At 68.1% G+C, this 112957-nt stretch carries 110 protein-coding genes and 2 pseudogenes (2 of these 112 running past the window's edge); 61 read left to right on the top strand and 51 right to left on the bottom strand.

Annotated features, from left to right (window positions below; genetic code table 11):
- The 3 genes from KLK06_RS09255 to KLK06_RS09245 form a co-directional block, all read right to left on the bottom strand.
- Positions 1-244, bottom strand: partial view of a carotenoid biosynthesis protein gene (locus KLK06_RS09255; protein ID WP_214634942.1) — the start only. Its footprint begins 737 nt before the window's first position; only the first 244 of its 981 coding nucleotides appear in the window; it begins with the start codon at positions 242-244; its stop codon lies off the left edge, out of view.
- 50 nt (positions 245-294) lie between these two features.
- Positions 295-1191, bottom strand: a complete 897-nt coding sequence (locus tag KLK06_RS09250) for an RNA polymerase sigma-70 factor (RefSeq protein WP_214634941.1) — start codon at positions 1189-1191, stop codon at positions 295-297.
- Positions 1192-1434: 243 nt separating this feature from the next.
- Positions 1435-2634, bottom strand: a complete 1200-nt coding sequence (locus tag KLK06_RS09245) for an NAD(P)/FAD-dependent oxidoreductase (protein ID WP_214634940.1) — start codon at positions 2632-2634, stop codon at positions 1435-1437.
- Positions 2635-2822: 188 nt separating this feature from the next.
- On the opposite strand from KLK06_RS09245, the gene KLK06_RS09240 reads away from it, so the two are divergent.
- The 3 genes from KLK06_RS09240 (at position 2823) to KLK06_RS09230 (ending at position 4424) form a co-directional block, all read left to right on the top strand.
- Positions 2823-3092 carry a hypothetical protein gene (locus KLK06_RS09240; protein ID WP_214634939.1) on the top strand — a complete coding sequence of 90 codons (270 nt, stop codon included), beginning with the start codon at positions 2823-2825 and terminating at the stop codon, positions 3090-3092.
- Between the two features lie 5 nt (positions 3093-3097).
- The gene (locus KLK06_RS09235; RefSeq protein ID WP_214634938.1) at positions 3098-3397 is read left to right on the top strand and encodes a hypothetical protein; all 300 of its coding nucleotides are present in this window, start codon (positions 3098-3100) and stop codon (positions 3395-3397) included.
- Positions 3398-3539: 142 nt separating this feature from the next.
- Positions 3540-4424, top strand: coding sequence for a permease-like cell division protein FtsX (locus KLK06_RS09230; RefSeq protein ID WP_214634937.1), 885 nt, complete (start codon positions 3540-3542; stop codon positions 4422-4424).
- Between the two features lie 551 nt (positions 4425-4975).
- Here the strand turns inward: KLK06_RS09230 and KLK06_RS09225 are convergent.
- The 7 genes from KLK06_RS09225 to KLK06_RS09195 form a co-directional block, all read right to left on the bottom strand.
- Complete coding sequence (locus KLK06_RS09225; RefSeq protein ID WP_214634936.1) at positions 4976-5752, bottom strand: endonuclease/exonuclease/phosphatase family protein; 777 nt, start codon at positions 5750-5752, stop codon at positions 4976-4978.
- Between the two features lie 598 nt (positions 5753-6350).
- Positions 6351-7901 carry a M4 family metallopeptidase gene (locus KLK06_RS09220; RefSeq protein ID WP_214634935.1) on the bottom strand — a complete coding sequence of 517 codons (1551 nt, stop codon included), beginning with the start codon at positions 7899-7901 and terminating at the stop codon, positions 6351-6353.
- Between the two features lie 541 nt (positions 7902-8442).
- On the bottom strand, positions 8443-9093 hold the full coding sequence (locus KLK06_RS09215) for a uridine kinase (RefSeq protein ID WP_214634934.1): 651 nt from the start codon (positions 9091-9093) through the stop codon (positions 8443-8445).
- A 641-nt stretch (positions 9094-9734) separates the two neighbouring features.
- Positions 9735-10889 carry an alpha/beta hydrolase gene (locus KLK06_RS09210; protein WP_214634933.1) on the bottom strand — a complete coding sequence of 385 codons (1155 nt, stop codon included), beginning with the start codon at positions 10887-10889 and terminating at the stop codon, positions 9735-9737.
- Between the two features lie 12 nt (positions 10890-10901).
- Positions 10902-12317: a S41 family peptidase gene (locus KLK06_RS09205; RefSeq protein ID WP_214634932.1), complete on the bottom strand. Its 1416-nt coding sequence runs from the start codon at positions 12315-12317 to the stop codon at positions 10902-10904.
- Positions 12314-13390 (bottom strand): ABC transporter permease, encoded by a 1077-nt coding sequence (locus KLK06_RS09200; protein WP_214634931.1) that lies wholly within the window; start codon positions 13388-13390, stop codon positions 12314-12316. The genes KLK06_RS09205 and KLK06_RS09200 overlap by 4 nt, the downstream gene beginning before the upstream one ends.
- The gene (locus KLK06_RS09195; protein WP_214634930.1) at positions 13387-14277 is read right to left on the bottom strand and encodes an ABC transporter ATP-binding protein; all 891 of its coding nucleotides are present in this window, start codon (positions 14275-14277) and stop codon (positions 13387-13389) included. Before KLK06_RS09195 ends, KLK06_RS09200 begins: the two co-directional genes overlap by 4 nt.
- A 613-nt stretch (positions 14278-14890) precedes the next feature.
- On the opposite strand from KLK06_RS09195, the gene KLK06_RS09190 reads away from it, so the two are divergent.
- Both KLK06_RS09190 and KLK06_RS09185 read left to right on the top strand, forming a co-directional pair.
- Positions 14891-15919, top strand: coding sequence for a histidine kinase (locus tag KLK06_RS09190; protein WP_308168173.1), 1029 nt, complete (start codon positions 14891-14893; stop codon positions 15917-15919).
- Positions 15916-16608, top strand: coding sequence for a response regulator transcription factor (locus tag KLK06_RS09185; protein WP_214634929.1), 693 nt, complete (start codon positions 15916-15918; stop codon positions 16606-16608). The genes KLK06_RS09190 and KLK06_RS09185 overlap by 4 nt, the downstream gene beginning before the upstream one ends.
- A 306-nt stretch (positions 16609-16914) precedes the next feature.
- Here the strand turns inward: KLK06_RS09185 and KLK06_RS09180 are convergent, their stop codons facing one another.
- Together KLK06_RS09180 and KLK06_RS09175 are read right to left on the bottom strand one after the other, a co-directional pair.
- Positions 16915-17103, bottom strand: coding sequence for a hypothetical protein (locus KLK06_RS09180; protein WP_214634928.1), 189 nt, complete (start codon positions 17101-17103; stop codon positions 16915-16917).
- A gap of 132 nt (positions 17104-17235) precedes the next feature.
- The gene (locus KLK06_RS09175) at positions 17236-17451 is read right to left on the bottom strand and encodes a hypothetical protein (RefSeq protein WP_214634927.1); all 216 of its coding nucleotides are present in this window, start codon (positions 17449-17451) and stop codon (positions 17236-17238) included.
- A gap of 240 nt (positions 17452-17691) precedes the next feature.
- On the opposite strand from KLK06_RS09175, the gene KLK06_RS09170 reads away from it, so the two are divergent.
- Positions 17692-19134, top strand: coding sequence for an MDR family MFS transporter (locus KLK06_RS09170; protein ID WP_308168172.1), 1443 nt, complete (start codon positions 17692-17694; stop codon positions 19132-19134).
- Positions 19135-19146: 12 nt separating this feature from the next.
- Here the strand turns inward: KLK06_RS09170 and KLK06_RS09165 are convergent, their stop codons facing one another.
- On the bottom strand, positions 19147-19974 hold the full coding sequence (locus KLK06_RS09165) for a helix-turn-helix domain-containing protein (protein ID WP_214634925.1): 828 nt from the start codon (positions 19972-19974) through the stop codon (positions 19147-19149).
- On the opposite strand from KLK06_RS09165, the gene KLK06_RS09160 reads away from it, so the two are divergent.
- Entirely contained in the window at positions 19973-20515 is a 543-nt protein-coding gene (locus KLK06_RS09160) for a TIGR03086 family metal-binding protein (RefSeq protein ID WP_214634924.1), read from the top strand. The genes KLK06_RS09165 and KLK06_RS09160 overlap by 2 nt on opposite strands.
- On the opposite strand, the gene KLK06_RS09155 is transcribed toward KLK06_RS09160, so the two are convergent.
- Positions 20484-21548 (bottom strand): YafY family protein, encoded by a 1065-nt coding sequence (locus tag KLK06_RS09155; protein WP_214634923.1) that lies wholly within the window; start codon positions 21546-21548, stop codon positions 20484-20486. The two genes, KLK06_RS09160 and KLK06_RS09155, sit on opposite strands and share 32 nt — an antisense overlap.
- 62 nt (positions 21549-21610) lie before the next feature.
- Here KLK06_RS09155 and KLK06_RS09150 point away from each other — a divergent pair, with 62 nt between their 5' ends.
- The 4 genes and pseudogenes from KLK06_RS09150 to KLK06_RS62985 form a co-directional block, all read left to right on the top strand.
- Positions 21611-22228 carry a DinB family protein gene (locus KLK06_RS09150; RefSeq protein ID WP_214634922.1) on the top strand — a complete coding sequence of 206 codons (618 nt, stop codon included), beginning with the start codon at positions 21611-21613 and terminating at the stop codon, positions 22226-22228.
- A 4-nt stretch (positions 22229-22232) separates the two neighbouring features.
- Positions 22233-23333 carry a winged helix DNA-binding domain-containing protein gene (locus tag KLK06_RS09145; RefSeq protein ID WP_214634921.1) on the top strand — a complete coding sequence of 367 codons (1101 nt, stop codon included), beginning with the start codon at positions 22233-22235 and terminating at the stop codon, positions 23331-23333.
- A gap of 300 nt (positions 23334-23633) precedes the next feature.
- Positions 23634-23780 carry a hypothetical protein gene (locus KLK06_RS09140; protein WP_214634920.1) on the top strand — a complete coding sequence of 49 codons (147 nt, stop codon included), beginning with the start codon at positions 23634-23636 and terminating at the stop codon, positions 23778-23780.
- Positions 23777-23899 (top strand): annotated as a pseudogene (locus KLK06_RS62985) (hypothetical protein); the annotation flags it as partial. The gene KLK06_RS09140 and the pseudogene KLK06_RS62985, both read left to right, overlap by 4 nt.
- A gap of 155 nt (positions 23900-24054) precedes the next feature.
- Here KLK06_RS62985 and KLK06_RS09135 read toward each other — a convergent pair.
- Positions 24055-24939 carry a helix-turn-helix transcriptional regulator gene (locus KLK06_RS09135; RefSeq protein ID WP_214634919.1) on the bottom strand — a complete coding sequence of 295 codons (885 nt, stop codon included), beginning with the start codon at positions 24937-24939 and terminating at the stop codon, positions 24055-24057.
- A 517-nt stretch (positions 24940-25456) separates the two neighbouring features.
- On the bottom strand, positions 25457-26269 hold the full coding sequence (locus KLK06_RS09130; RefSeq protein WP_214634918.1) for an SAM-dependent methyltransferase: 813 nt from the start codon (positions 26267-26269) through the stop codon (positions 25457-25459).
- 385 nt (positions 26270-26654) lie between these two features.
- Here KLK06_RS09130 and KLK06_RS09125 point away from each other — a divergent pair, with 385 nt between their 5' ends.
- The 3 genes from KLK06_RS09125 to KLK06_RS09115 are packed head-to-tail and all read left to right on the top strand — an operon-like array spanning position 26655 to position 28007.
- On the top strand, positions 26655-27026 hold the full coding sequence (locus KLK06_RS09125) for a DUF4267 domain-containing protein (RefSeq protein WP_214634917.1): 372 nt from the start codon (positions 26655-26657) through the stop codon (positions 27024-27026).
- A 32-nt stretch (positions 27027-27058) separates the two neighbouring features.
- Positions 27059-27553 (top strand): cupin domain-containing protein, encoded by a 495-nt coding sequence (locus tag KLK06_RS09120; protein ID WP_214634916.1) that lies wholly within the window; start codon positions 27059-27061, stop codon positions 27551-27553.
- Between the two features lie 40 nt (positions 27554-27593).
- Complete coding sequence (locus KLK06_RS09115) at positions 27594-28007, top strand: DUF2871 domain-containing protein (RefSeq protein WP_214634915.1); 414 nt, start codon at positions 27594-27596, stop codon at positions 28005-28007.
- Between the two features lie 114 nt (positions 28008-28121).
- On the opposite strand, the pseudogene KLK06_RS09110 reads toward KLK06_RS09115, so the two are convergent.
- Positions 28122-28382, bottom strand: a pseudogene (locus KLK06_RS09110) (cyclic nucleotide-binding domain-containing protein); the annotation flags it as partial.
- 202 nt (positions 28383-28584) lie between these two features.
- Here KLK06_RS09110 and KLK06_RS09105 point away from each other — a divergent pair.
- Positions 28585-29142, top strand: a complete 558-nt coding sequence (locus tag KLK06_RS09105) for an SIS domain-containing protein (protein ID WP_214634914.1) — start codon at positions 28585-28587, stop codon at positions 29140-29142.
- A 261-nt stretch (positions 29143-29403) separates the two neighbouring features.
- Here the strand turns inward: KLK06_RS09105 and KLK06_RS09100 are convergent, their stop codons facing one another.
- The gene (locus KLK06_RS09100; protein ID WP_214634913.1) at positions 29404-29562 is read right to left on the bottom strand and encodes a hypothetical protein; all 159 of its coding nucleotides are present in this window, start codon (positions 29560-29562) and stop codon (positions 29404-29406) included.
- Between the two features lie 47 nt (positions 29563-29609).
- On the opposite strand from KLK06_RS09100, the gene KLK06_RS09095 reads away from it, so the two are divergent.
- The 7 genes from KLK06_RS09095 (at position 29610) to KLK06_RS09065 (ending at position 36846) form a co-directional block, all read left to right on the top strand.
- A complete protein-coding gene (locus KLK06_RS09095) occupies positions 29610-30143 on the top strand; it encodes a PadR family transcriptional regulator (RefSeq protein WP_214634912.1) in 534 nt (177 codons plus the stop codon).
- Positions 30140-31597, top strand: a complete 1458-nt coding sequence (locus KLK06_RS09090) for an MFS transporter (protein ID WP_250905153.1) — start codon at positions 30140-30142, stop codon at positions 31595-31597. Before KLK06_RS09095 ends, KLK06_RS09090 begins: the two co-directional genes overlap by 4 nt.
- A 58-nt stretch (positions 31598-31655) precedes the next feature.
- On the top strand, positions 31656-32852 hold the full coding sequence (locus tag KLK06_RS62255; protein ID WP_308168171.1) for a cytochrome P450: 1197 nt from the start codon (positions 31656-31658) through the stop codon (positions 32850-32852).
- Between the two features lie 234 nt (positions 32853-33086).
- Entirely contained in the window at positions 33087-33518 is a 432-nt protein-coding gene (locus KLK06_RS09080) for a hypothetical protein (RefSeq protein ID WP_214634908.1), read from the top strand.
- Between the two features lie 121 nt (positions 33519-33639).
- Positions 33640-34722 carry a DUF6745 domain-containing protein gene (locus KLK06_RS09075; protein WP_214634907.1) on the top strand — a complete coding sequence of 361 codons (1083 nt, stop codon included), beginning with the start codon at positions 33640-33642 and terminating at the stop codon, positions 34720-34722.
- 10 nt (positions 34723-34732) lie between these two features.
- Entirely contained in the window at positions 34733-35170 is a 438-nt protein-coding gene (locus KLK06_RS09070) for a hypothetical protein (RefSeq protein WP_214634906.1), read from the top strand.
- A 545-nt stretch (positions 35171-35715) separates the two neighbouring features.
- Complete coding sequence (locus KLK06_RS09065; RefSeq protein ID WP_214634905.1) at positions 35716-36846, top strand: lipopolysaccharide assembly protein LapB; 1131 nt, start codon at positions 35716-35718, stop codon at positions 36844-36846.
- A gap of 10 nt (positions 36847-36856) precedes the next feature.
- Here KLK06_RS09065 and KLK06_RS09060 read toward each other — a convergent pair whose 3' ends face one another.
- Positions 36857-37363, bottom strand: a complete 507-nt coding sequence (locus tag KLK06_RS09060; protein WP_250905152.1) for an NUDIX hydrolase — start codon at positions 37361-37363, stop codon at positions 36857-36859.
- Positions 37364-37410: 47 nt separating this feature from the next.
- On the opposite strand from KLK06_RS09060, the gene KLK06_RS09055 reads away from it, so the two are divergent.
- Entirely contained in the window at positions 37411-37923 is a 513-nt protein-coding gene (locus tag KLK06_RS09055) for an SDR family NAD(P)-dependent oxidoreductase (RefSeq protein ID WP_214634904.1), read from the top strand.
- 341 nt (positions 37924-38264) lie between these two features.
- Here KLK06_RS09055 and KLK06_RS09050 read toward each other — a convergent pair whose 3' ends face one another.
- Positions 38265-38744, bottom strand: coding sequence for a GntR family transcriptional regulator (locus KLK06_RS09050; protein ID WP_214634903.1), 480 nt, complete (start codon positions 38742-38744; stop codon positions 38265-38267).
- Between the two features lie 273 nt (positions 38745-39017).
- On the opposite strand from KLK06_RS09050, the gene KLK06_RS09045 reads away from it, so the two are divergent.
- From KLK06_RS09045 to KLK06_RS09030, 4 genes are read left to right on the top strand one after another with little or no spacing between them, the layout of a single operon-like run.
- Complete coding sequence (locus tag KLK06_RS09045; protein WP_214634902.1) at positions 39018-39842, top strand: SAM-dependent methyltransferase; 825 nt, start codon at positions 39018-39020, stop codon at positions 39840-39842.
- A complete protein-coding gene (locus tag KLK06_RS09040) occupies positions 39839-40150 on the top strand; it encodes a hypothetical protein (RefSeq protein ID WP_214634901.1) in 312 nt (103 codons plus the stop codon). Before KLK06_RS09045 ends, KLK06_RS09040 begins: the two co-directional genes overlap by 4 nt.
- Positions 40143-40460 carry a hypothetical protein gene (locus tag KLK06_RS09035; protein WP_214634900.1) on the top strand — a complete coding sequence of 106 codons (318 nt, stop codon included), beginning with the start codon at positions 40143-40145 and terminating at the stop codon, positions 40458-40460. Before KLK06_RS09040 ends, KLK06_RS09035 begins: the two co-directional genes overlap by 8 nt.
- Positions 40457-41626 carry a helix-turn-helix domain-containing protein gene (locus KLK06_RS09030; RefSeq protein WP_214634899.1) on the top strand — a complete coding sequence of 390 codons (1170 nt, stop codon included), beginning with the start codon at positions 40457-40459 and terminating at the stop codon, positions 41624-41626. Before KLK06_RS09035 ends, KLK06_RS09030 begins: the two co-directional genes overlap by 4 nt.
- 81 nt (positions 41627-41707) lie before the next feature.
- Here the strand turns inward: KLK06_RS09030 and KLK06_RS09025 are convergent, their stop codons facing one another.
- The gene (locus tag KLK06_RS09025) at positions 41708-42016 is read right to left on the bottom strand and encodes a hypothetical protein (RefSeq protein ID WP_214634898.1); all 309 of its coding nucleotides are present in this window, start codon (positions 42014-42016) and stop codon (positions 41708-41710) included.
- A 593-nt stretch (positions 42017-42609) separates the two neighbouring features.
- Positions 42610-42924, bottom strand: a complete 315-nt coding sequence (locus tag KLK06_RS09020) for a hypothetical protein (protein ID WP_214634897.1) — start codon at positions 42922-42924, stop codon at positions 42610-42612.
- A 171-nt stretch (positions 42925-43095) separates the two neighbouring features.
- Between KLK06_RS09020 and KLK06_RS09015 the strand changes: the two genes are divergently transcribed.
- From KLK06_RS09015 to KLK06_RS08995, 5 genes are all read left to right on the top strand, one after another.
- A complete protein-coding gene (locus KLK06_RS09015; protein WP_214634896.1) occupies positions 43096-43308 on the top strand; it encodes a hypothetical protein in 213 nt (70 codons plus the stop codon).
- A 362-nt stretch (positions 43309-43670) separates the two neighbouring features.
- Positions 43671-43904, top strand: coding sequence for a hypothetical protein (locus tag KLK06_RS09010; protein WP_214634895.1), 234 nt, complete (start codon positions 43671-43673; stop codon positions 43902-43904).
- Between the two features lie 178 nt (positions 43905-44082).
- Complete coding sequence (locus KLK06_RS09005; protein WP_214634894.1) at positions 44083-44271, top strand: hypothetical protein; 189 nt, start codon at positions 44083-44085, stop codon at positions 44269-44271.
- Positions 44272-44299: 28 nt separating this feature from the next.
- Positions 44300-44665, top strand: coding sequence for a hypothetical protein (locus KLK06_RS09000; protein ID WP_214634893.1), 366 nt, complete (start codon positions 44300-44302; stop codon positions 44663-44665).
- A complete protein-coding gene (locus tag KLK06_RS08995) occupies positions 44662-46911 on the top strand; it encodes a cell division protein FtsK (protein WP_214634892.1) in 2250 nt (749 codons plus the stop codon). Before KLK06_RS09000 ends, KLK06_RS08995 begins: the two co-directional genes overlap by 4 nt.
- A gap of 651 nt (positions 46912-47562) precedes the next feature.
- Here the strand turns inward: KLK06_RS08995 and KLK06_RS08990 are convergent.
- On the bottom strand, positions 47563-49104 hold the full coding sequence (locus KLK06_RS08990) for a recombinase family protein (RefSeq protein ID WP_214634891.1): 1542 nt from the start codon (positions 49102-49104) through the stop codon (positions 47563-47565).
- Here KLK06_RS08990 and KLK06_RS08985 point away from each other — a divergent pair.
- The gene (locus KLK06_RS08985; protein WP_308168170.1) at positions 49068-49448 is read left to right on the top strand and encodes an SDR family oxidoreductase; all 381 of its coding nucleotides are present in this window, start codon (positions 49068-49070) and stop codon (positions 49446-49448) included. The two genes, KLK06_RS08990 and KLK06_RS08985, sit on opposite strands and share 37 nt — an antisense overlap.
- A gap of 9 nt (positions 49449-49457) precedes the next feature.
- Here KLK06_RS08985 and KLK06_RS08980 read toward each other — a convergent pair whose 3' ends face one another.
- Together KLK06_RS08980 and KLK06_RS08975 are read right to left on the bottom strand one after the other, a co-directional pair.
- Positions 49458-50297, bottom strand: a complete 840-nt coding sequence (locus KLK06_RS08980) for a hypothetical protein (RefSeq protein ID WP_214634889.1) — start codon at positions 50295-50297, stop codon at positions 49458-49460.
- Positions 50294-51484, bottom strand: coding sequence for a CoA transferase (locus KLK06_RS08975; RefSeq protein ID WP_214634888.1), 1191 nt, complete (start codon positions 51482-51484; stop codon positions 50294-50296). The genes KLK06_RS08980 and KLK06_RS08975 overlap by 4 nt, the downstream gene beginning before the upstream one ends.
- A gap of 96 nt (positions 51485-51580) precedes the next feature.
- Here KLK06_RS08975 and KLK06_RS08970 point away from each other — a divergent pair, with 96 nt between their 5' ends.
- Entirely contained in the window at positions 51581-52687 is a 1107-nt protein-coding gene (locus tag KLK06_RS08970; RefSeq protein ID WP_214634887.1) for a hypothetical protein, read from the top strand.
- 11 nt (positions 52688-52698) lie between these two features.
- Here KLK06_RS08970 and KLK06_RS08965 read toward each other — a convergent pair whose 3' ends face one another.
- Positions 52699-53037, bottom strand: a complete 339-nt coding sequence (locus KLK06_RS08965; protein ID WP_214634886.1) for a helix-turn-helix domain-containing protein — start codon at positions 53035-53037, stop codon at positions 52699-52701.
- 89 nt (positions 53038-53126) lie between these two features.
- On the opposite strand from KLK06_RS08965, the gene KLK06_RS08960 reads away from it, so the two are divergent.
- Positions 53127-53702: an NADPH-dependent FMN reductase gene (locus tag KLK06_RS08960; RefSeq protein WP_214634885.1), complete on the top strand. Its 576-nt coding sequence runs from the start codon at positions 53127-53129 to the stop codon at positions 53700-53702.
- Between the two features lie 99 nt (positions 53703-53801).
- Here the strand turns inward: KLK06_RS08960 and KLK06_RS08955 are convergent, their stop codons facing one another.
- Positions 53802-54041: a hypothetical protein gene (locus KLK06_RS08955; protein WP_214634884.1), complete on the bottom strand. Its 240-nt coding sequence runs from the start codon at positions 54039-54041 to the stop codon at positions 53802-53804.
- Positions 54042-54111: 70 nt separating this feature from the next.
- Positions 54112-54621, bottom strand: coding sequence for a VOC family protein (locus KLK06_RS08950; RefSeq protein ID WP_214634883.1), 510 nt, complete (start codon positions 54619-54621; stop codon positions 54112-54114).
- A 61-nt stretch (positions 54622-54682) separates the two neighbouring features.
- Between KLK06_RS08950 and KLK06_RS08945 the strand changes: the two genes are divergently transcribed.
- The 5 genes from KLK06_RS08945 to KLK06_RS08925 all read left to right on the top strand — a co-directional run bounded on the left by KLK06_RS08945 (position 54683) and on the right by KLK06_RS08925 (position 58898).
- The gene (locus KLK06_RS08945) at positions 54683-55132 is read left to right on the top strand and encodes a MarR family winged helix-turn-helix transcriptional regulator (RefSeq protein WP_214634882.1); all 450 of its coding nucleotides are present in this window, start codon (positions 54683-54685) and stop codon (positions 55130-55132) included.
- Between the two features lie 58 nt (positions 55133-55190).
- Positions 55191-55379 (top strand): hypothetical protein, encoded by a 189-nt coding sequence (locus KLK06_RS08940; RefSeq protein WP_214634881.1) that lies wholly within the window; start codon positions 55191-55193, stop codon positions 55377-55379.
- Positions 55380-55593: 214 nt separating this feature from the next.
- Positions 55594-56268 carry a DUF998 domain-containing protein gene (locus KLK06_RS08935; protein ID WP_214634880.1) on the top strand — a complete coding sequence of 225 codons (675 nt, stop codon included), beginning with the start codon at positions 55594-55596 and terminating at the stop codon, positions 56266-56268.
- 57 nt (positions 56269-56325) lie between these two features.
- Positions 56326-58521 carry a nitrate- and nitrite sensing domain-containing protein gene (locus KLK06_RS08930; RefSeq protein ID WP_214634879.1) on the top strand — a complete coding sequence of 732 codons (2196 nt, stop codon included), beginning with the start codon at positions 56326-56328 and terminating at the stop codon, positions 58519-58521.
- Positions 58518-58898 carry a DUF742 domain-containing protein gene (locus KLK06_RS08925; RefSeq protein WP_214634878.1) on the top strand — a complete coding sequence of 127 codons (381 nt, stop codon included), beginning with the start codon at positions 58518-58520 and terminating at the stop codon, positions 58896-58898. The genes KLK06_RS08930 and KLK06_RS08925 overlap by 4 nt, the downstream gene beginning before the upstream one ends.
- A 7-nt stretch (positions 58899-58905) precedes the next feature.
- Here KLK06_RS08925 and KLK06_RS08920 read toward each other — a convergent pair whose 3' ends face one another.
- The 4 genes from KLK06_RS08920 to KLK06_RS08905 are packed head-to-tail and all read right to left on the bottom strand — an operon-like array spanning position 58906 to position 62324.
- The gene (locus KLK06_RS08920) at positions 58906-59478 is read right to left on the bottom strand and encodes an ATP/GTP-binding protein (protein ID WP_214634877.1); all 573 of its coding nucleotides are present in this window, start codon (positions 59476-59478) and stop codon (positions 58906-58908) included.
- On the bottom strand, positions 59459-59824 hold the full coding sequence (locus KLK06_RS08915; protein ID WP_214634876.1) for a DUF742 domain-containing protein: 366 nt from the start codon (positions 59822-59824) through the stop codon (positions 59459-59461). The genes KLK06_RS08920 and KLK06_RS08915 overlap by 20 nt, the downstream gene beginning before the upstream one ends.
- Entirely contained in the window at positions 59821-60228 is a 408-nt protein-coding gene (locus KLK06_RS08910) for a roadblock/LC7 domain-containing protein (protein WP_214634875.1), read from the bottom strand. Before KLK06_RS08910 ends, KLK06_RS08915 begins: the two co-directional genes overlap by 4 nt.
- A complete protein-coding gene (locus tag KLK06_RS08905; RefSeq protein ID WP_214634873.1) occupies positions 60225-62324 on the bottom strand; it encodes a nitrate- and nitrite sensing domain-containing protein in 2100 nt (699 codons plus the stop codon). The genes KLK06_RS08910 and KLK06_RS08905 overlap by 4 nt, the downstream gene beginning before the upstream one ends.
- A 162-nt stretch (positions 62325-62486) precedes the next feature.
- Here KLK06_RS08905 and KLK06_RS08900 point away from each other — a divergent pair, with 162 nt between their 5' ends.
- Positions 62487-63272, top strand: a complete 786-nt coding sequence (locus KLK06_RS08900) for an SDR family NAD(P)-dependent oxidoreductase (RefSeq protein WP_308168169.1) — start codon at positions 62487-62489, stop codon at positions 63270-63272.
- A gap of 4 nt (positions 63273-63276) precedes the next feature.
- Here the strand turns inward: KLK06_RS08900 and KLK06_RS08895 are convergent, their stop codons facing one another.
- Complete coding sequence (locus KLK06_RS08895) at positions 63277-65235, bottom strand: NAD(P)-binding protein (RefSeq protein ID WP_250905151.1); 1959 nt, start codon at positions 65233-65235, stop codon at positions 63277-63279.
- A 131-nt stretch (positions 65236-65366) separates the two neighbouring features.
- On the opposite strand from KLK06_RS08895, the gene KLK06_RS08890 reads away from it, so the two are divergent.
- The 5 genes from KLK06_RS08890 (at position 65367) to KLK06_RS08870 (ending at position 70534) form a co-directional block, all read left to right on the top strand.
- Positions 65367-65567, top strand: a complete 201-nt coding sequence (locus KLK06_RS08890; RefSeq protein ID WP_214634871.1) for a hypothetical protein — start codon at positions 65367-65369, stop codon at positions 65565-65567.
- Positions 65568-65577: 10 nt separating this feature from the next.
- Positions 65578-67044, top strand: a complete 1467-nt coding sequence (locus tag KLK06_RS08885) for a flotillin family protein (protein ID WP_214634870.1) — start codon at positions 65578-65580, stop codon at positions 67042-67044.
- 69 nt (positions 67045-67113) lie between these two features.
- Positions 67114-68475: a flotillin family protein gene (locus KLK06_RS08880; RefSeq protein ID WP_214634869.1), complete on the top strand. Its 1362-nt coding sequence runs from the start codon at positions 67114-67116 to the stop codon at positions 68473-68475.
- 117 nt (positions 68476-68592) lie between these two features.
- Positions 68593-69252 (top strand): hypothetical protein, encoded by a 660-nt coding sequence (locus tag KLK06_RS08875; RefSeq protein WP_214634868.1) that lies wholly within the window; start codon positions 68593-68595, stop codon positions 69250-69252.
- 97 nt (positions 69253-69349) lie between these two features.
- The gene (locus tag KLK06_RS08870; protein ID WP_214634867.1) at positions 69350-70534 is read left to right on the top strand and encodes an FAD-dependent monooxygenase; all 1185 of its coding nucleotides are present in this window, start codon (positions 69350-69352) and stop codon (positions 70532-70534) included.
- A 185-nt stretch (positions 70535-70719) separates the two neighbouring features.
- Here the strand turns inward: KLK06_RS08870 and KLK06_RS08865 are convergent, their stop codons facing one another.
- The gene (locus KLK06_RS08865) at positions 70720-72756 is read right to left on the bottom strand and encodes a glycosyltransferase (protein WP_214634866.1); all 2037 of its coding nucleotides are present in this window, start codon (positions 72754-72756) and stop codon (positions 70720-70722) included.
- Between the two features lie 68 nt (positions 72757-72824).
- Positions 72825-73955, bottom strand: a complete 1131-nt coding sequence (wecB, locus tag KLK06_RS08860) for a non-hydrolyzing UDP-N-acetylglucosamine 2-epimerase (protein ID WP_214634865.1) — start codon at positions 73953-73955, stop codon at positions 72825-72827.
- A 56-nt stretch (positions 73956-74011) separates the two neighbouring features.
- On the opposite strand from wecB, the gene KLK06_RS08855 reads away from it, so the two are divergent.
- From KLK06_RS08855 to KLK06_RS08825, 7 genes are all read left to right on the top strand, one after another.
- Positions 74012-75697, top strand: coding sequence for a glycosyltransferase (locus tag KLK06_RS08855; RefSeq protein ID WP_214634864.1), 1686 nt, complete (start codon positions 74012-74014; stop codon positions 75695-75697).
- Between the two features lie 115 nt (positions 75698-75812).
- Positions 75813-77075 carry a nucleotide sugar dehydrogenase gene (locus tag KLK06_RS08850; protein WP_214634863.1) on the top strand — a complete coding sequence of 421 codons (1263 nt, stop codon included), beginning with the start codon at positions 75813-75815 and terminating at the stop codon, positions 77073-77075.
- A gap of 19 nt (positions 77076-77094) precedes the next feature.
- Positions 77095-78183, top strand: a complete 1089-nt coding sequence (locus tag KLK06_RS08845) for a glycosyltransferase (RefSeq protein WP_214635488.1) — start codon at positions 77095-77097, stop codon at positions 78181-78183.
- 42 nt (positions 78184-78225) lie between these two features.
- Positions 78226-80013 carry a DUF4434 domain-containing protein gene (locus tag KLK06_RS08840; protein WP_214634862.1) on the top strand — a complete coding sequence of 596 codons (1788 nt, stop codon included), beginning with the start codon at positions 78226-78228 and terminating at the stop codon, positions 80011-80013.
- A 53-nt stretch (positions 80014-80066) separates the two neighbouring features.
- Entirely contained in the window at positions 80067-80732 is a 666-nt protein-coding gene (locus KLK06_RS08835; protein WP_214634861.1) for an NUDIX domain-containing protein, read from the top strand.
- A gap of 53 nt (positions 80733-80785) precedes the next feature.
- Positions 80786-81847, top strand: coding sequence for a histidinol-phosphate transaminase (gene hisC, locus KLK06_RS08830; RefSeq protein ID WP_214634860.1), 1062 nt, complete (start codon positions 80786-80788; stop codon positions 81845-81847).
- A 340-nt stretch (positions 81848-82187) separates the two neighbouring features.
- Complete coding sequence (locus KLK06_RS08825; RefSeq protein WP_214634859.1) at positions 82188-83021, top strand: nitroreductase/quinone reductase family protein; 834 nt, start codon at positions 82188-82190, stop codon at positions 83019-83021.
- Here the strand turns inward: KLK06_RS08825 and KLK06_RS08820 are convergent.
- Positions 83018-83956, bottom strand: coding sequence for an EamA family transporter (locus KLK06_RS08820; RefSeq protein WP_214634858.1), 939 nt, complete (start codon positions 83954-83956; stop codon positions 83018-83020). The two genes, KLK06_RS08825 and KLK06_RS08820, sit on opposite strands and share 4 nt — an antisense overlap.
- 167 nt (positions 83957-84123) lie before the next feature.
- Between KLK06_RS08820 and KLK06_RS08815 the strand changes: the two genes are divergently transcribed.
- The gene (locus KLK06_RS08815; RefSeq protein WP_214634857.1) at positions 84124-84552 is read left to right on the top strand and encodes a rhodanese-like domain-containing protein; all 429 of its coding nucleotides are present in this window, start codon (positions 84124-84126) and stop codon (positions 84550-84552) included.
- A gap of 180 nt (positions 84553-84732) precedes the next feature.
- Here the strand turns inward: KLK06_RS08815 and KLK06_RS08810 are convergent, their stop codons facing one another.
- The 4 genes from KLK06_RS08810 to purD all read right to left on the bottom strand — a co-directional run bounded on the left by KLK06_RS08810 (position 84733) and on the right by purD (position 89619).
- Positions 84733-86022, bottom strand: a complete 1290-nt coding sequence (locus tag KLK06_RS08810) for a GTP cyclohydrolase IIa (RefSeq protein WP_214634856.1) — start codon at positions 86020-86022, stop codon at positions 84733-84735.
- A 201-nt stretch (positions 86023-86223) separates the two neighbouring features.
- On the bottom strand, positions 86224-87489 hold the full coding sequence (murA, locus tag KLK06_RS08805) for a UDP-N-acetylglucosamine 1-carboxyvinyltransferase (protein ID WP_214634855.1): 1266 nt from the start codon (positions 87487-87489) through the stop codon (positions 86224-86226).
- 76 nt (positions 87490-87565) lie between these two features.
- A complete protein-coding gene (locus KLK06_RS08800; protein ID WP_214634854.1) occupies positions 87566-88402 on the bottom strand; it encodes a phosphoribosylaminoimidazolesuccinocarboxamide synthase in 837 nt (278 codons plus the stop codon).
- Positions 88399-89619: a phosphoribosylamine--glycine ligase gene (gene purD, locus KLK06_RS08795; RefSeq protein WP_214634853.1), complete on the bottom strand. Its 1221-nt coding sequence runs from the start codon at positions 89617-89619 to the stop codon at positions 88399-88401. Before purD ends, KLK06_RS08800 begins: the two co-directional genes overlap by 4 nt.
- A gap of 469 nt (positions 89620-90088) precedes the next feature.
- On the opposite strand from purD, the gene corA reads away from it, so the two are divergent.
- Positions 90089-91105 (top strand): magnesium/cobalt transporter CorA, encoded by a 1017-nt coding sequence (gene corA / locus KLK06_RS08790; RefSeq protein ID WP_308168168.1) that lies wholly within the window; start codon positions 90089-90091, stop codon positions 91103-91105.
- A 7-nt stretch (positions 91106-91112) separates the two neighbouring features.
- Here corA and KLK06_RS08785 read toward each other — a convergent pair whose 3' ends face one another.
- Together KLK06_RS08785 and KLK06_RS08780 are read right to left on the bottom strand one after the other, a co-directional pair.
- Positions 91113-92021 (bottom strand): glycerophosphodiester phosphodiesterase family protein, encoded by a 909-nt coding sequence (locus tag KLK06_RS08785; protein ID WP_214634851.1) that lies wholly within the window; start codon positions 92019-92021, stop codon positions 91113-91115.
- 72 nt (positions 92022-92093) lie between these two features.
- Positions 92094-92510 carry a GNAT family N-acetyltransferase gene (locus tag KLK06_RS08780; protein WP_214634850.1) on the bottom strand — a complete coding sequence of 139 codons (417 nt, stop codon included), beginning with the start codon at positions 92508-92510 and terminating at the stop codon, positions 92094-92096.
- A gap of 86 nt (positions 92511-92596) precedes the next feature.
- On the opposite strand from KLK06_RS08780, the gene KLK06_RS08775 reads away from it, so the two are divergent.
- Positions 92597-93247 (top strand): GNAT family N-acetyltransferase, encoded by a 651-nt coding sequence (locus tag KLK06_RS08775; RefSeq protein ID WP_250905149.1) that lies wholly within the window; start codon positions 92597-92599, stop codon positions 93245-93247.
- Positions 93248-93321: 74 nt separating this feature from the next.
- On the opposite strand, the gene KLK06_RS08770 is transcribed toward KLK06_RS08775, so the two are convergent.
- The 3 genes from KLK06_RS08770 to fbaA form a co-directional block, all read right to left on the bottom strand.
- Positions 93322-94605 carry an adenylosuccinate synthase gene (locus KLK06_RS08770; RefSeq protein ID WP_214634849.1) on the bottom strand — a complete coding sequence of 428 codons (1284 nt, stop codon included), beginning with the start codon at positions 94603-94605 and terminating at the stop codon, positions 93322-93324.
- 98 nt (positions 94606-94703) lie between these two features.
- Entirely contained in the window at positions 94704-95114 is a 411-nt protein-coding gene (locus tag KLK06_RS08765) for a DUF3151 domain-containing protein (RefSeq protein WP_214634848.1), read from the bottom strand.
- 34 nt (positions 95115-95148) lie between these two features.
- The gene (gene fbaA, locus KLK06_RS08760; RefSeq protein ID WP_214634847.1) at positions 95149-96171 is read right to left on the bottom strand and encodes a class II fructose-bisphosphate aldolase; all 1023 of its coding nucleotides are present in this window, start codon (positions 96169-96171) and stop codon (positions 95149-95151) included.
- Between the two features lie 114 nt (positions 96172-96285).
- On the opposite strand from fbaA, the gene KLK06_RS08755 reads away from it, so the two are divergent.
- Positions 96286-96978 (top strand): DedA family protein, encoded by a 693-nt coding sequence (locus KLK06_RS08755; RefSeq protein WP_308168167.1) that lies wholly within the window; start codon positions 96286-96288, stop codon positions 96976-96978.
- Positions 96979-97062: 84 nt separating this feature from the next.
- Entirely contained in the window at positions 97063-97464 is a 402-nt protein-coding gene (locus KLK06_RS08750) for a hypothetical protein (protein ID WP_214634846.1), read from the top strand.
- Here KLK06_RS08750 and pyrE read toward each other — a convergent pair.
- Positions 97439-97972 (bottom strand): orotate phosphoribosyltransferase, encoded by a 534-nt coding sequence (pyrE, locus tag KLK06_RS08745; RefSeq protein WP_214634845.1) that lies wholly within the window; start codon positions 97970-97972, stop codon positions 97439-97441. The two genes, KLK06_RS08750 and pyrE, sit on opposite strands and share 26 nt — an antisense overlap.
- A 131-nt stretch (positions 97973-98103) precedes the next feature.
- Between pyrE and KLK06_RS08740 the strand changes: the two genes are divergently transcribed.
- Together KLK06_RS08740 and KLK06_RS08735 are read left to right on the top strand one after the other, a co-directional pair.
- Positions 98104-100959: a sigma-70 family RNA polymerase sigma factor gene (locus KLK06_RS08740; protein WP_214634844.1), complete on the top strand. Its 2856-nt coding sequence runs from the start codon at positions 98104-98106 to the stop codon at positions 100957-100959.
- A 185-nt stretch (positions 100960-101144) separates the two neighbouring features.
- Entirely contained in the window at positions 101145-102317 is a 1173-nt protein-coding gene (locus tag KLK06_RS08735) for an NYN domain-containing protein (RefSeq protein ID WP_214635485.1), read from the top strand.
- A gap of 275 nt (positions 102318-102592) precedes the next feature.
- Here KLK06_RS08735 and KLK06_RS08730 read toward each other — a convergent pair whose 3' ends face one another.
- Both KLK06_RS08730 and KLK06_RS08725 read right to left on the bottom strand, forming a co-directional pair.
- Positions 102593-103222, bottom strand: coding sequence for a two-component system response regulator (locus KLK06_RS08730; RefSeq protein WP_214634843.1), 630 nt, complete (start codon positions 103220-103222; stop codon positions 102593-102595).
- Between the two features lie 3 nt (positions 103223-103225).
- Entirely contained in the window at positions 103226-107395 is a 4170-nt protein-coding gene (locus KLK06_RS08725) for a HAMP domain-containing protein (protein WP_214634842.1), read from the bottom strand.
- A gap of 210 nt (positions 107396-107605) precedes the next feature.
- Here KLK06_RS08725 and KLK06_RS08720 point away from each other — a divergent pair, with 210 nt between their 5' ends.
- The gene (locus KLK06_RS08720; RefSeq protein WP_250905148.1) at positions 107606-109060 is read left to right on the top strand and encodes a PP2C family protein-serine/threonine phosphatase; all 1455 of its coding nucleotides are present in this window, start codon (positions 107606-107608) and stop codon (positions 109058-109060) included.
- A gap of 58 nt (positions 109061-109118) precedes the next feature.
- Here KLK06_RS08720 and KLK06_RS08715 read toward each other — a convergent pair whose 3' ends face one another.
- From KLK06_RS08715 to rho, 3 genes are all read right to left on the bottom strand, one after another.
- On the bottom strand, positions 109119-110885 hold the full coding sequence (locus tag KLK06_RS08715) for a prolyl oligopeptidase family serine peptidase (RefSeq protein WP_214634841.1): 1767 nt from the start codon (positions 110883-110885) through the stop codon (positions 109119-109121).
- Between the two features lie 143 nt (positions 110886-111028).
- Positions 111029-112045, bottom strand: a complete 1017-nt coding sequence (locus tag KLK06_RS08710; protein WP_250905147.1) for a putative RNA methyltransferase — start codon at positions 112043-112045, stop codon at positions 111029-111031.
- Positions 112046-112213: 168 nt separating this feature from the next.
- A protein-coding gene (gene rho, locus KLK06_RS08705; protein ID WP_308168166.1) for a transcription termination factor Rho crosses the window boundary here: on the bottom strand, positions 112214-112957 show its 3' portion. The gene runs 360 nt beyond the window's last position; the window shows 744 of its 1104 coding nt (coding positions 361-1104); the start codon falls outside the window, past its right edge — the gene reads right to left on this strand; its stop codon occupies positions 112214-112216.

Below are 112957 nucleotides of genomic sequence, written 5' to 3'. Positions count from 1 at the left end.
TCGACAGCAGCAGTACGAACATGTAGGGCGCCGACCCTGAAAGCGGTGCTATCAGGGCCACAGCGAGCGCGGCAGCCGTCAGTACCCAGGTGATCACTCTCCAACCGTCGAGCCCCGACCGGCGCGGTAGCCCGCCGTGGGTGCCGGTGGCAGTGGTGTCCGAGCCTGTCCTGACGGCACCGAAGGGCGCGGGTCGGCCGACCGCGGGTACTTTCCGTTCGTGGGTGGAGTCGGTAGTGGTCATTGCGGAACTCCTCAGTTGAGTGAGTCTCCCCGGCGGAGACAGGGGGACGGTCAGCGGGAGGTGAGGGGGGTTTCGGACTCAACGCGGGTGAGCTTTTCGGGGTTGCGGACGTAGTAGAGGCCGGTAACGCGGGCGTTCTCCACGCGCAAGGCCAGCACGCCGTCGATCACGCCGTCCAGACGCAGGATGAGTCCGGGGTTGCCGTTGACCGTCGTGGGCTCACCGGTGAGGGTGCCGCCGGCCTTGACGACACTGCCGGCCATGTAACTGAGCACCTTGTCGGCGCCGACCACCGGCCGCAGGGCCGCCAGCCTGAGGCCGCCGCCGTCGCTGACGAAAACAACGTCCGGGGCGAGTACGTCGAGCAGCCCCTGCAGGTCCCCGGTCAGGAGGGCGGTCTGGAACGAATTCAACGCTGCCCGGGCTTCTTCGGGGGAGGCCGGTGTGCGCGGCCGGCGGGCGTCGACGTGTCGGCGGGCGCGGTAGGCGAGCTGGCGTGCGGCGGCGGGGCTCTTGCCGATTGCGGCCGCGATGTCGTCGTAGCCGATGTCGAAGACCTCGTGCAGCACGAAGACGGCGCGTTCGGTCGGTGAGAGGGTTTCGAGGATGAACATGAGTGCCAGCGACAGGTTCTCGGACAGTTCGACGTCCTCGGCCACGTCCGGCGCGGTGAGTAGGGGCTCGGGCAGCCAGGGGCCGACGTAGGCCTCCTTGCGCCGTTTGAGGGCGCGTAGCCGGTTGAGTGCTTGCCGGGTTGTGATCCGTACCAGGTAGGCGCGCTGGTCCTGTACCTGCGCCAGGTCGACCTTGACCCACCGCAGCCAGGCCTCCTGGAGGACGTCCTCGGCGTCCGCCGCCGATCCGAGCATCTCGTAGGCGACGGTGAACAGCAGGTCGCGGTGGGCGACGAAGGTCTCGGTCGCGGGGTCGGTGGCGTGGTCGTTCATGTCGAGCGCTTCACTCTCTCGCTGTCGGCCCACATGCCGGAAGCAGGCCGTGGATATGTACCCGGTCCGAAGACGGAGTCAGCCTCCCCGCTGATCAGGCCACGTGGGGTGGGCGGGCTGGTGGGAATGACGCCCCAGTGCCCGGCCACGGCATATGAGGCCGCGGCGTTGTGTGCTTGTCACTCCGGCTCGGTCCTTCTTGGGCCGGACCGGTCGGTCCGGCCGAAGGAGGGGACTGGGCGGCTAGGCCGCGCCTCGGGTGTTGGACGGCGTCGTGCGGTGTTCCGGCTGAGGCGTTTCCAGGCGAGCGGTGCTGTCGCCGTGGGATGCGCGGGAACTGGCCTTGCGTGCCCCGGACACCAACTGATTGAGGGGGAACCGGCAGGCGAACTCCTTGACCTTGGCACCGAGCCGCCCGCTGATGTGGAGCGCGTTCACCCTGTCGTCCAGGTAGGAGAACTGGGTGACGCCCTCGTTCCGACCGAGGCTGATGCACTGCCCGGCGAACATCAACCGGACGGGAGTGGGTGTTTTCCCCGCGATCCGGCGCAGGATTGTGGCGGCGGCCCCCGCGCCCAGTTGCACGGCGGCCTGGCAGCTCATCCGGAATGGCCGGTCCGTCATCGCCGCCGCGTCCCCAGCAGCGACGATGCGCACGTCGTCCACACTGGTCAGCGTCGCGTCGGTGAGCAGGCGGCCTTCGGTGTCGGTGCGCAGCCCGCTGCGGGCGGCCAGATCCGGGACCCGGAATCCCGCGGTCCAGATCGTCACCGCGCTAGGCAGCACGCGGCCGTCGTCGAGCTGTACGGCGTCGCGTGTCACTTCCGTCACCCGCGCGCGGGGACCTTCGAGGACGGTCACATCCAGCTCGGCGAGCCGACGGGCGACCGGGCGGCGGCCCCGGGCATGCAGGTAGGGGCCGAGCACGTTGCCGCAGACCAGGGTGACCTTGCGGCCCAGTTCTGCCAGCTCAGCGGCGGTCTCTATGCCGGTCGGGCCGGCTCCGACCACGGTCACCGGAGCCGTCGCCGGCGTCGCGGCCAGCGCCGACCGCAGTCGTTCCGCCCTCTCGAGGTCCGACACCGAATGAGCGAACTCTGCCGCTCCGGGCACGCCGGGATCGGCGGCGCCGCTGCCCACCGCGTAGATGAGGTAGTCGTAGGAGACCGTGCCGCCGCCCGCCAGCGACACCCGACGCTCGGCAGCGTCGATGCGGGTCGCGGCGTCGACCACCAGCCGGACGTTCCCGCCCAGAACCTCACCGAAGCCCTCGACCGCGTCATCGGAGCCGGTCACGAGTTGGTGCAGGCGGATCCGCTCGACGAAGTTGGGACGTCGATTGACCAGGGTCACCGACACGCCATTGCGCCGTGCCAGGCGATTGGCCGCCATCACGCCTCCGTACCCGCCGCCGACCACGACCACCTCGACGTTTCCGTTCATCGTGTCTCCCTCGTGTTATGGACTCGGCATTGAGACACCAGCCGCGCATCCGGTGTAACGGTCCGCGGATGAGACGTAGCGCACATCGGACGCGGCGGGAACGCGGCATGCCGAATTGACCATCCGTTCCACCGGACAAGCAAGCGAAGACCGACCCGGCGGCCACCGCGAACTGGCCGGACGGCCCGGTGGATATCCCCGATGCCGCCATCGATGACCTGTCCGCCGCCCATATCGAGATCCTGAAGGGCATGGCGCAGGCCCAGGGTGTCAGCTTCAGCGAGGCGATCGAGCGTCACGGGGCATGGCCTGCGGCCAAGCAGAAGCTGGTGCGACTCCAGCGTGCGCTCAGCGGCGAGTTTGCCGGTGGTGAGCGTACGGAGGACGGTTCGAAGGTTTGGCTCGGCTTCAAGGGACAGATTCCAACGCAGGCCGTCGAAACGGCTACTCCACGCTGATGCCGTTGACGGCGCGCCTGGAGTGGGTGGAAGGCGATTCGTGCCTGGTCGTCAAGAGAAATGGCAACACGGAGAACCTGTTCTCGACATTCGTTCCCATCTGGCCAGAGGGTACGAGACCCGTCCGAGCATCAGACGGCCGACGCGGCATCGACGTTCCCAAGGTGGGGCTGATCTATGAAGGCGCTCTGTTCGAGACGGTCGGTTCGGAAATGCCCACGATACGCGAGGCGCCTAAGACGTGCGCCGTTCATGATGGGTTCTTCGTGGTCGAGCCTTGGGGGATGAAACGCTTGCAGAGCTGACGCAGAATACAAGGCGACTCACCCGCTTCTGGGGCCAGACCAACCCGCCAGGTCTTCCCACGCCCGAGGAAACACTGCGGCGGATCGGTGCAATGATGCTGGCCTGTGTTTCCGAGTCCCTGATCGTCAAGCGAGGAGTGCGGTGAAGCGCTGGTTATGGCGTCTGACGGTCGCGGCCGTCGTGGCGCTTTCCGGAATGACCGGGCCGGTCGTGTCCGCCGAGGCGGCGTCGGCCCCGGAGGTCAATGTTGGCGAAGACCGGGAGATCGCTGTCTTCCTGTGCACGCCGTCCGCGGACGGGTGCCACAAGCGGTATGCCACGGCGAAGCAGAGGCGGGACGTTGGGACGTTGCTGAAGGCCACGCCTGAGGTGACTGAGGTCCGCTTTGTGAGCCGGGCCGCGGCGTACGCGAGCTTCCGCCAGGAGTTCGCCGGCCAGAAGAAGGTGCTGGCGAGTGTGCGGGCCAAAGACATGCCGGAGTCGTTCCGTGTGCGGGTGTCGGGAGAGGCCGACCGGACCCGGATCGTGCTCTCGGCGAACGGGCGGCCAGGGGTAGGGCTCGCCGTCGACCAGGCAAAGAATGGCGTCCATGCTCCGTTGAAGCCGGAAATATCAGTATTTCTATGCATGAAGGGGTCGGATTGGCCTGCCTGTCTGCATGGGCGGGGCAAGGCGAACAAGTCTGCGGCCACAGCCAAAGAGAAGAAGGCGATCGTTGCCGTCATCGAGCGGATCCCCGGGCTCGAATCGTACGTGTACGAAGACCAGAGGGCGGCGTACCGGAACTTCGTCAAGGCGTACGCGGACAACGAGGCGCTCGTCTCGGCCACCAGGGTGTCGGACATGCCCGAGTCGTACCGGCTGTCGATGCGGCCCAAGGCTGACCTGGCCTCCCCGATTCGTCGGCTGGAGCGGATGCCGGGGGTGGGCCAGGCGTACGACCAGAGGTGCCTGTTCCGGAAGGCGAGACTGTTGTCGGAATACGGGTTGGAGAAACTCCTACCCGTGTCCGAGGGCTGCGGGTAAGAGCGGAGGTACAAGCCGCAAGAGACCCTCGGGCGGGTCGATACGAATCGAATCAGGCTTCGGGCAGGCCGAGTGCAGTTCGGACGTGCCCGGCAGATGGACCACCGCAGTACTTCAAGGAACCACCCGGTGGTGGTGTGTTGACCGGACTAACGGGCTCCTCGCTCGTTGCTTGATCACGCTTGTGAGGCCAGATTCGTCTGCGTGCTTTCGAACGTGCCTCGTCCCGAACCAGCTCAGATCGTGATCCAGCGAGTCGGCGCGGTCGTGCCTGGTGACGGCTCGGTGTCCTGGCTGGTGAGAGATGAGACTGGACCCGCCGTTCCTGAAGTGTCTGTCTCGGAACTCGGAGGCGGCTCATGATGGGGGTCGTGACGAGCCTCGCCGGTGCCCGCGCTGCGACCCCACCGTTCCGCCGATGCAGTCGGATTCGATGGTGCTCTAGCGGCCTACCTCTCTGACCGCCCGGGCAAGGGACCTTTCCTGTGGTTCCTAGATTCGGTGAGCTTCTGAAGAGGTAATTCTCAAGACCGCAGGCTCGCGACCTCTTCCTATCGCGCCACCCACACGTGCATCGGGACGTGGTCGGACCACCTACTCCTGCCGTAATCGACGAAGCAACCTCGCATGCGGCCGTCGCCGGCGAACAGGTAATCAATCTTCCGCTTGCGTGTGACGTAGGTCCAGCGGTTGCGTGGGTCGCATTCGTCGCGGCCCTTGTAGGCGATGGCGGCATCGCGCGGCACCAGGTTGAGGTCGCCGCCGACTACACCTCGGCCGAGCTTGAACAGCTCATGAAGCTGGGCGTGCCGGTAGGGCGCGCCCTTCTGCCTGTCGTCGTATTCCGCGCCCGACGAGAAGTGCGAGGTGCAGAACGCCCGGTCAGCCGTGCAGACCGCGTACCTGCGGGCGCTCCACGGCGGCGAGGTCAACGCATGCACTTCGAAGCGAGCGTCCTGCGCGGCCACGGCCAGTGTGACGCTCTGCACCCCGCGCGGCCTGCCGTTCCAGTCGGGGTAGCACCGGTACGAGGAGCCGTCCGGGTGCGTGAGCCCGGCCGACTTGACGCTCCACGCCCGGCCGGTGCGGACCTCCAGCTCGCGCTCCAGGTCGGCATCCGCGCCTGTGCAGAACTCCTGGAGGTAGACCACGTCCGCCTTGGTCGCCAGCACGGCGACGTGCCAGGCCACCTCGGCGGTTGAGCGGCGGAAGAGCGGGCAGCTGCTGTTCGTGCCCGCGCAGACGTTCCACGTCATCACGTGGAGTACGGGGGCTTGCACGAACAGGTTATGGGATAACAGCCCGGCGATCACGAGATATCTGATCATCACCGATAATTCCATCACACGTGGGCGGGAGCCCGATTCCGTTCTCACACAACTGCGCGTGGTCCAAAGACAGCCACTGAAGCCGCAGTAGTCCGGAGAAGGTAGTCCCAGATCGTGCGGGCGTACCCCACTGCTCGTCGGTGATGACCTGCTGCTTGACGCTCACTTGGCTGCTCCCTGATTGCCGTGGCCCGGTCGGAAAGCAGGATGTGCCATGCCGAGCGGCGCACCAGTGACGCTCCGCGATTCCAGCGGCTCGCGTCCGCGCTCGTGAGGCAGACCAAGTACGAGAAATGCGGGCAGTGGCGTTGAGCCGCTGGTCAGAACCGGGCTGGCGGAGGTCAGCGAAGGCGGCGGCGTGCGGCGGGGGCGTGCTCGGCGGTGGTGATGCGGGCGGAGGTCTCCTCGCCGAGGCGAACGTAGTGGCCGGGCCGGCCAGGTGCTGGTGGCGGCACTTGGCTTGGAGCTCGAGAGCGGTTCGGCTGGCTTCGGCGAGGCAGTTGCAGCTATGCGTCGAGTGACGCAGCGGTCCGGGGACTGCTGCGCCCTGCTCAGGCGGATTACGGACGATCCGCGCTGAGCAGGGTCGCCATCGAGCTCAGGGACAGGTCGGCTCGCCGCTCTGCGCGGGTACGTTCACCCCGCTCCAGGCCGCCTTGATGACGTTGAACTCGACACAGCCGGTGTACAGCGTCCTGGCCGCCCGCAGCGTGGCCACGCGCGCCTTGGCGTGCGTCCACGGCGACGTCTTCATGTTCAGGCCGGTCATGAAGATCTGGCCCGCCTTGCGGACGCCGACGCCGGTGATGGCCGCGCCGCCGTCGCACCGGCTGCTGGCCGGCTTTCCGCTCGGGTTCGTGCCCTCGGCCAGTAGGTAGAACCAGTGGTTCTGCGGTCCGGCCGCCGCGTGCACCTCGGTGCTCGGGATGGAGGAGCTGTAGCAGTTCGGGTGACCCAGCGCCGATGGGTTGTACATGTTCCTGATCGCGCCGCTGCCCACCAGGTTGACCTCCTCGCCGACCAGGTAGTCGGGCGGGTCGAGGCTGGCCGGCTCGTTGGCGTACGCCTCGGTCAGCGCGCCGAAGATGTCACCCGTCGACTCGTTCAGGCCGCCGGACTCGTTGCCGCTGCCGCCGCTGCCGCCGGAGAACTGGAAGACGCCGTGGCCGAACTCGTGCCCGACGACGTCCATCGAGGTGGCCTGCCGGCTGCTCGCGGAGTTGCGGCCGAACGAGGCGTACGACCCGTTCCAGAAGGCGTTGGCCTGGTTCAGCCCGACCCTCGCGGGGTAGCCGCGGCCCGAGCCGTTGATGCCGTTGCGACCGAGCCAGTCGCGGAGCATGTTCCACTCGTGCTGGACCGCGAAGAGGGCGTCGACGCAGGCCGTCTCCAGGTTCGTGCCGCTGCCGTTGCCCCAGCTGTCGGTCGATTTGGTGTACACCGCGCCGTTCTGGCCGCCGCACTGGACGCCGGTGCGCGTGGGGTCGACCATCGAGTACGACGGGGAAGTGTCGATGGTGACCGGGTTGCCGTTGTAGTAGCTGTTGCCGGTGCCGTCGACTACCTGATCCCACTTGTCGATGACCTGGCCGTCACGCGCGTCCACGTACACGTGCATGATGCTGGACTGGTCGTCGGTGGCGGCCACGACCTCCCACGCCAGGCGTGGCGTGGGCGTGGCGGCGTGCACCACGAGAGCTGGCGTGCTGATCGAGGTGGCCTTGGGCGCCACGTTGCGGGCCGTGTCTGCCGCCGCCTGCGCGGCGATCTGCGGCTTGGTGTCCAGGGCGATCTTCGTCTGCTGGCCGGTGTCGATCGTGCTGACGGCCTTGCCGGACTTGTCAGTTGTTATGACTACCTCGCCGCCGAAGACGGGTAAGCCGGCGTAGGTACGCGTGTACGTGAGGTGCTGTATGCCGTTGACGCCGGCGATGGACGATGACAGGGAGAAAGCGTCCTGGTCGGCGGCCAGGAGCTGCGTCCGGCTGGAGGTGATGACGCTCTGCGCGGTCGCCACCGCGGTGCCGCGCTCCGAAGGTGAGGGCGGGTCGGCCGCCTGGGCGTTCGCGCTTGTGACGCCCGCCGGTGCGGTGATGGTCAGGGCTAACGCGAGTATGGCGGCAGCGCCCAACCTGAGCTTGGGGTTCACGCTCGTTGCTCCTCAGGGGGTGGAGTGGACGAGCCCCGGCCGGCTGGGGTGCACTCAGACTGACATTCGAGTGACCTAAGTGATACCTCCCAATTTGCCCATAGCGCCGTGGTATGGATCGACAACACGCCCCCGCGTAGGGGCGCCAGCGGTCGGGTATCTCGTACGCGGCCTGGTCTGGACGCAGGCCGTAGCCGTCGAAGACCTCATGGGTCAGACGAAGGTGACGGTCCGTGGGGCCGGGCACGGCAAAGTCCAAGACCCGTGTCGTACTCGGGTGTGAGTAGTTGCGGTACAGGATGTAGCGATGAGATTGATCACTTCGCCGTCCGTCCCGTGAGGTCGAGGTTGTAACGCCGGAGGGCGGCGAGTTCACTCCATCGCATACTGCCGAAAGTCGCCAGGAGCACCAGGGCGCGGAACCGGTGAGGCACAACATCGGCCAGCGCGAAAACCTCCGAGACAGTCAGCACGGGGCGTTCCACCCTGGCGTTCTTGATCTCGAACCGCTCACCCGCGTTCTGCGGGTGGGTCGGCCGACCTAAGGGCTGGTCGGCGGGGCGACGATCAACTCGGTGTCCGGGTCGTGGTCGATCTGCGGAGGGCCGGCGACGATCATGGTGGCTCGGGCCCACGGCTGTTCTCGTAACAAGAACGGCAGTTCCTCCAGCAGCCAGTTCGCCACGTGCTCCAGCTGCTCGGGGGAGTCACCGTCGCGGACGACCAACAAGCGCTCTTGCTCATCGAGGTCACCCTGCATCCACACCGAGGCGTCCAACCACGATGCAAGCTCTTCGCGGATGATGCCGGTGCCCTCGACCCAGATGAAGTCGGCGCCGGCGGGGATGGTGATCGATCCGGGCCGGTCGTGGGTGATCCAGGCATCAGGGCGGAAGTCCACCGCCGCACCCCGGTGCAGGGGGTGCAGGATGTTCTCGACGAGCACGGCGCCCCAGTCGAAGTAGGCGTGGTTCCAGGCGATGTCGTCGGTGTGCACGATGGCGGAGTTGGGCACCGCCTTGCGTAGCCGCTCGGCCAGGGTCGTCTTGCCGGCGCCGCCCCGGCCGTCGATCGCGATCACCCGCGGACGTCCGGTGACGTCGGGTGATGCGTCGCGCAGCTGCCGGACGGCGTCGAGCACGGTCACCACCCGCCAGCCAACGGCCTCGGTCTCGCCTGGATGTAGATGCATCGACAACCTGTCTCCGGAGGTGAGGACAAAGATCAGCATATGAGCCGCTGCCGTCGACCAGTCACGCTGAATGATGTACAGCAGTTTGCACCGCAACACCGCCTTGCACGATCACACCCCACCAGCCCGTATCTACCGTCCGACCAGACCACCGAGCTCGCCGAGTGCCATCTCGTATCCCTCGTGAGAATGCCGGCTACCTCGACGGCTCTGTGCCGACACTCGTCCTCGTCTCGGTTGACCCCGTCGAGCAACTTCCCGTGTTCGAACTCGACGCGGGGAAGCTCGCAGCTCCCACCGTCTCGATTGTGGACGGCCCAGGTGAATCCGGGATGCTGATCGAAGGGATCGCCCGCTCCGCAGGGTGTTCGCAGGTTCACCGGATCTTGCTAACGGCGTTGCTGACAACGTCCCCGAACACGGGTGTACGTCTCTGGAAGGCGATCAAGGCCAGAGGCCGCTGAGCTGGGAGATCTGTACCCGGTACTCGGGTCGCCGTCGCCAGCGGCAAAATAGCCGCATTTCCGGCGGCGACCTCGCCGTGGCCGAAGACCTGCAACAACCCCAGGGGCCCGTGCACCCGGCCAGGCAGGCGTCCGGCGTCTTCAGCATCCTCCGACGGCTTCAGGGGCCGCCGGGCCTCAGGAGCGAGCGCAGGTCGCGGGGCAGAACTTGGCCTCGGGGTAGCGCGATGACGGCTTGTCCAGGAGGGGCTGCCGCCGCGACTTCAGGTGCTGGTCGAGGAAGGCCGCCACGTAGGTGCGGGTGAGCTCGGCGGCGCGCGCCGCGGGCAGGACGCCGGGGAGGGGCTTGATGCCGAGGGCGTCCGCCAGCAGCGGGGTGTCGGTGAAGGACTGGTGTTCCGCGCCCGACAGCACGATCCAGCGCTTCCATCCGGTGAGCAACTTCCAGTCGCGGTCCCACGTGGGGAAGGGGCCCCCGGAGACGTGCTCCGCCGAGCCCAGGAACATGAACGGCCGGGAGAACCCGCTCTTGGGAATCCGGGCGTAGGCGGTGCCGTCCATGTCGATCCCGGCCCGCACTCGGGGGTCTTCGAGCATGGTCGCCATGGCGCTGGACCCGCCGATCGACTGCCCGACCATCGCGATGCGGGAGCGGTCGATCCGGTCGGAACCGTCCCACTTCGCTGGCAGTTGGTCAAGCACGAAGGAGACGTCGGCGGCCCGGCCCTGGATCAGTCCCGTGCCGAAGCCGGGATCGGAGTTGCTGTCGCAGGCGAGGCATTCGGCGACCCGCCCGTCGGGGAAGGTGGTGGCGTAGCTCTCGTAGGTGTGGTCGATCCCGGCCACGACGTACCCGCGGCTGGCCAGGTCCTCGGCCAGGGAGGTGAGTGTGCTCATCGGCTTGGTGAAGCCGGGGGAGAGCACCACCAGCGGCAGCTTCCGCCCCGCCGGTTCGGCGTCTTTGATGGCGTTCGTACGGGTCTTGCTCAGCGTGTCGTACGGCGCGCTCGCGATACTGGTGCCTTTCAGGAGGAGCTCCGATTCCTTGGGTGTCATGTACGGTGCCCGCTGTCCGTCGTGCTGCTTGGTCGGATACCACAGGGTGACCTTGAGCTCCCTGGCGTCGGCGTCGAGGTTCCAGGGATCGGGGCGGGAGGTGTCCTTCAGGTACAGGGCGGTGGTGCCGACCTGATGGGGGCCGGTGGGGGCGGGCAAGGTGGCAGGCCCGGCCGGCGCGGCGGACACGGCGTCGGATCGGGGCGGCGCGGGTGCGGAGCAGGCGGACGCGGCCAGGACGGCCAGTCCTGCGGCGACGGCCAGGAGCTGTCTCATGGAGAGGTCCGTTCACTTGTGCAGCAAGGTCAGGGCCTTGGTCAGGGCGGGGTCGCGTCCGGCGGCCGCGTCCTTGGGGGTCAGGGGTACGTAGTGGTCGGGCGGCACGCCGATCCGGTCGATCACCTCGTGGTTAGGCCCCAGATGGTGTTGGGCGGGGAAGCTCAGCAGGGTGTTGTTGCTCAGCAGGTACGCCTGTGCCGGGCCGGAGATGACGCCGGCGGTTCTGGTGCCGACCAACCGGCCGATGCGCAGGTCCTTGACCGCGGAGCTGAAGTGCTCGCAGGCCGAGGCGCAGCTGCGGTCGGTGAGCACCGTCAGCGGCAGGCCGAGCAGCTCGAGGGTGTCGTCGGTCCGCGATGTCGCGCACGTGCCGTCCACGGTGCAGTGGTAGGCGGTGACCTTGCCGTGGACGAACGCGCTCAGCAGCCGCGTCGCTTCCGTGGGGCTGCCGCCGCTGTTGCCGCGCAGGTCCAGCACGACGCCGGACAGCGTCCTGCCTTTCCGCAGCCTGGAGATCGCCCGCAGGACCCGGTCCGCGGAGTCGGGCGCGAATCCGGTCATCCGTACGTAGGCGACATCATCGTCCAGCAGCTTCGACCGCACCACTTGCAGGGCGGCCAGATCACGCTGGGCAAGGCCGGGCTGAAGCGCCACACTCCAGCGGCGTCCGGTGCTCTGCCGCAGGAGGCGCAGCTTGACGGGGCGCGCTTCCGGATACTGGGGGTAGAGGGCGTTGATCGCGGGGGTGGCCTGGCCGCCGATGAAGGGCGCCGATCCGTTGATCGATTCGATGATGTCGCCCGCGCGCAGCCCGGCGGCCTGCGCCGCGCCACCCAGCACGGTGGTGACGAACAGCGGGGCGAGTGTGACGCCGAGGTTGCCGTCCGCCTGCGAATCGTCCACGTTCGCCTGCAGACCCAGGCCGTAGCCGTCACCGTCGTAGTAGTCGGGCGGCCGCTTGACGTCGTGCGTCCAGCCGGCGTGGTCGTCACCGAGGCCGGCCACGATGGCCTCAAGAGTGACGATGGCCAGCTTGTCGCGCAGGCCGGGCACCTGATCGGTGACCTTCCGATAGACGGCCTCGAAAGCGGTCCAGTCGGCTTTGCGGTCGCCGGTCAGCGCTGGCATGGTGGCCTCGGGCAGGTCGCGCCCGTTGCGGTTGAGCTCCTGGGTCAGGGCGACGAATCCGGCGGTCAGCAGCGAGCGGGCGTCCAGGGTGGCGCCGCTGTAGTAGGTGCCGAGGATGCAGAAGTACGCCTGCTCGATGACGTCGATCGTGGTGACCGTCTCCGGCCCGGGCGCTCCCTGGGGCGGCGCGCAGACCGTACCCGCTGTGCTCGCCTCGCCGCGCGGCGGCGCCGGTGCCGTGCAGGCCGCGGCCAGGAGGAGGGCGAGCCCGGCGGCCGCGATCCTGACGACGGTCATGACAAGCCTCTCCGTACCCGCCAGAAGCAGAGCCAGGTGAGGCCGAGGGTGAGCAGGGCGTAGATCCCGGTCTCGATCCACTGGAAGGGCCAGAAGCGCTCGATGGGCTGGTACGTCGCCTGCTGCCGATAGCCGAGCCGGTTGATCTCCGCTGTGCACGCGTCCGTGCCCTGTCCCCTTGATGGTGCGCAGGGTCCCGACGTCGTGGAGACCGGGATGGACCGCGCGATCGTCGACGACGGCCCCGAGGCTCCATCGCCGCCGGCGACGGTACGTCCGGACGGATCGACCAGGTCGCTGGACAGGACCCAGGCGCCCGCGTGGCCGGGAACGGCCGACGTACTCAGGAAAAGCTGCATGGCTCCGCCTTCCTGCCCTTGCGGCACGATGCCGTTCACGTTCGTCCGGCCGAGCTCGAAAGTCGACGTGACCGGGGGCATCAGGTGAGGACGGACCAGCAGCGGCATGGCGAGCTGGATCGCGGTGAAAGCGACCAGAGTGAGTGCCATGGCGGGCAGGGTGCGGCGCACCAGCACGCCCATGGTCACGCCCAAGACGAAGGCGAAGGCCGCGTACCCCATCGGGGCGATGCCGCGCGCGCTGAACACCAGGGGAGACATCTGGGCCATTTCCGGAACAGCCGACTTGTCCAGGGGGTCGGACCACCAGGTCACCGCAAGGCCGCACACGCCGGCGGCGACCGTGGCCGCCAGGCCGGTGACCCCGAGCTTGACCGCCAGCCAGCGGCCGCGGGTGATGCTCTGGTTCCACACCAGCAGGTGCGTGGCCGACTCCAGCTCGCGGGTGATCAGCGGGGCTCCCCAGAAGAGCCCGACCAGCGCCGGCAGGATCAGCACGACGAGGGTGAGGGCGAGGAAGGGGATCTGGTGCTCGTCGAAGAACCGGTCGAAGAAGTCGTCGCAGGTGTTGTCCGGGGTGCAGCCGGCGATTCCCGCGGCGTAGCGGGAGGCCAGATCCGGGCCGGTCAGGGCCAGAACAGCGGTGAGGACGACGAGTACGGCGGCCGTCATCGCGGCCGAGCCGCGGAATTGCCGCCAGGTCAGCCAGATCATCCCTGCACCTCCAGGGCGACACGCCGGCGCTCGGCGGTGCGCCCGTCCATGTAGGCCAGGACGAGGTCCTCCAGGCTGAGCCGGCTGACCCTCCAGGCGGGGTCGTGGATCGGGGCGCCGGTTCTGACCACGTACGTGCTCTGCCGGTCGGTGTGACGTGCGGAGACCACGTGCCGGCCGGCGGGGAGCAGGTCGGGATCGCGGCGCGGGCCGGTGAGCCGGTGATGGGTGGCCAGCAGGTGGTCGGTCTTCCCGGCGATCTGGACGCGGGAGTCGACGAGCACGATCAGGTAGTCGCAGACCCGTTCCAGGTCGGAGACCAGGTGGGAGGAGAGCACCACGCTCAGCTTGTGCTCGACGTCGGCCTCCATCAGCCCTTGCAGGAACTCGTGACGGGCCAGCGGGTCGAGTGCGGCCGCGGGCTCGTCCAGGATCAGCAGGTCGGGCCGCTTGGCCAGGCCCAGGGTGAGGGCGAGCTGGGCGCGCTGGCCGCCCGACAGCTTGCCCGCCCGATGCGCGGGGACGAGGCCGAGCCGCGCGATGCGTTCCCGCGCCATGCCGTCGTCCCAGCGGGGGTTGAGCCGAGCTCCCAACCGCAGGTGTTCGGCGACGGTCAGGCCCGCGTAGACGGGGGTCTCCTGGGCGACGAACCCGACCTTGGCCAGCTGCGCGGGCGTGCTTCCTGGCCGGCCGCCGAGCACGGTGATGCCGCCAGCGGTCGGCTCGAGCTGGCCGCTGGCCAGCTTCAGCAGCGTGGACTTGCCGGCTCCGTTGGGACCCACCAACCCCACGACGTGGCCCGCCGGGATGTCGATGGTGCACTCGCGCAGCGCCCAGCGTCTGCCGTACTTCTTGCCCAATGCCTGGGCCCGCAGGACAGTAGTCACGCCATGCCCTCCTGAAAAGGGTGGTCCGAAAGGTGGTCATGAACAGCGCCGCCACCGTCGTGGCTCCACGGCGGCGTGGTGCCGGGAACGAAACTAGGCACTGCTCATGCCGGTGCGCTTCGGCCGTCAAACCGAGATCGCCTAGCGCCTGAGAACGAAGTGCCGCCGGCTCATCCCTGCGATCTAGTCCCGAAGACCGTGAAACCCATCACGACGGCCGATGCGGGACGGACGGGGCAGACGTGACAATGTGCCGGTGGAAACCGGGGAACGACGGCCGTGGTGGCGGCATGTGCTCGACCTGTACAGCCGGCTGAACGAGGACTACTCAGATCAGCGCGGCGTCCGGGACGCGCCGGGGCGGCGTAGCGACGGAACCCCAAGGCTGTCTCGCAGAGCACTCGCCGCCGACGTGATGATCGCGATCGTCCTGACGGTCATCGCGGTGACTGTATCGGTGGATTCTTTCGCGAATCAGCCCGAAGGGATCGAGTACTTGCGGTTCCGACCTGGTCCCCTGGCCGACCACGCAGTACCTCCCCATGTCCTGTTCAACGGCCCATCCTCAGCCTTTGGCGGTCCGCTTGCCCAGCTTTCGTCCCACGACCCGCCCGTGTTCCTCGTGGCGCTGACGGCGTTGCCGCTGGCGGCACGGCGCCGGTTCCCGCTCATCACCTTCTGGGTGGTGCTGGCGGCAGCCCGGGCCACACACGCGGATGCGACCTGGATCACCGTGTTGACCTGTGCTGTCGCCGCGTACGGTGCCGCCGCCCACAGCCGTGCCCGAATCCTGGCGATGGGTGGCCTCGTGCTCGCGGCCGGGCTCGCCGGTGCCGGGTTCGGGGACGTCGCGCCTGCGCTGCCGAATTGGATGGGGCCGTTCGTCGTCCTGCTGAGCGTCGGCGTCCTCGGGAGCTTCGTCCGTTTCTGGCGGCGACAACAAAGAGCCAGCCGGCACCGGCTCACCGAGCTGCAGCAGGCGCAGGCGGACGCCATGCGCAGGGCTGTCACCGAGGAGCGGTCCCGGATCGCCGCCGAGCTCCACGATGTGGTGACCCACAATGTCAATGTGATGGTGATCCAGGCCGGCGCGGCCCGCAGCGTGATGGACGTGGAGCCGGAACAGTCGAAGCAGGCTCTGCTCGCGATCGAGTCCGGCGGCCGGGCCGCCATGGCCGAACTGCGCCATGTCATGGGCCTGCTCGCCGGCCCGGGCGGCGAACGCCTCGACGGGCCTTCCGACGGGCTCGAACCCCAGCCCGGGCTCGAACAGCTCGACGGCCTGGTGGAACGGGTCCGCGCTGCCGGAGTGCCGGTGCGCGTCGCGGTGTCGCCGCCCGGGCCCTTGCCTCCCGGGATCGACCTCGCCGCCTACCGCGTCGTGCAGGAAGCCCTCACCAACACGATCAAGCACGCGCCCGGGGCCGCCGCGTCCGTGACGATCGGCCACGACGGCGACTGGCTGGAGATCGAGGTGACCGACACCGGCGGGACACGGAGCGCCGGGCCGCGAACCGGCGAGGGCAGGGGGCTGATCGGGTTGCGCGAGCGGCTCGCTGTCTACGGCGGGACCCTGGACGCCGGACGGACGGCCGAAGGCGGATTCCGGATCAAGGCCCGCGTCCCGTGGAGGACCGCATGACCGAGCGGTTGCGCGCCGTCATCGCCGACGACCAGGCACTGGTACGCACGGGATTTCGCATGATCCTCACCGCCAACGGCATCGACGTGGCGGCCGAGGCCGCCGACGGGGACGAAGCCGTCGCCGCGGTCCGCCGTACCAGGCCCGACGTCGTGCTCATGGACATCCGGATGCCGCGGATGGACGGCCTCGAAGCCACCCGGCGGATCCTCGCGGGCGGTGCCGAGGACACCCGCGTGCTGATCCTGACCACCTACGACCTCGACCACTACGTGTATGCCGCGCTCGCCGCGGGGGCGAGCGGGTTCCTGCTCAAGGACGTCTCACCCGAGCACCTGGTGGCCGCGGTACGTCTGGTGCGCTCCGGCGACGCCCTGCTCGCGCCCACCATCACCCGCCGCCTGGTCGAGCGTTTCGCCCGCCGCGACGACGCGAAGCCCACCCTCCACCGCGATCTGCACCAGTTGACGCCCCGGGAACTGGACGTGCTGCGCCTGCTCGCCACCGGCCTGAGCAACGCCGAACTCGCCGACCAGCTCACCCTCAGCGTGGCCACGGTGAAGACCCACGTCGCCGGCATCCTGTCCAAGCTCGACCTGCGCGACCGTGTCCAAGCCGTGGTGGTCGCCTACGAGACCGGCCTGATCTCTCCCGGCGGCACCGGCTCACCGCGGCCGGCCGACAGCTGAAGGGCGCTGCTGATGTACCCGCGGCCGATTCGTCCACTGATCGCCGGACCCGAGGGCTTGGCCGCCTACCCGGGAAGTCCAGACATGACGAAGGTCCCGCCACTGAAAAGCGGCGGGACCTTCGAAACGTGTGCGTACCGGTGTGCGTGTCGCCTCTCGGCGAAAGGCGCAACGCGGCTCCAGCCGAACGGTATTCCGCGAAGGCAATAGGTGAGGCCCGGGGACACTGGGCACACCGGCCACGACATCTGTAACCACCACGCGCCCGCCGATGTTCCCGACCCTCGCCGGGTAGGACGTCGCGGCCTACTGTCCATGACGGGCGGCGAAGCTCAACAGGGTGATCGATGGGCGTAGATCGCGCGGGCCGGGCAGGGCCGCGATCTTCCGGAGTGTTCTCGACCGCCATGCCTTGCGGCCGGGCGGCGGCTGCAGCTCTTCGGCGGTGGCCACGCCCGGGATCTGTGCGGGCAGGCGGGCGGCCTCGGACGGCACACTCGGCGATCAGGGACATCACCTGGTCGCGTTCGAGGTACATGAACAGACCCTCGGCGGAGATGAACACGCCACGCGCCGGATCGGAAACGTCCATCCACGTGCGGTCCAGCGCCGAGGCCGGGATCGCGGTCATGCGCGGCTCCTGTGGGAACAGGCGGGTGCGCAGGTCGATGACGGGTGGCAGATCCACTGACAGCCAGTCGATGCCGGGCCGCCCAGGCGCCAGTAGGTGGTCTGCAGGCCCTCGCCGAGGGCGACCACAGTGGCGGCGGGATGCTGGTCCAGGTAGGCGCGGATGGCCGTGTCCAGGGTGAGGGCGCGCAGGCGCCGATGCCTGCTGATCACCCCGGAAGGTCGTGAGGCGTCTCATTCCCGGTTCGTCCTGCTCTGGGTGATCTAGAGATCGTCGTTCGCCGGTGAAAATCGGGTGACATTTCGCATCAGTTGCCGGAATGCTGGGGAGGGGCGATGAGTTTTGTCGGTGGTGCCGGTCAGTCTTTGCATGACCACAACTTCTTGTGAGACCCAAGGCTGGGGACGCCAGCCATGACGACAGCATGTCCGACGACCCCCGATCGAGGTGCCGTGTCCAGCCCACAGCTCGACTCACCCGCCAAGTCCGCGACCTCTGGTTCAGGTCGCACCCCGGCCGTGATCCGGCTGCTGGTGCTCGCCACGTTCGTGGTCATCCTCAACGAAACGATCATGATCAATGCGATCCCGCGGTTGATGGACGCGATGCGCATAACCGAGCAGACCGCTCAGTGGCTGTCGACCGCCTTCATGTTGACCATGGCCTCTGTCATCCCGATCACCGGGTGGTTCCTGCAGCGGGTGTCCACCCGCAGCGCGTACACCACCGCGATGGGCCTGTTCCTGCTCGGCACGGCGTTGGCCGCCGTCGCGCCGACGTTCGAGGTGCTGCTGGGCGCCCGCATCGTCCAGGCGTCCGGGACTGCCGTGATGATGCCGCTGTTGATGACCACGCTGATGCAGGTCGTGCCGGAAGCGGACCGGGGCCGAGTGATGGGCAACGTCACCCTGGCCATCTCCGTCGCGCCCGCGATGGGCCCGGCGATCTCCGGAGTGATCCTCAACTTCGGGTCCTGGCGCCTGCTGTTCGCCGTGGTGCTGCCCATCGCCGGGCTGATCACGTGGGGCGGCCTGAGGCAGCTCAAGAACGTCGGTGAGCCTGAGTTCAGCACCATCGACTGGTTCAGCGTGGTCACCGCCGCTGCCGGGTTCGGCGGCCTGGTCTACGGGCTCAGCCGGTTCGAGGGTGGGGACATCCGCGTTGCCGCCGCCATCGTGGTGGCCGGTCTGGTCACCATCGCCGTCTTCGTCTTTCGCCAACTGTCGTTGCAGAAGCGTGGCACGCCGCTGATGGACCTGCGGACCCTGCGTCGCCGCACCTACACGGTCGCGCTGATCCTGATGGCGGTGGCGTTCATGTCCATGCTCGGCTCGATGATCCTGCTGCCGCTGTACCTGCAGAACGTCCGCGGACTCAACCCCCTGGAGACCGGCCTCCTCGTGATGCCGGGCGGGCTGGCGATGGGTCTGCTCGGTCCGACCGTCGGCCGGCTGTTCGACAACTACGGCGGTCGGGTTCTGGTCATCCCTGGCGCTATCGGGATCATGCTCGCGCTTGTCGGCTTCACCCAGGTCACGATGACCATGCCGTACTGGCAGCTTCTCGGCCTGCACGCGCTGCTCATGGTGAGCCTGGCCGCGACCTTCACGCCGGTCTTCACTCTCGGGCTCGGAGCGGTCCCCCCGCACCTCTACTCCCACGGGAGCTCGATCCTGAGCACACTGCAGCAGGTCGCCGCGGCTATCGGCACCGCGCTGGTGATCACCGTGATGAGCGCGCGGGCCGACACCCTGAAGGCCGAAGGCGTCACGGAGGCGCTCGCCAACCTCGGCGGTATGCGGCTGGCCTTCATCATCGGCGCCATCCTGTCGGTGGGCGTGGTCATCGCCGCCCTGCTCCTACCGGCCCGGGCGGACAACGCCGGTGAGCACTAGCCGCACACAGCATCAAGCCCGGCTGCTGAGCCGGGCGTAGGCCGCGGGTGGCATGCCGACCGCGGCGGTGAAGTCGCGGGTCAGGTGGGCTTGGTCGGTGTAGCCGAGTTCGGTGGCCAGCGTGGCAAGGTCGAAGCTCTGGGAGACCCGCTCCGCGGCCTCGTGCAGCCGGAAGCGGCGGATCACCCACTTGGGGCCGATGCCGACATAGTCCCGGAACAAACGCTGCAGCGAGCGCACCGACCGCCCCGACCTGATGGCCAGCTCGTCGACCCTGGTCATGGACACGTCGTTCTCCACCATCGCCACCAGCTCCGCGACCTCCTCGGCCAGCGGATCCTGCTCCGGCCCCAGACTCAGGAGGAACCTCTCGGTGAGCCCGATGGCGGCCCGGGGGTCGGGTTCGGCCAGGACGTGCTCGACCAGGGTCGCGCCTGCTGTGCCGTACATCTCGCCGATCTCCACGAAGCGGTCGGTCAGCTCGGAAACCGGGCCGCCGAGGAACGGCCGGAAGCCGCCGGGGCGGAAACGCGTGCCGAGGACGCGGCCGCTGCCCCGCATCGTGTAGGAGAACCCACCCTTGATCACTCCCGCGATCCGGTGGAAGTCCTGGGTGATGGTCAGGTTCACGGTGGGGTGGGAGACGATGCGCTGTTCGTACGGCTCGTCGAGGTCGGTCCAGGTGACGACCCAGAAATGCTCCACGTACGCCGAAATTTCGGGTGATGGCGCCTGGCGCGCGAAATTGAAGGCGTTAAGTCCCGCGTACGGGTCGACCCAGCCGCGCTGTCGCGTTTCTACAAGCCGTGCCTGGGGCAGGCGGGGAACCATGGCTGCCATGGACGACATGATGCCGCTGATGACGCGCGCCACCGAACGCACCTCCGGATTGGTGCGCGCGGTGCGTCATGATCAGTTCGGGTCGCCCACGCCATGCGCAAAGTTCGACGTCAAAGACCTGATCAACCACCTGGAGTGGGTAGCGGAGCTGTTCGAGTCGCTGGGCCGCAAGGGACCGTGGGTCGAGCAGGGACCTTACGGGGGCGACTTCCCCACGCGAGCGGAGGGCACGCTCGCTGTCTGGTCGCGGCGGGAGGCATGGGATGGGACCAGCCCCGATATGGGTCTGCCGATGACCACGCTGGCTCACATGTACCTCGTCGACATGGTCGTGCACGGCTGGGACCTGGCCAGGGCCACCGGTCAGCAGTACGAGCCGGAGCCCGAGGCCGTCTCGCGGGCGCTGGACTTCACCGGCCAGATGGTAGAGATGGGCAGGCAGCGCGGCGCCTTCGGGCCGCCGGTGGCGGTGCCGGATGATGCCCCGAAGCTCGACAGCCTGCTTGGCGTCATCGGCCGGGATCCGGCCTGGACACCGTGATCCGCCGCAGTCTCGACGGTCTCGACGGTCTCGACGGTCTCGAAGGTAGCGTTGCGGCGTTGGCGTAGCGGCGGGCCAGGCTCGCGAAGGCGGCCTTGAGCTCGGCCGGGCCGACGACCTCGATGTCGGCGTCGAACTTGCCGATGGTGGCGGCCAGGCCGGGCCAGGACCATGAGCCCAGGACGAGCCGGCAGCGGTTCGGGCCGAGTTCTTCGACGAACCCGTAGCGGGTGAAGCGGGACACGGCGGCGGCGGGTAGATCGAGGATCACCTCGCCGCGGCAGGGCCAGTTGCCAGAGCTGTCGGAGTCCCAGAACTTGCTGGCCACGAAGGCGGCCACATCACCTCCTGGCAGCTCGCGCGGGGTGAAGCGAGGCCCCGTAGGGGTGCGCGGGGTGATCCGATCGGCACGGAAGGTACGCCAGTCCTCGCGGTCGAGGTCCCAGGCGACGAGGTACCAGCGCCCGTCCCAGGTGACGAGGTGATGGGGCTGCACCCGGCGCGGCGGAGTCGGCGCACCGTTGCCCTCAGCTCCCGGTGGGGATGCGGGGGTGTAGTCGAAGCGCAGCACCTCGCGGGCGTGGACGGCGGCGCTGAGTGCCATGAGTACGCCGCTGTCGACCTGTGGGCCCGGTCGGATCGTGGGCCGCTCGACGGCGGTGACCTGGAGAGTGTCGATCCGGTGGCGCAGCCGGGCGGGCATGACCTGCCGGACGGTGTTCAGGGCGCGTGCCGCGGCTTCCGCGATGCCGGCGCCAGTGGTGGTGGCGATCTGGAGCGCGATGGCCAGAGCGATGGCTTGCTCGTCGTCGAACAGCAACGGGGGCAGCTCCGTACCGGCCTCGAGCCGGTACCCACCGGCGGGCCCCTTGAAGGCCACGATGGGATAGCCGAGCTCGCGCAGGCGGTCGACATCACGGCGTACGGTGCGCGGGCTGATGTCCAGCCGCTCGGCCAGCAGTGCCCCCGGCCAGTCGCGGCGCGTCTGGAGCAGCGAGAGCAACGACAGCAGTCGCGCTGAAGTCTTCGGCATGATGCCCATATTGCCCGGAGAAGAGGCCACTACCTGTCCGCTTCCCCTGAGATTGTTGTCGCATGCCAGTCAACGACGACAACTCGAAGGGCCCGAACGCCGTGACCGCTACCCCCACATCCCCCTCAACGCTCGACGCCGAGCGAGTCGAACTGCTCGCCCAGATCGCGGCCGCGCGATCCGCCCTGACCAACACCATCCGCGGGCTCAGCGACGAGCAGCTCGGGGAGCGCCCGACGGTCAGCGCACTGTGCCTGGGCGGGCTCGTCAAGCATGTCGCGTCCATGGAGGAGGCGTGGCTGCGCTTCGTGGTCGAAGGCCCGTCGGCGATGCGCTACGACCTGCCCGACGGTGTCACCTGGGCCGACTTCGCAGGCGGTACCGCACGCGAGATCCCGCAGTGGGCGATCGACCACCAGAACGACTTCCAGATGCTGCCCGACGAGACGCCGGCCGGGATCCTCGAGCGATACGAGCAGGTCGCCGCGCGCACTGAGGAGATCGTCGCCGCCGTCCCCGACCTGTCGGCGACGCATCCGCTGCCGGAGGCGCCCTGGCACGAGCCGGGAGCGGTGCGCAGCGTACGCCGGGTGCTGATGCACGTCATCGCCGAGACCTCCCAGCACGCCGGGCACGCCGACATCCTGCGCGAGACGCTCGACGGGCAGAAATCAACCTGAACCGATGACCGTTCTCGACACCCGGGCGCTCAACCGCGCGACACTCGCCCGGCAGTTGCTGCTCGATCACGCCGACATGCCGGTTCTCGACGCCGTCGGGCACCTGTGCGGCCTGCAAGCGCAGGAACCACAGGAACCGTACGTCGGGCTCTGGTCGCGGCTGCGCGCGTTCGATCCGGCGGTGCTCTCGGACCTGCTGATCCGGCGGAACGTGGTACGAACCCACCTCATGCGCCGCACCGTCCACCTCCTCGCCGCCGGCGACGTCCTGGCCTGGCGGGCCCGCCACGACACCATGCTGCGCCAACGGGTACTCGGGACCTACCGCCGCGAGCTCGACGGGGTGGATCTCGACGAGCTCGCGGCGGCGGGCCGGGCGGTGATGGCCGACGAGGAGCCCCGCTCGATGACCGAGCTCGCGCGGGCGCTGGCTGAACGCTGGCCGGCGCCGGGACCGCGGGCACTGGGTGAAATGCTGATCGCCGCCCTCGTCCCGATGGCGCAGCTACCGCCGCGCGGGTTATGGCGTACGAGGGCGGGAGTACGCAACGTCCTGCTCTCCTCCTGGCTGGGGCGCGAGATCGACCCGCCGGCCCCGGACGGCTCCGATCCGGTCGGTGAAGAGCTGGTACGGCGCTATCTGGCCGCGTTCGGCCCCGCCGCCTCAGCCGACCTGCGCGCCTGGTGCGGTCTCGCCGGACTGCCGGCCGCGGTGGCCGCGATACGCGAGGAGCTGGTCACCTTCCGCGACGAGCGAGGCCGGGAACTGCTGGACCTGCCCGACGCGCCGCGCCCCGACCCCGACACACCGGCTCCGGTGCGGTTCTTGCCGGCGTTCGACAACGCGCTCCTCGGGTACCACGACCGCGGCCGGATCATCGACGACGCCCACCGCGGCCTGTCGGTCGCCGGCGCACGGGTTGTCCTGGTCGACGGCCGGGTCTCCGCGACCTGGAGCGTCGAGGCGGGCACCGTGCTGGTCTCTCCACTGCGCCTCCTCTCGCGAGCCGACCGCACCGCCGTGGCCGAGCAGGGGCAGGAGCTGGCGTCGTTCCTCTCCGACAACGACAGCCACGGCGTACAGATCGCCACGTCTACCGGCTGAGCGACCCTCCGCGAGCTGCTTCCCCTGAGCCCGGTCCACACGACGTGATCATGAGCTTTGCGCGTCGGATTCGGGCTGTGAACGTGGTGCCGCTCTATGGCGAGCAGAGCTGTACGGCGGGCAGGGCCGCGTTCATCACCGGTCAGAACCCCTACCGGACGGGCCTGACCAAGGTGGGCATGCCCGGCGCCGAGATCGGGCTGCGCGCCGAGGACCCGGCGCCGAGGAGGAGCCCGAGCTGCCCGACTATCCGACGGAGGAGGAGTTCCCGGGTTCAGGGAGCGGTTCGGGCCGCGAGGGGTGATCCGCTCGTGGGCCGACGAAGACGGCACCCAGCGCATCGAGGACACCGGGCCGCTCACCAAGAAGCGGATGGAGACCTGCGACGAGGAGTTCCGTGACGCGGCGATCGACTTCATCCGCCGCCCGACAACGGCCCGCACATGAACACCTGGCCCGACGGCGCCATGACACCGTTCCGCAACGAGAAGAACTCGAACTGGGAGGGCGCCTACCGCATCCCCGGCGCTGTGCGGTGGCCGGGCAAGATCCCGGCGGATACCGTGCTCAACGGCATCGTCAGCCACAATGACTGGTTTGTCACCCTGGTGGCCGCAGCGGGCGTGCCGGACATCGCCGGCGCTCTCACCCCGCTCGGTGACGTGCTCGCCACCGGCGGCCCGGCGGCGCCGAGTCGAGCCACGGTGGCCAGAACAGCGAGCTACAACGTGCTGATGATCTGGCGGAGAATCGTCCGGGACTTGGCCGCGGACTGCGCGTGGACACCTAGCTGGTTCAGCAGATGCCGGTACGGGCGAACGTCGGATTCCTTGCTCAGATATTGCGCGCTGGCGAGTTGTTCAAGATAGACCACATCATCCAGCTCTGCCTGGGCGAAGCGAAGGATGGTGACGGGGCCGATACCTCCGACGCGGCTGCCAGAGCTGAAGGGAAGAACCTGAATGGTGACGTGACGCAACACGGCCATCTCACGGAGATGTTCGATCTGGGCGCGCATCGTCGCGCTGCTGCCGACCTGACGGCGCAGCGCCGCCTCATCCATCACCACCCAAAGCTTGCGCGACGTGGGTGGCAGCAGGATTCGCTGGCGGCGCATCCGCACCGCGACCCGGCGCTCGATCTGCTCGGCAGAGGCGTTCTCGTGGCCATCCGCGATGACCGCGCGGGCGTAGTCCTCGGTCTGCAGCAGGCCCGGGATGTACTGGACCTCGTAGGTGCGAATGACGGCTGCGTCCTGCTCCAGCCCAAGGTATGCGTCGAACCAGTCAGGGAGTACGTCTCGATAGTCCTGCCACCAGCCGGGCGCGTTGGCCTGCTTGGCCATGATGAGCACGGTTTGGCGTTCGGTCTCGTCCACGCCGTACAGGGTGAGCAGGTCAGCCACATCACGCAGCTTGAAACTGGTCCGCCCGCACTCCAAGCGGCTGATCTTGGAATGTGAACTCCGGATGACATATCCCGCGGCTTCGCGAGTGATCTTCCTTGACTCGCGCAGCTGACGCAGGTGCGCGCCAACCAACATCCGTAACGCTGTCGGCCCGGACTGACGCAAATCCCCGTCGGAGATTTGCGTTAAGTCGCCCATACCGCGAGCAGTTGGCATATGTGCTCCCAAATCGGCAAATTGCCCCGGTCTGACCGTCGATAATCCTGCCACGGCGGCTGGCTCAGACACCATATTCCAAGTGATCTCTCGCCGCCTCTTCCTTGCCCAGCGCCGAGCCTGACGCTGGGCTCCGGGAAACTTCCCACGTGTGGTCCGGCCGACTCGTCTCGGAAACTTCTGACCAGCGAAAATGCCCAGAATGGGAATTCCCGGCCGCATGGGATCGTGCAACTTCTGACCGTTCTACCCCCGGCTCCGGTTCGCCAAGAAACCACGCGCGGTGACTAAACCGATACGGTCATGCTTTCGATGCGATGCCCTTCGCGCGCTACAGACCTCAGCGATACCGATTTACCTGTCCGCGGCGCAGCCTTGTTGCGGGTGGTCACCGGGTCGGTGATCATAAGTGGCCCCTTCGCCGGCGCGGCAGCCGGGGCCAGCCTGCTTGCTTGACATTCCTTGACGACCTTCAACCAGCTGACCAGCTAGCTCGGCTTCAGGGCTTTCGGCCGACTCCACAGAAGCCGGCCACTTCGGCGGGTTCGCCCCAGGGGGTGGCCTCGACCCGCCACCGTGACATCGTGACCAGGCCGGGTTCTACCATCTGCAGGCCGTCGAAGAAGCGGCTGATGTCGGCGCGGGTACGGGGGGTCATCGGATCGGCTTTCTTGTTCCATTCCTGCTGGGCCTCGGCCTGGGCGGTCGTCTCGCCGTCGAAATCGAGGGTGGCGTGGGTGAGGGCCAGGTAGCTGCCCGGGGGTACGGCGTCCAGCAGACGCATCACGCACTGGTGCACCTGGGCGAAGTCCGGGACGAGATGCAAGATGCCCAGCAGCATGATCGCGACTGGCTCGTCGAAGTTCAGCGTCTGTGCGGCCCGTTCCAAGATCTTGTCGGGGTCGCGTAGGTCGGCGTCGATGTAGTCGCAGACCCCCTCGTCGGAGCTTTTCAGCAACGCCTCGGCGTGCAGCAGGACCAGCGGATCGTTGTCGACGTAGACGATGCGGCACTCTGGGGCGACCCGCTGGGCGACCTCGTGGGTGTTGTCCATCGTGGGCAGGCCGGTACCGATGTCCAGGAACTGGCGGATGCCTTCGCCGGTCAGGAAGCGTACGGCCCGGCCGAGGAAGGCTCGGTCGGTGCGGGCGATGTCGACGATCCCGGGGAAGGTCTTTTTGTACTGGTCGGCGGCCTCGCGGTCGACGGGGTAGAAATCTTTGCCTCCGAGGAGGTAGTTCCACACTCGCGCTGAATGCGGCCTCGTGGTGTCGATCTTGGCTAAGAGTTCCTGGCCCGAGGTGTCGGTCATGGGGGTCTCCTGGGTCGTCTGGTCCTCATGGTCAACTCTTAACGTAGTCGCACCGTCTTCCCCTTGTCGGCGGCCGACCGCTGACCAGCGCCGTTGTCGTACGCCACGGCGACCGCCGGAGAGAGCACAGCTCCGCTTGGCGATCGAAGGGCATGAGCCGGAACGTGCGGCTGGTCCGGATTGTTAAGTCGAGGTTGATAGTGCGTTGTCAGATCTGTCGTTGTTCCCGAGGGAGAGCGCATTCGATGCTGAGGGCCTGACCGAAGGAGCCCCTCTCCCGGCGCAACTGATCGACATGACCGCAACTCTAGCGCCGCTAGCGCTTCTGTCGCGGCTATGTTAGCGTCACTCTTGCACCTAGCGGCGCTAGATATTGGAGTCAATCGTGCTCACCCCCATTGCTTATGGATTCGCCGTCCTGCTTGACCTGTTCGTTCTCTTCATCGGCCTGCGGTTCCTGCTGGTGCCGCAGGCAGCCGCCGCCGGCTACGGCGTTCCCGCCAAGAAAGACGGGGACACCGCCTACCTGACCATCAAGGGTCAGCGCGACTTCGTCTACGGCATCCTCGGTCTGGCCCTGCTCTTCTTCGTGGGTGCCCGCGCCGAGGCCTGGTTCATGCTGGTGGTCGCCCTCATCCCCCTCTCCGACGCCGTCATCGTCCTGCGCAACGGCGGCACCAAGGCGGTGGCGTTCGGCATCCACTTCGCCACGGCCGTGGCCGTCCTCATCAGCGCAGTCCTGCTGTTCCTCGTCTGAACCTGAGAAACCGTTCCAAAGGAGTCACTGAGATGTCGCTGATCGTGCCGGACTTCGACAAGTCCGTCATCGTCCGCTCCGCGGAGGCCGAAGTGATCGGCCAGGCCCCCACCACCATCCGGCTGCTGGCTGACAGCAGCTCGACCGGCGGCGCGCTCTCGACCCAGCGGGTCACGCTCGCGAACGGCGCGGACGGCGCCAAACCGCACCACCACGCCGCCTCCGCCGAGCTGTTCTACGTGCTGGACGGCACCGCCCAACTGCTGTCCGGCGAGCAGGTCGTCACCGCCGAGCGCGGCGACCTCGTGGTGGTGCCGCCCGGTCTCGCACACGCCTTCGCCGCCGCGCCGGGGGAGGACGCCGACATCCTCATCGTGATCACCCCGGGCGTCGAACGGTTCGAGTACTTCCGCCACCTGGAGCGCATCGCCTACGGCAAGGTGCCGCCCGAGAGCCTGCTTGACGTGCAGGAGCTCTATGACACCTACTTCCTCAACAGCACGACCTGGAACGACGCCAGGTCCTGACGCGCCGCCGGACGTTCGCCTCCCACAAAGGTTTTCAATCGTGAAAAAGCTCTATTACGCGGCACACACCTACATGATCCTCGGCGTGGTCAGCGGTCTGTACTATCGCGAGCTCACCAAGCTCAACGACTTCACGGGCGACAGCCAGCTCGGCGTGGTGCACACGCATCTGCTCGCGCTCGGAATGCTCTTCTACCTTGTCGTGCTGGCGTTGGAGAAGCTGTTCACCTTGTCGGCCAGCAGGCTCTTCAACTGGTCCTTCTGGGTGTACAACGCGGGTCTCGGGTTGACCGTGCTCATGATGATCATCCACGGCACCCAGACGGTCCTGGGCGCCGAGACCAGTGCGGCGATCTCCGGCATCGCCGGACTGGGGCACATCGTGCTGACCGTGGGCTTGATCCTCTTCTTCATCAACCTCGGCAAGCGGATCCCCCGCGGCGCGCCTGAATGACCAGGCCGGTCGCGTGCAGCGCAGCGGCTCGTCTGCCCGTTGCACTCGCGCCGGGCCGGGTCCTCGGCCGCGGCGATCTTGTCGTCCGCGTCGTCGATCTGGGAACTCCTTACGCGGGATGACGTAAGCGTCTGTCGGTGAGCATGTTGTCACTGTGGCGCTACGCGCGGAGCCGCGCAGGACCGCGAGCTCTCCGACGGCGTCACCGGAAACACGGATGCCCAGCAGGCTCTCCGTGCCGTTCGCGAGGCGGGCGCTCACCTTGACGCAGGCGGGGGTGCCCAGCAGGGCCGAGGTGAGGATGTAGACATGGCTTGCTGACCTCGCCCTGGTGCAGGAGAACCCGGCCCGGCTTGTACGACCGCGGCGGCCCATCGCCCGTTGTCTTTGTACGGTGAAGCCTTCGCCATCGTCCCTCCCCAACGACGCGTCGCAACGTACAAAGAGAACTATTCCTGATTCTGAGCTGCTTGGCAGAATTCTGCGGAGATAGCTAGCTTCCTAGGGGCGCCAGCTCATCCGTATTTTTCGGTAAATAGTCGTATTGTGGCCAGAGGGACCTGGTGGTGAAGCAGTCATGAGCGACAATCTCTTTCGCACCGCGCTCGACGAGCTCGGCGCCGTGCTCGCGAAGCTGGACGAAAGGCCGATCGACGCGGCCTGCCGGATGATCGGCGAGGCGAGAAAGATCGGCGTCTATGGCTGCGGCCGGGAGGCGTTGCAGATCAAAGGGTTCGCGATGCGCCTGTTCCATCTCGGCCTGCCGGTCGCGGTGGTCGGCGACATGACCATGCCGGCGCTGGGGCCCGGCGACGTCTTCCTCGTCACCTCCGGCCCCGGCGAGACCTCCACGGTGCTGGCGCTGATGCGAACGGCGAAGGCGGCGGGCGCGACGAATCTCCTGCTGACGGCCGAACCTGAGAGCGGCGCGGCGGAGCTCGCCGACTTCGCGCTCGTGATCCCGGCGCAGACCATGGCCAGCGACCAGGGCGAAAGGCAGACCTCTGTCCTGCCGATGGGTTCGGTCTATGAGGGCGCGCTGTTCGTGCTGTTCGAGGTGATGGTGCTGAAGCTGAGGACGCTGACCGGCGCCACCCGCGAGGCGATGCGCGACAGGCACACCAACATGGAGTGAGCGGAGCGTCAGGCGCCGGGGCGCTGGGCCAGCCGCTTGCCTCGCCTATCAGATCGACGGCGCCGCGCTCATCCTTAATCACTTCCCCATTGGGACTGCTCAAGAGAACGCGAAATCCGTGAATGACGGAGATGGTTGTCCGCTCTTTTAGTTGACGACATACCCGACGCCATTTGGTCGCGCCGAGAAGCGCCGACCGTGGCCGGGAGTAAAAGGAGAGAGAACAGGAAGAAGCGGCCGGATCGCAGGTGGCGCAGACCGTCATGGTTGCTGCCTTCCTGTCCTGGCCGCGACAGCGATGACGGGCGCTACGAGTTCGAGATGCTGCTCGGGCTCGGCGCTGACCGGCTGCGTATGGCGCAGGAGGCCGGCCATCCGGTCCGCGAGATCGCGGGGATTTGCCGACGCCGTACTACTCATGCAAGAGTAGTCTTGTGTCTTCCATTCGGATCTTCATTCTCGGGGCGTTGGCCGAACGCGGCCCCATGCACGGACACCAGTTGCGCCTGCTTGCCGAGGAGGAGCACATCGATCTGTGGACGGACATCACCGTGGGCGGTCTGTACGGCGCGATCAAGCGCCTCGCGGCTGAGGGATTGATCGAGGAGCTACGGGTCGAGCGGCAGGGGGCATACCCGCAGCGTCAGGTCTGGGGGATCACCCAGGACGGTTCGAAGACCCTCTCGACCCTTCGGCTGAACGCGTTGCGCGAGATCGTGGTCAAGCCTGACCCGTTCGACCTGGCCATGACCCGGCTCGATCCGGATCGCCTGGATGATCTGCCCATCGTGATCGCGGCGCGGATCGGCTCTCTCGAGGCGAAGCTCGCCGACCATGACGCGCACGCTCAGGCGATCGCCTCCTATCTGACACTTGCCGAAAAGCTGGCGATGAAGCACGGGTCCTACCGGTTGCGGGCGGAGATCGCGTGGCATCAGGAGCTGGCCTCTCTCCTTCCTGAGGTGATCGCCGATGAGAAGGCCCGGAAAGGGACATCATGAATCAGCAGAGTGCGCCGCCTACGCTCCCGGCGACCGTTTCCCGCGCCACCTGGTTCGCGTTGGCGATCCTCTTGGCGGGCGTGTTCATGGCGCTCCTGGACACCACCATCGTCAACGTCGCGATCCCGACGATCCGCACCAGCCTCGGCGCGTCGGAATCCACGTTGTCGTGGGTGATCTCCGGTTATGCGCTCGCGTACGGTCTGGCGCTCATCCCCGCAGGCCGGGTCGGTGATCGGTACGGCCACAAATGGGTCTTTATCGTAGGGCTGGCCCTGTTCACCGTCGCGAGTCTGGCCTGCGGACTGGCGCAGAATGACGTGCAGCTCATCGCTGTCCGCGTCGTCCAGGGTCTTGCCGGAGGCATCTTCTTCACGCCCGTCACAGCCCTCATCCAGCTGATGTTCCCGGGGCGGCTGCGCGGCAAGGCATTCGCGATCATGGGGGCGACGATCGGGTTCTCCACCGCTCTCGGCCCTCTCACCGGCGGCCTCATCATCGAGGCGTTCGGAGCCCATGACGGGTGGCGATGGGTGTTCGGGGTCAATCTTCCGATCGGTGTCCTCGCCGTCGCCGCCGCCTGCTGGCTGCTGCCCTCACGGGCCGAGGGAGCCCGGGACACGGGGAGCGACTGGATCGGACTCGTGCTCATCGCCGGCGGCCTTGTCGCCCTGCTGGTGCCGCTCATCCAAGGCCAGGACCAGGGATGGCCCGAATGGACCTATCTCTCGATGGCCGGCGGTGTCGCGCTGATCGTCGGGTTCGCGTTCTGGGAGCGCCGTGTCGCCCGCCTCGGCGGGAGGCCTCTCGTCCCGCCGCACCTGTTCGCCCATGCCTCCTTCACCGGCGGGGTCGTCCTGGCCTTCGTCTACTTCGCCGCGTTCACCAGCATCTTCTTCAGCGTCGCCCTGCTCTGGCAGGCCGGACTCGGCGCGACCGCGCTGCAGTCGGGCCTCGTCGTGCTGCCTTTCGCCATCGGGAGCATCATCGGCGCCGCCCAGAGCGACCAGCTCGCACGCCGATTCGGCCGTACCGTGCTCCTCATCGGCCTCGGACTCGTCGCCGTCGGCATCATCGCCATCTGGCTCGTCCTGGTGGCCGTCGTTCCCACCAGCCTCCACGGGTGGTACCTGACCGTCCCGCTGTTCCTCGGAGGCGTCGGCAGCGGACTGTTCATCGCGCCCAATGCCGACTTCATCGTCGCGACCGTGGGTCGGGCCGAAGCGGGAGCCGCGAGCGGAGTCATCGGCACCGTCCAGCGGATCGGTAGCGCTGTCGGCATCGCGGTGACCGGAAGCGTCCTGTTCGGAACCCTCGACTTCACCACTCCCGGTCCCGATGCCGCCGCCCTCGCCTTCGCCCACAGCGCCACCTACGCCATGGGGGTCAGCGCCGGCTTCGCGGTCCTCGCCTTCGCGCTCGGATTCACGTTGCCCAAGAGACCCACTTCATGACCACCTGCCCCTATGTCAAAGCTTGTCCGGCAGAGATCTCACCGGCGACCATAGGCACGTGACCCCACAGGCCTTTTACCGCGACCCGTACCCCCTTTATGCCGAGGCTCGCCGGACTCGTGGGCTTACCTTCGTACCCGAGCTGGACGCCTGGCTGGTGAGCAGACGCGAAGACGTACGCGAGGTGCTGAGCAAGCCCGAGCAGTTCTCCTCGGCGGGTGCGCTGCGGCCCGACTATCTGCCGGGCAAGGCCGCGCTCTCGGAATTGGTCAAGGGATTCGGCGGAATGCAGGCGGTGCTCGGCGCCGATGGTGACGCGCACCGGCGCCTGCGCCGGCCTCTCACCAGAGGACTGTCCCCGGCCAGGGTCGCCGCCGTGCTCCCGTTCGTCACCGAACGGGCCGAAGCGCTCATCGGCTCCTTCGCCAGCGATGGCCAGGTCGAGTGGATGGACGCGTACGCCAGACCGCTGCCCGCCGACGTGATCGGCCACCTGATCGGCCTGGACCCCGCCGACGTCCCCGGCGCGATCCGGGGCGCGCAGCAGGCGGAGAGCCTGGTGTTCACCGAGCTGACGGAGGCCGGGCAGGTCGAGGCCGCGAGAGAGATCGTGACCCTGCAGCACCTGCTCGACGGCTATGTCCGCGCGCGCAGGAGGGCTCCGCGTGACGACCTGTTCACCGAGATGGTCCGCGGCCTGGCGCCCGGATCCGAGGACCTCACGCTCGACCAGCGCAGGGAGATCGTGTCCAACGTCCAGAACCTGCTGCTGGCCGGCCACCTGACCACGACCGCGCTGCTCGGCACGGTCATGCTGAACCTGCTACGCGACCGCCGCCAGTGGGCACTGCTGTGCGAGCAGCCGCGGCTCATCCCCGCGGCCATCGAGGAGGCGGCCCGGTTCGAGGCGCCGATCCAGGGCTTCCGGCGTACGGTCACCACCGACGTGACACTGGGCGAGACCGAGCTGCACGCGGACGACGTGGTCTTCATCTCCTTCGGCTCGGCCGGCCGCGACGCGGACGCCGACCTGCGCCCGGACGAGTTCGACATCAGCCGGCAGGCCTTCCGCCACCTGTCCTTCGGGCATGGCCCGCACGGCTGCCCGGGCTCGCAGATCGCCAAGGAGCAGGTGCGGATAACCCTGGAAATCCTGATCCGCGACCTCCCCGGCCTGCGCCTGGCCCGCACTGACGTGACCATGGTCCCCACCCTCATCCACCGCTCTCCCGAGGCACTCTTCCTCGCCTGGTGAGAACTCCGGATCCCCGAAGTCACGCCGAGTTATGACGGGTCGCTCGAACGGGCGAATCACCAGCTCATGGTCCTATTTCCGCGAGAGTGGCGTACCGGGGAGTATCGCTTCGTGGCGATTACCATCGGTGATGATCACTTGATCCTCACATGCCATGACAGGCGCTGACCGCCCTTTGCGGACAGTGTCTCTCCGAGGTCATAGCCGCTGAGGACGTTGACCTAAGGAGAACGCATGTCCATCGTGAGGTTCACGACCCTCGCCGCCGCCCTGGCCTTCGGCGCCGCCCTGACGACAGGGGTGAGCGCGCATGCCGACGCTCGCCCGGTCGTCAAGCAGGCACTTTCGGAGACGACTCAGCGAATCGCTTCCGGGAGCACGGCGCCGGGAATGGGCTGGCAGCTCTACGAGAACAACGTGCCCGGCCTCTACATCGACGTGGACACCACGTCCGCGGGCTTCACGGGCACTCCCGTCTACACGGTCTCCGTCGGCGGCACGGATCACCATTTCGAGCTGACGGGCACCAGCACCGTTTACCGCCCCACCGCGACCGGATTCCGGGTCTATATCCGTTGGAGCGAGAGCACCCTGCCCCCGCTCACCGTCGCCGACGCGGAGACCAACGGGTGGTACGTCAACTGGATCGGCGTCGACAACCCGTAAGCACCGCCATCCGCTTGCCCAGCCGACTGGGCAAGCGGAGGAAGTGGTGTAGACAGATTCCACTCAGATCTGTCACCATTTCCTCCATGATCGTAGGAAAGGACGACGCCACCTTCATCTGGTGAGCGCTCTCGTGCAGCGGGAAGCTGCCGAAATCCGCGAAGAATGGCTGGGCCGGGCGTTGTCGACGCTGCCCGCCGACCGTCCGGCCACCGAGGCCGCAATCTCCGAGCTTTATCGCCTGATCGGGCTCGCTCCGCCGCGTTTCCACTGGGTCGCGTCACCGGTCGCGGCCCTGGCGACCGTCCCGCCCGGTGCGCGTCTACGGCCTTCGGAGGCCACCCGGCGGATGGCCGAATGGCCGCTGCCGCCTCGGCTCTCCGCCCTGGTGAGGGAGCTGTGCCGCGAACTCGACGCCCAGGTCAGATGGGTACATCAGCCGATGGACCGGCTGATCCGCCGGGAGGTTCGCAGCTCGCTCTCGCTGTCCACCGATGGCTCGCTTCTCGTGCCGGTTCGTGCGGCGCACGACTCGCCGCACAACGCGCGGACCGCCTGGTACGCGGTGCAGTGCGTTTCCTGGGTCGCCCACTACGACGCTCTCCGTCGGGCGGCCGGGGTGGTCTTCACCCCCGAGCAGACCCGGCAGCTCGATCTGTGGGCGGCAGTGGCCCGGTCGGGCGGCTGGTGGTGGCCTCGTGAAGGCGTGTGCGTCGTCTCCGAGCGGCCCGTCGCCGTGCACACGGAGGTGTGGGGCGACGCCGGCGAAGTGCGGCTGCACTGCGCGGACGGCCCCGCCATCCGGTACGCGGACGGGTGGGACGTGCACGCCTGGCACGGCACGCAGGTGCCCTCCTGGGTGATCACCGATCCGAACCTCCAGCGGATCGCGCGGGAGGCCAACGTCGAGGTCAGACGGTGCGCGATCGAGCGCATCGGCTGGACCTCCTACATCGACCGGGCCGGGCTGCGGCTGGTCGCCGCCGCGCCGGACCCCGGCAACCCCGGCTCGGAACTGCGGCTCTATGACATGCGCAAGGAGACCCGGGTGCTCCTCGCGGTCAACGGTTCCGTCGAACGCGACGGGCGCCGCCGCCAGTACGGGCTGACCGTGCCGGGCTTCCTCAACGACCCCGTCGACGCCGCCGGCTGGACCTACGGGCTGTCCGCCGAGCAGTACTCCCTTCTCGTACGCCGAACCTGAGGTGATCTTCATGACTGTGACTCTCGCTTCGCTCTCCCAGCAGACCGGACTCGCCGTGCTCGACCACCTCGAGAAGGAGGCGAGCATCCCTGTCGTCGACGGGCTCCAAGCCCAGGGCGACCTCATCGTCATCCCGCTCTCCGTCGTCGCGTCGTCCGTGCAACCATGGACCGACGCCACATGGACGGACGTGCCCCCCGAGGGGGTCGAACTGCTGCGCGGCGCGGCCGGCGGCAACCCGCACACGCTCGTCGCCGACCCCGATACCTGCCGGTGGACGACCAACGTGTCGGACTCCGACGGGCTGGCGATCGGCATCTTCGAGACCTCCGCCGTCGCCTACCTGCTGCATCCCGAACATGGGGCATCGGGCTGTACGCCGGGTACGTACGTCATCCGGCGGCAGCGCGAGCACGAAGGCCAGAGGGCACGCCTCGTGGCCGACTGATGGCCCTACCCGAGTGCGGCCAGCTCCTCCGCTGCGATGGGGCGGAACGTCGGCAGTATGGCGAGCAAGGCCGCCTCGGGTATGTCATTGGCGGCCACTTGCACCAGGGCGTCACCATGCCTGGCGAACAGGAGGGTGGACTCGTTCTCCAGGCGTGTCCTCCAGACGCCGGGTGATATCTCCCTGCATGGCGTGACCGGCTTCCAGCCCCAGTTCGGAATCGGATTCGCGCACGCGGCCTTCGGGGTGGCGTCCGTGGTCCGCCGGATATTGGCCGCAGTCTGGTCGCCCAGCCGAGCAGTAATCCGAGCGGGAAAGGTGAGAACGCCATCACCACGCCCATCACCACGACTCCGCCGAGGTCATCGGCTCCTGACCCGGACGGCCAATAGTCCCCGACGAGATTCGATGACACGCCGATCGTGGCCCCGACCAGGGCGGCCTTGCATAATGTCCGCCGCATGTCGTGATCCTTTCGGCTGGACTGTCAAGCCATGATCGCGCATGGCCCACCCGCCCAGGCGGTTTCCCACCATGATGGATCTATGGAGTCAGCCGACCAGGAGACGTTGCACGCACAAGCCGAAGCCGGCGACCCGGAGGCGATGATCGGCCTGTGGCTCGCGTGGCGGCACGGGCCGCGGGCCCAGGAGGGTGACACGTGGGTGCGGCGGGCGGTGGCGGCGGGTTCGACCCACGCCATGCGCAGGCTCGGCGCGTGGCGTGGCCGCCAGGATCCGGCCGAACAGGAGCAGCTCTACCTGCGTGCCGCCGAGGCGGGGGACCGTGTCGCGTTCTCGCTGCTCGCGCACCTCTACGACGAGCAGGGGCGGCGACCCGAGGCGGAGGTCTGGCTGCGCCGCGCTACTGAACGCGGGTTTGACTGGTCGCTGAGTCCGAGGCTCGCCCTCCTGCTGGCGATGCGCGGCGCCGACGACGAAGCGTTGGAGGTGTGCCTGCGGTCCGATGACCCGGGCGGCGAGGTCTGCCAGCTCGCCGACTCGCTGGCGGAGGAGGGCCTGCGGGAGGCGGCCGATCGCTGGATGCGGGACGCGTACGATCTCGGCTCTGGCTCGGCGGCGGTGCATTACGCCGAGCGGCAGGAGCGCGACGGCGACCTGGCGGGCGCGGAGCGGCTCTACCGTGAGTCCGGATCCGCCTGGGCACTGGTCGACTTCCTCGAGCGGCGGGGTCGCGTGGCCGAAGCCCGGTCGATGCTGGCGGAGAAGGGGGACAGCGAGCGGCTCGCGGCGTTCCTCGAACGCCACGGTGATTCCGGCGAGGCGGCCGCGATGCGGGACAGGATCCTGCGGGCCAGACCGACTGTCCCCGAAGCGGCGGAGTGGCTGACGGTCGTCGCCACTGTCGTGACGGCGTCCGCGCTGGTCCCGTTCGTGGAGTCGCTGATCGGCCGCATGGCCGAGGACACCTACGACGGGGTCCGCGGCAAGCTGCGCAAGCTCGCGCGCAGGCTCGCCAAGGGTGGCGAACCCGCCGAGAGTACGTTGATCGTGGTCAGCGATCCCCACTCCCACCTGCGCCTGCACATGCGTACCGACGCGACGGACGAGGCGCTGGCCGCGCTGCGCGACGTCGATCTCAGCGGCCCGCGCGGCGCGCTCCGCTGGAATCCGGAGACGCGCGAGTGGGAGCACCGGGACGGCCCGGCCAAGTAGGTGAAGCGGCCTATACCTGGGCGATGCGTCCCGTCGGGGGAGCGTCGCGGTGGAGTTCCAGGGCGGCGTCGATCAGGTCGACCCTGGGCAGGCTCGGCACCGCGTCCAGATCGAACCAGGCGGCCTGATCCGTCGTCCCGCCGACCTCGTGACGCAGCTCACCGCTGACGATCCGTGCCGCGTAGACGATCCGCACCGCGTGGAAGTCGATGCGGCCCGCTGGCCCGGGCAGCGAACGCCGCCGCGAATCGATCCCCAGGAGCCGCTCGGCGATCACCTCATAGCCGGTCTCCTCCCGCACCTCTCGCACCATCGCGTCAAGAGGGTCCTCGCCGTGCTCCAATCCGCCGCCGGGCATGGTCCATCCCCACTCCGCGCCATCGGCGGAGATCCACCGCGCCAGCAGGATCTGACCGTTCTGTATGCACACGCCGTACGCGGCGACCCGCCGCGTTTGTGGCGTATCGCTCTCCGCCATGCCGAACCCCTCCTGTGTCGCGCCGGGAGAAAGATCCATGGTGCCCGATGATGGAGGGGGCATGTGCGGACAGCGCGGGAGGATTCGTGGAACTCGGGTTGAGGGACAAGGTCGCCGTCATCACCGGCGGCAGCTCCGGGATCGGCCTGGCCGTGGCGCGGGGGCTCGCCGCCGAGGGCGCGCATCTCGTGCTCGCGGCCCGCGCCGCCGACCGCCTGGAGGAGGAGGCACGCGGCATCGTCGAAGCTCATGGTGTACGGGTGCTGCCCGTCGCGTGTGACGTGGCGACAGTGGAAGGCACCACGGCGCTGACCGAGGCGGCGGAGGAGGGCTTCGGGGGCGCGGACATCCTGATCAACAACGCCGGAGCCGGGTCCAACGAGACCATACTCGAGGCCCCGGACGAGAAATGGCAGGCGTACTGGGACCTGCACGTCATGGCGGCGGTCCGGCTGGCGCGTGGGCTCGTGCCCGGCATGCGGCGGCGCGGTGGCGGGGTCATCCTGCACAACGCGTCGATCTGCGCCGTACAGCCGCTGTGGTACGAGCCGATCTACAACGTGACCAACACCACTCTGCCTCTAGTAAGTTTCTCCTAGCCCGCTGACCTGCAAGAATAGGAAGATATTTTCTAGAGAGTGTTGCCTCTCAGACCTGCATGACGTGACTGGCCAGACGTCCCCGCCAGCGATGGCGAGTCAGATCGGGGGAGTCGGCGCGTGCTGGCTCCCCCAATCTGTGCCCCTAGATGTTGTCGCCCTGGTGAACCAACAGGGTGCCCGTCTCCATGACGAAGCAGTCGCAATTTCCGCAGCCGGGGGTCATACATCCTCCTAAACAGGGGGTTTTCCTCACCGTACGGCGCGGACTATGGGTAACCACTCGACTGCGCGGCGATAGTTAGATCCCTGTAGAGCTACACCTGTGACGGTGGAGCCGCTCAACGCTCGGGCCAGTCCTCGACCCTCGCAACATAGGTGCCCTTCTGGGGAACGGTGATTACCCACCCCAACTCACGCATGTACGCGAGTGCTTGGCGGATGGTGCCTGCAGCCCGGTCAAAGCGCTGGCTGAGCGTCTTCTCACTGGGGATGAGACGGTTTGGGATGTACTCGCCTGTCTTGATCTGCTCGATGAGTTCGTTCGCGATCTGCTGATAGACGGGGATCCTGTGCGGCGCTTGGGGTGCATCCTCCGGTCCGACGAAGGTGCCGCGTCCCTGAGACGAATAGATCGCTCCCTCTTCCTTGAGGAGGGCGAGAGCGCGCCGAATGGTCTGCCTGGTAACGCCGTATGTCGCCACTAGATCGACCTCAGAGGGCAAGGGAGAACCGGGCAGCAGCTCACCGGAGGCGATGCGCGCCCTGAGCTGCTCCGCTATCTGCACATATAGGAGCACAGGCCCCTCACGATCGAGCACCCTCGCACAGTAAGTAAGCGCACTCATGCCCAAGGGGAGCGCTACTCCCACTTGAAAGAGTGTGTACAACTACTGGAGGAGAACATACCTATAGGGGTACAGTCGCAGGTATGGGCACCCCTGGGTGAGCGATCCGAATGGACTGGCCTACAGCGCCGGCCCCGGTGAGCGCTAGAGCGCAACCCGACATGGAACGTCTGGCGCAGCGATCTCCAACGCTGGGCCTCCAAGCAAGAAGCGAGATCAGACGCGCATGACTCCATGGAGGTCGATATGAGCCCGACCGTCTCCACAGGCAAAAACCAGCCACCGACCGACAGAATCGTAAATCCCAATGTGCCAAACGTGGCGCGAATGTACGACTGGTACCTGGGCGGGAAAGACAACTATGCGGCCGATGTACAGGCGTGCTGGCGAGCGCTCAAACTGAATCCTGAGGCAAAGGCGTGCGCGCTCGCTAACCGTCGATTTCTCGGGCGTTCAGTGGATCATCTAGCGCGCAAAGAAAAGATCGCGCAGTTCCTCGACCTGGGTACCGGCTTTCCCAGCCAAGGCAATGTACATGAGGTTGCGCAGAAGGCTAACCCCGACGCGCTCACCATGTACGTGGATTATGACCCGGTCGTCGTAGCTCATGGCCGCGCGCTGCTCACTACCGATGATCGAACACAAATGTTGGAGCGCGATCTACGCGACTGGAAGAAAGTCTGTGAAGATGCCGCAACCCTGCTGGACTTTGAACGTCCAATCGGTGTGTTGATGGTGGCGTCCTTGCACTTCATAAAACCTTCAGAAGACCCTTATGGGATCGTGAAGGCGTTCATGGATGCGACAGTATCCGGCAGCTTCCTTGTACTAAGTCATGTGCTAGAGGCACCGAGAACGGTCGCCGCCGTACAAGCCTATAAGGGCGCTTCGGCCCCAGCAGTGCTCCGTTCAGAGGAGGATATAGCACGCTTCTTCACGAACGCAGAACTCGAATTGGTCGAGCCAGGATTGGTCCGGGCGCCACTATGGCGGTCAGATCCATGCGACCCGTTCGTCGAAATCGACGCCGAGAAAATCGACTTTCTTGCTGGGGTAGGGAGAAAGCGGTGACTAGGAATATGCCATCCAGCCGAGCTTCTCAAATAGTCGCGCCACGGATTAAGTGGGAGCGGTCGCCTGTATTCCACGATATCGAATACGGGATGGTCGGCAGAATAAGGGCTTTTTCGATTGCGGCACGCGTTCGCTTCATTCTCTATCCACGTCTTCCCGGAAAAAACGGACTCGTGGGCGAGACGAAGGAGTTCCCGTCCGTGGAAAAAGCCAAAGAACGTGCCGATGAGTTGCTAGCCGAGTTTCTGAAAGACTTTGGAATCAAAGCGCCAGATCGGATGGATGGGGACGGCTCTTATGAGTGAAGGAAACGACATCCTACAAGGGCCTCCATCTGGCAGCGTCATTGCTGCGATCCAGCAGATATGTGACAGGGCTAAGTCGGAACTAGAAAGCGCGTCTGACCTTCAAGAAGCGTTCGACAGCGTTACTCAGTTAGCAACTGGGCTACGCGACATAGCGGATGATGTCGCGCTGACACGCGCAAAGGTCGCGGCTCAAATCCGCGAGGCTGAGAACTTGTCGTTGGAAGGTCTCGCACAAAAATTGGGGATGTCCAAGCAGCGCGCTTTTCAGCTTCTCAAGGCTGCATCCCAGAAGGAGACCCAGAAATGAAGGCAGAAGACAGATTGGAAGAAGCCGGTGTTGGGAAGCGCGAATTAGCAAAACGGTACTATGCCGGCGAATCGATTAGGGGTATCGCCGCGTCACTTGGTATTTCACCCACGTCGCTCTATAGGATCGCCACGGATTGGGGAATCCAGATGCGTCCGAGGGGTTACGGGATTCAGCGCGCAAAGAAGGGAGCGCCGCGCCTTGAAGTCAGGGAAAATGCGGTAGTGGTGGGGCACAGCATGACCTACGCAGAGCTAGCTCAGCGGTACTGTGACGGCGAGAGGGCACATGACCTTGCGGCATTACTGGGTATCGCCGAATCGACGCTGGGTAGAAAAATGAGAGCGGCTGGAATCATTCGGGTATCGGAGGATGAGCGGCGCAGGTTTCGCGCCAAGGATCAAATTACTAAGAACCTCGACAATAATGAACTTGCCGCACGGTTCCGGTCAGGCGAATCCATTGACGCCATCGCTGAGTCGATCGGCATGACCAAGCAAACTATAATTAAGCGGATAAGGGCCGCAGAGCTTAAACGCATGTCTTCAAACGGGACGAGCAATCCGGTTACCGCCGAACTGGTTAGGCGCTATGAAGATGGCGAAACGATACGGGCCTTGAGCGTGTCGTTTAACATGACTACAGCAGGCATCTCGGAAAAACTGTACAGCGCGGGAGTTGAGATACGCCCTGCGGCTCCGAAATTAATTGATCTAGGCATCACCGATGAGGAACTCATAAAGCGCTACAAAGCCGGTGAGTCAATGGCCGACCTCGGCCGATCGCTGAATCTGAATTTAACGACGATAAAGCGCCGACTGAAGAAGGCGGAAATAGAGCTGCGCTCGCGGGGCGCTTCAAAACGTCTGAACCTTGGTGTATCGGATGAAGAACTAGCAAAACGCTATGAGGCGGGGGAGTCAGTCAGTGCTATTAGCCGATCGCTGGGATTCGGCTGGGGAGTGATTAAGCGCCGATTGGACGACATGGGAATCGAGATACGTCCGGCAGGATCCGAGAATCGTCCTGTGGACCTCGGGGTGAGTGAGAATGAATTGGTAGCGCGGTATACAGCCGGGGAGTCAATTGGTGCTATTGGTCGATCGCTGGGACGTGATCGAGAAACGATTAGGCGTCGTTTGAAGGATGCAGGAGTTCTGCGTTAGCGGGCCTGTCCCTGGCAAGAAACACAAAAGAGACTCCGTCTGAGACGGAGTCTCTTTGGTTTGCCCAGATATGATCCCGCACTATATCTCTGCGATAAGAGCGATATCTAGGTCCGCATAATTGTCCGTCACGGTTGCATGCAACCTAGTCGCGTTCTCGCTGGAGAGGGCATTGGCTGTAAGAGCCTCGCGCCATGCCTCGAAATTGCTGCGCCGTTGCTCGGCATCCCCCGCATCGCAGTGCCCTGTAAGCGCGGCTTGAGATGCGCTACTGGCGATGGTCCAGCTAATGACTGGCAACTTTTCGTTTATGGTGCGAGCTAGAAGCTTTTCGAGGACTTTAGCGGCACGCTGCTGCACATGTATCTGGTCGGGTGTTTCTTCTGCCACTTTTACGCCTTTGTCGTTCGAGTGTTGGACTATTGCGCTCTTTGTCCTTCTGGGAGCGTTATCGGCTCCTCTCCATGTTCATGGTCGTACATACCTGCGAGCGCTGGCCGGAAGACCGCTAGATGGTCTGGCCATTTGCCGCAGAGAGCCGACCGTGCCGCCGAGTCGGTTTGCAGAAGGAACTGAAGGTGTCGCAATCCGTGCATGAGAACGTCGATGTACCGGGGGATTGGGGCCTCAGTGGCCTCAACCGCAATCGGCTTCCCTACTGCACTTGGAAGAACCGGACTGATTGGAGCTGCGCTTTGCCATTTGTCCCGTACAAAGGCCGCGCAGCCAATGACCGCAACGTATGTCAGGACGACGGCCGTTTCTTCTGCGCGCCATGAAGTCGAGTGCAGGAGTTTAACGCCCTCTGACGCATCGTTCGCCTTCAGTAGGTCCGTTACGGCTGTGTGAGGGTCGCTGTCTTGCAGTACGGCTTCAGAACGCCATGCGTCGTTGCCACTAATCAGCCATAGACCGACTTCGTCGGCCGATACGGGCCAGACCTCAACGATTACCTCTGTCCGCTCGGTCATCGATTTTCTCCATCACGTTTCACGTTGGTCGTTGGCATCTTTTGCGGTCTTGATTAGTTGGGCTGCGCGTGCCTTCGATACACCGATGCGGCCAGCCAATCCAGCCAACGACATTTCCTCTTGCTCAAAAATGCGAGCTGCCGAAAGAGCACGCTGTTCCGCTGAGGCTTCAAAGAGCTTCCGCAGCGTTTCGACCAGTTCCGTTGCACCGCTGTATGCACGGTTGTGGTCGGGTTCGGCGTTGATCGCCGTTATGGCCGCACCAAACGCGTGTTCGAGGTCAGCAAGCGCGGACAGTACCGCCCCGCTCACGCCTTCGTTCGTCATGAGCGCCAGCGTACGCGTTTCGTCAAGGGGGGGCTAGACACGACTCGTACAGGGGGCCCTTGACGGCCGTGCAGGGGGGACTGTACGGTCCTTCGTGTAGCACCCCCTGTACGGCGATCGAGCAGCACGAATGGTCGCCCCGGTTCCTAGATGCGGATGGGAGTGATCTTGATGACGGACCTCGGGAGTCTCCAGCACTCGCGCCTGATCACCTTCATCCGCACCCTGGCGGACGTCCTTGACAACTGCACGGATGGGCTTTCGAGCCAGCTTGCGGCAACGGCGCTTCTGCTCCTGATGATCACGCTCTACGCCGTGGCCGACCTCCTGGAGAACTGCCCTGACTCGCTGACCCTCTATGGCGCACGACTCGGAAGGAAGTGATCCACATGACCTCCAGCAATCGCGCCGAAGATCATCGGACGCGACTCGTTAGGGGCCTTCGAGCCCTCGCCGACTTCCTAGAAGATCGGCCGGAGCTGCCCGTGCCCGACATGGTGCATGTCACGGTCTCTGTCCTGCACGGCAGCGAAGAGGAAAGAAGAGCAGAAGTAGAGCGCATCGGGCGGGTGATCGGATCGCCGCTCAACCCTGCTGATGCAGATCTCGGCTATCACTCGGCTGAGGTGGACTTCGGCCCCCTGCGGTACGGCGCGATGACCGCTACAGAGGAGCGTCGAGCCCGGACGAACGCGCTCATGTCTTACATGGACTGCGTCTTTCCAGACCCTCCTAGCGGGGCGTGAATGGCAGACATCCCGCTCTTCGTGATCAGCCTGGCGCTTCTCGCAGCTATCGGCGTGCTGGTGCTCTTCGTGGTGTTGGTCTGCGGCATCCGCGCCGACGACCGCCACCGGAACCTGTCGGACCGCCCCCATAGCGGGGTCGAGCGTGTGGCGCGGCGCGTGCTCATGCATGCGCGTCGCCCCCGCCCCGACGACTCCACCCCTGCTCCCGGCTCGCATCAGGCGAGGAGGTGAACACCCTGCGCATATTCCCGCTGACCCCTAAGTGTCTGTGTGGCGCGGTGACGGACTTCGGTAGCAAGCGTTGCCGCAAGTGCCGCGCCCGTACCGCGTGGCGACGCCACAAGGCCCGCCACGACGGCATCTAGCCCCCACTCATGTCCCGCTCGCGTAGGGAGGAGGTGATACCCCGATGAACGTCACGATCCCCGTGGTTGTGCTGCTCGGCATCCTCGTAGTGCTCGGCGTGCGGTTCCTGAAACTCCGGCTTTGGAGCGTGCTGCTATGCGTCGCGTTCGGATTCCTGCTGGCCGCGACCGCCGTGGCCCCCGACATCCGCCGCGCGCTGGGCGCGTTCCTGTCCTGGATTACCGGCTCCTGATCACCAACCCGAAAGGAAGTGATGCCTAGTGACCAACGCCCATCCATACCCCGACCCTGACCTACAGGAGGTCATCACCCGCAACCGCACCGCACGCCAACTCATCACCACGTTCGCCCGCTCGACCACGACGCTTGCGGACCTGTGGCAGCACGTCACCGCCGCCCTAGCCGACACGCCCACTCTGGTGGTCGAGATCACCAGACTCCGCAGCGAGATCACCCGACTCCGGCTCGACCGGGCAGACCTCATGGCCGCCGCACGCGCCACCCTGCACGCGCACGCGGACGGCGAACATGATCCCCTGTACTACCTGCGCGACGAACTGTCGGCGCAGCGCGCACGCGCACGGCACCCGCGAGGCAAGCGCGGGGGACGGGATGCCGCCTCATGACGGGGCACTCGCCCGACCCTGACGAACCGTCCGCGATCCCGCTCGACCGGTTCGCCTGGACGGGCCTCAATCCGGAGTTCGCACAGGTCAGAGAGGTGCCCAAATCCGCCGGCGAAGGGCTAGAAAATGATCTTGAGCCTACCGCGGGCGAGGTAAATGATCTTGAACCGGACGGGGGAGACGATCAGTTCTTCGACCGGGAATCGGTGCCCGATGATCTACCGGCGGACGGGCCGCCGGTAGATCGGCCCGACGACGACGGCGTGCCCCCCGACCGGTCAGCGACCGGTCGGGGGCGTGCCCCCATCCTGCCGCCGTGGGCACGGACCTGGATCGGTACCCGCGCCATGCTGGTGTGGTGGGTCAAGGATGCCGCCTACGTGCTCGGCTACCACGCCGTTCGCCTGCCCAAGTACGCGGCCAAGATGGCGATCTACGCGCCGATCGGGTCGTTCTCCGGCATCGGCCACCTGTTGAGGTGGGCCACGGCCGAAGAGGGCAACTGGGCGTTGCGTCAGGCGGCTGCCGACCGCAACGATCCCATGACCTGGCTCAAGCTCGACAAGCAACGCGAGCGGCAATCGCGGTGGCGCTGGTCGGTGCTGATCCTGGCCGTCCTGCTCAGTGCCGCCGCCGTGGCGTTGGTGCTGGCACTACAGGTGAGCGTGCCCGACTGGGCGCGGTGGGCGCTGCTGGCCGCGCTGGTGCCGATCCTTGCCCGTGCTGGACGGCCGGAGGACAAGCCGATCACTGATCGGGTCAGCCAAGGACCGCGCTACCGCAAGCTCACTGCGGAGCTGGTACGCCGCAGCCTGCTCAGCATCGGCATAGGCGCGATCAATGCGGCCGTAGCCAAAGATCAGCACGCGATCAGCTTCCCGCAGGACATCCACCGCGACGGCCCTGGACACCTGGCTATCGTCGATCTGCCGTTCGGGGTGGAGGCCGCCGACGTGGTGGCACGACGGGGACGGCTCGCGTCAGCCATGCGGCTACCGCTTGATCAGGTGTGGCCAGAGGTGGCTAGCGGCCACCCTGGACGGCTAGCACTGTGGGTCGGCTACCAACCGGCCAGCACGATGGAACAACCGCTCTGGCCGCTCCTGAGGGGCGGCACGGTGGACGTGTTCAAGCCGTTCCCGATCTTCACCACGCCACGTATGGAGATCATCGCAGCAATGCTGATCTTCCGGAATTGGCTGATCGGCGGACAGCCGGGATCAGGCAAGACGTTCCTGTTGCGGCTGCTGGTGCTGGCCGCCACGCTCGACCCGCGCGCCGAGATCAGAGGGTTCGAATTCAAGGGGGTTGCTGACTTCGCGGTGGTCGAACCGGTGTGTGCCGAGTACGGCAACGGCAGCGATGACAAGATCATCGGCCGTGCCGCCGCACTGATCAAGTGGCTGTATCACGAGTGCCAGCGACGCGCCGAGCGGATCAGCCACTATCACGCGCTCGGCATGGCACCAGAGAACAAGGTCACTTCCGAACTGGCGTCGCGCAAAGGATCAGGCTTGCATCCGCTGATCGTGTTCCTGAACGAGGCGCAAGAGCTTTTCCAGCACAAGATCTATGGCGGGGAAGCTGGGGAGCTGTGCGAGAAGGTGATCAAGCTCGGCCGTGCGCTGGGCGTGATCTTGCTGATAGACACCCAGATCCCGGACAAGGACAGCCTGCCGACCGGGATCACCCGCAACGTCAACACCCGCGTGTGCATGTCGGTAGCCGACCAGGTCGCCAACGACATGATTCTTGGCACCGGGATGTACAAGGCGGGCCACCGCGCCACGGTGTTCGAGCCGGTAGTAGAGGCGGGGTGGGGCATCCTGGTCGGTCTGGGCAAGCCCGGTGCCCGCAGGGGGTTCGAGGTCGACGCCCACCAGGCCCAACAGGTGGTCACACGCGCCATCGCCCTACGCGTCAAGGCGGGCACCATGCCCGACCCGCACGCCAGCCGACCGGACCCACCCGCGTACGACCTTCTGGCCGATCTGGCGCACGTGTGGCCGGACGGGGAAGACGCTGCGTGGAACGCCGAGCTATGCACGCGTCTGGCCGCCCTGCGGCCAGAGGTGTACGGCGGATGGCGGTCCGAGCAACTCACCAGCACCCTTAAGCCGCTCGGCGTCAAGGTCGGCGACATCGGCCGACGCATCGATGGCAAGAAGCACACGCGGCGCGGTATCTACCGTGCCAGCCTCGCGCAAGCCATGGCGGAGCGTGACCAAACGGGCCGCGCTGACTGAGCCCGGACGGTGCTTCCGGAAGTAGCTGACCCTGCTTCCGGAAGCACCCCCGCTAGCACCCAGAAACCCGCGCTGACCAGCCCTGTAGCAGATAGCAGGCTGACTGACCAACAACCCCGTACCAGCTCAGGAGGTGGTTTGTTGACCCCCAACACACTTGCTGCCGCCGCAGCAATCGCCGTTCCCGTCCTGCTCACGCTGAGCTACGCCTACGCCTGTTACGCCCGACCGTTCCGCGAACATCGCCGATGCAAGGGCACCGGTCGAATCTCCTACCTCTTCGGCCGTGGGTGGCGCTTCTGCCCCTGCTGCGGCGGCTCCGGCCTCCGTCTGCGGATCGGACGACGCCTGTGGAACCGCGCCCGCCGGCTCTACCGCGACGGCACCCGTAATCCTTCGGATGCTGAAAGGGGGTGATGTCGAACGAGCAACCCAAATAGTCGTAAACAAAGGAAAAGAGAGAGGGTGATAATCCCCACTCCTGAAGAGTGGGCCGAACGCCAACTAGAAAACGCGCCGACAAGGTCAACCCGCTGGGCCCGTGAGGTAGCGCAAATCTACTGCCTCGAAATCGTGGCTGACCAATAACCAAAATAGCCCCCGCCTGCTCGACTGCTAGCGGGGGCTATTCTTGCTCTGGGATATTGGCGCTTATAGTGCCACGCCCTCATGTTCCTCATGGAATATCGGCCTAATTTGATCGGGGTGGAAGCGAATGCCTCGACCTGCTGGTAGGATGATAACCGCTGACAGGCTCTTTGCGATGGCTTCGTGTTTTTGCTCTAGAGTGAAGTCCGGCTCTTTCCATCTCTTTTCCAGGTCTACGATCACGCGTCGTCGAGATTGCTGCTTGCTCTCGTGTGTGCGCTTTTCGCGCTTTAGTTGAGCCTCGCGCGCTTCCATTCTCGCCAAGCTGGGAAAGTAGCGCTCGGCGGAGTATTCGCCTATTTCATAACGTTGAGTGGAGTCGTTGATGCGTGCTTGCAGATCTGCCAATTCCTTTGCTTTGGGCCACGGTGGCTGCTCTTCGTCCGTCTCTTCTTCTTTCTGAAACTGAATCCTTCTGTGATCGGCGATGACGAGAGCTGTGATGTAGTCATTGATGGGCTTGGCGATACGGGAGATGCCGCCGCATCCTCCCAACCCTTTAGCCGGACATATATAAAGCTCTTCCCTTCCGCCGCTGCGGAATCCAAGGGTTCCTGACATCCTGGCACTGCACTTGCCACAGCGGAGGAATGGTGAGAGGAGGTATTTCGTGCGGGAGCCGGTTCCCGTGGCTCCGAGGCGTGATGGGGCCTGAGGCTCTGTAGGCTTCCACCTGCGGCATACCTCTTCCCATTGCTCTACTGTCAGAATTGGATCCCATTCACCTTGAACGGGGTTGCCGGATTCGTCCCTAAGAATCTCTCCGTCGTAAGTTCGGAAGCCGCAAATGCGCGGATTCGTGAAGATGCCAACAATGGTTGTTGCGTGCCACTCGGCACCAGTCACCGTAGGTATTCTGCGCGCTTTCCACTCTCGCGCGATAGTGATTGCGCTTACTCCGCCTCTGATCCTCGGAAGCTCTCGCAAGATGTGTGCTTGCTCTCTTTTGCTGACGGCCTTTCTGTCTTGTCGCCATCCGAAAGGCCGAAAAGGGCCACCACTGTTCTTGCCTTTCAGGGCGGCGTGTCGCTTGCCCGTACTAACGCGCCGAGAGGTGTTCCGGGATTCCTGGTTTCGCTGATTAACTAGCCCGCGTGCCGCCGAAATGCCCGCGTCAGTCGTAAGGTCGATGTTGCCTGTGAGGCTGACCACGTACGCGCCGTAATGCTCGACAACCTCAATGAGGTCTTCCAAGATCCTTGGTTCACGCGTTGCGCGATCGAGATCGGCCACAGCAAGCGCATTGCATTCACGGCGGCGCAAGCCGGTGAGGATCTTTTCCCAGTCGGGACGGACGACTCGATATCCGTATGTGCCATCAGGCAGCGTAATTCGAGTCTTCTTGTACGATGAAACGGCGTTTTCGGGTACTTCCCGGTCGATCCGCCCACCGATGCCGCGAACGAGGGCGCGGAGATCCGTGAGCTGATTCGCTAGCTGATCTTTTCTGTCTGCGGATTCCCTCGCGGACAGGATCCATATGAGCTGGTCAGGATCCCGATCGATGAGTGTGCGCCCCTCTGCCCGGCGCGGTGAGGTGGTCATGTCTCGGAGTATGCACTAAAAGCAGCGTAGCTAAGGCCGCGCTGATGATGTTCTCCAAGACGCTCTCGACGGAGGTCATCGACCACAACATCCGGGTGAACTGCGTCAACCCCGGCCTGGTCCTCACTCCCGACTGGGTGAAGACCGCCAAGCAACTGACCGCCGACAGCGGCGGCGACTGGCAGGGGCACCTCGACGAGGTCGCGCGGGAGCACGCGCCGATCAAGCGGTTCGCCACCCCGGAGGAGGTCGCGGACTTCGTCGTCTTCCTGTGTTCGGACCGGGCCGGCTATTCGGTGGGCGCCACGTACTTCGTCGACGGCGGGATGCTCAAGACGGTATGAGCGGGCGGGTCAGGTGAAGTGCGCCTCGGCTCTCAGTTGACCGGCCGCGTCCTGGACGGTCAGCTGTCCCGACTCCGGCGAGCCGGTGATGACGATCGGCTCGCCCGCGAAGACGGGGCGGCGCAGGCGGTACACCAGGCCGGTGATCCGGCGGCCCGGGGCGTACCGGCGGGGCAGCTCGGCCATGAGGACGGCGAGCAGCGGGCCGTGGACGACGAGGCCGGGGTAGCGCTCGACGTCCGTGCAGTAGGGCAGGTCGTAGTGGATGCGGTGGGCGTTGGCGGTGAGCGCGCTGAAGCGGAACAGCAGCGGCGGAGTGGCGGTCATCGAAAGCCGCCATGCGGCACCGTCATCTGCACCGGCAGTCTCACCGGCGACCGCCGCCGCGGGGGCCGACCCCTGCGATGGGGGATCTGAGCGGTAGACCAGGTCCTGTTCGTCGACCAGCCGCAGCTCCCCACCCTGCCGGTACTCGTACCGCACCGTCACGAACAACATCTCCCCCGACCGCCCCTCCTTCGGCGTGACGGCCGTCAGCTCGGCGGTCCGTACGGCCGGCCGCCCCATCTCCAATCCCCGCCGCGCCCGCATCCGCCCACCCGCGAACATCCGCCGCCGATGCGGAATCGGCGGCAGGAAGTGCCCCTCGGCCGGATGCCCGTCGATGCCGAGCCGGGCCTGCGCGGGCCACTCCAGGAAGTACAGCCACTGCCACGGCAACGGCAGCGGCTCACCGGAGGGCGGCGCGTCGAGCACCGCCGCCAGAGCCGCCGCCGGGCCGGGCGAGATGATGTCCTCGCTGGTCACGACCCCAGGGCGCCAGTCGCGTACGTAATCCGAGAGCGTCATTCCCCCACCACCCCTTGAGCGCGGAGCCGGGCCACCTCGGCCGTGGACATCGACAGCAGCTCGCCCAGCACCTCGTCCGTATGCTGCCCCAACTCCGGCGCGGGACGCGGCGGGAGCTGACGCCCGCCGAAGACCACGGGCGGTCCGGGCGCGAGGTGTGGCCCGATGCCGGGCTGGGCGAGCTCGCCCATCAGCGGGCTGTCGCGCAGCGTGCCGTCCCGGACCAGCTCGCCGAAGTCCCGGTATTCGGCCCACAGCACGGACCCCAAAGCCCCTTCGAGCGAGGCGACGGTACGGCCGGCGAACCACGGCGACAGTACGCCGCCCAGCGTCTCGCGGTAGGCGTACCGGTCGGCTTCGCGCAGGAAGTCGGCGCCCAGGGCGCGTTCCAGCGCGGCCATCACCTCCGCCAGGCCGGTCGCCGCCACCAGGTCGCGCCAGTGCCTCGTGGTGAGGACCAGCACCATGACCCGCCGCCCGTCGGCGGTGGCGAAGTCGCGGCCGAAGTCGCCGAAGACGTGGTTGCCGAGTCGCGGGCGAGGGGTGGCGCACAGCTGGGCCTCGGCCAGGTAGCCGAGGTTGCCCGCGGTGGCCAGCGCCACGTCGTGCAGCGCCACCTCCAGCCGCTGCCCATGGCTGGTGACCAGGCGGTGCCGTTCGGCGGCGAGCAGCCCGGCCGCGAGGTAGAGCCCGCAGGCCACGTCCCATGCCGGCAGCACGTGGTTGACCGGCCCGTCGTGGTCCTCCGGCCCGGTAATGGCGGGGAAGCCCAGGGAGGCGTTGACCGTGTAGTCCACGGCGTTGCGGCCGTCGCGGTGGCCGAGCAGCCGCGCGTACACGAGGTCGGGTCGAAGCTCGCGCAGGTCGTCGTAGGTCAGGCCGGGGCGCGGCGCGGCGTTGGTGAGCACGATGCCGGCGGTCGCGATCAGTGCGGCGACGAGTTCGCGGCCCGCGGGGGAGCGGAGGTCGGCGGTGACGGATCGCTTGCCCTTGTTCAGTCCGGCCCAGTAGAGGCTGCGGCCGGACGGGGCCAGCGGCCATCGGCCCAGGTCGGGGCCGCCGCCGAGCTGATCCACCCGGATCACGTCGGCACCGAGCTGGGCGAGGGTCATCCCGCCGAGCGGCGAGGCGATGTAGCTCGACAGCTCGATGACCCGCAGACCCGCCAGGGGCGCCGCATCGTTCACAGAAGGCAGGTTAGTGGCAGGTGGTGACCCCAAGTCGTGGAAGAGCCGTCTCGACCCTGCCAGGGACGGTTAGTGTCTGTTCGGACACAAGGAGTGATGATGACCATGCTTGCGCGGGCCCTTGAGCTCAAAGCCGAGCTGATCCACTTTGCCACCTCCGGCCGGTTCGGGCGCGAGCTGAGCGGCGTGCTCGACCGGTTCTACGCCGACGGCCCGCCCGCCGACGAGGCCGCGGCCTTCCTGCCCATCGACTACTTCGCCCACCAGCATCTGCTGACCGGCGGCGACACGGTCATCGACCGGTTCCTGCGCGAGCGGCCCGACCTCGCCAGGGCCGACGTCGAGCTGCTGTCGAGGTGGAAGGACGTGGTCGAGGGCGTGTACGAGGTGCGGGTGGTCGACGGGGCGACCGTGCTGCTGTTCAACCTCGTGGACGAACTGACCTACCGGGCGTTCTCCAACCTGGGCGAGGCGGCCTTCGGGGAGCTGCGGCCCGGGATGTACGTCGTGGGCAGGCTGGTGCCCCTCGGGCTCGACTGGCTGATCAGCGGCACCCCGGCGGTGCACCCGGCCGCCGCGCGCGACACGCTCCTGTCGACGGCCGCGCACATCGCGCTGGAGCATCCCGAGTGGGTGTTCCGCAACCCGGTGCTGCTGACCCAGGCCAGGGAGCTGCAGCGCGAGCAGCGCCAATGCTTCATCGGCCACTTCGGGACCGACCTGGTCGTGCTGCGGGGCGCCGAGCTGGCCGACCGCGTGCGCGGCTACCTGGCCTACCAGTCGGGCCGGCTGGGCGGCGCCCCACCGGCCGGGCTGGAGCTGCCCGAGCACGTGACCGGGGCCGAGACGGTGGCGCTGATCTTCGACGAGGTCGCCGGGCTGGGCTACTACGCCGACTTCGGCATGCTGGAGGAGGTCTTCCTCGACCCCGGCCTGATCGCCAAGCGGCCCTATCGCGAGCTGGTCAGCGCCTATCTCCGGGGCGACGCCGTCTCGCCGGTGCCGATCCGGCGGCTGGCCGAACGCGATCCCGAGAAGGCCGGAGCGGTCTTCGCCGGGCTGCTGAACAAGGGCGGCTTCCAGTGGGAGCGCAGTGGCGAGCTGCTGTTGCGCACCCACAAGCCCGCGCATTTCACCGCCCGGCCGCTGCCCACGGTCATACCGGTCACCGGGGCCATCGCCGAGCACCTGGGCGCCGCCTGACGGACCCCGGCTCAGGAGGCTTCGGCCTTGTCCTCTGGGAGCGGGATCCACTTGTGCGCCCAGACGACCAGCTCGTCCAGGACGGGGCGCAGCTCCTCGCCCATCTCCGTCAGGTGATATTCGACCCTGACCGGCGACGTGTCGAGCACCCGCCGCTCGATGAGCCCGGCGGCCTCCAGCTCCCGCAGACGCCGGGCGAGCATCGTGTCGTTCACGCCGGGGATGGCCGCTTTGAGCTCGGCGTAGCGGTGCGTGCCCTTGAAGATCATGTGCAGCAGGGCGCCCGACCACCGCGCCCCGATCAGCTCCAGGGCGGTGTGAAACCGGGTGCATACCGAATGGAGGCTCACCCGATGGATCATACCCGGCAACTTGCTAAGAAATATGTAGTTACTCAATAATGTTGAGTGGCTAGACCTTCGAGACTGAGGAGCAGGACATGTCCAAGCCCGTACTGCAAGTGATCATCGCCAGCACCCGCCCCGGCCGCGTGGGCAGGGTGATCGGGGAGTGGTTCTACGAGCGGGCCGTGGCCGGGGGCGACTTCGACGTCGAGCTGGTCGACCTGGCCGAACTCGGCCTGCCCTTCCTGGACGAGCCGAACCACCCCAGGCTCAAGCAGTACGAGCACGCGCACACCAAGGAGTGGAGCGCCATCGTCGAGCGCGGCGACGCCTACGTCTTCGTGACGCCCGAGTACAACCACAGCTTCAACGCCGTGCTCAAGAACGCCCTGGACTACCTGCACCAGGAGTGGCAGCACAAGGCGGCGGGCTTCGTGAGCTACGGCGGCCTGTCCGGCGGCACCCGCGCGGTCAACAGCCTGCGCCAGGTGGTCAGCTCGCTGAAGATGATCCCGGTGGTCGAGGCCGTCAACCTGGCGTTCTACCCGCAGTTCGTCGAGGACGGCACGGTCAAGCCCAACGACGTGATGATCGGCGCCGCCGACGCCATGCTGGCCGAGCTCGCCAAGCTCACCGGCGCCCTGCGCCCCATGCGCCTCGCGGCCGCCTGACCTGACTGCCCCGACTGGCCCGCCTGATCCGACTGACCCGTCCGGCGCGAGCGAGCCGAGCAGCGGGTAAAGCCCGCCGGGCCGGTACGGGAGTCATCGTCAGTTTCCCTCGTCGTCGTCTATCAGACGGTCGAGCGCGCGGGTCACGGCGTCGCCCAGCGGGCGGAACGCCTGGGTGAGCGCGTTCGCCAGCGGGCCGAAGATCTCGGTCACCTCTTGGAGCAGATCTTCGGTCTTGCTCTCGGGCGGCGCCCAGCGCATCGCGTCGGCGCTCAGCGTCTCCCATTCGTCGACGACACCGTCGATGGCGTCGAGAACATGGTCAGGATCGCTCGGCATGGCCCTTCTCCAAGGCGCGGGAGTGGGATAAGGCCACGGTACATCCAGCCAGAAATGCGACGCCAGACAATCAGGCGGGGATGGAGACGCCCACCCCGCCGCGCGTCTGCCCGCCGTACCTCTCCTTGTCGGCCGCGATGTCGAGCGGCCGGATGCTGGTGCGCGCGGCGAGCACCTCGTCGGTGAGGAGCGAGGCGGGCACCAGCCACGAGACCTCGAACTCCAGCCCGTCGGGGTCGTGCGCGTACAGCGCCTTGGTGGTGGCGTGGTCGGAGGCCCCGGCCAGCGCGCCGAGCTCGCTCAGCTTGGCCGCGATGCGCTCCAGCTCGTCGAGCGTGTCGACCTCCCAGGCCAGGTGGTAGAGGCCGACGGTGGACCGGCCGGCGGTGGACTGGCCCGCCCGCTCGCCGATCTGGAACAGGCCCAGGTCGTGGTCGTTGGTCGAGCCGGGGGCCTGTAGGAAGGCGGCGCCGGGCATGCCCATGACGGCCTCGAAGCCGAGGGCCTCCCGGTAGAAGGTGACGCTGCGTTCGACGTCGCGTACGTACAGGACCGCGTGGTTGAGCCGTTGGACCGGCATGGTGAACCCCTTTCGGCGGAAGCTACCGCTAAGTATATGAGAGTTCAAGTAAAATGGCCGCATGACCCGATGGCTGGACGACGACGAGCAGCGCACCTGGCGTGACTTCCTGGCCGCGACCCAGTTGGTGAACGAGGCGCTCGACCGCCAGCTCCAGCGCGAGGCGGGCATGCCGCACACGTACTACATGATCTTGGTAGCCCTGTCGGAGGCGCCCGAGCGCTCGATGCGGATGAGTGAGCTGGCCGCCAGGGCACAGAGCTCGCAGAGCCGGCTCTCGCACGCGGTCGCCCGGCTGGAGGAGCGCGGCTGGGTGCGGCGTCACCGCTGCGACTCCGACCGCCGGGGCAACTACGCCGTGCTCACCACCGAGGGGTTCGCCGCGCTGGCCGCCGCCGCGCCCGGGCACGTGGCGGAGGTACGACGGAGCCTGTTCGACGTCCTCACCCCCGAGCAGGTGGGACATCTCGCCGAGATCTGCGCGGCGCTCCGGAACACGCTGGAGCAGTAGCGCGAAACTGTCCTCCCGACGCCGTACCGTTCTCCCGGACCACGAACAAGGAGAGCGGATGCACGACACGGATGAGGCACTTTTCCGGGCTGTCCACGGGATCGCCGGCCGCCTGGCCGGCCAGCCGGTGCCAGTGGTGATGGAGGCCTTGATGCGCCAGTTGCCCAAGGCCCCCGGCCTCGACGTGGCCGAACTCCGCAGAATCGCCGAGGAGATCAGCGTGGGCAGAGACCCTTCGGGCTTGTAAAGCGAAGAAGACGGCCAAGAAGACGCACGTAGCGGCGCTCGGCCGGTGAGGCGGAGGACCGTGCCCCTGGAAGGCCGCCGACCCCGGTCGGCGGATGGGCCCTCCCGTGCCTGCCGTAACAGAAACATCCCTTAAAACACCCCGATACCTCATCAGGGTCGGGTCAGGGGTGGGGCCTGATGTGGGTGGGGGCGGTGGACGGGAAAGTAGAGACATGACCGCACAGAGGCTCTATCCCATCATCGCCTGCGGGTCGATCGTGTTCGCGGTGGTCGGGATCGTGGTCGGGCAGTTGGTGCCCGACCCGTACCTGAACCCCCTCAACGTGACCGTCAGCGAATACGCCGTGTCCGACCGCGGGGGCGTCACGGAAGCGGCGATGATGGTGCTGGGCCTCGGTTCGCTCATTCTCCTGAAGGCGCTGAAAGCGGCGCACGCACCGGTGCGGGGGCTACCGGAGCGGCTGTTGTGGGTGTGGTCGGGGGCGCTGATCGTCGCGGCGGTGATCCCGACCACACCGATCGGCCACGACCTGACCCTGACTGCGCAGATCCACCGCTACGTGTCGGTGGCCGCGTTCGTCAGCCTGCCCGCCGCGGCGGCCCTGCTGGTGCCCCGGCTGGCGGCCGACGAGGCGTGGAAGCCGGTCGCGCGGACCGTCGAGTGGCTGGCCCTGGCGGGCGGGCTCGGGGTGCTGGCGATCACCTATGTGGCCCTGCCCGGCGAGCGGGTGATGATCGGGTTGGTGGAGCGGGTGCTGCTGGGCGCGGAGGTGGCGTTGCTCGCGGTGCTCGCGGCGTGGTTGGTACGGCTCGCATGGGGCCGAGCAATTGTCCAGCAACCTGTGAATTTCCGGACATATCATAAGTTTGTGGCTAGTCGATCTTAAAAACCGCCGCAATTGGTGCTATTGTCTCCCGCGATCTTCTATCCGGGAGCGGGCGTCATGGCATCTGGCAGATCCATCAGATTCAAGATCTCGACGCTGCTGGTTCTCCCACTGGTATCCCTGGTCGGACTCTGGGGCTTCGCCGCGAGCACCACCTCCGGTGAGGCCCTGAACCTGTTGAAGGTCGACACGATCTGGAACGGGGTCATCAGCCACGCCGACTTCCTGGTCTACACCCTTGAGCAGGAGCGCCTCGCCTCCGCCGAGGTGATCTCCGGCAACGTCACCGACCCGGCCGCGCTGAGCACCACGCGCGCCAAGGTCGACGAGGTCAAGAAGCGGCTCAGCGACAATGGACTTACGGAGAAGACGCAGGCCGCCCTCACCCCTGAGATGCAGGGGAGGCTGAAGGAGGTCTTCGCGACCGTCGAGCGCCTGCCCGAGATCAGGAAGCAGGTCGACACCCGCAGGCTGAGCCCCGGTGGGCTGGTCACCGAGTACTCGTCGATCTCCGACGCGGTCCACCGCCTCTACCCGACGCTGACCCTCGCCACCGACGTCCGGCTGGCTCAGCAGGCACAGGGCCTGATCGCCGCCAGTGAGGTACGCGAGCTGCTGGACCGCGAGCGCGCGTTGATCGTCGCGGCGAACGGCAAGCCGTCCATGGCCGACATGCACATGCTCGCCAGGATCGACGGTACGCGGACCTACCTGTTCCCCAAGGCCATGGCCAACCTCGACACCGAGCTGCGGGCCCCGTTCGAGAAGATCAGCAACTCCGAGCGCTGGGCCGCGATGGAGCGCACGCTGGACGGCTTCGTCTCGGGCCGGCCGGTCGATCCGGCGGTCTGGCGCGGCATGGCCGACCCCGTGCTGAAGGACTACACGCAGGTCATCTGGGACAACGGGGACCGGTTCCTGGCCCGGATGGAGCCGGCGGGCATCAGCATCATCGTGCGGGCCGCGGTGGCGGGTGTCCTCGGCCTCATCGCGGTCGCCCTCTCCATCTTCATCTCGGTCCGGGTGGGCCGGCGGATCAGCCGTGAGCTGGCGGCGCTCCGCCGCACCGCGCTCGACCTGGCCGAGATCAGGCTGCCCGACGTCGTGACGAAGCTGCGGCAGGGGCAGGGCGTCGACATCCAGGCCGAGGTGCCGCCCATCAAGATGTGCGACGGCGCGACGAGCGAGATCGACGACCTGGCGAACGCGTTCGACAGCGTCCAGTACACCGCCGTGGACGCGGCCGTCGAGCAGGCCAAGCTCCGCCAGGGCGTCTCCGAGGCGCTGCGTAACCTGGCCCGGCGCAGCCAGTCGCTGCTGCAACGCCAGCTCAAGCTGCTGGACGAGATGCAGCGCGAGACCGAGGACCCCGAGGCGCTGTCGCGGCTGTTCAAGATCGACCACCTGACGACCCGCATGCGCCGCCATGCCGAGGGCCTGGTGCTGCTCTCCGGCGGCTCGGCCGGACGCAGGTGGCGCGGCGTCATCCCGGTCGAGGACGTGCTGAGCGGCGCCGCCGCGCAGGTCGAGGAGTACACCCGGGTCCGCGTCTACCCGATGCCGGAGTGCGGGGTCTCCGGCGCGGCCGTGGCCGACCTCATGCACCTGTTCGCGGAGCTGATCGAGAACGCCGCCTCCTTCTCCTCACCGGGCAACGAGGTGTCGGTCCGCGGCGAGCTGGTCGGCAGGGGCTTCGCCGTCGAGGTCGAGGACCGCGGCCTGGGCATGCCCGCCGAGGCCCGGCAGGCGGTCAACGAGCAACTGGCGAGCCCGCCCGAGTTCGAGGCGTCGCACACCGAGCGGCTCGGCTTCGCGGTGGTCGGCATGCTGGCCGCCAGACACGGCATCACGGTCACACTCAAGCCCTCCCCGTACGGCGGAACCACCGCGATCGTGCTGGTGCCCACAGAGCTGATTCAGGCCCTCCCGACCCCGGTGCGGATGCCCGAGCTGGAGTCGGTGTCCGTCTCGGTGGTCAGGACGCCCGAGGACACGACGGCCCCCGGCGAGCTGCCGCGCCGGGTGCGCACGTCCAAGCCCAACTCTGAGCGCTCCCAGGACGCGCAGCTGCCCCGCCGGGTGCGGCAGGCCAACCTGTCGGAGCGGCTCAAGGAGTCACCCCCTGAGCAGGCGGAAGTACGCTCGCCCGCGGGTCGCTCGCCGGAGGAGGCCAGAGCCCTGCTCTCCTCGCTCCAGTCCGGCTGGCAGCGCGGGCGGCAGGACAGCGATCAGGATGGGGGATCCCAGTCGTGACCCATGGGCCCGACGAATGGGTTGACGAGGAGGCCGGACCCGTCGTGCGGCCGTACGCGGTGACCAGGGGGCGCACCAAGTCCTCCTCGCCCGCCGAACTCGACCTGCTGGCGACCGTGATGGCGACCGGCCAGCCGCCGCCGGCCAAGGCTGATCTGAGCGCCCGGCACCGCCGGATGGTCGACTGCGTCACCGGGCAGACCAGGCCGGTCGCCGAGATCGCCGCCGAGCTGGACCTGCCCGTGGGGGTGGCCAGGGTCCTGCTCGGGGATCTGCTCGACTACGGCCTGGTGTCTGTCCGGCCGCCGCTCTCCAAGGCCACGACGCCTACGGAGAGCCTGCTCAGGGAAGTGATCGACGGCCTGCGGGCGCTCTAGCCCGCCGCTAGTTCGCCGATGTCAGCGTCCTCAGTGAGTGCTCGACCAGCGTGACCATGACCTCCTTGGCCGAGGTGCGGCGCCGTACGTCGCAGAGCAGCACGGGCACATCCTCGTCCAGGTCGAGCGCGATCCGCACGTCGTCCACGCTGTGCCGGTCGGCGCCGTCGAAGCAGTTGACGGCCACCACGAACGGGGTGCCGCGCTGCTCGAAGTAGTCGACGGACGGGAAGCAGTCGGTCAGCCGGCGGGTGTCGGCGATCACGACGGCACCGAGCGCGCCGTAGGACAGCTCGTCCCACATGAACCAGAACCGTTCCTGACCGGGCGTGCCGAACAGGTACACGACCAGCCCCTCGCGGATCGTGATGCGGCCGAAGTCCATCGCGACGGTGGTGGTGGTCTTGGTCTCCACACCGTCGAGATCGTCGACGCCGACGCCACGATCGGAGAGCACCTCCTCCGTGCGTAGCGGCCTGATCTCACTGATCGATCCGACCAGCGTGGTCTTGCCCACGCCGAACCCCCCGGCGATGAGAATCTTCAGCGCGACGGGGTCCTCAGAGAGCACGGAGTCCATTGATCACTTCCTTGAGAATGCGCTCATTCGGGCGCGGGCCTGTCTCTGAGGGCGACGTCACCGAGATGAGGCCGTGGTCACGCAGGTCGCCGAGAAGGACTCGGACGACGCCTACGGGCAGGTCGAGTTCGACGGCCACGTCGGCCACCGAGATCGGGTTACGTGCGGCCCGAAGGATGAGTTGTTGCTCGGGTTCGAGGTCGTGGGGCGCCGGGTCGCCGACGACCGTGACGCTCGCGATGAGGTCGAACACCTCTCCGGAGGTTCTGGTGCGCCCGCGTATGAGGGCGTAGGGCCGGACGATCGGCCCCGCGTCCTCGTCAAGCCACCGCGGGGGTTCCTTCATGACGATTTCGCCCGGGGATTGGTGGATATGTGCTGGCCCACCCGCTTGACGAGCATCGCCATCTCGTAAGCGATGTGCCCGACGTCCACGTTGGCGTCGGCCAGCACGGCCAGACAGGTGCCCTGCCCGGCCGCCGTCACGAAGAGGAACGCCGACTCCATCTCGACGATGGTCTGGCGTACGTCGCCACCGCCGAAATGCCGTCCCGTGCCGCGGGCCAGGCTCTGGAACCCGGCGGCCACGGCCGACAGGTGCTCCGCGTCCTCGCGGGTCAGCCCTTTGGAGTAGCCGACCGCCAGGCCGTCGGTCGACAGGATGACCGCCTGCCGTACTGCTCCGACCCTGGTCGTCAGGTCGTCAAGGAGCCAGTTCAGCTCACCGGTGTTGGTCGTCGGCACACTCATGCCTCCCCCTCTTCATTCGCTTCTTCTCGGGCGCGTTGGGTTCCCCGCTGGAAGGCGGAGAACAGGTCCCGTACCTCATCGGGAGAGCGTTCTGTCTTCTCTTCCGGATCCGGCTCCGGCGGCTCGTCCGCCTTGAGCTGGGGTGCCAGGTTGGCTTGTTTCACTCGCCTCGGCAGCCCGGCGTGCGTGCCGTTCACCACCGCGAGCGCTTTCTTCTTGGTACGGCTGGGCAGCGCGGGCGTCTCTTCGCTGCCTGCCGTCAGTGCGGCCTGGTCGTTGACCAGGTCGCGCGGCACCAGCACGATCGCGGTGGTGCCGCCGAACGGCGAACGGCGCATCAGCACCTGAAGGCCGTGCCGTTCGGCCAGCCTGGCCACCACGAACAGGCCGAGCCTGTCGCTGTCGGCCAGGTCGAACTCCGGCGGGTTGGTCAGCAGCGCGTTGAACGCGGCGTACTCGCCGGCCGACAACCCGAGGCCCCGGTCCTCCACCTCGATCGCGTAGCCGTTGCTCACCAGGTCGCCGCGTACGACCACGGTGGTGGTCGGCGGCGAGTAGATGGTGGCGTTCTCGACCAGTTCGGCGACCAGGTGGGTGAGGTCGGCGGCGGCGGCGCCGTCGAGCGCGCTGCCGGGCATGGCCTCGACGGTGACCCTGGTGTAGTCCTCGACCTCGGCGATCGCCGCCCGGACGATGTCGACCACGGGCACCGGCTTGCGCCAGGCCCGGCCGGGGGCGGCGCCGGACAGGATGATCAGGCTCTCCGCGTGGCGCCGCATGCGCGTCGTCAGGTGGTCGAGGCGGAAGAGCTCCTCCAGGCGGTCCGGATCGTGCGTACGGCGCTGCATGCCGTCGAGCAGCGCGAGCTGGCGGTGCAGCAGGCCCTGCTTGCGCCTGGCCAGGTTGAGGAACACCTGGCCGATGCCGCGCCGCATCGCGGCCTGGCTCACGGCGGCCCGTACGGCGGTGCGCTGCACGGAGCCGAACGCCTTGGCCACGTCCACGATCTCGGCCGCACCGCTGACCTCGAGCGGTTTGGCCTCCTCCTTGACGTCCACCTCTTCGCCGCGGCTCAACTGGTCGACGAGGCTGGGCAGCCGGTTGTCGGACAGCTCTACGGCCGCGGCCCTGAGCGCGGCCAGCTCACCGGCGAGGCGGCGGCCGAAGCGCACGGAGATGATGATCGAGGCGAGCACGGCGATCAGTCCGAGACCGCCCGCGCTGCCGATCTTCACCACGGTGGCGGTGGCGGCGTCGAGCGCGCGCCCGCTCAGCACCTTGAAGGACGCCGCGCCGGCCCGGTCGAGCTGCGCCGCGACCCGGTCCACGGTCGCGTTCCAATCCGCACCGTCGGAGGGCGGGGCGCCGGTCGCGATGACGCGCGTCTCCATCGCCGTGAAGTCCCTGAACAGGTCGCTGGCGAAGACCTGCTCGTACGGCTTGCGGAGCGTCGTGTCCAGCCCGGCCTGGCCGCGGGCGCTGAGGAACTTGCGGGTCGCGACGTATGCGGTGAACGCGGTGAGCTCCGGCTCGGTCAGCCGGTGGTCGATGAGCGCGCCGCTGATCAGCGCGTGCTCCCTGGCGACGGTCTCCCGGGCGCTGCCCATGGCCTGCAGCGACAACGCCTGCTGGAAGATCTGCAGGTCGGGCAGCGCGACGAGGTGGTCGTAGAGCCGGAGGATGGTGTCGAGGACCCGGTTGTACTCGTTGAGGCTCGTCAGCCGGGAGCTGATGCCGCCGTCGATGTCGGCGCGGATGGAGCCGAGCCGGTTCAGCTCCCCGTTGACGGCGTCGAGGGGGCCGCTCAGCTCGGCCTTGATCGCGTCGCCCGCCTCTAGGGTGGACCGCTGGAAGCCGGCGACGGACTTGTCGGTGCGTGCGCGCTGCGTGCCGAGTTCTTGGGTGAGTTGACGGGTGGTGACCGCCACGGCCGATTGGGCTCGCTCGGCTTGGAGCTGTAAGCCCAGGTCGGTGGAGGCAACACCGATGGTGCGATAAAGCGTGTTGGCTCTGGATATGGCCTGGCCGTCACCCACGGTGAGATTGAGGGCGAAGCCCCAGAGCGCACTCAGAGACAGGAGGGGTAGCAGCAGCAATAAGAAGATCTTGAACCGAATTGACCGGTTTTGCGAGCCCATGTCCCAACCTCGGAGTCGAGGGGCATTTCCACACTCTGTGTAAACACACCTCCGGAAGATCGCACAGGAGACTAGCACCGTTTATGCTTCCGGCGCAGGGGGAGGAACGCGTTGATTAGCGTGATTACTGGGGCAAGTGCCGGCATCGGCGCCGCGGCGGCGGCCGAGCTGTCACGACGGGGACACCGGGTGGTGCTCGTCGGCCGGGACGAGTCTCGGCTCAAGGCCGTGGCCGACGGGTTGGGCGGATCCGAAGCCGATGTATTGACCTGCGACTACACATCGCTTGACGACGTTCGTCGGCTGGTGGCGGTGCTGCGTGAGCGTTATGAGCGCATTGCTGTCCTGGCCAACAACGCGGGCGTGATGAGTCCGCGGCGCCAGATTACGGTGGACGGTCACGAACTGATGATTCAGGTCAACCATCTCGCCCCCTTTCTGCTGACCCATTCTCTTACAGATCGGGTGGACAGGGTAGTCACCACTTCTTCGCGGGCAGGCAGAAGCGGCCGGCTCGATCCGGCCGACCTATCGCGTGAGCAGCGACGATGGAACGGCTGGCTCCAATACGGCGACACGAAACAGGCGAATGCCCTGTTCACCGTGGCGCTGGCCGCCCGCGGGGTGGCGGCCACCTGTTTCCATCCGGGCGTGATCCGCAGCGGGTTCGCGGCGGAGACGTGGATCATGCCGATGTTCCTGGCCGTGCCCGGATACGCCAAGCCGCCCGAGTACGGCGCGCGCACGCTGGTGCACCTGGCGACGCACGCCGACGGCGAGCAGCGGGCCGGTCGCTACTTCGCGAAGCAGGCCCCGGAGCAGGTCCCGGACACGATGTCCGACCCCGGCCTGGCCGAACGGCTCTGGCAGTCCAGCCTCGACGCGCTGAAGGAAGAGCCGCGGTAACACCTCATGTCCGCAGCTCCGCGATGGCCAGATGGGCGGCGGTGACGGCCGCGTCGGCGCGGGCGGCCGGTACGGAGTCGCAGTTGGCGATCGCGATCCTGCCGAACCGGCGGCGCGCGGTGTCGGCGGGGAACGGGCCGTCGGGGTAGAAGGAGTGCCACGGGCGGCAGTACTCCGGGGCGTACCCGTGGCCCCAGCGGTTGACCGTGATCGCCTCGACGTCGGTGGCCGGGTCGAAGCCGCCGGGGCCGAGCAGCCGGGCGAGCTGTTCGCGGATGGTGTACTCCAGCCGGTTGTAGGGCGTGTTGAGCAGCTCCTGCCGGCCCACGGCGGACCCCGGCCCCGGACCCAGCTCCGACTGGCACGGCGCGGCCAGCATGCGCACGCTGATGGGCTCGCCCGGGTCCTTCGGGTGGTCGTAGCCGGGCATGCCGACCGGGTGGTCGAGCTCCGACAGGCACCAGTAGGCGCCCGTCCAGCGGGTGCGGTCGATGCCGAGGCGCCGCCACGCCTCCCAGCTACGTAGCTGCACCGCGGCGTCGAGCACCGGCATCTTGACCGCGTCGCGCAGCGCCTGCTTCTGGTCGTCGGGCAGCTCGGTGACGAGGTAGGGGATGACCATGTTCCAGCAGGCCAGGATGACCGCTCCGGCGTGGACCGTGCTGACCCGGTGGCCGTCGAAGTAGCCGACGGTCGCGCTGGTCGCGCTGTCGGGTGAGCCGTCGTTGCGCGCGAAGACGACGGGGCTCGACAGCCGGAAGCGGACCCGGTTCGCGGGCAGGTCGAGCCGGCCGTAGTCGAAGGCGGTGGTGGTGATGCCGTCCATGGTGGTGGAGCCGGCGAAGCCGGGGATCATCCGGCCCACCATCATCCGGACCAGCGCCTGGTTGCCCTCGGGGAAGTGGTAGACATTCGGGTCGGCGACTTTCCACTCCTTCTTCACACTGGGCGAGCTGAACCGCGACGGCTTGCCGGTGTCCAGCCCCAGACCCCCGAAACCGGGGTAGTCGCTGCCCCAGGCGTCGATCGCGCCGAACGCCTGCGTGCCGTACCCCCATGCGACGCTCGGCATGGTCCGGAGGAACAGTTCGACGTCGGGGTGCGCCCGGCAGACCTTCAGCAGGAAGTCCGAGTAGGTCAGCTCCGCCAGCCGCTCTTCCTTCCGCTCCGGCGGCAGTCCGGGGAACCAGTCCGGCGGGTTCTCGTACAGCATGACGAGGTCCTTCTTGGCCTGCTCGGCGACCGGCAGCCGCTTGACCCATTGCCGGGGCTCCACGCCGGGGGTGAGGCGGACGAGGTGGTCCGCCCGGAACGTCTCCCGGTCGCACATCACGCTGCGGTGCATCCCGAGCCCGGCGTACAGGTTCCGGTCGAGGTACCCGCCCAACCTCTCCAGCTTGACGCCGAGCAGGTCGAGCAGCTCCTTGCCCTCCGGCGTCCACACCGAGGGCGTCTTGATCGACCGGGAGCCGCCGCAGCCGACCAGCACCCCCTCGCGCCCGGTGGGGCGGAACTCGTTGCGCCGCGCCTGCCCGCCGATCTCGTCGTGGTTGTCCAGGATCAGGATGCGGGCCTCCGGGTTCTGCCGGCGCCACTCGAAGGCCGCGCTCACCCCGCTGATGCCCCCGCCGACCACCACCAGGTCGTAGTGCTCGCCCGTGGGCACAGGGGAGCCCGCGTGCTCCCAGAAGCGGCCGTCGCGGAGCGCGTGGGGGACGCTGAGCGCCTCAGGCGTGTTGCCCCGCAGTCCGGTGAGGCTCGCCGGAGAGCCCACGTCCTGGGGCACGAGCAGCGCCTGGGTCCCGATGACGGTCGATCCGCCCGGCCGCGGCGGCGCGCAGCCCGCCGACGCGCCCAGGGCCACCGTTCCTGCCACCACGGCGACGCCGTCCAAGAAGTCGCGGCGGGTAATAGGCCGGTTCATCCCGAGGTCGCGCGCCGAGTGCGAGTTCATGTCACTCATGCGCTGATCATCACGACTCCGGGTAAAAGCCGCGTCCTCCCACGCAGTGCTTCGAGAAACATTTTGCGTGACCTATTACCGCGAATGCCTGTTTGGAGTAGCGTCCGAAATATCACGACGGGGGGAGTCCGGTGGTCGGCAAGCAGGGCAGGGTCACAGGCAAGATCGGCCCTGGTCTCGTCGGCGAGGTCATGGTGCCGGTCAGGGGTGGCGTCGAAGCTTTCTACGCTCATCCGACCGTGCCTGATGAGGAGTTCCCCGTCGGAACGATCGTGATCGTGGTGGATTACTTCCCGCCGCGGACGGTCTATGTGGCCCGAGCACTCGTCTAGGGAGGCCCCGATGTCCCCCGAGCCCTACGTTCTCGGCGGTGGCATCCTCGTCGCCGTCATCGTGCTGATCCTGCTCTTCAAGGCCGTCTGGCGGGTCGCCGAGCCCAACGAGGCCCTGATCATCTCCGGTCTCGCCGCGCGCGGGCGCGGCGAGGGCCCGGACAGCCTCGGCTTCAAGATCATTACCGGCAAGGGTGCGGCCGTGCTGCCCGGCTTCCAGACGGCCAGGAGGCTGCGCCTGGACACCAGGGCGGCCAATCTCCAGGTCTCCTGCGTCACCCAGCAGGGCATCCCCGTGCACATCCGCGGCGTGGTGATCTACAAGGTGGGCGACGACCTGTCCTCGATCGCCAACGCCGCCCGGCGCTTCCTCGACCAGCAGGACTTCATGACCGGCGCGATCCACGAGCTGTTCACCGGCCACCTGCGCTCGATCATCGGCAACCTGACCGTCGAGGACCTGATTCTCAACAGGGAGCGGCTGACCAGCGAGACCAGGGCGTCGGCCGCCGACGAGATGAGCAAGCTGGGCCTGATCGTCGACTCGCTGCAGATCCAGGAGATCGACGACGAGACCGGCTACATCGTCAACCTGGGCAAGCCGCACGCCGCCAAGGTCGCCTCCGTGGCCCGTATCGCCGAGGCCCAGCGCGACCAGGAGGCCACCGAGGCCGAGCAGGCCGCCGCCGCGCGCAAGGCGGCCGCCGTACGCGAATCCAAGATCCAGCAGGCCGGCTACCAGGCCGAGATCGACCAGGCGGCGGCCAAGGCCAGGCAGGCGGGCCCGCTGTCCGAGGCGACCGCCAGGCAGGAGGTCGTCGTCCAGGAGACGAGGGCCGCCGAGCTGGAGGCGCAACTGTCGGAGCAGCGGCTGCAGTCGCAGGTACGCAAGCCCGCCGACGCCAAGGCGTACGAGACCGTCACGCTCTCCCAGGCCGAACGCGACGCCCGCATCGCCCAGGCCGAGGCGGAGGCCAGGGAGACCGAGCTGCGCGCCGTCGCGCAGGCCTCCCAGGTCAAGCAGGCGGCCGCGGCGGACGCCGAGTCCGTACGGCTGCGCGGCGAGGCGGCGGGCGCGGCCACCAAGGTGGCGGGAGAGGCCGAGGCCCAGGCCGCCAAGGCGCGCGGGCTCGCCCAGGCCGAGGCGGCGAAGGCGCTCGGGCTCGCCGAGGCGGAGGCCGCGCAGGCCAAGGGCCTGGCGGAGGCGAAGTCCATCAGCGCGCGGGCCCAGGCGCTCAAGGAGAACCAAGAGGCGGTCATCGCCCAGCAGCTCGCCGAGCGCTGGCCCGAGGTGGTCGAGGCGGGCGCCAAGGCGTTCGGCAACATCGAGCACATGGTGGTGCTCAACGGCGCCCAAGGCGTCGAGGAGATGCTCGCCAAGGCGCTCACCCTCGGCGGCACCGGCCTCGGTCTGGCCCGGGCGCTGCTCAACGGCGCGGCCCCGAACGGCTCCGAATCTTCTGGAAAAGCGCAATAACCCGGCGTACCATCACAAACAGGTGAGCCGGGAAGTCTGGTCGGCAGTGACTTCTTCCTGGGAGTAGCCATGGACTTGATCCCCACCGGCATCGTCGCCGCTCTGGTCCTCGTCGCCATCCTCGCCTTCAAACTGATCTGGCGCGTCGCCGAGCCCAACGAGGCGATCATCATCTCCGGCTTAGGCGCGCGCGGCAGGGAGACACTCGGCTTCAAGATCGTCACGGGTAAGGGCGCGCTGGTCATCCCCGGGTTCCAGACCGCGCGCCGCATCTCGCTCGACAGCCGGGTCTCCGCGCTCGAAGTCAAGTGCGTGACCAAGCAGGGCATCCCCGTGCACGTACGCGGGGTGGTCATCTACAAGGTGGGCGACGACTTCGCCTCCATCGCCAACGCGGCGCGGCGTTTCCTCGATCAGCAGAAGACCGTGGACGACAAGACACACCAGCTCTTCTCCGGACACCTCCGCTCGATCATCGGCAACCTCACGGTCGAGGACCTGATCATCAACCGCGACGCGCTCACCAACGAGATCCGCACCTCCTCCTCCGACGAGATGAGCAAGCTCGGCCTGATCGTCGACTCGATGCAGGTCCAGGAGATCGAGGACGCCACCGGCTACATCCTCAACCTCGGCCGCCCGCACGCCGCCGCCGTGTCGGCGCTGGCCAGGACCGCCGAGGCGCAGCGCGACCAGGAGGCCAACGCCGCCGAGCAGGAGGCCCAGATCAAGAAGTCCGCCGCGATCCGCGAGGCCCGCATCCGGCAGGCCGGCTACCAGGCGGAGATGGACCGGGCCTCGGCCGAGGCGAAGCAGGCCGGGCCGCTCGCCGACGCCACCGCGCGCCAGCAGGTCGTGGTCCAGCAGACGACGGCCGCCGAGCTGGAGGCGCAGCTCGCCGAGAAGCGCCTGGAAGGAGAGGTACGCAGGCCGGCCGACGCGCGGGCCTACGAGCAGGTCACGCTGGCCGACGCGGACCGGCGCGCCGCCGTGTCGCGGGCTCAGGCCGAGGCGGAGAGCATCCGGCTGCGCGGGGAGGCCGAGGCCGAGTCGACCAGGCTGCGCGGCATGGCCGAGGCGGACGCCGCGCGGGCCAAGGGCCTGGCGCAGGCCGACGCCATCAAGGCCCGCGCCGACGCGCTGGCCAGCAACCAGGAGGCGGTCGTCGCCCAGCAGCTCGCCGAGCGCTGGCCCGAGGTGGTCGAGGCGGGCGCCAAGGCGTTCGGCAACGTCGAGCACATGGTGGTGCTCAACGGTGCCCAGGGCGTGGAGGAGATGCTGGCCAAGGCGCTCACGCTCGGCGGCGCCGGTCTGGGCCTGGCCAGGACACTGCTCAACCGGCCCGCGGCGGAGCAAGTCGTACCCGTATCACCCACACCCAATGGAGCAAATTCCGAAGTCGTTCGCGAAACCCCTGAATTCCGCGAATAGCGCCGTTACTCAGCTCGTTAGTCCGCACTTCCTCTAGCGTTTTATGGTAAGTCGCTTGAGTGAGGTGGAGAATTCATGCTTAAGGCCTTTTCCATCCTTTGTCTGAGCATGATGGTCATGTCGGGATGTGCCGCCGACGAGGTCGTGGAGGCGCCCCCGAAGCCGTCCGCGCCCCCGTCGGCCGCCCCGTCCCCGTCCCCGTCCCGGCCCGCGCCCGGCGCGGCCAGGCTCCGGGCCGGCCTGCTGCCCACCCCCAAGGGCATGAGCCTGGCGTACGGGCCGGAGATCGGGGCGTTCGGCTCGCTCAAGTCCACCAAGCAGGGGCTCGACGCCGTCCGCCAGGCCAAGCTCGACCGGCCCGAGTGCGCCGGGGCCGCCCGGCTCGACGCCGCCAAGCCCGAGGTCGGCCGCGCGCCCGCCGCCGTGGTCGCGTTCTCCTCCGACCACGGCTCGATCACCCAGGCGCTGGTGTCGATGCCCGCGGCCGCCTTCCCCGCGCCCCTGCCCGCGCAGTGCGCCGCCTACGGGGCCGTCGTGCAGGGCACGCGGGTGACCTACCGCACGCGCGCACTGGACATGCCCAGGCGGGGCGACGAGTCGCGCGCCTACCTGACCACCGCGTCGGGCGGCCACAGCGACGCGCAGGTCGGCTCGGTGGTCATCCGGCGCGGCAAGGTCATCATGAGCATGCTCGTCGTCGGGCAGCAGGTGGAGCCCGCCGACCTGTACGAACTCGCCGGCCTGGCCGACCAGAACCTGGCCCGCATTACCCGCTGACACCACCCTGACCGCCGGTGCGTGGGCGGTGCGTGCGCGGTGCGCGCCCTCGCCGAGGCTTCCTGTCATCGGAAGACGACGACGAGGGAGCACCCCGATGAACAGCAAGAACAGCAAGAACATCCTGATCTCCGGCGCCAGCCTGGCAGGCCCCGCGCTCGCCTACTGGCTGACCCGCTCCGGCCACCGGGTCACGGTCGTGGAGCGCGCCCCGGCCCTGCGCGAGGGCGGCCAGGCGGTCGACTTCCGCGGCGACGCCCACATGACCATGCTGAAGCGGATGGGCATCCTGGAGGAGATCCGCCGCTGGCAGACCGCCCCCGGCCCCCTGGAGATCATCGACGGCACCGGCGCCACGAAGGTGTCCCTGCCCGCCTCGTTCGCCGGCGGCACCGTGGAGATCGCCCGAGGCGACCTGAGCCGCCTGCTGTACACCCTGACCAAGGACCGCGCCGAGTACATCTTCGACGGCTCGATCGCCACGCTCACGGAGACCGCCGACGGCGTGGACATCACCCTCGACAGCGGCAGGAAGGGCACCTACGACCTGGTGATCGGCGCCGACGGCCTGCACTCGAACGTCAGGCGCCTCGCCTTCGGCCCCGAGGACGACTACGTCAAGTCCTCGGGCTATTACGTCGCCCTCTACAGCGTGCCGGATCTTCTGAACCCCGTGGAGCGCACGGTCATCTACAGCGAGCCCGGCCGGGGCGCCGCGGTTCACGCCGCCCCAGAAGGCGGCGGCGTCACCCTCGTCTTCACCTCGCCGCCGCTGGCCTATCACCACAGGGACATCGCCCACCAGAAGCAACTCGTGGCGAAGGCCTGCGCGGGAATGGGCTGGGAAGTGCCGACCCACCTGAAGGCGCTCGACGGGTCGAACACCTTCTATTTCGACTCGATCAGCATGGTCCACATGGACCACTACACCAAGGGCCGAGTGGCCCTGGTGGGAGACGCGGGCTACGGCGCCACCATGGGCGGCATGGGCGCGGGCATGTCGTTGATCGCCTCCTACGTCCTGGCCGGCGAACTGGCCGCGGCCGACGGCGACCACGAAGCGGCTTTCGCCGCCTACGAGACGGCCATCCGCCCGTACGCCAAGGCGTGCCAGCGCATAGCTGGCAACGCGGGCGGCTTCTTCGCCCCGAAGACGCGGCGGGGAATCACCATCCGCGACGCCGCCTACAGAATCCTGACGACGAAGGTGCTGATCCGCCTGCTGAACAACCTGACCACGAAGGCAGCGAACGCCATCAAGCTGAAGAACTACCCGCTCTGACCTGCGGCCTGCGGCCTGCGGCGGCCCAGCCCGACCAGTCGAACGGCGGGAGAGCGGCGACAACTCCACCGGCCAAGAAGACGCACGTCACGGCGCGGAACCCGCTCCACCGGAGAAGCGTGCCCCTGGACAGCCCCCAGCCCCGTACGGCGTTTGGGGCTCACCGGGCTGGCCGTAAAAGAAAATCAAACAAGCACGTGCGCGTCTGGCCGACCCACAAAGGAAAACTGGGCGTTGCGGGTGAGCTTGATGTGGTCGGCTTGCCAGGTGTGCATGGCGGCGTCGGCGCTGCGCCAGTAGACGAAGTTGAACCGGTCCGCGGAGTAGATCTTGACGCTGTCCTCCTTCAGCCTGCGGACCAGGTGCGTGTCCTCGCCCCGGGTGATGTCCGCGAAGCCGTACGACCGGAACATGTCCGCCTTGCCAAGGAACGTCCCGCCCTGCACGAGGAAGGAGTAGCGGTGCTCCAGTCCCGGCAGCCGCAGCATGGTGGTGTTGAGGCCCTCGAAGTAGGCGTAGTGGGCGCCCTTGCCGATGAGCTCCGCGTCGGTGTAGTCGAACGACCTGACCAGGTCCGACAGGTAGTGCTCGCCGTACAGGTTGTCGTCGTCCATCTTGGCGATCAGTTCGCCTTCGGCGGCGGAGATGCCCAGGTTCATGCAGGCGCCGAGTGACAGCTCGGCCGAGGCGGGCAGCACGACGACGTCGGAGATGCCCGCCATGCGGGCCTTGTCGGCCACCACCACCGGGTCGATGTCCAGGCCGTGCAGGACCATGACGAGCTGCAGCGGCCGGTGGATCTGCTTGGCCACCGAGGAGATCGCGTGCTCGATCTGCGCGGCCCGGTTGGTCGGCAGCACCACGGAGATCGACCGGGGCCGCGTCGAGACGGGCCGCCCGAGGAACTGGAGTATCTGGTCCACCCGGTGGGTGAACAGGTGCTTGTCGAACACCTCGCGCATCGCCAGGTGCCCCATGCGGGCCCGCAGCTCCGGGCTGTTGATCAGGTGCAGCACCTGGTTGTACGACTCGACCGGCTCGCGGGCGATCGGCAGCAGCTCGCCGAACGTCTCCTCGATCGCCCGGGACCAGCCCGAGACGACCGGCGTCGAGCAGGCCGACAGCTCGAACACGCGGCGCGCGCACATCGTGGGCGAGTCGAGCACCGAGTTGACGTTGAGGAAGACCTTGTACATGCGGTAGGCCGCGAGCATCTGGTCGTAGGGGAGCTCGCCCACGATGTGCGGACGGTACTTCTCCGGCCAGGCGTACTTCTCGTCGACCTCGCCGTTGCGGGCGAAGATGTGCAGGCCCAGCTCGCGGATCGGGTCGACGACCGTCTCCATCTGCTCGCGGCGTTCGGGATGCTTGTCGCGGAAGTACATGCCGGCGAAGACGACGTCGTGCAGGCGGCCCTGCCGCTGCTGGATCGGGTTGTGCACGCGGGGCTGAGCGGCGAACTGGAGCACGTCCACCCGATCGTGGCCCAGAGTTTCACGATATTTCGGCAGCATGTCACCGTCGCAGGTGAACACGTAGTCGAACAGCCTGGCCGTGTCGATGAAGAACTCGAAGTTCGGCGGGTCCTCCTTGTTCCAGAAGACCGTCGGGATCCCTTCGGCACGACACCACGCCACGAGGTCGCGCAGCGGGTCCTTGGGGGCGTTCGTCCCGGTCATCTGGTAGCGCCAGCGGCCCTGGTTCCCGTGCCAGGCCGACTCGCAGAACAGCAGGTCGGGCCGCTTCTCGGCGAAGATCTCCGGCCAGTCCTTGAGCCCGAACTCGATCTGGTCCCACTCGTACTTGAACGCCATCCGCGAGAAGTCGTCCAGGATGACGGCCACCTTGAGGTCGGGCCGGTTCACCGGCCCGGTCGGCCACTTCACGGTCGGCACCTCGACCAGCGGCGGCCGGTGGTTGGCCGTCTCGACGGCCTCGGTGACCGGGGTCGGCGCCGCGGGCGCCTGGTCCTTGGACCTGACCGCCTCCAGCACCTTGCCCGGACTCTTCGACCCCAGCGCCTCACCCAGCTTGAACGTCCGCTTGGCCTGGGTGGCCGCCAGCTTCCAGGTGGCGTAGGCGGCCTTGGCCTCGGCTATCTCCAGCCTGCGGCGCAGCTCCCTGACCTCCACCTCGTAGCGCTCGACGAGCTTGCGCTCCTCGGGCAGCCAGTTCACCGGACCGAGTCGCTGGTACGTGGGCTCTTCGGGGGTTTCGGCCATGGGATACGCGCCTTATCGCTTAGCGGAGGTATGTCATGGTACGGCGGGGACCGTACGGAATGAGGGGCTTATTCGGAACGCACACCCTGTGCGGCTGGCGAGAGGTTGTCCCCCTTGAGCCAGGCCGAGATGACCCGGGCGATGCGCGGCCCGGCGGCGCCGTCCCACAGCGGCGGCAGCTCACCCGACGGCGTCGCGGCCCCGTCGGACAGGGCCTTCCCGGCGGCGGCCGGCAGCAGGGCCGGGGTGACGAGGCGGTTCGTCCCGTGGGTGATCGTGATCGGCCGCTCGGTGTTGGGCCGGACCGTCAGGCACGGCACGCCCAGCATCGTCGTCTCCTCCTGCACGCCACCCGAGTCGGTGACCACCAGCGCGGCCCCCCGGACGAGCGAGAGGAAGTCCACGTAGCCCAGCGGCTCGATGACCTTGACCGAGGGCCCGTCGACCAGGCCCGCCTCGGCCAGCCGGGTCCGCCCCCTGGGATGGATCGGCACCACGATCGGGATCTGGTGGGCGACCTCCAGCACGGCCGAGACCAGCTCCTTGGCGGCCTCGGGGGTGTCCACGTTCGCCGGGCGGTGCAGGGTCGCCACGGCATAACGAGCCGGTATGCCCAGCCGCGCCACCACGGGCGCCGGGTCCAGCGAGGGCAGCGCGGAGAAGAGGCTGTCGATCATGGGGTTGCCCACCAGGTGCACCTTGGCGGCGGGCACGCCCTCGGCCGCCAGATGCGAGAGCGCGTCGGGCGAGGTGGCGAAGAGCAGGTCCGACAGGGAGTCGGTGACGATCCTGTTGACCTCCTCCGGCATGCCCCGGTCGAAGGAGCGCAGGCCCGCCTCGACGTGCGCGGTGCGGATCCCCAGCTTGGCGCAGACCAGGATCGCGGCCAGCGTCGAGTTCACGTCGCCGTAGACCACCACCAGGTCGGGATCGTGCTCGAGGACGACCTCCTCCAGGCCGACGAGCAGCGCCGCGGTCTGCTTCGCGTGGCTGCCCGAGCCGACCCCGAGGTTGGCCACCGGATCCGGGAGCCCCAGATCGGCGAAGAACACGTCGGACATCAGCGCGTCGTAGTGCTGACCGGTGTGGATGATGCCCTGCCGCACGCCGAGTTCACCGAGTGCTCGCACCACCGGGGCCGCTTTCACGAAGTTGGGACGGGCGCCCAGAACGTGCAGGACCAGGGGGTTCTCCCTCATTGACCTCGCCTTTCATAGCGGAAGGGAAAAAACGCTGCCTATGGTACGGTCACCGCGTGGCATCCGACGCCAGTCGTGAAGACTCTCCCAGACCTAACGGCAAGGTATCCGCCAAGTCCGCTCGTGCCGGTGTCGGCGGCCTTCTCAGGGGCTTCGTACAGCATCCGATCATCGTCTCCCGCGTCGTCCTGACGAAGGTGAAGGCCGATCCGGTGCGCGTCGCGCAGGCGGCGGCCGAGTCGCTCCCGCCGGCCCTGCGACCCGTCGTGGGCAAGGTCGCCTGGCCGGTGGCCCGCCGGGCCAGGCGCGCGGTCCGCAAGTTCAGCATGCGGGTGCTCAAGGGGCCGTGGGACGAGGCCAAGGAGCACTGGGACCAGGGCCGGATCACCGAGGCCGCGGCTGTGCTCGAAGCGCACACCAAATACCCCTTCGTCAAGCGCAGGGCCGCCTACTACCGGGGTGAGCTGGCCGCGATCAGCCCCGACCCGATCCCGCCGGGCCCCAAGGTGGCCGTCGTGGACCGGGTGGCCGGACGGGTCCTCCACTGCGTCACCAACGCCCTGCCGTACACGCAGGCCGGCTACACGGTCCGTACGCACCGCATCGTCATGGCGCAGCAGGCCAAGGGCCTGGATCCGCACGTGGTGACGAGCTGGGGCTGGCCGATGCTGCAGGGGCACGCCGACGCGCCGCCGTTCGAGGAGCTCGAGGGGATCCCCTACTACCGGCTGCTGCCCGACGGGCACGGTGAGATGCCGTTCGAGACCCGGGGGCGGATCATCAGAGGCGCCGAGGGGGTCACCAAGCTCGTCACGGAGCTCCGGCCCCAGGTGCTGCACGCCGCCACCGACCACCGCAACGGCTCCATCGCGCACGCCGTACGAGAGCGGACGGGCACACCGTTCGTCTACGAGGTCCGCGGCTTCCTGGAGGAGACCTGGGCCTCCCGCGACCCCGCCCGGATCGGCAGCCAGCGGCACGTGCTCCAGCGCGAGCGCGAGGCGTTCCTGATGCGCGAGGCCGACGCGGTCGTCACGCTGGCCGAGACGATGGCCACGGAGATCGTCGAGCGGGGCGTGCCCAGAGAGCGGATCTTCCTGGCGCCCAACGCGGTCGACGACTCGCTGCTCACGGCCTCCTACGACGGCGAGACGTTCAGGTCGGCCATGGGCATCGCGCGGGACGAGATCGTCGTCGGCTCGGTGTCCAGCATCGTGGGCTACGAGGGGTTCGCGACGCTGCTGCGGGCCGCGGCGCTGCTGCGCGACGAGGGCTCGCCGGTGCGGGTGCTCATCGTGGGCGACGGCACCGAGCGTGAGGCCCTGTTGGAGCTGGTCGAGGAGCTGGGGCTGACGAACGCGCTCCTGCCGGGACGGGTGGGCCCCGATGAGGCCCTGCAGGCCCAGGCGGCCATCGACATCTTCTCCTGCCCGCGCGAGGACCTGCGGGTGACCCGGCTCGTCACGCCGCTGAAGCCCGTCGAGGCGATGGCGCTCGGCAAGCCGGTCGTGCTCAGCGACCTGCCCGCGCTGTCCGAGCTGGTCGGTTCCGACGGCGCCGGGCTGCTGGTGCCGCCGGGCGATCCGGCCGCGCTGGCCAAGGCGCTCGCCGGTCTCAGGGAGGACCCTGCCAGGCGCGCGGCGATGGGTGAGGCGGGCCGGGCCGAGGTGGCCGCCAAGCGTACTTGGGGCCGCGTTGCCGAAACCTACCGGTCTCTCTACCGATCCATTACCGAATCATGACCTTGGGATTGGCTGTCTGTTCTGACGGGTTCGGTCGCATTAGGCGTGAGCTAGGTGGACTTGAGATAACCTTTGCGACCATGAAGTGTTGTTTCCGGCTCCCTAAGGCACAGCTGTGACAGAAATCGACTTGGCTGTCATCGGTCTGGGCTACGTCGGCATGCCGCTCGCCAAGGAGGCGGTAGCCGCCGGTATGCGGGTCGTCGGCGTGGACGTGGACCCTCGCAAGGTCGAGGCGCTCAACGCCGGACAGTCCTACATCGATGACCTGACCGACGCCGACCTCGAGCACATGCTGGCCAACGGGTTCAGCGCCACGCTCGACGAAACCGTGCTGGCCCGGAGCAACACGATCGTCATCTGCGTGCCCACCCCGCTGGATGAGGACCACCGTCCGGACCTCTCCTCCGTCGAGGGCGCCACCGGGTCGGTCGCGCGCAACCTGAGCAAGGGCACGCTGGTCGTGCTCGAGTCCACGACGTGGCCGGGCACCACCGACGAGGTGGCCCGCCCGATCCTCGAGGGCTCGGGTCTGGTGGCGGGGGAAGACTTCCACCTGGCCTTCTCGCCCGAGCGCATCGACCCGGGCAACCCCAAGTTCGGGCTGCGCAACACGCCCAAGGTGGTCGGGGGCTACACGAGCACCTGCCGCGACCGCGCGACGGCGTTCTACGGCCAGTTCATCGAACAGGTCGTGCAGGTCAGCGGCACCCGCGAGGCCGAGATGGCCAAGCTGCTCGAGAACACCTATCGGCACGTCAACATCGCCCTCGTCAACGAGATGGCGATCTTCTGCGACGAGCTCGGGATCGACCTGTGGGAGTCGATCGAGGCCGCGGCCACCAAGCCGTTCGGCTTCCAGAAGTTCCTGCCCGGTCCCGGCGTCGGCGGGCACTGCATCCCCGTCGACCCGTCGTACCTGTCCTACACGGTGCGCAAGCTCGGCTACCCGTTCAGGTTCGTCGAGCTGGCCCAGGAGATCAATGAGCGGATGCCGTCCTATGTGGTGGCACGGGTACAGCGTCTGCTCAACAGGCATAAAAAGCCCGTAAATGGCGCCAAGGTGGTTATGCTCGGCGTGACCTACAAGCCGGACATCGCCGATGAGCGGGAGACCCCGGCCCTGCCGGTGGCGCGTGCGCTGCTGGAATTGGGCGCCGATCTTTCGTTCATTGATCCGTATGTCCAGGAATGGTCCGTAGACGGCACTCCGGTGCCACGGGAAGAAGATCTGGCCGAGGCCGTGGTCGACGCCGACGTGACACTGCTGCTGCAGCAGCACGCCGCGTTCGACCTCGACATGGTCGAGGCGAAGGCCAGGCTCGTGCTCGACACCCGCGGTGTTCTCACCGAGGGTGAACGCGTCGAGCGGCTGTAGCGACGGAGGGTTGCGCGCAGTGCACGTGCTCGTCATGACGGTGGTGCATAACCCCGAGGACGCGAGGATTCTGCATAGGCAGATCCGTGCCCTCGTGGATGCTGGTCATGAGGTCACGTATGCCGCCTCGTTCACCGCCCACGGGCTCGTACCCCGTCCTTGGGTCACCGGCGTCGATCTGCCCAGGGCGGCTCAGCGTAAGCGCATCGCCGCGGTCTGGGCCGCCCGCAGGCTGTTCAAGCGCATGCGGCGCAAGGTCGATCTCGTGCTGGTGCACGACCCCGAGCTGCTGTTCGCGATCTGGGGGGTGCGCAACCGCCCGCCCGTGGTCTGGGACGTGCACGAGGACACTCCGGCGACGCTCTCGCTCAAGCCGTGGCTGCCGTCGCTGCTGCGTCCCCCGATGCGTTTCCTCGCCCGGATGCTGGAGAGCACGGCCGAGCGCTACCTGCACCTGCTGCTGGCCGAGACGGCCTACGCGGGCCGGTTCAAGCACGCCCACCTGATCGTGCCGAACGAGACCTGGGTCCCCGACTCGGTCACGCCGCCCGGCGACGACCGGGTGGTGTACCTGGGCTGGCTGTCCAGGGCGCGGGGCGTGATGGACGCTGTCGAAGTGGCCCGGTTGCTCCAGCCGTACCGGGTGGCGGTGGAGCTGATCGGCTACGCCGACCCGCAGAGCCGTCCGGTGCTCAACCAGGCCGTCACGGAGGGCCTGCTGGAGTGGCGCGACTTCATGCCGAACGACGAGGCGCTGAAGCGGCTCGACGGCGCGCTGGCCGGGCTCTCCCTGCTGCACGACGAGCCGAACTACCGCCACTCGATGCCCACGAAGATCGTCGAGTACATGGCCCACGGCATCCCGGTCATCACGACCCCGTCCCCGCGCGCGGTCGAGCTGGTCGAGCGGTACGACAGCGGCGTCGTCGTACCGTGGGAGGACCCGAAAGCCGTGGCGCAGGCCGTGCTGACGCTGCGGGACGACGTGCGGGAGCGGCGGGCGCAGGGCGCGCGCGGCTACGCGGCGGCCCGGGCGAACCACCACTGGCCCAACTCGGCCAAGAGGTTCGTGGCCCAGCTCGAATCGTGGGCCGGCGTCAAGAACTAGCGGCTTATCTTCGGCAGATCATTAGGGCGGTAGGTTCCTCACGTGCGCTGGCTCCTTGTGCTCCTCGGCGCTGCGATCCTGGCCGCCGTCGCGGCCGTGGTCGTCGTGCTGCCCAACGACGAACCTCCCAAGAAGGCCAGCCAGCAGGTCAAGGCGACGCCGACCCGCACGGAGCCCACACCGAAGGTGAGCGAGTTCACCGACCCCTGTGGAACGTTCGAGACCAAGGAGAAGGCCCCGTACGCCGTCACCGGTTACTGGATCACCCCCAAGTCGAACGTCTGCACATGGCGCCACCAGATGGAGGACATCCACGACCTCGGCGGCGACACGGTCATCAGGATCGGCTACGGCCTGCAGTTCCGTACTACCGACGACGAAGGCCGCGTGGAGACCAAGGGCGGCGAGCTCGACCCGCTCTACAAGGACTGTGTGGAAGACGGCCTGAGCTGCCGCGACGCGGCCGAACGCGATCTACAGCGGGCGAACCCGGCGAACCGGATCTCCCGCACGTACGCCTATCGCACCGACGAGTCGTTCGGGCCCGCCCTGTTCCGCTGCTCCCAGATGGAACGCAAGATCACTGTGGGCAAGCGGGTGTACTTCCGCATGCTCACCCCGATGGACGGCTCCGACGACGCCACCTGCGACTTCACCAAGCCCAAGCCGTACGACCTGATCCTCGTCGCGGGCTCGGACACCGACAGCCTGGAGCAGCTTCTCGACCTCGGCGACCAGTTCGGTGTGCGGGTCTTCCCGGCGATGCCGCTCGCGCCGCGCGACCCCAAAACCCCGACCAAGGCCAACGACAAGCACATCAACACGCTCAGGACGCTGACCCGCCGTATCCTGCAGGACTACGGCGTGCGCTTCGCCGACCGCGCCTCGCTCGGCGGCGTCTACCAGCCGTTCGAGGTGCAGATGGCCGACACGCTCGCCGACAACCCCACCCTCAAGGTGTACGCCGAGCAGCACCAGATCGTGGAGCAGGAGCTGCCGGGCAAGCCCATCCTCATCAGCCCCTACCTCGACGCCCGCAAGCGCGTCCCCTTCGGGCAGACGCCCAAGCAGGTGGCCGAGGCGTTCGTGGCGCTGGCCAAGACCGGGGTGGGCATCATCGCGCCGCAGGACAGCCGCGGCACCGGCAAGGTCGGCCTGTTCTGGCCCGACCAACGCGACACCGAGGTGGACGCGCGGCTGCGCCCCGTCGTCGGCGAGACCACGTACGGCACGGCCTACCACGGCTCGACCCGCGACTACTACCGCGAGATGTCCACGGCCCGTGAGCAGATGCTCCAGGCGGGCTACGACGTGCAGCTCTGGGCGAACGTCGAGGCGTTCGAGCCCTCGGGCGACCACCCGTGCGCCCCGCAGGGCACCCGCGGCAAGACCGACAAGGAACGCCTCGACCAGGCCGTCACGATGGCCGGCCGCTACGTTCAGAAAATCGTCTCCTACATGTGGAGCGATTTCATGACCTGCGGCTCCCCCTCGCTGGAGACGGAGATCACCAAGGACTGGCAGCGGCCGATCGCGGTGGACGCCATCCGGCGCTCCCGCGACATCCAGGACGGCATGGAGGTGCGCGGCTACAACCTCAAGGACGGCACGATCACCGTCCAGTACGGGGACGAGCTGAAGGAGCTGGTGGTCTCCGCGGTGGGCTGGCTCGACGAGGACCCGCTGGAGGACCTGCCGGAGGGCATGCAGACGGCCTGGGTGCCGTTCGACTGGACCCAGGTGCCGCCGGACGAGTGGGTCAAGGTCGGCGTGCGGCTCCCCTCGGGCAAGGCCACCACCGAGCCACTCCACGTTCGCATCGTGGCGTGACCGCTCCCGGCGCTTCGGCCGCCTCGGACCGCTCGGCGTGTAACGTGCCTGCCATGGTCCCGAGCATCCCGGTCAGCGTCGACCTGGTCGTGCTCACCGTGCGCTGCCAGGCCCTGAGCGCGCTCGTGTGGCGCCGGGACAATCCCCCCTTCCTGCGACGCTGGTCGCTGCCCGGCGGCTTCATCCAGCTCGACGAGGACCTTCCGGCGGCGGCCCAGCGCATCCTGGCCGAACGCGCCGGCCTCCCCGGCGCCCCGGTGCACCTGGAGCAGCTCCAGACGTACGGTTACCCGGACCGCGACCCCCGCCAGCGCGTGGTCAGCGTCGCCTACCTGGGCCTCGCCCCCGACCTCCCGGCCTCGGAGAAGGCCCACATGAGCTGGCAGCCCGTCGACACCCTGTCGGTGATGGCCTTCGACCACCGCCGCATCATGCAGGACGGCATCGAACGGGCGCGGGCGAAGCTGGAGTACACCTCGCTGGGCGCCGCCTTCTGCCCCCCGGAGTTCACGGTGGCGGACCTGCGGCGCGTGTACGAGATCGTCTGGGGCCGCTCCCTGGACCCCCGCAACTTCCACCGCAAGGTCACCAAGGCGGAGGGCTTCCTGGTGGAGACCGGCGCCACCACCACCCGCGACGGCGGCCGCCCGGCCAAACTCCACCGCCGCGGCCCCGCCGAACTCCTCCACCCCCCGATGCTGCGCTCCTTGAAGGAGTAACGACCGGACCTCCCGGTGCTGCCATGCCGGGCGGCTTCTTTTAGGGTGATGCCATGCCTCGTTTCCGCGCGATTCTGGACACCATGCCGGCGTACAAGCCGGGTAAGGCCGTGAGCACCGTTGACGGCCGCTCGTACAAGCTCTCCTCCAACGAGTCGCCCTACGACCCGTTGCCGTCCGTGGTCGAGGCGATCGCCGAAGGGGCGCGGCAGGTCAATCGCTACCCCGACCCGGGGGCGATCAAGTTGACCGAGGCCATCGCGGAGCGGTTCGGGGTGCCGGCCGAGCACATCGCGCTCGGCGCGGGGTCCGTCACCGTGGCGCAGCAGTTGTTCGAGGCCGTGGGGGAGCCGGGCGGTGAGGTGATCTACGCGTGGCGGTCGTTCGAGGCGTACCCGCTGCTGGCCGACCTGGCCGGGGTGGAGTCCGTCAGGGTGCCGCTGGCCGGTGAGGACCACGATCTGGACGCCATGGCCGAGGCGATCACCGACCGGACGCGCATGATCCTCGTCTGCAATCCCAACAATCCCACCGGCACCGCGATCCGCGAGGCCGAGCTGGTGGCCTTCCTCGACCGGGTGCCCGAGGACGTGCTGGTGGTGCTGGACGAGGCCTACCGCGAGTACGTGCGCGACGAGGACGTGCCCGACGGCCTCACCCTCTACCGCGACCGGCCGAACGTCTGCGTCCTGCGGACCTTCTCCAAGGCGTACGGGCTGGCGGGGCTGCGGGTCGGTTACGTGGTGGGGCACGAGCCGGTGGCGTCGGCCGTACGGAAGACGATCATCCCGTTCGCCGTCAACCACCTCGCGCAGATCGCGGCGATCGCCTCCCTGCGCGCGGAGGACGAGCTGCTGGAGCGGGTCGACACGGTGGTCAAGGAGCGGACCCGGGTACGCGAGTCGCTCATCGCCCAGGGCTGGACGGTCCCCCTGACCGAGGCGAACTTCGTCTGGCTGCGCCTCGGCGACCGCACGCTCGACTTCGCGGCGGCGTGCGCGGCCGAGGGCGTGGCGGTGCGGCCGTTCGCGGGGGAGGGCGCCCGCGTGTCGATCGGCGATCCGGAGGCGAACGACGCGTTCCTCGCGGCCGCGGCGGCTTTCAAGGCGAGTTGACATTTTGTGGGGTTGGGCCCTGTAATTGGGCTCTTGTCGCGTGTCGCCGGCCGGAGGACGTCGGCGGCATGGAGGCACCGGTTGTAGGGGATGATGTCGTGACTTCTCACTTCACAGGCAGCGCCTGATCTGATCGCGCGCCCGCGCGTCGTCCCCGCGCCCGGTGGTGCCCCGCACCACCGTCGCACGCGAAACCCTGTGCTGCCCGACGGTCCGGCGATCGCCTGACCGTCCCCTTTCCGCGTGCTCATCGAGGCTCTCCGCCCGAGGCCGGTACGGCGTGCCGTGCGCCCCCGCATGGCCAACCCCGTGACTTTCACATCTGGAGAGCAAGCAGAGCATGCCCCAAGACTTCAATCAGCAGATCATCGACGAGTTCCGCGCCAACCAGGGACAGGTCGCCATGTTCGACGGCGCCCGGTTGCTCCTTCTGACGACCACCGGCGCCCGGACCGGGGCCGGCCACACCACCCCTGTCGGCTACCTGCCGGACGGCGGCCGGATGCTGATCATCGCCTCCGCCGGCGGGGCGCTCAGGCACCCGGCCTGGTACCACAACCTGCTCGCCGAGCCGAGGGTGAAGGTGGAGGACGGCGTCTTCACCTACCAGGCGGAGGCGGTCGTCCTGGAAGGCGAGGAGCGCGACAGCGCCTTCGCCCGTGCGGTCGAGCTGGATCCGGGCTGGGCCGCCTACCAGGCGAAGACGAGCCGGGTCATCCCTGTGGTCGCGCTGACCCCGCTCGGCGGCGGTGCTCCGAACGCCGGCCGAGGGGGTGACATGCTGGTGGCGGTCCACGACGCGTTCCGCCGGGAGCTGCGGCTGATCCGCAAGGAGGTCGCCGCGTCCGGGACCGGCGGGCTGGGCGTGCAGTTGCGCGTCAACTGCCTGACCCTGTGCCAGGGCCTCCATCACCATCACGCCATCGAGGACGCGAGGATGTTCCCCGGGGTCGAAGGGCAGTATCCCGAGCTCGGCCCGGTCATGGACCGGCTGCGTGACGAGCACGAGACGGTCGCCCGGCTCCTCGGCGAGCTCCAGCGGCTACTGGCGGACAGCGAGCCGGATGTGGCCGCCGATCGGGTGCTCGCGGAGGTGGAACGGCTCACGACCGAGCTGGAGGCGCACCTCGACTACGAGGAGGAGTATCTCGTCCCGATCCTCAACGCCTTCTAGACCCTGACCTCTTCCGGCGTGGGTCGTACTGGTTTGGACCGTCGCTCCGTGGACACCACGAGGGCGACGCCCAGCAGGATCACCACCCCGCCCAGCACGATCTGCGAGGTCACGTGCTCGTTCACGATGAGCGCGCCGAGGAGCACCGCCACAGCGGGGTTCACGTACGCGTAGGTCGACACCAGCGAGATCGGCGCGTTGGTGAGCAGCCAGGTGAAGGCGGTGAACCCGACCAGCGACCCGACCAGGATCAGGTAGGTCAGCGCGGCCAATGACCGCCCGGAGACGGCCGTGACGTCGAACCGTTCGCCCACCGACAGTCCCGTGACGGCCAGCCCGGCCCCGCCGACCAGCATCTCGACCGTGCTGGCCGCGAACGGGTTGGCCGGCATCGGGATCCGTGCCGACAGGAACGACCCGATCGACCACGACAGCGACGCCACCAGGACCACCACGATCCCGGTGGTGCTCGCCGGCCCGCCGCCGCCGTTCAGCGACAGGGCCGCCACGCCGCCGAACCCGACCAGCACGCCGGCCAGCGTCAGCACTTTCGGACGGTCCCTGACCACGATCCGGAACACCACCAGCCAGAGCGGCACGGAGGCGACGAGCAGCGCGGCCAGTCCGCTGGACACGTGCTGCTCCGCTATGGCCAGCATGCCGTTGCCGCTGGTCAGAAGCAGCAGCCCCACCAGCGCGGCCCCGCCGAACTGGGACCGGGTCATCCGGAACGGAGCCCAGCCCTTGCGGGCGATCAGCACCCCGGCGAGGATCAGCGCCGCCGTCACGAACCGCATTGCCCCGCTGAGCATCGGCGGCACGGTCTCGACGGTGATCTTGATGCCGAGGTACGTCGATCCCCACACCACGTAGACGATGACCAGTGCGCCCCAGACGAGGAGCGGAGAGCGGTGGTCAGGGGTGTTCGATGCCATAGCTCCTGACAATAGCGGTCGCTCCCGACAAAACGCCTGCGGGTATCGGACCTCGCTAGGGGGTGGCGGAATGTTAACGATAGTGGGCTTTCACGCCACTTTCTAGCCTTCTGGTCGCCTGGCAACATCGGTCGCATCAACGCGCCCAAGAAGGGAAATATCGCGAAATGTCAGGACCTGCAGCAGCCGTGGCCCACTTCTCCGCCCGCCTGACCTTCGAGACCGACGTCTCCGACGTGGCCGCCGACCTGGCCGCCCAGGCCATCGTCGTGATCGACTCCCGCAGCCGGGAGAGCTGGGACCAGGGCCACATCCAGGGCGCCGTCCATCTTCCCACCGCCGAGATCGCTACCCGCGCGCCCGCGACGATCCCCAGGGACGCGACAGTGGTGACGTACTGCTGGGGGCCCGGCTGCAACGGCGCCACCCGAGCGGCCTTGGAATTCGCCAGGCTCGGCTACCAGGTCAAGGAAATGCTGGGTGGCTTCGAGTATTGGGCCAGGGAAGGCTTCCCGGTGGAGACCGCGTCAGGCGTCACCCGCCACCGCGTGGACCCGCTCACCGCCCCGGAAGAGGGCATCGCCTGCGGCTGCTGAACGAGGAAATTTTGGTGCCCCCGTCCGAATCCCGTCGATCGGGGGCGTCGCAATACATACCCCCTTCGATCGCGGTCAATCCCAAGTTCACCCGCGTCAAAAACGCCGGATAAAACGGGTCGGGGGCCCGCCGCCCCAGGAAAGGGGAAGGGGGGACGGCGGACCCGTATCAGGGGGCGGTCAGCGAGGCCCGAGCTTCTCCACGATGAGGCGGTAAAGCTGGCGCGGCCGGCCCGGTTGAGGCGTACGGTTGGGCGGCAGCGGCCACGCGAGTCCCTCGTCGACCAACGTGCGCAGCAACCGCCGAGCCGTACGCGGCGTCACCCCGAGCATCTTTCCCGCGCCCTCCGCGTCCACCACGGTGTCGCCGCCCTCCAGCTTGGCGGCGAGCCGGGCCAGCACCTCCACGCCCTTGGGTTTGAGCGCGGTGGAGCCCTGAGGCGGCATCCGCGGAGCCGGGATGAGGGCTCGGCCCTCGCGGTCCACGGCGAAGCCCTGGGCCTGTTTACCCGCCTGCGTACGCGCCAGCGCCGCCCGCGCGTGCGACTCCGCGTCGTGGGTGGTGCGTCCCATGCCCACGCCGACCTCGACCGCCAGACCCAGCTCGTCGCGGATCCTGGCGGCGAACGGCAACACCCTGAACCCGTCGGTCGCGGCGGCGATCGAGCCCCTGGTCGCGGTGACCAGATAGCTGTGATCGTCGATCGGCCAGACGGTGGCGTTGATGCGGTTCGCCTCCTGGACGAGCAGCCGGTGCAGCGAGAGCCGGAGCTCGTCGCGCCAGTAACGTGGCGCGGCGCGGCGTACCGGCTCGCGTAGCGTCGGCACCTCGACCAGTACCACGGTGAGCTGAGATTCCTCCAGGCGGTGGTGTGCACCGAGCAGCGCTGCGGTGTGCAGCGCGGTGCGCACGGCCGCGGAGGTCGGCCTGATCCTGATGGCCGGGACGCCGGACGCTTGAAGGCGTTCGGCGACCGCCGGCAGGCACGTGAGCGCGCCGGTGGTGGATCCCTGCCGGGCCAGGCGTTCGTGGTAGGCCGCGATCGTGCCGGTGGCGCCCGGCTCGTCGCGGCTGTGTACTTCCGTTGCGGCTATCCCGAGGTCTGTGTACGCCTCTTCGACGTCTGCCCTGGCGACCACGTCAATGCTCACCCGCTGCGGGTCGATGCGCGGATCCAGCGCCGCCTTGGCCAGCGCGGCGACCAGCGCCGCCCCGCCGAGCTGCACGTAGGTCGCGGGCATCGTCAGCACACCTGAGCGCCTGGCCAGGTCGTAGGGGACCGGGCTGGCGAAAAGGCATGCGTCCACGCCGGGACCGAGCCGCGTCACTTTGTCGGGCGCCTCCTGCTCATCGCGGTAGGCGGCCGCCACAAGGCGGCACGGAAGTGGCGCAGCAGCGTGTCCCATTAGCATGACCCGCTCGACCAGATCGTGGGGTCCGACCACACCAATGGTGAGGTCCGGTGTCATGGCACCCGGGCGTGACACTCGGGGAGTTTCTTCGGCCCTCTCGACCAATGTTCGTCCCATCCTGCTGTCTGTTGCAGTGCTCTCTTTTGGAACGATCGCTCGCGGGGACCATAATGTCACGCCCGACTTTTCCGGAAAGCCGTTCTGCTTGACTGGCTGAGAAGGTATATCAGCAGCTCAACGAGGTATTCCTAACGTTTTTTAGCGTTCGGAAATCTCTTGTGTAATGTCCGCCCCGAGTGCCCGCATTCGATCGGCGAGATGCGCGTGCCCGCGGTCGATGAGGTAACCGGACTCGATGACGGTCTCGCCTTCGGCGGCCAGTCCCGCGAGCACCAGCGCGATACCGGAACGCAGGTCGTGCGCTGTCACGCGGGTGCCCTTCAGCGGGGTCGCGCCCCTGACGATGGCCCTGCTGCCTTCGACCTCCACGTCGGCGCCCATCTTGTTCAGCTCGCCGGCCAGCGCGAAGCGGCCGTCGAAGATGCGCTCGTGGATGTAGCTGGTGCCATCGGCCAGGGCGGCGACCGTCATCATCGGCGACTGGAGGTCGGTGGCGAAGCCCGGGTAGGTGTCGGTGATGATGTTGATCGGCCGCAGCGGCCGCTCGCACCGTACGTGCAGGACCGCGCCGGGCCGGGCGAAGTCGACGCCCATCTGCTCCAGCTTGTAGCGGACCACACCCAGGTCGAGGCCGGTGCCGACGAGGCTGAGGTCGCCGCCGGTGATCGCCGCGCCCATCGCGAACACACCGGCGTCGAGCCGGTCGGGCATCACGGTGTGCTCGACGGCGTGCAGCTCGTCGACGCCCTCGACGGTGATGAAGCCGGTGCCGCCGCCGCTGATGCGCGCGCCCATCTTGGTGAGCATGTCGATGACGTCGAGCACCTCGGGCTCCAGCGCCGCGTTCTCGATGACGGTGATGCCCTTGGCCAGAGAGGCGGCCATGATGAGGTTCTCGGTGCCGGTGTGCGAGGGGGTGTCGAGGTAGAGGGTCGCGCCGGTCAGGCCGGACGCCTTGACGTGGATGACCGTCTCGCCCTCGTCGACGACCGCGCCCAGCCGCTTGTAGCCGAGATAGTGGAAGTCGAGGTTGCGGCTGCCGAGATTGCAGCCGCCGACCCCTTCCACGATCGCCTCGCCCAGCCGATGCAGCAGGGCGGGAGTGAACAGGACCGAGCCGCGGAAGCGCCTGGCGATGTCGGCGGGCAGCACCGCGCTGGTCAGCCGGGAGGCGTCGATTACCAGCGTGCGCTCTGCCTCGTGCAGCTCGACGTAGGCGCCGACGGACTCCGCCAGCTCCACCGCCCGCCGCACATCCTCGATGATCGGCACATTGCGCAGGACGGTGCGGCCGTTGGCGGCCAGCAGAGCCGCACCGATCATGGGCAGCACGGCGTTCTTCGCGCCCTGGATGAAGGCGGTTCCACGCAGTGGGTTGCCACCGCGCACGCGGTAACGGACCATTCGTGCGGCTCCTCGGAGGTCTCGGTCTGGCTAGACCGGCCAAGAGTAGCCGCTAACCACGCCTGCCCCAGCCGAATCATCCGCTAAAGGGAGCTCCGGTGATGCGCTCGTACGCTTCCAGATAACGCTGTCTGGTCTGCTCTACCACCTTATCCGGAAGGCGAGGCGGGGGAGTTCCGGAGTCTTTGTCCCATCCCGATTCGGGCGAGAGCAACCAATCCCTAACATATTGCTTATCAAAGGACGGTTGTGTGCGTCCGGGCTGCCACGCGTCAGCGGGCCAGAATCGTGACGAGTCGGGCGTAAGGACCTCGTCCCCCAGCGTGAGTACGCCATCGGCGTCGCGGCCCAGTTCGATCTTGGTGTCGGCCAGGATGATGCCCCGCTCGCGGGCGATCTCGGCGCCGCGGGTGTAGACGGCCAGCGTGATCTGGCGGAGTGCCTCGGCCGTCTCCGCGCCCACGTCGCCGACGACCCGCTCGAAGGAGATCGGCTCGTCGTGCTGCCCGACCGGGGCCTTCGTCGAGGGCGTGAAGATCGGCTCGGGCAGCCGGGACCCGTCTTCGAGGCCCGGCGGCAGCCGTACCCCCGAGACCGCCCCGTCGCGCCGGTAGTCGATCAGGCCCGAGCCGGTCAGGTAACCGCGCGCCACGCACTCGACGGCCACCATCGACAGCGGCTTGCACAGCATGCTGCGGGAGTCGGGCCCCGGCCCCGCGATGTGGTTGGGCACCACGTCGGAGAGCCGGTCGAACCACCACAGCGACATCTGCGTGAGGATGGCCCCCTTGTCGGGGATCTCGGGCTCCAGTATGTGGTCGAAGGCCGATATCCGGTCGGAGGCGACCATCAGCAGGAGTCCGTCGTCGGTCTGGTAGAGGTCGCGAATCTTGCCGGCGTGCAGGTGCTTCATCGGGCGATGTCCGTCCTGTGGTGCGAGCCGCGCAACCGTACCCGGGAGACCAGCTCGTAGGCGTTCTGGCGGGCCGTCTCCTGGTCGGGGCCGGTGCCGACCACGTTGAGCACCCGCCCGCCGTCGGAGAGCACCTTGCCGTCGGCCAGTCTCGTGCCGGCGTGGAGGACGTAGGCGCCGGCGGTGGGCTCGAGCCCCTCGATGACGTCGCCCTTCACCGGGGCGTCCGGGTAGTGCTCGGCCGCGACGACCACGGCGACCGCCGACCCCCCGCGGAACACCGGCGCCGGATGCTCACTCAGCCGCCCGGTGGCGCACGCCGTCAGCAGCCCGGCCAGCGGCGTCTCCAGGCGGTCGAGCACCACCTGGGTCTCCGGATCGCCGAAGCGCGCGTTGAACTCGATCACCTTCGGCCCCTTCGCGGTCAGGGCCAGGCCCACGTACAGAACGCCCTGGAACGGGCAGCCGCGCCGGGCCAGCTCGTCGATCGTGGGATGGACGACCTCGCGCATCACCTGCTCGGTGAGCCCTTCCGGCGCCCAGGTGAGCGGCGTGTAGGAGCCCATGCCGCCGGTGTTGGGCCCTTCGTCGCCGTCGTAGGCCCGCTTGAAGTCCTGGGCGGGCTGCAGCGGCACGGCCGTCGTGCCGTCGCAGAGCGCGAACAGCGAGACCTCGGGTCCGTCGAGGAACTCCTCGATCACCACCCGCTCGCACGCCGCCGCGTGCGCGAGCGCCTGCTCCCGGTCGCCGGTGACGACCACGCCCTTGCCCGCGGCCAGCCCGTCGTCCTTGACCACGTACGGGGCGCCGAACTCGTCGAGGGCCCGGGCCGCCTCCTCAGGCGTGACGCAGGCCCGCGCCCTGGCCGTGGGGACGTCGGCCGCCGTCATGACCTCCTTGGCGAACGCCTTGGAACCCTCGATCATCGCGGCCTCGCCCGAGGGCCCGAAGCAGGCGATGCCCGCGGCGCGCACCGCGTCGGCCACGCCCGCCACCAAGGGCGCCTCGGGGCCCACCACGACCAGGTCGGCGGCGAGCCGCACGGCCAGCTCGGTCACCTGGCCGGGGTCGGTGGCCGTGACCGGATGCGTGGTCGAAATCTCCGCCATGCCCGCGTTGCCGGGGGCGCTGTGGAGCTCGGTGACCTGGGGATCGAGCATGAGTGAGCGGCACAGGGCGTGTTCACGCCCGCCGGATCCGATGACTAGAACGCGCACCGCCCCATTGTGGCAGGGACGGCCGCACGGCTTCCCGTCGCACCCGCGACAGACCGGCCCGGGCACTCGAAATGTGGGAATAGGCGGGAATCTTTGTGGAGTTCTACCTGATCTGACGGCGGGCCAGAGAGTATCGTCGGTCTGGTCCATCCCGCCTGTGGTAACTTGGGGCGGCTTTGTGGCATCTCTTGTGATTGGAGGTGGTCCGGGATGAAACCTGGTGATCCCAGCAGTACGTGCTCACCCACGTACACCGTGTATGCCCCCGACCACTCCAATCCGGCAGCCTGATCGTGCCTCCACGCTTTTTCCTTGATTGAGGTGACTTTTCGTCGCGCGTGGAGCGTGCCAGGTCGGGCGGAAAGGGACTGCCATGCGCTCGTCCACGCTTTTCCGTCGCACCACCCGTCACCCTGTACAGCAGCCGCATGTCTCGCGCCCGCTCACCAAGCCGGTACGTGAGAGCTGCGTGCCTCCCATTGACTCCATCGTCGAGTTCGGCGCCTACATCAAGGGCAAGAAGGTCGACGCCGCGGGCATCGAGGAGTCGCTCGACCTGGTCCGCGAGCACAACAGCCACTCCGACGGCGCCAAGGCGTTCGTCTGGGTCGGCCTGCACGAGCCCGCCGCCCCCGAGGTCGAGTGGCTGGCCGGCGTGTTCGGCCTGCACCCGCTGTCCGTCGAGGACGCGGTCAAAGCCCACCAGCGCCCCAAGGTCGAGCGCTACGGCGACTCCCTGTTCATGGTGCTCAAGTCCATCGCCTACCTGGACCACGACGAGCTGACCGCCACCAGCGAGATCATCGCCACGGGCGAGATCATGGTGTTCCTCGGCGTCGACTTCGTGGTGACCGTACGACATGGCCGGCACTGTCCCCTCACCGAGGTGCGCGAGCGGCTCGAGGACAAGCCCAAGCTGATGGACCGCGGCCCGGCGGGCGTGCTGCACGCCATCGCCGACCACGTCGTCGACCGTTACCTGCAGGTCGCCGACCTCATGCAGCTCGAGCTCGAAGAGGTCGAGGCGACCGTCTTCGCCGACGTCAGCTCCCGCGACATCAACCGCATCTACCAGCTCAAGCGGGAGATGCTGGAGCTGAAGCGGGCGGTCACGCCGCTCCAGGCGCCGCTGGCCGCGCTGCCGCAGCGCCGGGTGATCCCGTCGGAGATGCGCGAATACTTCCGCGACGTCGGCGACCACCTCTCCCGCGTGTGCGAGCAGGTCGAATCGTCGAACGAGCTGTGCAGCTCGATCCTGCAGGCGGCGCTGGCCCGCTCGAACGCGCTGGCCAACGAGGACATGCGCAAGATCTCGTCCTGGGTGGCCATCATGGCCGTGCCCACGATGATCGCCGGGATCTACGGCATGAACTTCGACTTCATGCCGGAGACCAACCAGGTATGGGGCTATCCGGCCGTGCTCGCCGTGATGATCACGACCTGCGTCCTGCTGCACCGGGGCTTCCGCCGCAACGGCTGGCTCTAGAAGGTTCTCAGACCCCCACGGGCCGCCTGAGCGGCCCGACGGGGTCGGGCAGTCGCAGCCCGCGCTCCCGCCACAGCTCGCGCATCCGATCGGGGTAGTCGGTGACGATCCCCGACACCCCAAGGTCCAGCATCCGGCCCGCCAGCGCCTTGTCGTTGACGGTCCAGACCGCGACGTCCAACTCGGCCGCGGCCACCTGGGCCATCAGGTCCTCGTTGACCATCACGTGCTCGGGCGACAGCGTCGTGGCCCCCGCCTCGCGGGCGGCGGCCGGGATGTCGTCGCCCAGCGGGCCGTTCCAGTGCAGGGTGTCGAGCTCGATCAGCGCGAAGCGCCGCGTGCCCGGCGCCAGCCTGGCGGCGTGGCCGATGATCCGCCAGTCGAAGCTGAGTATCGCCGCGTTGTCCAGCCTGCCGTGCCGGTCGAACTCCTCCAGCACCATCTCGGTGAACAGCTCGGGGTCGGCCGTCAGCTCCGGCCTGGTCGGGTCGGACTTGAGTTCGACGTGCAGCCGTACGTCCTCGGCCTCGTAGGCGTTGACCAGGCCGAGCACCGCGCCCAGCGTGGGCATCCTGGTCTCGGGCATCGCCCGCTGCGTCGTCGCGAACGGATCGTCGGCGTGCCGGGGCAGCCGCACGCCCACGTCGAGCATGCGTAGCTGGGCCAGCCCGAGCGAGTTGATCGGCTTGCCGACATAGGGGAAGTGGGGGTCGTCCTTCGCGACCGGCCGCGTGTCGGCACTGGTCACGGCCGAGACCGTGAGGTCGTGGGTCAACACGAGCCGCCGATCGGCGGTGAGCGCGACGTCGAACTCGAGCGCGTGCACCCCGAGCTCCATCGTGCGGCTCAGCCCGGGAAGCGTGTTTTCGGGCCAGAGGCCCCTCGCTCCCCGATGACCGTGAATCTCAACGCGCACACCGGGGACACTACCGTGCCGCGTGCCGCGATCACGACGTGCCACGCCGCGCCCTTTTTGCGGTGCTTATGGCTATTCCTGGTCAAACGTCCACACGTAGACCATCTGGTCCCACTCGGGTGCTCCGCCCGCTCCGCCGTACGTGGTCTGGGCCGCCTTGTTGTCCTCACCCGTGGCCGTCCACATGCCGTAGCAGCCGCGTTCGCGGGCGAGCCGTTCCAGGGTCGAGACCAGCGACCCGGCGATGCCTTGGCCGCGGAAACGCTCGTCCACGCCGAGCTCGTAGAGGAACATCTCGGTCCCCTTGTCGGGGTGGGTGGTCTCGACGCCGGTGATCATCCCGGCCGGGGTCTCGTCCACATAGGCGATGAGCAGGTGGTGCCCCTCATCCGCGAGGAATCTCGCGGTGGCCGCCGGCAGGGGAGCGGCGTCGAAGAGGTGGCCGGCCGCCTCGACGGCCTCAGGACGGGTGGCACGACGGATGTCCATGTCCGGAGCGTAAGCGCAGGTCGCCGCACCACGCGCGCCATTTATTAGGTCGATAAATGCGACTCTGTGGCAATAAGCTGGCGCTCATGATGGAGGCACTCGAAACGGTCCGGCCGGAAATCGTCCGGGCCTGGGTCGACGGCTGGGTGGTCTCGCGCAACGCCCCGCTGCCCGTACGGGAGCCGTGGGGCCTGCGAGTGGACGTCGGCCGGCCCGGCCACGTCACCCGCCACGTACTGCCCGCGCCCACCCCCGACGACCTGCGGCTGCTGGCCGAGACGATCAGCACGCCGGGCACCTGGCTCAAGCTCTGCGCTCCGGCGGAGGCGGTCGTCCCCTGGCTCACGCCGGCGTGGTCGATCGACGAGCCGGAGTTCATGATGACGGGGCCGCTGTCGCGGGGGCTGGCCACGGCTCCCGACGGCTACACGCTGGCCGTCACCACCCGGTCGGACGTGACCGTGGCCCGCCTGCTCACGGCGGCGGGCGAGATCGCGGCCCGGGGGCAGATCGCCGTCACGGGCCGTACCGCGGTCGTGGATCAGGTCGAGACCGCGCCGGAGCACCGGCGTCGCGGTCTGGGCCGCGTGGTCATGACGGCCCTGGCCGACATCGCCGCCTCTCGCGGCGCCAGGACGGGCATCCTGGTGGCCACGCCCGCCGGTCAGGCCCTCTACCGGACCATCGGCTGGACGACCCGCACCCCGATGACCGCCGCCGTCCTGGCGGCTTCCTGACGCTTCTGGGAGCTTTCTGGCGCCGGGGTACGGCCGGCGACGCGGTGCCGGCCGTACCCGTGAAACCGGGAGGGTCAGACGAGAGAGCGGATCACCAGCGTCTGGTCGCGGCCGGGGCCGACGCCGATCGCGGAGATCGGCGCACCGCTCATCTCCTCCAGCGCCCGCACGTACGACTGCGCGTTGGGCGGCAGGTCGTCGAAGGTCTTGGCGCCGGTGATGTCCTCCTGCCAGCCGGGGAGCTCCTCGTAGATCGGCTTGGCGTGGTGGAAGTCCGTCTGCGTCATCGGGATCTCGTCGTGCCGCGTGCCGTCGACGTCGTAGGCCACGCACACCGGGATCCGCTCCAGCCCGGACAGTACGTCCAGCTTGGTGAGGAAGAAGTCGGTGACCCCGTTGATCCGGGTCGCGTAGCGGGCGATGACCGCGTCGAACCAGCCACAGCGCCGGTTGCGGCCGGTCGTCACGCCGTACTCGCCGCCGGTCTGGCGCAGCCACTCGCCCATCTCGTCCTCGAGCTCCGTGGGGAACGGGCCCGAGCCGACGCGGGTGGTATACGCCTTGAGGATGCCGATCACCCTCGTGAGCCGCATCGGCGGGATGCCGGACCCGGCGCAGGCGCCCCCGGCGGTCGGCGACGAGGAGGTGACGAACGGGTAGGTGCCGTGGTCGATGTCGAGCAGCGTGCCCTGACCACCCTCCAGCAGCACGAACTTGCCCTCGTCCAGCGCCCGGTTCAGCACCAGAGAGGTGTCGGCGATGTGCGGCTTGAGGCGTTCGGCGTAGCCCAGGTACTCCTCCACGACGGCCTCGGCCTCGATGCCGCGCCGGTTGTAGACCTTGGTGAGCACCTGGTTCTTCTCGGTCAGCACGACCTCGATCTTCTTGGCCAGAATGCCGGGATCGAGCAGGTCCTGGACCCGTACGCCCATCCGGTAGATCTTGTCGCCGTAGGCGGGTCCGATGCCCCGGCCGGTCGTGCCGATCTTGGCCTTGCCCAGGTAGCGCTCGGTGACCTTGTCGAGTGCTTTGTGGTGGGGCATGATCAGGTGCGCGTCGGCGGAGATCAGCAGGCGCTCGGCGGAGATGTCCCGCGCGGCCAGCCCGTCGATCTCGCTGAGCAGCACTCCGGGGTCGATGACGACGCCGTTGCCGATCACTGGCACCACGTGCGGTGACAGGATTCCGGTGGGCAAGAGGTGCAGGGCGTATTTCTGGTCACCGATGACCACGGTGTGACCCGCGTTGTTGCCACCCTGATAGCGGACGACGTAATCGACGTCGCCACCGAGCAGGTCGGTGGCCTTGCCCTTGCCCTCATCGCCCCACTGGGCACCAACGAGAACGACAGCCGGCATGGTTCAGTCTCCTGAGCACAAAACGAAACCCCTGGCGCAAGTGCGACAGGGGCTCTTGCGTAGAGAGACTACCCGAGTCTGCCTATTCGTCCCAAGTGTTAGTTCTTGGTCAGCGCGTCGTAGGCCGCCTCACTGCTGTCCTTGAGGAACTGCATGCACCGCTCGGCCTCGTCCTTCTCGCCGATCGCCTGAGCGGCTCTGGCGAGTGAGTAGAGGCAGCGCAGGAAGCCGCGGTTCGGCTCGTGCTCCCAAGGGATGGGACCGTGCCCCTTCCAGCCGCTACGGCGGAGTTGGTCGAGCCCGCGGTGATAGCCGGTGCGCGCGAAAGCGTAGGAGGTGACGGCGTGGCCCTGCGCGAAGTACTCCTCCGCGAGCGTGGCCCAGGCCCCCGGGTAGGCGGGGAAACGGGCTGCCACATCGGCGGCCTTGGCGCCGGCTTCGAGCGCCTCCCTGGCCTCGGGCAGGTCCGGCAGTTGAGTCGGGGGCGGCCCGGCGAGAAGGTTATCCATAGGACAAGTCATACCCGCCGAGCCGCCGACGTGGCTAGGAGATCTTGGTCCCAGCTGATTTGAGGTGCTCACACGCCTCGACGACGCGGGCCGCCATCCCGGCCTCGGCCGACTTGCCGTAGGCGCGCGGGTCGTACGCCTTCTTGCTGCCGACGTCGCCGTCGACCTTGAGCACGCCGTCGTAGTTGCGGAACATGTGATCGGCGATCGGCCTGGTGAAGGCGTACTGGGTGTCGGTGTCGACGTTCATCTTGACCACGCCGTAGGAGATCGCCTCGTGGATCTCCTCCATCGCCGATCCGGAACCGCCGTGGAAGACCAGGTCGAACGGTTTGTCCTTGCCGTACTTGCCGCCGACGGCGTCCTGAATGTCCTTCAGCACGCTGGGCCGCAGCTTGACGTGGCCCGGCTTGTAGACCCCGTGCACGTTGCCGAACGTGGCGGCCAGCAGGAAGCGGCCCTTCTCGCCGAGCCCCACGGCCTCGGCCGTGGCCAGCGCGTCCTCGGGCGTGGTGTAGAGCTTCTCGTTCATCTCGCCGACGACGCCGTCCTCCTCGCCGCCGACCACGCCGATCTCCATCTCCATGATGATGTTGGCGCGGTGGCACTTGTCGAGGAGCTCCTTGGCGATCTCCAGGTTCTCCTCCAGGGGTACGGCCGAGCCGTCCCACATGTGCGACTGGAAGAGCGGGTCGAGGCCCTTGGCCACGCGCTCCAGCGAGATGTCGATCAACGGCCGCATGAAGCCGTCGAGCTTGTCCTTGGGGCAGTGGTCGGTGTGCAGCGCGACCGTCACCGGGTATTTGGCGGCGACCACCCTGGCGTACTCGGCCAGCGCCGTCGCGCCTGTCACCATGTCCTTGACCGTGGCGCCGGACAGGAACTCCGCCCCGCCGGTCGACACCTGGACGATGCCATCGCTCCCGGCTTCGGCGAACCCGCGCAGCGCGGCGTTGAGCGTCTGGGAAGAGGTCACGTTGATCGCCGGGTAGGCGAATCCGCCCGCCTTCGCGCGGTCGAGCATCTCGGCATAGACCTCTGGGGTTGCTATAGGCATGCTTCATCTCCCTGAGAAGTACGGCTTCGCGCAGCCAGTATCCCGGTCCGCTACCCCGCGTGGTAGAGACAACGCGCGGCGGCCAAGGGCGTTCATGCCGGGTAGGCTCGCCTCGTGGACTGGCTTTCCAACCTCCTGGACCCGACGTGGTGGCTGACGATGCTCGGCGCCTTCGCGACCGTCGGCGTTCTGGCGATCATCTTCGCCGAGACCGGCCTGCTCGTCGGGTTCTTCCTGCCCGGTGACTCGCTGCTCGTCGCCGCGGGCATCTTCAGCTCCGCCGCCGCGGCGAAGGGGATCGGCATCGAGCCGCTGTCCTTCCCCGTGCTGCTGATCGCCACACCGCTGTGTGCGGTGGCGGGCGCCCAGCTCGGGCACCTCATCGGAGTCAAGGTCGGCAGGAGGTTGTTCGACAAACCGGACTCGCGGCTGTTCAAGAGAGAATATGTGGAGAAGGCCGAGCACTTCTTCCTGAAGTTCGGCCCGGCCAGAGCGGTGATTATCGCCCGCTTCGTGCCGATCGTCCGCACGTTCATGAACCCGGTCGCCGGCGTCCTGGAGATGCCGGCCCGTACGTTCTTCCTGTGGAACGCCATCGGCGGCCTGGTGTGGGTCGAGAGCATGCTGCTGATCGGCCACTTTCTCGGCAGCCAGGTCGATCCCACCAAGATCGACAAGTACATCCTGCCCGGCGTCTTCCTCATCATCTTCATCTCGCTGATCCCGATCATCGTCGAGGTGATCAAGACCCGCAGGGCCGCCAAGCAGGTGCCGGAGCCCAATGGTAAGCACCACCGCGTGGGGTAATTCCTACCGGTAAGCACCAATGATCGAGATCGTCCCCGGCCTACGAGTACGCTCCCCCTTGTGGGACGCCACAGGTCAGATCCGATGGGCCTCGCCCGCCTCGCGCTCGCCGTCCTGGCGGCGGTGGCCGTGGTGACGCTCTTGGTCATCGGCGGTCGCGCGCTGCTCACCTCGCTCGACACGCGACAGCAGCAGCCCGAGCGCGCGAAAGTCGCCGCCCAGCCGCAGGCCAGCGCCCAGGTGCCGACTGTCCGCATCGAGTGCGTGGCCGACACCTGCCCCCTCGTCACGGTGCGCGTACCAGGCGGCGACGTGCTGCAATATCGCGACATGAGCAGGGGCGAGGAGGTCAGCTACTTCGAGCCGGAACTCGACGTGGTGCTCACCGACGCGGCCACGGTCCAGGTGACCGAGAACGGCAAGGCCCGCACGCGGGGCAAGGCCGGCGCGCGGGAGGCGTTCACAGTCCGAGGTCCTGGAGCGTGAACGCGGAGCGGTAGTCGAGCCCCTCCTCGGCCATCCGGGGCGCCGCGCCCCGCTCGACGATCGTCGCCACCGCGACCACCTCGGCGCCCGCCTCACGCAGCGCCTCGACGGCCGTCAACGGGGAGGCGCCGGTCGTGGAGGTGTCCTCGACGGCGAGCACCCGGCGGCCCTTAACCTCTGGACCCTCGATCCTGCGCTGCATGCCGTGCGCCTTCTGCGCCTTGCGCACCACGAACGCGTCGAGCAGCCGCCCCTGCGCCGCGGCCGCGTGCATCATCGCGCTCGCCACGGGGTCGGCGCCCAGCGTCAGCCCGCCCACGGCGTCGAACTCCAAATCCTTGGTCAGGTCGAGCATCACCCTGCCGACCAGGGGCGCGGCCACGCCGTCGAGCGTGATCCGGCGCAGGTCGAGGTAGAAGTCGGCCTCCTGGCCCGAGGAGAGCACGACCTTGCCGTGCACGACGGCCTTCTTCTTGATCTCGGCCAGCAGGTTGTCGCGATCTGTCATGGCACCCAGCTTAGGGTCCTGACCGGGGTGAGACCCGATGCGGTCGGAAGGTAAAGGCGACCCTTCGGTTTAACCATGACGGCGGCTGCGGAATGCTCGGGGAGGCAGTCTTAAGTAATCGCGAGGTGACAATGAGTGGTGAATCGCCGTCGCCGCAGAGCGATGCGGATCTTCTTCACGCGGTCAGAGCCGGCGACGCCACCGCCTATCACGAACTCCACGAGCGCCACGTGGCCGCCGCGCGCTCCCTGGCCCGCCAACTCGTCAAGGGCGAGGCCGAGATCGAGGACGTGGTCGCCGAGTCGTTCACCAAGATCCTCGACCTCGTCGGCCGCGGCGGCGGCCCCCAGGCCGGGTTCCGGACCTACCTGCTGACCGTCGTGCGGCGCACCGTCTATGACCGGACGCGGGTGGCGAGCGGCCCGGTGCCCGCGGGCGAGAGCGACCGGTTCGATCCCGATGTGCCCTTCGTCGACCCGGCCCTCGTCGGCCTGGAGCAGTCGCTGATCGCCAAGGCGTTCCTGTCGCTGCCCGAGCGATGGCGGGCGGTGCTCTGGCACACCGAGGTCGAGCACCTGCCACCCGCCGACGTGGCCCCCCTGCTCGGCCTGCCGGCCAAGGGTGTGACCGAACTCACCCGCCGCGCCCTCGCGGGCCTGCGCCAGGCGTACCTGCAGATCCGCCTGACCGCACCGACCCGCCACGCGTGCCGGCCGGTGCTCGGCACGATGAGCCGCTACGTCAAGGGCGGGCTGGCCAGGCGCGTTTCCAAGGCGGTGGACGAGCACGTGAGCGGCTGCCCCGAATGCCGCGCCGTCCTGCTGGAACTGACCGACGTCAACCGGGGGCTGCGCGTCATCATCGGCCCGATGATCGCCGGCCCGGTTTTCGCCGGGTACGCGACGGCACTGGCCAAGACGAGGGCTGCGAACCGCGGTTCGGACGACCCCCCGCACGGGCTGGGCTGGATCTGGCGGTCGCCACTCGGTTGGGTCTGGCATGTGCTCGGTGGGATCGGGCGCGGGCCTAAGTACGTGGTCGGTGGGGCCGGGCGGGCGTCCAGGAGAGTGGTTGCTTGGGCCGGGCGGGTCTCCGGGAACGTGGTCGGTCGGGTCGGGCGGGTCTCCGAGCGCGTGGTCGGTGGGGCCGGGCGGGCGTCGAGACATGTGCTCGGCTGGGTCCGGCGGGTGCCCACATACGCGCAGGCAGCGGTCGCCAGCGGCACCGCCGCCGCCGTGGCGGCCGCTGCTGTGTTCACGCTGCTCACGGCCGAGGAGCCGGTGAGAAGTCCGGTCGCCAAGCCCGTCGCCTCAGCCGGACCGCCACTTGTACGGCCGCTCGAAGAACCCACACGGCTGGCCCCCGAACGCCCGGCGCCCCCGGGAACGAGACCGCACGGACCCCGCCTACACGCCACGATCGGCGCGCTCGGCGCACTGGTCCGCGCCCAGCCCGGCATCATCGCGATGCGCCTCCGCAACTCCGGCAACGCCCCAACCAGCGAAATAGAGGCCGCCGTAGACCTGCCCACGGGCGTAACGCTGATCCCCTCAGGACGCCACGCCGGGGGCACCGCGCTGGAACGGTCGCGCGGCTACGGCGGGGGTGTGGCCGCGGGTGTCATGCCGTCGGGCACGCACGGCCGTGGTGTCGCTGCGGGCGTCGCATTGGAACGGGCGGGCAGTGTGTCGACACGTGGCCACGGTCGCGGTGTCGCCGTGGTTACGCCCGTTGGGACCGGGGACGGCTGGACCTGCCGTCCGGCCAGGCGGGGTGCTACGTGTGTCAGGGGGCCGCTTAAGGCGGCTCGCAAAACCGCGGTCTTCCTGCGCGTCCACGTGGCCGCCCAAGCGCCTCAGGGGGCCGGGCCCGCCGTTCGGATCGCGGCCGGGTCCCTGCGGGTGGGGGCGCGCTCCGCGGCCGGGGTACGGCAGGTGGGCGCGTCCGCCAGGTTCGCCGCCGACGGCAAGGTGACGGTCAGGGCGATCGGCAACTCGCTGCTGAGCTGCCCGGCGGAGGGCGACGGCTGTGCGGAGGTCGCGCAGCGGCAGGGCGATGGGCGCGACGATGAGTTGTGGTCCATGGACGCCGTCGACGAGGACAGGGTCGCGGAAACGTACGCCTCCAGCGGCGCCACGCTGCGGCGGCCCCCGGGCGGGCGGGTCGTGTGGGCAGGTCTCTACTGGTCGGCCGGTGGGGAGAGCGCGGGGCCGATCAGCCTGCGACCGCCGGGTCGTCGGCGTTATCTGTCGGTCAGGCCCGAGCAGGTGACGGTCCGCGAGCTGCCCTCAGGGCCCGCCTACCAGGCGTTCGCCGACGTGACCGGGCTGGTCGGGAGCGCCCGGCGGGACGGCAAGTTGTGGGCGGCCGACCTCCCGATGGAGGAGGGGGCCGCGCGGCACGCCGGATGGAGCCTGGTGATGATCGTGACCGACCCCGCCGGACCGTACAGCCACGCCGTCGTACTCGACACAGCGACCGTCGTCGGCGGCGAGACAGATCAGGTGCGGATCCCACTGGGCGGCCTCGTCTCCGCGGACCCGCCCGCCCGAATCTCTCAGGGCGGGCGGGTTCCCACGGAATCCGCCGCGCGGATCCGTCAGGGCGGGCCGGTTTCCACGGGGTCGGCTGCGCGGATCCGTCAGGGCGGACCGGGCCCCGCGAGGTCGGCTGTGCGGATCCCGGTGGGTCGATCGGTCCGCAGGGGGTCGCCCGCGTGGATCGAGATGGTGACCTGGGAAGGCGATGCCGATCTCGATGGTGATCGGCTCTCGCTGGGCTCCGGGCCGCTCACTCCCCTGGGGGGCGATCGTGATGCGAGTAATGTCTTCGACAGCTCGTCCAACGGTGCCAAAGGAATGACGTTCGGTGTCGACGTCGATACTTTCGGTGCCGAACTCGGCAATGACCCGGCGCTGGCGATCGCTACGCGGGAGGATGTGGTGCTGTTCGCGATCGCCGCTGTGTGCGTTCGTGCCCGATGGTGACCAAAGTCCGACATATTGGTACGGTCAGCCCGAATGCACCGGCGTATGGTCGGGGCAGGGGCGAATCGTCGGGATTAACCCTCGCGCGATCACCTGCTTTCATTACCCTGAGACAGGGCCGCCGCGTCCGGCTCTGACGGTGCACGAGTCTGCTAGGTCGGACCACCAGGAAAGGGGCCGTGTCAGTGGATCGCTGCGCGCTGTTCGTGGACGCTGGCTATCTGCTGGCCGACGGCGCGATGGCCGTGCATGGGACCCGCCATCGTGAAGCCGTGGCCTGGGACTATCCAGGGCTGTTGCAGCTCATGTCAAGCCTCTCGCGCGAACGCACCGGGCTGCCGTTGCTGCGGTGCTACTGGTACGAGGCGACCGTCGAAGGCCGCCGCACTCCAGAGCACGACGTGCTCGCCGACATCCCCGGTCTCAAGCTCCGCCTTTCGCGTATCCGTCCAGGACGGCGCGAAGGCGTGGACGCCCAGGTTCACCGCGACCTGATGACGCTCGCCCGCAACAGCGCCATCTGCGACGCCGTCGTGGTCAGCGGTGACGAGGACCTGGCCCAGGTGGTCTGCGACGCGCAGGACCTCGGCATCAGGGTGACCGTCGTGCACATCGCGACCGACGGCGGCTGGGCCGTCTCCCGCTCGCTCACGCAGGAGAGCGACGACCTCATCGAGCTGGGCGGCGTACACCTGCGCCCCTACGTCAACCTGGTGACCGGCGCCATCGAGGTGACCAACGGCCACCACCAGTCGGTCAGCAACGGCCACGGCGGCCACGCGCAGCGGGAGCTGCCGCCCGCGCAGTCGAGCGGGGGCAACCACTCCGCCAACTCGGGGCGCCAAGGTCAGTCCGGTGCCAACGGCATGATGCCGTCGGCGGGTCGCGGCCAATCGCAGCCGCCGTCGCTGCCCAGCTACTCCGACTACCAGCCCGACCCGCCGTCGGGCGCCCCGGTGACCGGGCCGATCCCGCAGCAGTCGCAGGCGCCGACGACCGGGCAGTTCAACTCGCCGTCCAACGGCACCTACCAGCCTTCGCAGCTCGGCGCCTACACCGGCCCGCAGCCCGCGCCGGTCTCCCAGCAGCCCTCGGCCGCCACGGCCGGGGCCACCACGCTGTCCGACGCCGTCAAGTCCGCCCATCGGGAAGGGCACGACTTCGGCGAGTCCGTGGCCCGCGACGCTCCGGCCCTGTGGCTGGAGGCCGTGCTGGCGCGCAAGCCACGGATGCCCTCCGACCTGGAGGCCCGCCTGCTGCAGGGCTCGTCGTTGCCGATCGACTTCCTGCTGCACGACGAGGTACGCCACGCGCTGCGCCGCGGCTTCTGGGACGCGTTGGAGCGCGCCAGGCACTAGCCAGGCGCGGCCAGGCCCTAGCCTGACGCGCCGCAGCCGGCCGGGCCGGGGTGGGACTGCTGTACCGGCCCCAGCGCCTCGTACGGACGGCACAGCGCCCGTGCGCCTCTAACGCCCGGCCACAGGGCTCCCGTTCGGGTGGCGGCGCGCGTCTCTAATGCTCGGCCTCAGCGCTTTCGTGTCGACGACAACCCGGCCTCACGCTCCGGTGGCGCGCCTCGGCGACGGGCTCGGCATCCGGAGCGCTCTCTTATCCACAACCTGTGGAGCGGGCTTCACGACAGGGCGTCGAAGCCGGCGCGGAGGTGGGCGAGTCGGTCGGCGAGGTCGGAGAGCGGGGCCGCCACCCCCGGGTCCTGCGACTTGCGCGCCAGCTCCCGTACCCTGGCCAGCTCGTCCTCCGCCGCCGTCAGCCGCCGGGACAACTCGGGCAGGATCGCCGACTGGTCGCCCGCGCCCGGCGGCAGCTCGGCGGTCAGCCGCTCGCGCAGCATCGACGCCTGCTCGGCCAGCCGCTTGTTCATGTTGTACAGCTCGCTGAAGACCGACACCTTGGCCCGCAGCACCCACGGGTCGAACGGCTTGGTCAGATAGTCGACGGCGCCCGCCGCGTAGCCGCGGAAGGCGTAGTCGGGCGCGCTGTCGACCACCGTGAGGAAGATGATCGGGATGTTCCTGGTCCGCTCCCGCCGCTTGATGTGGGCGGCGGTCTCGAACCCGTCCATGCCCGGCATCCGCACGTCGAGCAGGATGAGCGCGAACTCGGTGTTGAGCAGCGCCTTGAGCGCCTCCTCGCCGGACCTGGCGCGTACGGGCACCAGGTCGAGCGAGCTGAGGATGGCCTCAAGGGCGATCAGATTCTCCTCGCGGTCGTCGACCAGGAGGATCTTGGCACGATCAGGCATCGATCACGCCCCTTCGGCTGATGACTCGCCAGTGGATCGCCCTCGGCCGAGCCAGCCGCGCAGGCGTTCGAGCAGCCGGTCGACGTCGACGGGCTTGGGTACGTAGTCGGAGGCACCCGAGGCGATGCTCTTCTCGCGATCGCCCCGCATGACCTTGGCGGTCAGCGCGATGATCGGGAGATCGGCGAACTGGGGCATGCGCCTGATGGCGGAGGTGGTGGCCCAGCCATCCATCTCCGGCATCATGATGTCCATCAGCACGAGAGCGACGTCCTCGTTCCGTTCGAGCTGCTCGATTCCTTCGCGGCCGTTTTCAGCGTAGACGACTGTGGAGCCGTGCCGTTCGAGAACGCTGGTCAGGGCGAACACGTTACGGATGTCGTCGTCGACGATGAGGATCTTCGCGCCGTTGAGCGGGTCGTCGCCGTGCCACTGGCTGGTCTCGGCGGGCGGCTCGATCAGTTCGGGTAGCGGCAGGTCGAGCGGGATCGGCGGCTCGTGCAGCGAGGCCGTCGGCTCCTCGATGGGCACGGAGAGCAGTTGCCTGCGCTCGATGCCGCTCTCGACCTCCGCCAGCGGGCCCGTGTAGGAGGCCGGCAGGTAGAGGGTGAACGTGCTCCCCTTGCCCAGCTCGCTGTCGACGTGGATCTCACCGCCGAGCAGCAAGGCGATCTTGCGGCAGATCGACAGGCCCAGCCCGGTGCCGCCGTACTTGCGGCTGGTGGTGCCGTCGGCCTGCCGGAACGCCTCGAAGATGACCTCGCGCTTGTCGGGCGCGATGCCGATGCCGGTGTCGATCACCTGGAAGGCCAGCAGGTCGCGGGCGCCGTGCAGGGTGTCGTCGTCGAACTCGACCCCGGCGGGCACCGGCGTGACCCGCAGCTTCACCTCGCCCTTCGGCGTGAACTTCACCGCGTTGGACAGCAGGTTGCGCAGCACCTGCTGCAGCCGCTGCTCGTCGGCGCGCAGCTCCTGGGGCACCTCGCTGTCCACCTCGACGGCGAAGGCCAGCCCCTTGTCCTGGGCGAGCGGCGCGAACGCCGCCTCCAGGAGATCGACCATCTTCGGCAGCGACACCTGGATCGGATGGATGTCCATCCGGCCCGCCTCGACCTTGGACAGGTCGAGCATGTCGTTGATCAGCTGGAGCAGCGCCGACCCCGCGCCGTGGATCGTCCTGGCGAACTCGACCTGCTGCGAGGTCAGGTTGCCCTCGGCGTTCTCGGTCAGCAGCTTGGCCAGCACGAGCAGACTGTTGAGCGGCGTGCGCAGCTCGTGGGACATGTTCGCGAGGAACTCGGACTTGTAGCGCGAGGACACGGCCAACTGCTCGGCGCGCTCCTCCAGCGTGCGGCGGGCCTGCTCGATCTGGAAGTTCTGGATCTCGATGGCGCGGTTCTGCTTGGCCAGCAGCGCCGCCTTGTCCTCCAGCTCCGCGTTGGACCTGCGCAGCTCCTCCTGCTGGCGCTGCAGCTCGTCAGAGCGTTCCTGCAGCTCGCGGGTGAGTCGCTGCGACTCCGTCAGCAGGTCCTCGGTGCGCGAGTTGGCGATGATGGTGTTCATCGTGACGCCGATGGTCTCGACGAGCTGGGTCAGGAAGTCGAGATGCACCTCGCCGAACGGGGTGAAGGAGGCCAGCTCCAGCACGCCCAGGACGCGGTTCTCGAACAGGATCGGGAGTACGACGATCTGCGCCGGCGTCGACTGGCTGAGGCCGCTGTCGATGGTGATGAAGCGCGGCGGCACGTCGTCGAGGACGATGTGCCGGCCCTGGGCCGCGGCCTGGCCGACGATGCCCTCGCCGACCGCGAAGCGCTGGCGCGGGCCGCGGTCGGGGCGTACGCCGTAGCCGCCGATCAGCAGCAGCTCGTGCTCGCCCTCGGGATCGACGCCGTAGAAGGCGCCATAGCGGGCCGACACCAGCGGCGTCAGCTCGCTCATCGTCAGCTTGGCCACCTCGAACAGGTCGCGGTGGCCCTGCATGAGCCGGGAGATGCGGGCCAGGTTGGACTTGAGCCAGTCCTGCTCCTGGTTGGCCTGGGTGGTCTCGCGGAGGTTGGCCACCATCGAGTTGATGTTGTCCTTCAGCTCCGCCAGCTCGCCCTGCGCCTCGACGGCGATCGAGCGGGTCAGGTCGCCCCTGGCCACGGCGCTGGTCACGGTGGCGATCGCGCGTACCTGGGTGGTGAGGTTGCCGGCCAGCTCGTTGACGCTCTCGGTGAGCCGCTTCCAGGTGCCCTCCACACCCTCGACCCGCGCCTGGCCGCCCAGCCGGCCTTCCGAGCCCACCTCGCGGGCGACCCGGGTCACCTCGGAGGCGAACGACGACAACTGGTCGACCATCCGGTTGATGGTGGTCTTGAGCGCCAGGATCTCGCCCTGGGCATCGACGTCGATCTTGCGGGTGAGGTCGCCGTTGGCGACCGCGGTGGTCACCTCGGCGATGTTGCGCACCTGGTACGTCAGGTTGTTGGCCATGAAGTTGACGTTGTCGGTCAGGTCCTTCCAGACCCCTGACACGCCCTGCACCCGCGCCTGGCCGCCGAGCTCGCCCTGCGTGCCGACCTCGCGGGCGACTCGTGTCACCTCGTCGGCGAAGGACGAGAGCTGGTCGACCATGGTGTTGAGGGTGTCCTTGAGCTGGAGGATCTCACCCTGCGCGTCAACAGTGATCTTCTTCGACAGGTTGCCCTGGGCCACCGCGGACGAGACCGCCGCGATCTGCCGCACCTGGGAGGTCAGGTTGTTGGCCATGGAGTTGACGTTCTCGGTGAGGTCCTTCCAGACCCCGGAGACGCCGCGCACCTGCGCCTGGCCGCCGAGCTGGCCTTCGGTGCCCACCTCGCGGGCGACCCGGGTCACCTCGGAGGCGAACGACGAGAGCTGCTCGACCATCGTGTTCATGGTGGACTTGAGCTCAAGGATCTCGCCCTGGGCGTCCACGTCGATCTTGCGGGTGAGGTCGCCGTTGGCCACGGCCGTCGTCACCTGGGCGATGTTGCGTACCTGATAGGTGAGGTTGTTGGCCATGGAGTTGACGTTGTCGGTGAGGTCCTTCCAGACCCCCGACACGCCCTTCACCTCGGCGCGCCCGCCCAGCTTGCCCTCGGTGCCGACCTCGCGCGCCACGCGGGTCACCTCGTCGGCGAAGGACGAGAGCTGGTCGACCATGGTGTTGAGGGTGTCCTTGAGCTGGAGGATCTCACCCTCCGCGTCGACCGTGATCTTCTTCGACAGGTTGCCCTGGGCCACCGCCGTCGCCACGGTCGCGATGCTGCGTACCTGGCTGGTGAGGTTGTTGGCCATGAAGTTGACGTTGTCGGTCAGGTCCTTCCAGACCCCGGAGACGCCCGTCACCTGCGCCTGGCCGCCGAGCTGGCCTTCGGTGCCGACCTCGCGGGCGACTCGGGTGACCTCCTCGGCGAAGCCGGAGAGCTGGTCCACCATCGTGTTGACGGTGTTCTTCAGCTCGAACATCTCGCCCACGGCGTCGACCGTCACCTTGCGGCTCAGGTCGCCCTTGGCCACGGCGGTGGTCACGACCGCGATGTCACGCACCTGCGCGGCCACGCGGGAGGACATCGTGTTGACGGCCTCGGTGAGGTCGCGCCAGCTTCCGGACATGCCGCGCAGGTTGGCGCCGCCGCCCAGCCGGCCCTCGGTGCCGGCCTCCCGGGCCACTCGGGTGACCTCGGAGTTGAACAGCGCGAGCTGGTCGACCATGCCGTTGATCGCCTTGCCCAGGCGGCGCACCTCGCCGCGGGCCGAGCGGTCGAGATCGATCCGCCGCGACAGGTCGCCCTTGGCCACCGCGTCGATCACGTCGGCCGCGCCGCTCACCGGGCTCACCAGGGCGTCGATCAACATGTTGACCGACTCGACGCTCTCCGCCCAGGCGCCGACGCCCGGTCCCGGTGTCAGTCGCTCGCCGAACCGGCCCTCCTTGACAACTTCCTTGCGTACGCGCACCAACTCGTTGGCGAGGTGTTCGCGACGGTCGGCCACTTCGTTGAGCAGCAACCGCACCTCACTGAGGATGCCGGCCGGGGCATGTGGGACCCGGCGCCGGAAATCACCGTCTCGCCAGGAGAACAGGGTCTCCAGGATCGGGACGAGATCCGACTCGGTGTAAGTCCTCTCCTCAGAGCTCAATGCGGCCTTGGCCGTTGTCATGGGGCCTCCTTCACTCCCGGGGTGCCACCGCGAGTGATACAAGTCTGTCACGATGAGTAGCTCGTAGTCCCGTCCTTGGATTTACCCCAAGTCAGCAGGAACTGTGGTAGGCACGATGCGATGACTGGTACTCCCCATGCGGTGTTGGCCGCCACGTTCGCGCCCGGCGACACCGCTGTGACGGCTGCGATGAGATTTACACGTGAGGTCATGACCGCGTGGGCAGTCGGCAGCGTGCTGCATGTGGCCGAGCAGGTAGCCGGTGACCTGGCCGAACAGGTGATAGACGAGCCGTTCGAAGTCATCTGGAAGCATTTTGGCGATGCCGTACAGGTTGAGTTGAGACAGCGGAGCAGCTCGCCGGGCGACCCGAAGGCTCCGTCTGTGGGGGTGGAGGAGTGGGGGATCACCTTCGCGGGCGAGTCTCGTGTCCATTGGGCAAGACTCACGCTACCTGGCTCAACGGACAGAGTGGCATCCGAATGGCTGGAGGAGAGCGCCAGGGGGCCGCATTGGCTGGGGTTCCTGGCCGACGCGAGTGACCTGCTCGCGGGCACTCTCGACCCCGACATGGTGCCCGCCATCATCGCCCAGATCGTGGTGCCGCGGCTGGCGAGCTGGTGCGCCGTCTACACCTCTGACACCGCTGTCGGTCCGCTGCGGCTGGTCTACCTCTGGCACGCCGACGAGGCCAGGATCGACGGGCTGCGCGAGCAGCTCGGCGACATGGACGCGATGATCGCCGACGCCCGGGTCACCTCCACCCTCCACCTGGCCGACTCGCAGGTGCTCGCGGTCCCCCTGACCGCGCGCGGCCGGGGTCTGGGGATGATGTGCCTGGGCCGGCCCGACCGCTTCACCGACGAGGTCATCCAGTTCGCCGAGGACATCGGCCGGCGGGCGGCGCTGGCCACCGACAACGCCCGCGTCTACGCGCAGCAGGCTGCGGCCAACCGGGCGCTCCAGCGCAGCCTGCTCCCGCCGAACGAGCCCGAGGTGCCCGGCCTCGACTACGGCGTCGTCTACGAGCCCGCCGGCGAGGCCAACGAGGTCGGCGGCGACTTCTACGACCTGTTCAAGGCCGGCGACGACTCGTGGCGGTTCGCGATCGGCGACGTGTGCGGCACCGGCCCGGAGGCCGCCGCCGTGACGGGCCTCGCCCGCCACACCCTGCGCCTGCTCGCCCGCGAGGGCTACGGAGTGGCGGCCGTGCTCGGCCGCCTCAACCAGGCGATCTTGGAGGAGGGCGAACGGGCCAGGTTCCTCACCCTGCTGCACGGCGACATCACGCCGGTGGAGACCGGCTTGGAGGTACGCCTCGTGTCGGCCGGTCATCCGGAGGCGCTGCGCCTCAAGCCGAGCGGTGCGGTCGAGACGGTGACGACCCCGCAGTCGCTGCTCGGCGTCTTCCATGAGGTGATGTTCGAAGCCGACACGCTGCATCTCGACCACGGTGACGTGCTGCTGGCGGTCACCGACGGGGTGACGGAGCGGCGCTCGGGCGGGCGGCTGCTCGACGACGACGGCGGTCTGGCCAAGCTGCTCGCCGAGTGCGCCGGGCTGTCGGCCCGCGCGGTGGCGGAGCGGATCCGCAGGGGGGCCGCCGACTTCGCCACGGAGCCGAGCGCGGACGACCTGGCGATCGTGGTCCTCCGGGCCCGCTGATCCTGTTTCACGACATTCCACGCCCGGTTGACGGCGCGACTTTGCTAATAGTCGATTATCAGACTGGGTTTACGTGCTTGCGGGCGAATTCAAGCTGTAGGGCTATTTGCGCGATCCGTTCGGACATGACCAAGGAGCCGCGGATCGCGTCATAGGCGTACACCTCGTGCTCCCGGCCATGCTCGGCCAGTTTCGCCACGTACTTCGCTATCTGCCGCAGCGGGCACCGGTTGTCGTTCTCGCCGGCCAGGATCAGCACCGGGCTCTCCACCCGGTCCACGTAGGTGATGGGAGAGCTGGCGGCGTAGCGCTCGGGCTGCTCGTCGGGCGAGCCGCCCAGCAGCGCGCGGTGGTAGGCGCGCAGGCTCTCGGCCTCGTCCTCGTAGGAGGTCTGGTGGCAGGCGATCGGCACCGCCGCGATGCCGGCCGTCCACAGCTCGGGCTGGGTGCCGAGGCCGAGCAGCGTGAGGTAGCCGCCCCAGGCGGTGCCCGCCAGCAGCATCCTGGTGGGGTCGGCGATGCCGCGCTCGACGACGTGCTCGCGTACGGCGGCGACGTCGGCCAGCTCGATGTGGCCGACATCGCTGTGGAGCGCGTCGCGCCAGGCCGAGCCGTAGCCGGTCGAACCTCGGTAGTTCACCCGCACCACCGCGAAGCCGGCGTCCACCCAGGCCGCGACCTCGGGGGAGAAGGCGTCGCGGTCGTGCGTCGTCGGGCCGCCGTGCAGCAGGAAAACGGTGGGGTAGGGCGCTGCCCCGATCTCGGGCCGGGAGACCAGCGCGTGGATCCTGCCGCCGGGACCGGGCACGTCGAGGTCCTCGACCGGGACGCTCGGCGGCGCCGAGGGGCCGCTGGGGTTGAGCACGACCTGGCCGTTGCTGGAGCGGATCACCGGTGGACGGGAGGCGCTGGACCACGAGTATTCGACGTTGCCGCCGGGGCGCGGGCCCGCCTCGTCGATCACGCCGTGCGGCGTCTCGAGCAGGGTCAGGCCGCCGCCCGCGAGGTCGTAGCGGTGCAGGTAGCTGCGGGCGCGATTGTCGCGGGTGATCAGCAGGCCGCGGCCGTCGTCGTACCAGTCGGCGGTCAGCTCGCCGGAGTCCTTCATCCAGATCTCGCGCTGCTCGCCGGTCACCGGGTCCCAGACCAGGGGCTCCTGACGCTGGCGGCGCTCGTGCAGGGCGAGCATGCGGCGGTCGCCCGGCACCGGGGCGAACCTGAGGCCGATCACGCCCTTGTCGGGGCCGTCGTAGAGCTCGCCGACCGTCTCGCCGTTGGAGCGGACGACGCGGAGCGCCGGGTGACGGAAGTCGCCGTACTCCGCATGATTTATCGCGATAAGTGCGCCGTCGAGGGACATGTCGGCGACCCAGGCCGCCTCGGCGTGCTCGTAGAGCAGGCGGGACGGCTCGCCGGGCCGTACCAGATGGATCCTGAACGAACCCTCGCTGGCCAGGCTGATCGCGGCGACGCCCGCCGTGGACAGGGCGATCCCGCCCGGCTGGCCGGGGCCGAGGTCGTGGGCGACCGGCTCGTCGGGGCCGCCGGTGAACGGCTGGCGCCACCACAGGCCGAACTCGTCGCCCTCGGTGTCGGCGAACCAGTAAATCCATTGGCCGGTGGGATCGATGGCGGCGTGGGCGGTGCCCTTCGGCCTGTCGGTCACCTGGCGGGTGGCGCCGCTGGCGCGGTCCCAGGCGTAGACCTCCCAGGTGCCGCTGGCGTTGGAGCGATAGATGGAGCGGCTCGGGGCCAGCCGCGCCCAGGACGGCAACGTCATGCGTGACGCCCGGAACCTGGCCTGCCAGCGTTCCTCGGCCTTCATCCGGCGCGCCCCCCTCCCTCTCTCACCCCGCCTCCGGGCGTGGGTTGCCGTCCAGTATTGCGCCTGTCTCGCGGAAATACTTCGAGAATGTGGGGGAATTTCGGACTAAATGCCCCATCCTTAACACGAGTCCCAGATGTCCGTCAAGGAACAGCCCTTGATCGTGGTGACGCCTCGAAGATAGACAGTTGGAACGCAGCCCTAGCCACCACTTTTTCCCGCTTTTTCGCGGTTTCCCGAGACACATAGCTCGAAATCCGCTTCGTCAGCTCGGTCGCCTCAGTGTGCCACGCGCTCGGCCCCATCCCCACCACCCCGGCGACCTCGCCGGGATCCAGTTCCAGGTCGAACTCGACCGTCCGCCGGTCGGCCTCCTCGAACCCCTCCAGGCTCCTGGCCAGCCGACGTTCCTTCTCCTCGTCAACAGAGAGCAGCCCCAGCTCCTGAACGAGCGGGCTCAGATGCGCCTGGGCGGGCGTCACGACGACCACCACGCCACCGGGCCGCAGAATGCGGCGGAATTCGGGGGCGTTCCGGGGCGCGAACACGTCGATCACTATGTCGGCCACCCCATCCCTGATGGGCAACGGCCGCCACACATCGGCCACGAAGGCCCCCACCCTCGGGTGCGCCCGAGCCGCACGCCGCACAGCGTGTTTGGACACGTCGAATGCCATCCCGATGCCACGGTCCACCGCTCTCAGCACCGTCGCCAGGTAGTAACCGGTCCCGGCTCCGGCATCAACGATCACCGGCTCCTCGGCGTGACCGGCCTCCTGCCGCGCCGCCCCCGCCTCACGAGCCACTGCGGCACTACGGTACGCCTTCTCGGCCGCCGCGTCCGGCAGTGCTGAGAACCTATCCCTACGGAAAGCGTCGCCTTCCCGGCCATTGGCGCTCTGTATCCGCAATCGCACACTCTCGGCGAGAGCGTCGGCGAGCGGAGCGTAGTGTCCGGCCCCCAGGAACTCGGCCCGTGCCGCCACCATCGCCGCGCTGTCAGCCGTCCCCGGCGTCCGCGACCCGACCAGCAGGCTCACGTAGCCCTGCTTGGCCACGTCGAACGCGTGGCCCTCGGCGCAGCGCAGCGTGTCACCCGCCAACCACACTTCGTGGGTGCAGACCGGGCAGGCCAGGTATTCGACGATGTCAGCCAGCATGCGCCCATTCTCACGGCCGCCGGGCACTTGACGCGCCACCGGTAGGACGGGCCGTCAAAGGAGAGGTGGGCGGTGGAGTCACGCCCGAATGTGTGTGTGTCGTACAAGAGCGTGTGTCGGGCGATAGAGGCCAGATCCGACACAGGGCGCAGGGCACAGCGCGCAGGGTCAGGCGCTGGCCTGGAGCAGGAAGGCCGCGTTGGACGGTGTCTCGCGGAGCTTGCCGACCAGCAGTTCCAGTCCCTGCTGCCGGTCCAGTGCGGTGAGCATCCGGCGGAGCTTCCAGACCACCTGCCGCTCACCGGCCGGTAGCAGGATCTCCTCGCGGCGGGTCCCGGATATGCCCAGGTCCACGGCTGGGAAGAGGCGGCGTTCGGCCAGGTCACGGGCCAGGTGCAGCTCCATGTTCCCGGTGCCCTTGAACTCCTCGTACAGGCTGTTGTCCATGCGCGACCCGGTGTCCACCAGCACGGTGGCCAGGATCGTCAGGGAGCCGCCGCCCTCCACGTTGCGCGCGGAGCCGAAGAAGCGCTTCGGGGGATAGAGAGCAGTGGCGTCGATGCCACCGGTGAGAATGCGGCCACCGCTGGGGGCCAGGTTGTTGTACGCGCGGCCGAGCCGGGTCAGCGAGTCGAGCATCAGCACGACGTCCTGGCCGTTCTCCACGAGGCGCTTGGCGCGCTCGATGGCCAGCTCGGCGACCGCGGCGTGGTCGCGGTCGGGATGGTCGAAGGTCGAGTAGAAGACCTCGCCCTGGATGGAGGCGCGCATCTCCGTGACCTCTTCGGGGCGCTCCCCGACGAGCACGACCATGAGGTGCGTCTCCGGGTGGTTGCGCGCGATGGCCGCCGCGAGCGCCTGCATGACCATGGTCTTGCCGGCCTTGGGCGGGGCCACGATGAGCCCGCGCTG

The sequence above is a fragment of the Nonomuraea sp. NEAU-A123 genome, from assembly GCF_018603905.1.
Classification (GTDB): Bacteria; Actinomycetota; Actinomycetes; order Streptosporangiales; family Streptosporangiaceae; genus Nonomuraea.
This window is presented reverse-complemented; position numbering and strand designations above follow the sequence as displayed.

Excerpts from the sequence above, each read along its gene's own strand:
- KLK06_RS09015 (WP_214634896.1), top strand. The coding sequence starts at position 43,096 with ATGACGGACCTCGGGAGTCTCCAGCACTCGCGCCTGATCACCTTCATC.
- KLK06_RS09120 (WP_214634916.1), top strand. The coding sequence starts at position 27,059 with ATGTCGCTGATCGTGCCGGACTTCGACAAGTCCGTCATCGTCCGCTCC.
- wecB (WP_214634865.1), bottom strand. The coding sequence starts at position 73,955 with ATGAGGGAGAACCCCCTGGTCCTGCACGTTCTGGGCGCCCGTCCCAAC.
- KLK06_RS08935 (WP_214634880.1), top strand. The coding sequence starts at position 55,594 with ATGACCGCACAGAGGCTCTATCCCATCATCGCCTGCGGGTCGATCGTG.
- KLK06_RS08955 (WP_214634884.1), bottom strand. The coding sequence starts at position 54,041 with ATGCCGAGCGATCCTGACCATGTTCTCGACGCCATCGACGGTGTCGTC.
- KLK06_RS08920 (WP_214634877.1), bottom strand. The coding sequence starts at position 59,478 with ATGGACTCCGTGCTCTCTGAGGACCCCGTCGCGCTGAAGATTCTCATC.
- KLK06_RS08800 (WP_214634854.1), bottom strand. The coding sequence starts at position 88,402 with ATGAAGCACCTGCACGCCGGCAAGATTCGCGACCTCTACCAGACCGAC.
- KLK06_RS08725 (WP_214634842.1), bottom strand. The coding sequence starts at position 107,395 with ATGACAACGGCCAAGGCCGCATTGAGCTCTGAGGAGAGGACTTACACC.
- KLK06_RS08885 (WP_214634870.1), top strand. The coding sequence starts at position 65,578 with ATGTCCCCCGAGCCCTACGTTCTCGGCGGTGGCATCCTCGTCGCCGTC.
- fbaA (WP_214634847.1), bottom strand. The coding sequence starts at position 96,171 with ATGCCTATAGCAACCCCAGAGGTCTATGCCGAGATGCTCGACCGCGCG.
- KLK06_RS08780 (WP_214634850.1), bottom strand. The coding sequence starts at position 92,510 with ATGGACATCCGTCGTGCCACCCGTCCTGAGGCCGTCGAGGCGGCCGGC.
- KLK06_RS09130 (WP_214634918.1), bottom strand. The coding sequence starts at position 26,269 with ATGACCGACACCTCGGGCCAGGAACTCTTAGCCAAGATCGACACCACG.
- KLK06_RS08870 (WP_214634867.1), top strand. The coding sequence starts at position 69,350 with ATGAACAGCAAGAACAGCAAGAACATCCTGATCTCCGGCGCCAGCCTG.
- KLK06_RS08825 (WP_214634859.1), top strand. The coding sequence starts at position 82,188 with ATGCCCCAAGACTTCAATCAGCAGATCATCGACGAGTTCCGCGCCAAC.
- KLK06_RS08995 (WP_214634892.1), top strand. The coding sequence starts at position 44,662 with ATGACGGGGCACTCGCCCGACCCTGACGAACCGTCCGCGATCCCGCTC.
- KLK06_RS09145 (WP_214634921.1), top strand. The coding sequence starts at position 22,233 with ATGACCGTTCTCGACACCCGGGCGCTCAACCGCGCGACACTCGCCCGG.
- KLK06_RS08930 (WP_214634879.1), top strand. The coding sequence starts at position 56,326 with ATGGCATCTGGCAGATCCATCAGATTCAAGATCTCGACGCTGCTGGTT.
- KLK06_RS08980 (WP_214634889.1), bottom strand. The coding sequence starts at position 50,297 with ATGACGCTCTCGGATTACGTACGCGACTGGCGCCCTGGGGTCGTGACC.
- KLK06_RS08950 (WP_214634883.1), bottom strand. The coding sequence starts at position 54,621 with ATGCCGGTCCAACGGCTCAACCACGCGGTCCTGTACGTACGCGACGTC.
- murA (WP_214634855.1), bottom strand. The coding sequence starts at position 87,489 with ATGGTCCGTTACCGCGTGCGCGGTGGCAACCCACTGCGTGGAACCGCC.
- KLK06_RS09080 (WP_214634908.1), top strand. The coding sequence starts at position 33,087 with ATGTCCATCGTGAGGTTCACGACCCTCGCCGCCGCCCTGGCCTTCGGC.
- KLK06_RS09020 (WP_214634897.1), bottom strand. The coding sequence starts at position 42,924 with ATGACGAACGAAGGCGTGAGCGGGGCGGTACTGTCCGCGCTTGCTGAC.
- KLK06_RS09200 (WP_214634931.1), bottom strand. The coding sequence starts at position 13,390 with ATGATCTGGCTGACCTGGCGGCAATTCCGCGGCTCGGCCGCGATGACG.
- KLK06_RS08710 (WP_250905147.1), bottom strand. The coding sequence starts at position 112,045 with ATGCTGGCTGACATCGTCGAATACCTGGCCTGCCCGGTCTGCACCCAC.
- KLK06_RS08775 (WP_250905149.1), top strand. The coding sequence starts at position 92,597 with ATGATGGAGGCACTCGAAACGGTCCGGCCGGAAATCGTCCGGGCCTGG.
- KLK06_RS09090 (WP_250905153.1), top strand. The coding sequence starts at position 30,140 with ATGAATCAGCAGAGTGCGCCGCCTACGCTCCCGGCGACCGTTTCCCGC.
- KLK06_RS08865 (WP_214634866.1), bottom strand. The coding sequence starts at position 72,756 with ATGGCCGAAACCCCCGAAGAGCCCACGTACCAGCGACTCGGTCCGGTG.
- KLK06_RS08730 (WP_214634843.1), bottom strand. The coding sequence starts at position 103,222 with ATGCCTGATCGTGCCAAGATCCTCCTGGTCGACGACCGCGAGGAGAAT.
- KLK06_RS08960 (WP_214634885.1), top strand. The coding sequence starts at position 53,127 with ATGTCCAAGCCCGTACTGCAAGTGATCATCGCCAGCACCCGCCCCGGC.
- KLK06_RS09160 (WP_214634924.1), top strand. The coding sequence starts at position 19,973 with ATGGACGACATGATGCCGCTGATGACGCGCGCCACCGAACGCACCTCC.
- KLK06_RS08945 (WP_214634882.1), top strand. The coding sequence starts at position 54,683 with ATGACCCGATGGCTGGACGACGACGAGCAGCGCACCTGGCGTGACTTC.
- KLK06_RS08880 (WP_214634869.1), top strand. The coding sequence starts at position 67,114 with ATGGACTTGATCCCCACCGGCATCGTCGCCGCTCTGGTCCTCGTCGCC.
- KLK06_RS08835 (WP_214634861.1), top strand. The coding sequence starts at position 80,067 with ATGGTCCCGAGCATCCCGGTCAGCGTCGACCTGGTCGTGCTCACCGTG.
- KLK06_RS09100 (WP_214634913.1), bottom strand. The coding sequence starts at position 29,562 with ATGAGTAGTACGGCGTCGGCAAATCCCCGCGATCTCGCGGACCGGATG.
- KLK06_RS08770 (WP_214634849.1), bottom strand. The coding sequence starts at position 94,605 with ATGCCGGCTGTCGTTCTCGTTGGTGCCCAGTGGGGCGATGAGGGCAAG.
- KLK06_RS09210 (WP_214634933.1), bottom strand. The coding sequence starts at position 10,889 with ATGAGACAGCTCCTGGCCGTCGCCGCAGGACTGGCCGTCCTGGCCGCG.
- KLK06_RS08915 (WP_214634876.1), bottom strand. The coding sequence starts at position 59,824 with ATGAAGGAACCCCCGCGGTGGCTTGACGAGGACGCGGGGCCGATCGTC.
- KLK06_RS09070 (WP_214634906.1), top strand. The coding sequence starts at position 34,733 with ATGACTGTGACTCTCGCTTCGCTCTCCCAGCAGACCGGACTCGCCGTG.
- KLK06_RS09135 (WP_214634919.1), bottom strand. The coding sequence starts at position 24,939 with ATGGGCGACTTAACGCAAATCTCCGACGGGGATTTGCGTCAGTCCGGG.
- KLK06_RS09185 (WP_214634929.1), top strand. The coding sequence starts at position 15,916 with ATGACCGAGCGGTTGCGCGCCGTCATCGCCGACGACCAGGCACTGGTA.
- KLK06_RS08875 (WP_214634868.1), top strand. The coding sequence starts at position 68,593 with ATGTCGGGATGTGCCGCCGACGAGGTCGTGGAGGCGCCCCCGAAGCCG.
- KLK06_RS08750 (WP_214634846.1), top strand. The coding sequence starts at position 97,063 with ATGGGCCTCGCCCGCCTCGCGCTCGCCGTCCTGGCGGCGGTGGCCGTG.
- KLK06_RS08990 (WP_214634891.1), bottom strand. The coding sequence starts at position 49,104 with ATGACCACCTCACCGCGCCGGGCAGAGGGGCGCACACTCATCGATCGG.
- KLK06_RS09030 (WP_214634899.1), top strand. The coding sequence starts at position 40,457 with ATGAAGGCAGAAGACAGATTGGAAGAAGCCGGTGTTGGGAAGCGCGAA.
- KLK06_RS08940 (WP_214634881.1), top strand. The coding sequence starts at position 55,191 with ATGCACGACACGGATGAGGCACTTTTCCGGGCTGTCCACGGGATCGCC.
- KLK06_RS09225 (WP_214634936.1), bottom strand. The coding sequence starts at position 5,752 with ATGATCAGATATCTCGTGATCGCCGGGCTGTTATCCCATAACCTGTTC.
- pyrE (WP_214634845.1), bottom strand. The coding sequence starts at position 97,972 with ATGACAGATCGCGACAACCTGCTGGCCGAGATCAAGAAGAAGGCCGTC.
- KLK06_RS09205 (WP_214634932.1), bottom strand. The coding sequence starts at position 12,317 with ATGACCGTCGTCAGGATCGCGGCCGCCGGGCTCGCCCTCCTCCTGGCC.
- KLK06_RS09045 (WP_214634902.1), top strand. The coding sequence starts at position 39,018 with ATGAGCCCGACCGTCTCCACAGGCAAAAACCAGCCACCGACCGACAGA.
- KLK06_RS08810 (WP_214634856.1), bottom strand. The coding sequence starts at position 86,022 with ATGACACCGGACCTCACCATTGGTGTGGTCGGACCCCACGATCTGGTC.
- hisC (WP_214634860.1), top strand. The coding sequence starts at position 80,786 with ATGCCTCGTTTCCGCGCGATTCTGGACACCATGCCGGCGTACAAGCCG.
- KLK06_RS08895 (WP_250905151.1), bottom strand. The coding sequence starts at position 65,235 with ATGAGTGACATGAACTCGCACTCGGCGCGCGACCTCGGGATGAACCGG.
- KLK06_RS08970 (WP_214634887.1), top strand. The coding sequence starts at position 51,581 with ATGATGACCATGCTTGCGCGGGCCCTTGAGCTCAAAGCCGAGCTGATC.
- KLK06_RS08820 (WP_214634858.1), bottom strand. The coding sequence starts at position 83,956 with ATGGCATCGAACACCCCTGACCACCGCTCTCCGCTCCTCGTCTGGGGC.
- KLK06_RS08765 (WP_214634848.1), bottom strand. The coding sequence starts at position 95,114 with ATGGATAACCTTCTCGCCGGGCCGCCCCCGACTCAACTGCCGGACCTG.
- KLK06_RS08720 (WP_250905148.1), top strand. The coding sequence starts at position 107,606 with ATGACCGCGTGGGCAGTCGGCAGCGTGCTGCATGTGGCCGAGCAGGTA.
- KLK06_RS09155 (WP_214634923.1), bottom strand. The coding sequence starts at position 21,548 with ATGCCGAAGACTTCAGCGCGACTGCTGTCGTTGCTCTCGCTGCTCCAG.
- KLK06_RS09215 (WP_214634934.1), bottom strand. The coding sequence starts at position 9,093 with ATGCATCTACATCCAGGCGAGACCGAGGCCGTTGGCTGGCGGGTGGTG.
- KLK06_RS09105 (WP_214634914.1), top strand. The coding sequence starts at position 28,585 with ATGAGCGACAATCTCTTTCGCACCGCGCTCGACGAGCTCGGCGCCGTG.
- KLK06_RS08715 (WP_214634841.1), bottom strand. The coding sequence starts at position 110,885 with ATGAAGGCCGAGGAACGCTGGCAGGCCAGGTTCCGGGCGTCACGCATG.
- KLK06_RS09065 (WP_214634905.1), top strand. The coding sequence starts at position 35,716 with ATGGAGTCAGCCGACCAGGAGACGTTGCACGCACAAGCCGAAGCCGGC.
- KLK06_RS08815 (WP_214634857.1), top strand. The coding sequence starts at position 84,124 with ATGTCAGGACCTGCAGCAGCCGTGGCCCACTTCTCCGCCCGCCTGACC.
- KLK06_RS08740 (WP_214634844.1), top strand. The coding sequence starts at position 98,104 with ATGAGTGGTGAATCGCCGTCGCCGCAGAGCGATGCGGATCTTCTTCAC.
- KLK06_RS09250 (WP_214634941.1), bottom strand. The coding sequence starts at position 1,191 with ATGAACGACCACGCCACCGACCCCGCGACCGAGACCTTCGTCGCCCAC.
- KLK06_RS09005 (WP_214634894.1), top strand. The coding sequence starts at position 44,083 with ATGAACGTCACGATCCCCGTGGTTGTGCTGCTCGGCATCCTCGTAGTG.
- KLK06_RS09060 (WP_250905152.1), bottom strand. The coding sequence starts at position 37,363 with ATGGATCTTTCTCCCGGCGCGACACAGGAGGGGTTCGGCATGGCGGAG.
- KLK06_RS09150 (WP_214634922.1), top strand. The coding sequence starts at position 21,611 with ATGCCAGTCAACGACGACAACTCGAAGGGCCCGAACGCCGTGACCGCT.
- KLK06_RS09165 (WP_214634925.1), bottom strand. The coding sequence starts at position 19,974 with ATGGCAGCCATGGTTCCCCGCCTGCCCCAGGCACGGCTTGTAGAAACG.
- KLK06_RS09245 (WP_214634940.1), bottom strand. The coding sequence starts at position 2,634 with ATGAACGGAAACGTCGAGGTGGTCGTGGTCGGCGGCGGGTACGGAGGC.
- KLK06_RS09035 (WP_214634900.1), top strand. The coding sequence starts at position 40,143 with ATGAGTGAAGGAAACGACATCCTACAAGGGCCTCCATCTGGCAGCGTC.
- KLK06_RS09010 (WP_214634895.1), top strand. The coding sequence starts at position 43,671 with ATGGCAGACATCCCGCTCTTCGTGATCAGCCTGGCGCTTCTCGCAGCT.
- KLK06_RS08910 (WP_214634875.1), bottom strand. The coding sequence starts at position 60,228 with ATGAGTGTGCCGACGACCAACACCGGTGAGCTGAACTGGCTCCTTGAC.